Source organism: Anabaena sp. UHCC 0187 (assembly GCF_009712035.1).
Classification (GTDB): domain Bacteria; phylum Cyanobacteriota; class Cyanobacteriia; order Cyanobacteriales; family Nostocaceae; genus Dolichospermum.
Window position 1 is genome coordinate 57,672 of the sequence record NZ_VILB01000007.1, and the last position, 93,765, is coordinate 151,436.

The 93,765-nt window shown below is 37.4% G+C and carries 85 protein-coding genes and 2 pseudogenes (1 of these 87 cut by a window edge); 49 read left to right on the forward strand and 38 right to left on the reverse strand.

The window, feature by feature from the left end; translation table 11 throughout:
• From FJR11_RS06590 to FJR11_RS06625, 8 genes are all read left to right on the forward strand, one after another.
• Positions 1 to 813, forward strand: the 3' portion of a protein-coding gene (locus tag FJR11_RS06590; RefSeq protein ID WP_168502912.1) for a hypothetical protein. The gene continues 381 nt to the left of window position 1, outside the view; the window shows 813 of its 1,194 coding nt (coding positions 382-1,194); the start codon falls outside the window, past its left edge; the stop codon is at positions 811 to 813.
• A gap of 168 nt (positions 814 to 981) precedes the next feature.
• Positions 982 to 1,830: a hypothetical protein gene (locus FJR11_RS06595; protein ID WP_217358214.1), complete on the forward strand. Its 849-nt coding sequence runs from the start codon at positions 982 to 984 to the stop codon at positions 1,828 to 1,830.
• Between the two features lie 66 nt (positions 1,831 to 1,896).
• Positions 1,897 to 2,835, forward strand: a complete 939-nt coding sequence (locus FJR11_RS06600) for a TerB family tellurite resistance protein (protein ID WP_168502914.1) — start codon at positions 1,897 to 1,899, stop codon at positions 2,833 to 2,835.
• Positions 2,836 to 2,912: 77 nt separating this feature from the next.
• Positions 2,913 to 4,508: an iron uptake porin gene (locus FJR11_RS06605; protein WP_168502915.1), complete on the forward strand. Its 1,596-nt coding sequence runs from the start codon at positions 2,913 to 2,915 to the stop codon at positions 4,506 to 4,508.
• A 74-nt stretch (positions 4,509 to 4,582) separates the two neighbouring features.
• Positions 4,583 to 4,900, forward strand: coding sequence for a hypothetical protein (locus FJR11_RS06610; protein ID WP_168502916.1), 318 nt, complete (start codon positions 4,583 to 4,585; stop codon positions 4,898 to 4,900).
• Positions 4,901 to 5,095: 195 nt separating this feature from the next.
• On the forward strand, positions 5,096 to 5,512 hold the full coding sequence (locus tag FJR11_RS06615; protein WP_168502917.1) for a globin family protein: 417 nt from the start codon (positions 5,096 to 5,098) through the stop codon (positions 5,510 to 5,512).
• Positions 5,513 to 5,812: 300 nt separating this feature from the next.
• Positions 5,813 to 7,246 carry a pentapeptide repeat-containing protein gene (locus tag FJR11_RS06620; protein ID WP_168502918.1) on the forward strand — a complete coding sequence of 478 codons (1,434 nt, stop codon included), beginning with the start codon at positions 5,813 to 5,815 and terminating at the stop codon, positions 7,244 to 7,246.
• A gap of 52 nt (positions 7,247 to 7,298) precedes the next feature.
• Positions 7,299 to 7,898, forward strand: a complete 600-nt coding sequence (locus FJR11_RS06625) for a tRNA isopentenyl-2-thiomethyl-A-37 hydroxylase MiaE (RefSeq protein ID WP_168502919.1) — start codon at positions 7,299 to 7,301, stop codon at positions 7,896 to 7,898.
• Here the strand turns inward: FJR11_RS06625 and FJR11_RS23810 are convergent.
• Complete coding sequence (locus FJR11_RS23810) at positions 7,895 to 7,990, reverse strand: DUF4351 domain-containing protein (protein ID WP_371417471.1); 96 nt, start codon at positions 7,988 to 7,990, stop codon at positions 7,895 to 7,897. The two genes, FJR11_RS06625 and FJR11_RS23810, sit on opposite strands and share 4 nt — an antisense overlap.
• Positions 7,991 to 8,203: 213 nt before the next feature.
• On the opposite strand from FJR11_RS23810, the gene recR reads away from it, so the two are divergent.
• Positions 8,204 to 8,803, forward strand: a complete 600-nt coding sequence (gene recR, locus FJR11_RS06640; protein WP_168502993.1) for a recombination mediator RecR — start codon at positions 8,204 to 8,206, stop codon at positions 8,801 to 8,803.
• Positions 8,804 to 8,917: 114 nt separating this feature from the next.
• Here the strand turns inward: recR and hisS are convergent, their stop codons facing one another.
• Entirely contained in the window at positions 8,918 to 10,318 is a 1,401-nt protein-coding gene (gene hisS, locus FJR11_RS06645; RefSeq protein WP_168502920.1) for a histidine--tRNA ligase, read from the reverse strand.
• Between the two features lie 165 nt (positions 10,319 to 10,483).
• Positions 10,484 to 11,905: an aldehyde dehydrogenase family protein gene (locus FJR11_RS06650; RefSeq protein ID WP_168502921.1), complete on the reverse strand. Its 1,422-nt coding sequence runs from the start codon at positions 11,903 to 11,905 to the stop codon at positions 10,484 to 10,486.
• A gap of 141 nt (positions 11,906 to 12,046) precedes the next feature.
• On the opposite strand from FJR11_RS06650, the gene FJR11_RS06655 reads away from it, so the two are divergent.
• Complete coding sequence (locus FJR11_RS06655; protein WP_168502922.1) at positions 12,047 to 12,910, forward strand: oxaloacetate decarboxylase; 864 nt, start codon at positions 12,047 to 12,049, stop codon at positions 12,908 to 12,910.
• A 20-nt stretch (positions 12,911 to 12,930) separates the two neighbouring features.
• Here FJR11_RS06655 and FJR11_RS06660 read toward each other — a convergent pair whose 3' ends face one another.
• The 6 genes from FJR11_RS06660 to trpS all read right to left on the reverse strand — a co-directional run bounded on the left by FJR11_RS06660 (position 12,931) and on the right by trpS (position 19,038).
• Positions 12,931 to 13,884 (reverse strand): hypothetical protein, encoded by a 954-nt coding sequence (locus tag FJR11_RS06660; protein ID WP_168502923.1) that lies wholly within the window; start codon positions 13,882 to 13,884, stop codon positions 12,931 to 12,933.
• A gap of 4 nt (positions 13,885 to 13,888) precedes the next feature.
• Positions 13,889 to 15,004 (reverse strand): DUF3696 domain-containing protein, encoded by a 1,116-nt coding sequence (locus FJR11_RS06665; RefSeq protein ID WP_168502924.1) that lies wholly within the window; start codon positions 15,002 to 15,004, stop codon positions 13,889 to 13,891.
• Complete coding sequence (locus tag FJR11_RS06670; protein ID WP_168502925.1) at positions 15,001 to 16,122, reverse strand: DUF262 domain-containing protein; 1,122 nt, start codon at positions 16,120 to 16,122, stop codon at positions 15,001 to 15,003. The genes FJR11_RS06665 and FJR11_RS06670 overlap by 4 nt, the downstream gene beginning before the upstream one ends.
• A gap of 97 nt (positions 16,123 to 16,219) precedes the next feature.
• On the reverse strand, positions 16,220 to 16,942 hold the full coding sequence (locus FJR11_RS06675) for a Uma2 family endonuclease (protein WP_168502926.1): 723 nt from the start codon (positions 16,940 to 16,942) through the stop codon (positions 16,220 to 16,222).
• A gap of 114 nt (positions 16,943 to 17,056) precedes the next feature.
• The gene (locus FJR11_RS06680; RefSeq protein ID WP_168502927.1) at positions 17,057 to 17,971 is read right to left on the reverse strand and encodes a methylenetetrahydrofolate reductase; all 915 of its coding nucleotides are present in this window, start codon (positions 17,969 to 17,971) and stop codon (positions 17,057 to 17,059) included.
• Positions 17,972 to 18,030: 59 nt separating this feature from the next.
• Positions 18,031 to 19,038, reverse strand: a complete 1,008-nt coding sequence (gene trpS / locus FJR11_RS06685; protein ID WP_168502928.1) for a tryptophan--tRNA ligase — start codon at positions 19,036 to 19,038, stop codon at positions 18,031 to 18,033.
• Between the two features lie 175 nt (positions 19,039 to 19,213).
• On the opposite strand from trpS, the gene FJR11_RS06690 reads away from it, so the two are divergent.
• The 3 genes from FJR11_RS06690 to FJR11_RS06700 all read left to right on the forward strand — a co-directional run bounded on the left by FJR11_RS06690 (position 19,214) and on the right by FJR11_RS06700 (position 21,634).
• A complete protein-coding gene (locus tag FJR11_RS06690) occupies positions 19,214 to 19,462 on the forward strand; it encodes a type II toxin-antitoxin system Phd/YefM family antitoxin (RefSeq protein WP_168502929.1) in 249 nt (82 codons plus the stop codon).
• Entirely contained in the window at positions 19,459 to 19,845 is a 387-nt protein-coding gene (locus tag FJR11_RS06695; protein WP_168502930.1) for a type II toxin-antitoxin system VapC family toxin, read from the forward strand. The genes FJR11_RS06690 and FJR11_RS06695 overlap by 4 nt, the downstream gene beginning before the upstream one ends.
• Positions 19,846 to 20,056: 211 nt before the next feature.
• Positions 20,057 to 21,634, forward strand: coding sequence for a B12-binding domain-containing radical SAM protein (locus FJR11_RS06700; protein ID WP_168502931.1), 1,578 nt, complete (start codon positions 20,057 to 20,059; stop codon positions 21,632 to 21,634).
• 113 nt (positions 21,635 to 21,747) lie between these two features.
• On the opposite strand, the gene FJR11_RS06705 is transcribed toward FJR11_RS06700, so the two are convergent.
• Positions 21,748 to 22,044: a hypothetical protein gene (locus FJR11_RS06705; protein WP_168502932.1), complete on the reverse strand. Its 297-nt coding sequence runs from the start codon at positions 22,042 to 22,044 to the stop codon at positions 21,748 to 21,750.
• A gap of 225 nt (positions 22,045 to 22,269) precedes the next feature.
• Between FJR11_RS06705 and FJR11_RS06710 the strand changes: the two genes are divergently transcribed.
• Complete coding sequence (locus FJR11_RS06710; RefSeq protein WP_168502933.1) at positions 22,270 to 23,415, forward strand: DNA cytosine methyltransferase; 1,146 nt, start codon at positions 22,270 to 22,272, stop codon at positions 23,413 to 23,415.
• 4 nt (positions 23,416 to 23,419) lie between these two features.
• Here FJR11_RS06710 and FJR11_RS06715 read toward each other — a convergent pair whose 3' ends face one another.
• Together FJR11_RS06715 and FJR11_RS06720 are read right to left on the reverse strand one after the other, a co-directional pair.
• On the reverse strand, positions 23,420 to 24,160 hold the full coding sequence (locus tag FJR11_RS06715) for a restriction endonuclease (protein WP_168502934.1): 741 nt from the start codon (positions 24,158 to 24,160) through the stop codon (positions 23,420 to 23,422).
• Positions 24,157 to 24,405, reverse strand: coding sequence for a helix-turn-helix domain-containing protein (locus FJR11_RS06720; RefSeq protein WP_168502935.1), 249 nt, complete (start codon positions 24,403 to 24,405; stop codon positions 24,157 to 24,159). The genes FJR11_RS06715 and FJR11_RS06720 overlap by 4 nt, the downstream gene beginning before the upstream one ends.
• A gap of 113 nt (positions 24,406 to 24,518) precedes the next feature.
• Here FJR11_RS06720 and vap15 point away from each other — a divergent pair, with 113 nt between their 5' ends.
• Complete coding sequence (gene vap15 / locus FJR11_RS06725; protein WP_168502936.1) at positions 24,519 to 24,749, forward strand: type II toxin-antitoxin system VapB15 family antitoxin; 231 nt, start codon at positions 24,519 to 24,521, stop codon at positions 24,747 to 24,749.
• Positions 24,750 to 24,799: 50 nt separating this feature from the next.
• On the opposite strand, the gene nifJ (FJR11_RS06730) is transcribed toward vap15, so the two are convergent.
• Positions 24,800 to 28,363 carry a pyruvate:ferredoxin (flavodoxin) oxidoreductase gene (gene nifJ, locus FJR11_RS06730; RefSeq protein WP_168502937.1) on the reverse strand — a complete coding sequence of 1,188 codons (3,564 nt, stop codon included), beginning with the start codon at positions 28,361 to 28,363 and terminating at the stop codon, positions 24,800 to 24,802.
• Positions 28,364 to 28,731: 368 nt separating this feature from the next.
• Between nifJ (FJR11_RS06730) and FJR11_RS06735 the strand changes: the two genes are divergently transcribed.
• Together FJR11_RS06735 and FJR11_RS06740 are read left to right on the forward strand one after the other, a co-directional pair.
• Complete coding sequence (locus tag FJR11_RS06735; RefSeq protein WP_168502938.1) at positions 28,732 to 29,016, forward strand: hypothetical protein; 285 nt, start codon at positions 28,732 to 28,734, stop codon at positions 29,014 to 29,016.
• Positions 29,017 to 29,020: 4 nt separating this feature from the next.
• Positions 29,021 to 29,434 (forward strand): type II toxin-antitoxin system VapC family toxin, encoded by a 414-nt coding sequence (locus FJR11_RS06740; RefSeq protein ID WP_168502939.1) that lies wholly within the window; start codon positions 29,021 to 29,023, stop codon positions 29,432 to 29,434.
• On the opposite strand, the gene FJR11_RS06745 is transcribed toward FJR11_RS06740, so the two are convergent.
• Together FJR11_RS06745 and FJR11_RS06750 are read right to left on the reverse strand one after the other, a co-directional pair.
• Entirely contained in the window at positions 29,426 to 30,124 is a 699-nt protein-coding gene (locus FJR11_RS06745) for a response regulator transcription factor (RefSeq protein WP_168502940.1), read from the reverse strand. The two genes, FJR11_RS06740 and FJR11_RS06745, sit on opposite strands and share 9 nt — an antisense overlap.
• A 10-nt stretch (positions 30,125 to 30,134) precedes the next feature.
• Positions 30,135 to 31,244 (reverse strand): sensor histidine kinase KdpD, encoded by a 1,110-nt coding sequence (locus FJR11_RS06750; protein ID WP_168502941.1) that lies wholly within the window; start codon positions 31,242 to 31,244, stop codon positions 30,135 to 30,137.
• A 310-nt stretch (positions 31,245 to 31,554) separates the two neighbouring features.
• Between FJR11_RS06750 and kdpA the strand changes: the two genes are divergently transcribed.
• The 14 genes and pseudogenes from kdpA to FJR11_RS06820 all read left to right on the forward strand — a co-directional run bounded on the left by kdpA (position 31,555) and on the right by FJR11_RS06820 (position 45,148).
• Positions 31,555 to 33,234 carry a potassium-transporting ATPase subunit KdpA gene (gene kdpA / locus FJR11_RS06755; protein WP_168502942.1) on the forward strand — a complete coding sequence of 560 codons (1,680 nt, stop codon included), beginning with the start codon at positions 31,555 to 31,557 and terminating at the stop codon, positions 33,232 to 33,234.
• A gap of 93 nt (positions 33,235 to 33,327) precedes the next feature.
• Positions 33,328 to 35,394 carry a potassium-transporting ATPase subunit KdpB gene (gene kdpB / locus FJR11_RS06760; RefSeq protein ID WP_168502943.1) on the forward strand — a complete coding sequence of 689 codons (2,067 nt, stop codon included), beginning with the start codon at positions 33,328 to 33,330 and terminating at the stop codon, positions 35,392 to 35,394.
• A 6-nt stretch (positions 35,395 to 35,400) separates the two neighbouring features.
• A complete protein-coding gene (gene kdpF / locus FJR11_RS06765; protein ID WP_168502944.1) occupies positions 35,401 to 35,619 on the forward strand; it encodes a K(+)-transporting ATPase subunit F in 219 nt (72 codons plus the stop codon).
• A 100-nt stretch (positions 35,620 to 35,719) separates the two neighbouring features.
• On the forward strand, positions 35,720 to 36,331 hold the full coding sequence (kdpC, locus tag FJR11_RS06770; RefSeq protein WP_168502945.1) for a K(+)-transporting ATPase subunit C: 612 nt from the start codon (positions 35,720 to 35,722) through the stop codon (positions 36,329 to 36,331).
• A 14-nt stretch (positions 36,332 to 36,345) separates the two neighbouring features.
• On the forward strand, positions 36,346 to 37,467 hold the full coding sequence (locus FJR11_RS06775; protein ID WP_168502946.1) for a sensor protein KdpD: 1,122 nt from the start codon (positions 36,346 to 36,348) through the stop codon (positions 37,465 to 37,467).
• Between the two features lie 224 nt (positions 37,468 to 37,691).
• Entirely contained in the window at positions 37,692 to 38,222 is a 531-nt protein-coding gene (locus FJR11_RS06780) for a universal stress protein (RefSeq protein ID WP_168502947.1), read from the forward strand.
• A 57-nt stretch (positions 38,223 to 38,279) separates the two neighbouring features.
• A complete protein-coding gene (hoxE, locus tag FJR11_RS06785; RefSeq protein ID WP_168502948.1) occupies positions 38,280 to 38,792 on the forward strand; it encodes a bidirectional hydrogenase complex protein HoxE in 513 nt (170 codons plus the stop codon).
• Positions 38,779 to 40,383 carry a NuoF family protein gene (locus tag FJR11_RS06790; protein ID WP_168502949.1) on the forward strand — a complete coding sequence of 535 codons (1,605 nt, stop codon included), beginning with the start codon at positions 38,779 to 38,781 and terminating at the stop codon, positions 40,381 to 40,383. Before hoxE ends, FJR11_RS06790 begins: the two co-directional genes overlap by 14 nt.
• 65 nt (positions 40,384 to 40,448) lie before the next feature.
• A complete protein-coding gene (gene hoxU, locus FJR11_RS06795; RefSeq protein WP_168502950.1) occupies positions 40,449 to 41,165 on the forward strand; it encodes a bidirectional hydrogenase complex protein HoxU in 717 nt (238 codons plus the stop codon).
• An 87-nt stretch (positions 41,166 to 41,252) separates the two neighbouring features.
• The gene (locus FJR11_RS06800; protein WP_371417475.1) at positions 41,253 to 41,741 is read left to right on the forward strand and encodes a DUF3122 domain-containing protein; all 489 of its coding nucleotides are present in this window, start codon (positions 41,253 to 41,255) and stop codon (positions 41,739 to 41,741) included.
• Positions 41,738 to 42,283 carry an oxidoreductase gene (locus tag FJR11_RS06805; protein WP_168502952.1) on the forward strand — a complete coding sequence of 182 codons (546 nt, stop codon included), beginning with the start codon at positions 41,738 to 41,740 and terminating at the stop codon, positions 42,281 to 42,283. The genes FJR11_RS06800 and FJR11_RS06805 overlap by 4 nt, the downstream gene beginning before the upstream one ends.
• A gap of 51 nt (positions 42,284 to 42,334) precedes the next feature.
• The gene (locus FJR11_RS06810) at positions 42,335 to 42,949 is read left to right on the forward strand and encodes a CP12 domain-containing protein (protein WP_168502953.1); all 615 of its coding nucleotides are present in this window, start codon (positions 42,335 to 42,337) and stop codon (positions 42,947 to 42,949) included.
• Positions 42,950 to 43,019: 70 nt separating this feature from the next.
• Positions 43,020 to 44,468 (forward strand): Ni/Fe hydrogenase subunit alpha, encoded by a 1,449-nt coding sequence (locus FJR11_RS06815; RefSeq protein WP_168502954.1) that lies wholly within the window; start codon positions 43,020 to 43,022, stop codon positions 44,466 to 44,468.
• A 98-nt stretch (positions 44,469 to 44,566) separates the two neighbouring features.
• Positions 44,567 to 45,148: pseudogene (locus FJR11_RS06820) on the forward strand (Uma2 family endonuclease).
• Between the two features lie 132 nt (positions 45,149 to 45,280).
• Here FJR11_RS06820 and FJR11_RS06825 read toward each other — a convergent pair.
• Positions 45,281 to 45,676, reverse strand: coding sequence for a pentapeptide repeat-containing protein (locus tag FJR11_RS06825; RefSeq protein ID WP_168502955.1), 396 nt, complete (start codon positions 45,674 to 45,676; stop codon positions 45,281 to 45,283).
• Positions 45,677 to 45,919: 243 nt separating this feature from the next.
• Between FJR11_RS06825 and FJR11_RS06830 the strand changes: the two genes are divergently transcribed.
• Positions 45,920 to 46,363 (forward strand): hydrogenase maturation protease, encoded by a 444-nt coding sequence (locus tag FJR11_RS06830; RefSeq protein ID WP_168502956.1) that lies wholly within the window; start codon positions 45,920 to 45,922, stop codon positions 46,361 to 46,363.
• Between the two features lie 30 nt (positions 46,364 to 46,393).
• Positions 46,394 to 49,162, forward strand: coding sequence for a bifunctional acetate--CoA ligase family protein/GNAT family N-acetyltransferase (locus tag FJR11_RS06835; protein WP_168502957.1), 2,769 nt, complete (start codon positions 46,394 to 46,396; stop codon positions 49,160 to 49,162).
• Positions 49,163 to 49,215: 53 nt separating this feature from the next.
• Here the strand turns inward: FJR11_RS06835 and ileS are convergent, their stop codons facing one another.
• Positions 49,216 to 52,125: an isoleucine--tRNA ligase gene (ileS, locus tag FJR11_RS06840; RefSeq protein WP_168502958.1), complete on the reverse strand. Its 2,910-nt coding sequence runs from the start codon at positions 52,123 to 52,125 to the stop codon at positions 49,216 to 49,218.
• A 190-nt stretch (positions 52,126 to 52,315) separates the two neighbouring features.
• Here ileS and FJR11_RS06845 point away from each other — a divergent pair, with 190 nt between their 5' ends.
• A complete protein-coding gene (locus FJR11_RS06845; RefSeq protein ID WP_254444701.1) occupies positions 52,316 to 53,401 on the forward strand; it encodes a three-Cys-motif partner protein TcmP in 1,086 nt (361 codons plus the stop codon).
• On the opposite strand, the gene FJR11_RS06850 is transcribed toward FJR11_RS06845, so the two are convergent.
• Complete coding sequence (locus FJR11_RS06850; protein WP_168502960.1) at positions 53,391 to 54,167, reverse strand: DUF5131 family protein; 777 nt, start codon at positions 54,165 to 54,167, stop codon at positions 53,391 to 53,393. The two genes, FJR11_RS06845 and FJR11_RS06850, sit on opposite strands and share 11 nt — an antisense overlap.
• 141 nt (positions 54,168 to 54,308) lie before the next feature.
• On the opposite strand from FJR11_RS06850, the gene FJR11_RS06855 reads away from it, so the two are divergent.
• On the forward strand, positions 54,309 to 54,515 hold the full coding sequence (locus FJR11_RS06855) for a DUF4926 domain-containing protein (protein ID WP_168502961.1): 207 nt from the start codon (positions 54,309 to 54,311) through the stop codon (positions 54,513 to 54,515).
• Here FJR11_RS06855 and FJR11_RS06860 read toward each other — a convergent pair.
• From FJR11_RS06860 to FJR11_RS06875, 4 genes are all read right to left on the reverse strand, one after another.
• Positions 54,512 to 55,048 (reverse strand): transposase, encoded by a 537-nt coding sequence (locus tag FJR11_RS06860; protein ID WP_168502962.1) that lies wholly within the window; start codon positions 55,046 to 55,048, stop codon positions 54,512 to 54,514. The two genes, FJR11_RS06855 and FJR11_RS06860, sit on opposite strands and share 4 nt — an antisense overlap.
• 116 nt (positions 55,049 to 55,164) lie before the next feature.
• On the reverse strand, positions 55,165 to 55,587 hold the full coding sequence (locus FJR11_RS06865; RefSeq protein ID WP_168502963.1) for a type II toxin-antitoxin system VapC family toxin: 423 nt from the start codon (positions 55,585 to 55,587) through the stop codon (positions 55,165 to 55,167).
• Positions 55,584 to 55,829 (reverse strand): hypothetical protein, encoded by a 246-nt coding sequence (locus FJR11_RS06870; protein ID WP_168502964.1) that lies wholly within the window; start codon positions 55,827 to 55,829, stop codon positions 55,584 to 55,586. The genes FJR11_RS06865 and FJR11_RS06870 overlap by 4 nt, the downstream gene beginning before the upstream one ends.
• Positions 55,830 to 56,007: 178 nt before the next feature.
• Entirely contained in the window at positions 56,008 to 57,369 is a 1,362-nt protein-coding gene (locus FJR11_RS06875; RefSeq protein WP_168502965.1) for an NAD(P)/FAD-dependent oxidoreductase, read from the reverse strand.
• A gap of 462 nt (positions 57,370 to 57,831) precedes the next feature.
• Between FJR11_RS06875 and FJR11_RS06880 the strand changes: the two genes are divergently transcribed.
• Entirely contained in the window at positions 57,832 to 58,317 is a 486-nt protein-coding gene (locus FJR11_RS06880) for a hypothetical protein (protein ID WP_174762955.1), read from the forward strand.
• Between the two features lie 84 nt (positions 58,318 to 58,401).
• Positions 58,402 to 58,638 (forward strand): DUF6737 family protein, encoded by a 237-nt coding sequence (locus FJR11_RS06885; RefSeq protein ID WP_168502966.1) that lies wholly within the window; start codon positions 58,402 to 58,404, stop codon positions 58,636 to 58,638.
• 6 nt (positions 58,639 to 58,644) lie between these two features.
• On the opposite strand, the gene FJR11_RS06890 is transcribed toward FJR11_RS06885, so the two are convergent.
• Positions 58,645 to 59,652: a sodium:calcium antiporter gene (locus FJR11_RS06890; protein WP_168502967.1), complete on the reverse strand. Its 1,008-nt coding sequence runs from the start codon at positions 59,650 to 59,652 to the stop codon at positions 58,645 to 58,647.
• A gap of 96 nt (positions 59,653 to 59,748) precedes the next feature.
• Here FJR11_RS06890 and FJR11_RS06895 point away from each other — a divergent pair, with 96 nt between their 5' ends.
• The 3 genes from FJR11_RS06895 (at position 59,749) to FJR11_RS06905 (ending at position 62,845) form a co-directional block, all read left to right on the forward strand.
• Entirely contained in the window at positions 59,749 to 60,462 is a 714-nt protein-coding gene (locus FJR11_RS06895; protein WP_168502968.1) for a TIGR04283 family arsenosugar biosynthesis glycosyltransferase, read from the forward strand.
• The gene (locus FJR11_RS06900) at positions 60,463 to 61,155 is read left to right on the forward strand and encodes a TVP38/TMEM64 family protein (RefSeq protein ID WP_371417476.1); all 693 of its coding nucleotides are present in this window, start codon (positions 60,463 to 60,465) and stop codon (positions 61,153 to 61,155) included.
• Between the two features lie 142 nt (positions 61,156 to 61,297).
• Positions 61,298 to 62,845 (forward strand): mercuric reductase, encoded by a 1,548-nt coding sequence (locus FJR11_RS06905; RefSeq protein ID WP_168502970.1) that lies wholly within the window; start codon positions 61,298 to 61,300, stop codon positions 62,843 to 62,845.
• Between the two features lie 207 nt (positions 62,846 to 63,052).
• On the opposite strand, the gene nifJ (FJR11_RS06910) is transcribed toward FJR11_RS06905, so the two are convergent.
• Together nifJ (FJR11_RS06910) and FJR11_RS06915 are read right to left on the reverse strand one after the other, a co-directional pair.
• Complete coding sequence (gene nifJ / locus FJR11_RS06910; RefSeq protein ID WP_168502971.1) at positions 63,053 to 66,661, reverse strand: pyruvate:ferredoxin (flavodoxin) oxidoreductase; 3,609 nt, start codon at positions 66,659 to 66,661, stop codon at positions 63,053 to 63,055.
• A gap of 297 nt (positions 66,662 to 66,958) precedes the next feature.
• Positions 66,959 to 67,207: a HetP family heterocyst commitment protein gene (locus FJR11_RS06915; protein ID WP_168502972.1), complete on the reverse strand. Its 249-nt coding sequence runs from the start codon at positions 67,205 to 67,207 to the stop codon at positions 66,959 to 66,961.
• A gap of 1,306 nt (positions 67,208 to 68,513) precedes the next feature.
• On the opposite strand from FJR11_RS06915, the gene FJR11_RS06920 reads away from it, so the two are divergent.
• Both FJR11_RS06920 and pgmB read left to right on the forward strand, forming a co-directional pair.
• Positions 68,514 to 70,925 carry a sucrose synthase gene (locus FJR11_RS06920; protein WP_168502973.1) on the forward strand — a complete coding sequence of 804 codons (2,412 nt, stop codon included), beginning with the start codon at positions 68,514 to 68,516 and terminating at the stop codon, positions 70,923 to 70,925.
• A 262-nt stretch (positions 70,926 to 71,187) separates the two neighbouring features.
• Positions 71,188 to 74,079, forward strand: coding sequence for a beta-phosphoglucomutase (gene pgmB / locus FJR11_RS06925; RefSeq protein WP_168502974.1), 2,892 nt, complete (start codon positions 71,188 to 71,190; stop codon positions 74,077 to 74,079).
• 13 nt (positions 74,080 to 74,092) lie between these two features.
• Here the strand turns inward: pgmB and FJR11_RS06930 are convergent, their stop codons facing one another.
• From FJR11_RS06930 to FJR11_RS06975, 11 genes and pseudogenes are all read right to left on the reverse strand, one after another.
• Entirely contained in the window at positions 74,093 to 74,728 is a 636-nt protein-coding gene (locus FJR11_RS06930) for a phosphoribosyltransferase (RefSeq protein ID WP_168502975.1), read from the reverse strand.
• Positions 74,725 to 75,075, reverse strand: coding sequence for an Hpt domain-containing protein (locus FJR11_RS06935; RefSeq protein WP_168502976.1), 351 nt, complete (start codon positions 75,073 to 75,075; stop codon positions 74,725 to 74,727). The genes FJR11_RS06930 and FJR11_RS06935 overlap by 4 nt, the downstream gene beginning before the upstream one ends.
• Positions 75,076 to 75,151: 76 nt before the next feature.
• Positions 75,152 to 76,603 carry a diguanylate cyclase gene (locus FJR11_RS06940; RefSeq protein WP_217358215.1) on the reverse strand — a complete coding sequence of 484 codons (1,452 nt, stop codon included), beginning with the start codon at positions 76,601 to 76,603 and terminating at the stop codon, positions 75,152 to 75,154.
• A gap of 229 nt (positions 76,604 to 76,832) precedes the next feature.
• Complete coding sequence (locus FJR11_RS06945; RefSeq protein ID WP_168502977.1) at positions 76,833 to 77,462, reverse strand: ribonuclease D; 630 nt, start codon at positions 77,460 to 77,462, stop codon at positions 76,833 to 76,835.
• Positions 77,463 to 77,597: 135 nt separating this feature from the next.
• Positions 77,598 to 78,161 carry a CAP domain-containing protein gene (locus tag FJR11_RS06950; RefSeq protein ID WP_168502978.1) on the reverse strand — a complete coding sequence of 188 codons (564 nt, stop codon included), beginning with the start codon at positions 78,159 to 78,161 and terminating at the stop codon, positions 77,598 to 77,600.
• A gap of 298 nt (positions 78,162 to 78,459) precedes the next feature.
• Positions 78,460 to 79,698: a tryptophan synthase subunit beta gene (trpB, locus tag FJR11_RS06955; protein WP_168502979.1), complete on the reverse strand. Its 1,239-nt coding sequence runs from the start codon at positions 79,696 to 79,698 to the stop codon at positions 78,460 to 78,462.
• 196 nt (positions 79,699 to 79,894) lie between these two features.
• On the reverse strand, positions 79,895 to 80,098 hold the full coding sequence (locus FJR11_RS23515) for a hypothetical protein (RefSeq protein WP_254444702.1): 204 nt from the start codon (positions 80,096 to 80,098) through the stop codon (positions 79,895 to 79,897).
• 6 nt (positions 80,099 to 80,104) lie between these two features.
• Positions 80,105 to 80,251, reverse strand: a pseudogene (locus FJR11_RS23740) (DUF2887 domain-containing protein); the annotation flags it as partial.
• A gap of 77 nt (positions 80,252 to 80,328) precedes the next feature.
• The gene (locus tag FJR11_RS06965; protein ID WP_168502980.1) at positions 80,329 to 81,516 is read right to left on the reverse strand and encodes an McrC family protein; all 1,188 of its coding nucleotides are present in this window, start codon (positions 81,514 to 81,516) and stop codon (positions 80,329 to 80,331) included.
• A complete protein-coding gene (locus tag FJR11_RS06970) occupies positions 81,513 to 83,123 on the reverse strand; it encodes an McrB family protein (RefSeq protein WP_168502981.1) in 1,611 nt (536 codons plus the stop codon). Before FJR11_RS06970 ends, FJR11_RS06965 begins: the two co-directional genes overlap by 4 nt.
• A 126-nt stretch (positions 83,124 to 83,249) precedes the next feature.
• On the reverse strand, positions 83,250 to 83,687 hold the full coding sequence (locus FJR11_RS06975; protein ID WP_168502982.1) for a GxxExxY protein: 438 nt from the start codon (positions 83,685 to 83,687) through the stop codon (positions 83,250 to 83,252).
• 108 nt (positions 83,688 to 83,795) lie between these two features.
• Here FJR11_RS06975 and FJR11_RS06980 point away from each other — a divergent pair, with 108 nt between their 5' ends.
• The 3 genes from FJR11_RS06980 to FJR11_RS06990 all read left to right on the forward strand — a co-directional run bounded on the left by FJR11_RS06980 (position 83,796) and on the right by FJR11_RS06990 (position 84,888).
• The gene (locus FJR11_RS06980) at positions 83,796 to 84,146 is read left to right on the forward strand and encodes a translation initiation factor (RefSeq protein WP_148763687.1); all 351 of its coding nucleotides are present in this window, start codon (positions 83,796 to 83,798) and stop codon (positions 84,144 to 84,146) included.
• 95 nt (positions 84,147 to 84,241) lie between these two features.
• Complete coding sequence (locus FJR11_RS06985; RefSeq protein WP_168502997.1) at positions 84,242 to 84,400, forward strand: YqaE/Pmp3 family membrane protein; 159 nt, start codon at positions 84,242 to 84,244, stop codon at positions 84,398 to 84,400.
• 98 nt (positions 84,401 to 84,498) lie between these two features.
• A complete protein-coding gene (locus tag FJR11_RS06990; RefSeq protein ID WP_168502983.1) occupies positions 84,499 to 84,888 on the forward strand; it encodes a hypothetical protein in 390 nt (129 codons plus the stop codon).
• Positions 84,889 to 84,956: 68 nt separating this feature from the next.
• Here FJR11_RS06990 and glgP read toward each other — a convergent pair whose 3' ends face one another.
• On the reverse strand, positions 84,957 to 87,521 hold the full coding sequence (glgP, locus tag FJR11_RS06995) for an alpha-glucan family phosphorylase (protein ID WP_168502984.1): 2,565 nt from the start codon (positions 87,519 to 87,521) through the stop codon (positions 84,957 to 84,959).
• A gap of 540 nt (positions 87,522 to 88,061) precedes the next feature.
• Between glgP and FJR11_RS23745 the strand changes: the two genes are divergently transcribed.
• The 4 genes from FJR11_RS23745 to FJR11_RS07010 all read left to right on the forward strand — a co-directional run bounded on the left by FJR11_RS23745 (position 88,062) and on the right by FJR11_RS07010 (position 92,441).
• The gene (locus tag FJR11_RS23745) at positions 88,062 to 88,190 is read left to right on the forward strand and encodes a hypothetical protein (protein WP_256366773.1); all 129 of its coding nucleotides are present in this window, start codon (positions 88,062 to 88,064) and stop codon (positions 88,188 to 88,190) included.
• 724 nt (positions 88,191 to 88,914) lie between these two features.
• On the forward strand, positions 88,915 to 89,604 hold the full coding sequence (locus FJR11_RS07000) for a DapH/DapD/GlmU-related protein (protein ID WP_168502985.1): 690 nt from the start codon (positions 88,915 to 88,917) through the stop codon (positions 89,602 to 89,604).
• A 240-nt stretch (positions 89,605 to 89,844) separates the two neighbouring features.
• On the forward strand, positions 89,845 to 89,961 hold the full coding sequence (locus FJR11_RS07005) for a photosystem II reaction center protein I (protein WP_168502986.1): 117 nt from the start codon (positions 89,845 to 89,847) through the stop codon (positions 89,959 to 89,961).
• Between the two features lie 98 nt (positions 89,962 to 90,059).
• Positions 90,060 to 92,441, forward strand: coding sequence for a DUF3769 domain-containing protein (locus FJR11_RS07010; protein ID WP_168502987.1), 2,382 nt, complete (start codon positions 90,060 to 90,062; stop codon positions 92,439 to 92,441).
• A 95-nt stretch (positions 92,442 to 92,536) separates the two neighbouring features.
• Here the strand turns inward: FJR11_RS07010 and FJR11_RS07015 are convergent.
• Positions 92,537 to 93,765 (reverse strand): ATP-binding protein (locus tag FJR11_RS07015; RefSeq protein ID WP_168502988.1); only part of this gene is annotated, 1,229 nt, incomplete at its 5' end.

The following is a 93,765-nucleotide window of genomic DNA, read 5'->3' on the forward strand; positions in this document are numbered from 1 at the left end:
CAAACAGAATTACCCTTTCCCTACCTTGTTTTATCTGCCAACGGCATTTACTTTCAACACTTCCGGCAAATATTCATTGAAAAAATCGAAGAAGCCACTCTATTTGGTCGTTTAGCTGACCTTTGGCCTGATATTATGCCTCGAATTGTCTCCCGATTTTTAAGAGGAGTCACAATTCAAACTGGTGTAAGGGAAGGTAATGAAGGTAATACAATTTACCGACCAGGACTAAGAGGAAGAACACAAATCACTGGCGGAGATATCACCTCACGAGAACGTTGTTATGAGATTTTAGCAGGAAAAGGAGCATGGTTTGAAGTTGCTCCTAACATTTCTCCTACCCGTATGGAATTTGATAAAGCATTAAGTAACCTCAGCACTAATTTATTGGGGCAATTAATGTCAATTGATGATGAAGGTAATTTCCAGATTTTAACAATCAGTCAAATATTAGCAAATTCTGATCAATCCAAAATCCGTGAATTGGCTTACCATGTATTTAAAGTGGGACAAATGATTAAAGTTTATGGAAAAGATGAAAATTTCGAGGTAATTCTCGATCAATTGATGGAAACTTGTCATGCCCATGGATCTCATATTCCCTCTAATTTACAATGGATAGATACTAAAATACGTCTCTTAACTTTAGAACCGAAAATGACATCTACAGAATCTTGGCTGCTTGAACCATTAATTCGCTATGCAAAAGCCTCTGAACTGGAAGATAGTGTTAATTATTTTGAAAGTTTGAAAAATCAACTAATAGAAAAACTCACCCTGGCAAAATACAGAAATTGTCAGATTCTCAGGTAAAATCTACCTGCATTCCTGGCAATTACTACCTAAAAAATAAACAACAAATATTCAACTTTTACCATTAAATGTCTACAAATCATGGAACTTTTTGAATCAATTTTTAAATTTTTACTGCTGATATCAGTCGGAACTACCGCACTTATTTCTTACTTAACTATTAATAAAATGTGGCCGCGCAAACATGATCCCCTAGTGGTGGAGAGCAATTCACCAATTGCTATGGCTGTGTGGATCTCCGTTTCCTTACCTTTTGTTATTGACAATACTTTAGAAAATGATTGGGGGGCAGTATTAACTTATTCTTTTAGGTTAATTATGTTTATTGTCTTATTTTTAGTCTCCATTGGGTTTTGGGTGAAAGACCCTCAGCATAAAGGAGTTTGGCAAAAATTTCTGAAAGCTTTAAAACAAGAAGCAAAGGAATCAACTAACTTAATCAAAGCTGTAAACCAGCCATCGGGAAAAAAAGAATTGCTGAATATTTTATATCGTGTTGCGTGGTTAGATGATGCGCTCAACGAAAAAGAACGGCAATATATTCAAATGTTTGCTGATAGTTGGGAAATTGATCCTAGCCATCTTTTCGCTGAACCTCCACCAGAAAAGGGTATTGATAAATTTAATAAAATCCGTGAAGAAGTAATAGTTTATTTAGCCCTTCAGCCCTCAAAAGAACAAGTTATGAGTCTTAGTGATGTAGTACAGGCACTAATTAATATAGATGAGGAGATTACCAAGGAAGAGGAATTAATTGGAGCAGAAATATCTGGGATGCTCATTAACTATGCAAGTCAGGAAAAAACGGCTTTATACGGGGTAATTATTCATCCCACTAATCAAAAAGAGCAAGAAAATCTTCTGGCTCTTGTACCAGAAGCGAAAGAGGAATATATCTGCGGGAATCCTGCTTTCATCGTTGCTACTTTCCAGACCGCTACCTATGCAGAAGCTTTTAGTGAAAATTACCGAGAACAAGGCTTTTTTACGATAGTACAAACTTATAATACCCGCTGATAAGGAAGCAGAAAAATTAATAGCTTGTGTTTATTCGTTCATTTTATATCTAAAAAAAGGAAAAATATGGAAGTTTTGCAATCTATTTTGAAGGGAATACTTTTAATATCAGTAGCAATTACTGCTCTTATGACTTATTTAGCTATTAATAAGATTTGGCCTCGCAAACATGAACTTACAGTGGTACAAAGTAGATCATTACTTGCCCAAATTTTATCTATTTCTACTACCTTACCATTTCTTGTATATTATAGTATACATGGTGATATCAAGATAGCTTTAGATAACTTTATTCGGCTTTGTATGTATATTTTCTTATTTTTAGTCGCCATTGGGTTTTGGGTGAAAGACCCTCAGCATAATGGGATTTGGCAGAAATTTATCAAAGCTTTCAAACAAGAAGCAAAGGAATCAACTAACTTAATCAAAGCTCTCACCCAGCCATCGGGAAAAAAAGAATTGCTGAACATTTTATATCGCGTTGCGTGGTTGGATGATGAACTTAACGAAAAAGAACGGCAATATATTCAAATGTTTGCCGATAGTTGGGAGATTGATCCTAGCCATCTTTTCGCTGAACCTCCACCAGAAAAGGGTATTGAGAAATTTAATAAAATCCGTGAGGAAGTAATAGTTTATTTAGCCCTTCAGCCGTCAAAAGAACAAGTTATGAGTCTTAGTGATGTAGTACAGGCACTAATTAATATAGATGAGGAGATTACCAAGGAAGAGGAATTAATTGGAGCAGAAATATCTGGTATTCTTGGCGATTATGGCAATCAACAAAAAGCCTCTTTATATGGTGTAATGGTTCATCCTAATCAAGAACAGGAAAAAAGTTTTCTCGCTCTTATGCCAAACGCCAAAGAAGAATATATACTAGGCAATCGCGCTTATATTGCCGGAATTTTCCAGACTCGTCCCTATGCAGAAGCTTTTAGTGAATATTACCGAGAACAAAAATTTTTTACGATAGTACATAAGTATGATACGAAAACAGCCTGAGTTCGATAAATAGTTTCAATTCAAAACCTATCTTGAATCTAACTGTGATCAAATATATTCACTTTTTTGCACATAACATGACTCTGAGTTTTAACAAACCTTGGCAGATTGCCATCAGCTTATTTCTTTTCCACTTCTTAACCCAAGTTACTCCCGTATTTGCCGAACCGTTGACGCGATCAGATCAACTCCCCGATTCTGCTATTGCTGAAATGTCTACTCCCAAGGAAGTAACTAGTGTTGATCAATTTACTGATGTGCAAGTAACAGATTGGGCATTTCAAGCACTGCAATCTTTAATTGAGCGACATAGGTGTATTACAGGTTATTCAGATAGCACTTTTCGTGGTAGCCGCGCTTTAACTCGTTATGAATTTGCAAATATTTTAAATTCTTGCTTGAATCGCGTCAACGAATTGATAGTAACTAAAGTTGCCGACGAACTAACTCAAGAGGATTTAATTGTCGTAGAAAAACTACAGAAAGAGTTCGCTCAAGAATTGACAACTTTGCGAGGAAGAGTAGACACTCTGGAAGCTGGCACTACTCAGCTAGAAGCCAATCAGTTTTCTACAACGACAAAGCTATCAGGTCAAGTCATCTTGGCAGTGAATGGAGGAGGATTTGAGGGCGATCGCATTGTCAGCGCCACAGGTGCAGAGATCACGAGAAACGACCCCAATATTACCAGCCTTTATCGTGCTGCTTTGGATTTAAACACCAGTTTTAATGGTAGCGATCGCCTAAGAATTCTGCTTGATACTGGTAGCAACGGTAGTCGTGATAACGCCGCCGGGGTTTTAGAGCCTGTATTTGGCAGTGTTTTAGACTTTTCAGTGAAACCACCCAGCGATGGCAATCTGGGCGTAGGTATGCTGTATTACACTTTCCGTCCAATTCCAGACATGACAGTTTCTGTCGGTCCTAACATTCGGACTACAGCCTATGTGGATCGCAACAGTTACGCCTCTCTCAGTTTCCGAGACTTTACCACCCAAGCATTTATCAACAACTTTATTCTCTTTCCTATCGTTGGACTCAGGGCTGGAGCAGCATTTGATTGGAAACCTCAAGCCACACCTTTTAGCATCCGTGCTGTTTACGTAGCCGCAAATGCAGAAAATCCTAGCAATCAAGGGATCGTTAGAGGTTTATCCTCGTTTGTTCCACTGCTTTATTCTACCAATGCAGGCGCTGGTGGTTTATTCGGTGATACTTACCAAGGTATAGCTGAATTTGAATATGCTCCTTCCAAAGCCCTTGCAGTCCGTCTCCAGTACAGTGGGGGGCAGATGTTGAGTAACCGCTTTGATGTATTTGGAGTTAATTTTGAATTAGCACTTTCAGATAAGTTGGCGGTTTTTGGTCGTTATGGCTACGGTGATTATAGTAACACTACCTTCGGCGATCTCAATCCTCAATATTGGATGGCAGGTGTTGGATTTCGAGACTTATTGAAGCGGGGAGCTTTAGCAGGTATTGCAGCCGGTCAACCCTTTATTGAAGGTAATATTGGTAATGCTACTCAAACTAACTTTGAGGCATTTTATAACCTCCCGATTAATGATCATATCCGGGTGACACCTCTAATTCAAGTAATCACAAATGCGGCAAATCAGGATAATAACGGCACTATCACGACAGGGACGCTAAGAACTGTCTTTTCTTTTTAGCTAAATACAATTATTACTTGAGCAACATTTTTCCTCAAAGTTAAACCAGTTTTTTATTAAAACAAGGTATCACAATGAAATTAGATAAGTTTACTCTCGCACAAAATATGGCTTTCCTGATATCTATTCCCCCGGAAAGCAATCTCGCTAAATTACTGGCTTTTTGCTTGAGTACAAAGGTTAGGGAAAATACGACAGGAACAAAAATATTGGAGATGACTTATGAGTTAATGGAAAATCCATCGAAATTACCTTATTGGACTCAAGACATTATGGGACAGGATTTAGATTACACCACAGAGGAGTGGGAAGCATTGGGAGAAATGGGTATTAAGGATGCTAATCAGTTTATGAATACTCTATGGGAAGAATTAGAAAATTTGAGTTTGTAATTGCTTTTTTCAAATCACAGAAATTTTTAGGTTACAGGGATTCTATAAAATTAACTTGCAGGAGAAATGCAAAGTAAGTTAAACTGTGAATAAGTAAAAATTCAAGGTACATAAATATTTTTTGAATATTTCTTGAATATTTTTTAAATCACAATCTTTCCATGTGTACAAAGTTAAATTAACGAGGGAAAACTTATGTCGTTAAATGTTGAAGTTTTAGAGCAAAGTTTTGAAAAAATTAAACCTCACGCTGATAAATTTGCAGCCAGTTTCTATGAAAATCTTTTTCAAGCGCACCCAGAAGTAAAACCACTGTTTACTAAAACAGATATGAAAAAACAAGAAACAATGTTGTTAAAGGCTCTAGTTTTGGTAGTAGAAAATCTCCGCAACCCAGAGGCTTTAAGTCCAGTCCTTAACGCTCTAGGTGCTAGGCACGTTGGTTATGGGGCTATTCCCAAATATTATGAACCTGTGGGAAAAGCTCTGCTAATAACGTTTGAACAGTATCTCGCTGAAGATTGGACTCCTGAAATTAAACAAGCTTGGCTAGATGCTTATGGAGTCATTACTACTTTGATGCTCAAAGGTGCGGGACAAAAATCTGAATAGCAAGTTGTTGAGAAACCTATAAATTTAGTCAAGGCTACAACGTTAAAAGTTGAAACACCAGACGAACAGAAGATATCACAATAGGAGAACTCCTAAAAAGCACATTTTATAAACCTTACCAAATAAGGATTTCAGGTTTTCAATTTAAATGTGTTTCTTTCATCTGTTGCGGGGGGCAAACCGCCCCCGTTGGAGGCTCAAATCTTGCACCTACTTCTCTGGTTTCTTAAATATATATTTTTTTAATTCGTAAATTTTTTCATGTAAGTAAAGTTAAATTAAATTAACGGAGAAAAACTTATGTCCTTAAATGTTGAACTTTTAGTGCAAAGTTTTGAAAAAGTTAAACCTTACGCTGATGAATTTGCAGCTAATTTCTACGAAAATCTTTTTCAAGCTTACCCAGAAGTGAAACCACTGTTTACTAAAACGGAGATGAAAACCCAAGGGAAAAAATTGATCAATTCTCTGGTATTGGTAGTAGAAAATCTCCGCAACCCAGAGGCTTTATCTCCAGTTCTCAACGCTCTAGGTGCTAGACATATTAGCTATGGAGCTACTCCTAAATATTATAAACCAGTAGGTGAAGCCCTTTTAGTGACGTTTGAGCAGTATCTTGGTGAAGATTGGACTCCTGAAGTTAAAAAAGCTTGGTTAGATGCTTATAGAGATATTACTGCTTTGATGTTAAAAGGTGCAAGTCAACAATCTTCACCGCAAGTAGTTGATAAACCTGCTACTTTACCAAAACCTATCCCAACTGAAAACCCTGCAACTTTAGCGAAGTCTACAACATTAAAAACCGAAATTTCCCAAGAATCTCAACTATTGCAGTCTACATTAGAACAAGATAAAAAAGTTTTGATATCAATTCAGATTGATAGGGAAATTTTACAAGAAATTATCAATAATTTTATTAAAAAGTATCAGCAATTCCAGACCAAAATATCAAAACAGCCATTAAGTGAAGTCCTCAAACAAATTCCTAGTAAACTTATTGATACTTTCTGGTCAGCACCAACATGGTTAGTTGTTCTAGTTTCCACATTGATATTTATCGTATTTGTTGTTATTGCTAATGATAATTCTGTCCTAGCAGATGTTTTAGGTTCTGCTGACAGTATTAGTTTAGTTATTGCCCTAGTTCTCTTCATTAAAGAAGCTCCAGACCGCAGAAAACAATTTCATTATCAAGCCTGGGGTACGATTGATGCGGCAAAGGATGTTAAAGTTAGTTATGCCAGAGTTTTGGCACTGCAAGATTTGAATAAGGATGGAGTTTCTTTGCGGGGTCTGGATGCTCCTGGTGCGGAGTTAGTAGATATTAATCTCCCTCGTGCCAATTTGAGTAAAGCTAATTTGATGGAATGCGATTTGAGTAATGCTAATTTAACCTATGCCGATTTAGATAATGCTAATCTCAGTCAAACTAAACTTAGTGGTGCAAATTTGAGTCATGCAAAATTGGGGTTTGCTAAATTGAATCAGGCTAATTTGAGTAGTGCTAACTTGAGTAATGCTAATTTAATTTGTGCAGATTTGAGTCATGCTAACTTGAGTGGTGCTAATTTAAAAGATGCTAGTTTAAGTGGTGCTAATTTGGAGGGAGCTTACCTCACAGGTGCAAATCTCAAAAATGCTAAAGTCAGCGATTATGAATTGAGTAGTGCTTTCCTCGAAGGTGCAATTATGCCTGATGGTTCAAAGTATAAATCACCAGTGAGCGATCGCTGATTTCAGATTAAAATTAATTAACTGAATTGTTCAATTTGGAGTTTTTCTTCCCGTGCTGAGTTCCCCTTTACCCACTATCAACGCTCTCAAACAACCTACCAGTAATGCTTGGGTAGAGCAAGCGATCGCTAACCTTGATATTATATTACTAGATCACTCCCACTGTGAACGCAAAGCCGCTGGAGTAGCCTTAAATATGATGTTTCGCTATCCCTCTAATGCTAAAATGGTGAGGGAGTTAACCGCAATAGCACGGGAAGAACTAGAACACTTTGAACTCGTCAATCAATGGCTAGAACGCCGTAACATCAAACTAGCAGCCCTGTCCGCACCCCCCTACGGTGCAGGATTAAAATCCCAAGTTCGGGGACAAGAACCCCATAGATTTTTAGACTCCTTACTCGTCACCGGCTTAATAGAAGCCCGCAGTCATGAACGCTTAGGACTCCTCGCTGCTAACTGTCCAGAACCAGAATTAGCCGCATTTTACCGCAGTTTAATGGCATCAGAAGCCCGACATTTTGGGATGTATTGGGTTTTAGCTGATACTTATTTTGACCGAAAAATAGTCATGGACAGATTAGACGAATTAGCAGAGGTGGAAAGTCAATTATTATCAACCTTACATCCAGAACCGAGAATACATAGTTAGTCAGTTTTTGCCGGAGTATGTATTAACAACCAAGTTTGCAAATCATTCAAACTCTGAAAATCTAAAAGAGCTTCACTCAATTCTTCCAACACAGATAATGGTCAACCAGAAATAGATTTTATCTACAGTTCAAACAACAAAGATGGATATTGTTGAAAGAGTTTATAGAAAAGTGAATCTCTCCGCATAAATCATGATTATAATATTTATTAGTTAAAATTCCTCAAACTTTGCGTCTTTGCTCCTTAGCGTCTTTGCGCGAAACATAATTTTAACTGTAAAATAGAAAAAACCCCGGAGGTAGAATTACGGTTTACGCACGTCCCCTAGCCAGATTAATCGAACAATTGCAACGGCTACCCGGAGTTGGTCCCAAAAGCGCCCAACGATTAGCTTTGCACATCTTAAAAAGACCAGAAGCAGAAGTAGAGGCTTTAGCTCAAGCACTTGTTGACGCGAAAAAACAAGTAGGTTTGTGTAAAGTTTGTTTTCACCTGTCATCAGATCCAGTCTGTGAAATTTGTCGTCACCCTCAGCGAGATAATACAACTATTTGCGTAGTTGCAGATTCCCGTGATGTGATTGCATTAGAAAAAACCCGTGAATTTAAAGGTAAATATCATGTTTTAGGTGGCGTAATTTCCCCAATGGATGGTATCGGACCAGAACAGTTAAATATTCAACCCTTAGTGAGACGAGTCAGCGAACAAAAACCCCAAGAGGTGATTTTAGCTATTAGTCCCAGTATCGAAGGGGAAACCACAACATTATACATAGGTCAATTACTGAAACCATTTACTAAAGTCACCCGGATTGCCTTTGGCTTACCCGTCGGTGGGGATTTAGAATACGCTGATGAATTAACTTTAGCAAGGGCATTAGAAGGACGAAGAGAGTTAGATTAGGGGACTTCTAAACTTACGCTATCAAAACTCTTGCTTTTGCGTCTACCCTGCGGGATCTCTAAGAGAGATTGCGTGAGATTAATTCATTGCTGGGATTTCTTGATGATTTATTGATTAATTTTGCATTATGGAAATCCTCCGTTTAACTTCTGCTGATAAATCACTCAAAGCTACTTCTATTTGTTCACCACTTTGTAAATCCTTTAATGATGATTTTTGTGCTGCTGCTTCTTCCGCACCAATAATTACACAAAACCTAATTCCCTGTTTATCTGCGGCTTGAAATTGTTTACCTAATTGCTTTTTATCAAAATTAGTGACAACATTAATTCCTGCTTGTCTTAATTGTTGTGATACTTGTAAATAAACAGGCATTAAATCCTCTTGCATATTTACTACCATTACCTGCGCTGGTGTCGCAGATAAAGTATTCAAAATACCCGCTTTTAACAACCGACTAATTAACCGAGTTAAGCCAATAGAAATACCCACACCAGGCATTTTTTCACCGATAAACGTTCCCACTAATTCTTCATATCTGCCACCAGAACAAATACTCCCTAAAGCCTCATGACCTAATAAGGTAGTTTCATAAACTGTACCAGTATAGTAATTTAAACCACGGGCAATAGATAAGTCAATACAGAAACGTTTATCAGCAACTCCCAAATTTCTAACTCCATTAATTACGGTTTCTAATTCCGTAACTCCTAAATTAAATTGTTCGGCTTCTGGCAAATTCTCAGCTAGGTGTTTAAGTTTATCTAAAATATCATCAATACTGCCATCAATTTTCACAAACTCAATAATTTTCTCCGTTTGTTCTGAAGAAATACCTTCTTTCTCTAACTCTTGTTTAACTTTAGCTTCGCCAATTTTTTCCAAATTATCAATAATACTAATACAGGTTTTAATTTGGTTTTCCGCAACTCCTACTGATTGAAAAAAGCCTGTGAGGATTTTGCGGTTATTAATGCGAATCACAAAATCACCAATATTAATCTTTTCAAAGATTTCCGCGATAATTGCCGGCATTTGGGCATCATAAAGTAAACTCAATTTACCACGGGCAACTACATCAATATCACATTGGCGAAATTGCCGAAATCGTCCATCTTTTGCCCGTTCCCCCCGAAATACCATATCCATTTGATAACGAGCAAAAGGAAAAGTTAATTCATTTAAGTGACGAGCAATATAAGCAGCAAAAGGAACAGTTTGATCAAACTTTAAAGCCCTAGCTTCTGAACCGGTTTCTCCAGATTTATCCTTTTCAGCTTGGCGATTGGGTGGTAAAATTGGCTCAATACCATAGATAATATTGTCACCTTGATTACCTTTAGCCTGTAACACTTCTAACCGTTCTACTGCTGGGGTTTCAATGGGTGTAAAACCATAACTTTCAAAAACTTTACGAATTATATCTAGTAAATATACTTCGAGACGCTTTTCGCTAGGTAGAAATTCGGGAAATCCGCTGGGAGTAGAAAAGTTAATTTTGTCACTTTTAGTCATGTTTTTACCTTATTAAATGGGAAATTAACCACAGAATTACTATTTTACCCTTTGTTTTTCAATTAGAGTAAATAATGTTTGTACTCAGGAATAAATTCCTGAGTATTTTCATTTTGAGCGATGAATCGCTCACTACAGACTATATGTTAAATCATGCTCAATTACTTAATCACTATCATTAAACCACCAAGGATCTTTATGAGAGTTAGTTTTCATCAAAAATGCTTTTTTTCTTAAGAAGCGATTTAAACCTATTGTACCAATCCGTGAACCTCCTAGTCCAGAAAATTTAAAAGCATTTCTGTCTCCTTCGTTAATTAATGAACTTAATCCGGCATCATTAATACTAATCACACCGGCTTCTATGTTATCAGCAACTGCTATTGCTAGTTCTTCTGATTCTGCAAATACAGCCGCACTCAGTCCATAAATAGAATCGTTAGCTAAATTTATCGCTTCTTCGATATTAGCAAAAGACATCACAGGCATAATTGGGCCAAATGTTTCTTCAGTCATTATCTTCATGGAATGGTTAACTTCAGTGATAACTGTGGGACGACACCACCAACCTCCACCTAGTTCTTCTACTTTACCACCACAGTGAATTACTGCCCCTTTAGAAATAGCATCTTGCAAATGATCATTAATAATAGCAGCTTGTTTTTCCGAAATAATTGGACCAATTTCGCCACTTTCAATAGTTGGATATGCTAGTTTTAATTGATGAGCTTTAGTAACTAATTGATGATAAAATTCTTCAAATATAGATTCAGCAACATAAATTCTTTCAATTGCTGAACATGACTGTCCTGAATTGGCTACAGCAGCCCACAAAATTGCTGAAGTTGCTAAATCTAAATCGGCAGATTCTAAAACAATAGCTGGGTCTTTTCCTCCTAATTCTAAAAAAGCGGGAATAAAATTAATTGCCGCATTTTCAGCGACTAAACGCCCAGTTTCTACACTACCTGTAAAACAAATTAAATCTACATCTTCAATTAAAGCTGCTCCTGTTTGTGCTGCTCCTTCCACAAAGTTTAAAACATCACGTAATTGGGGAATAGTATTGAGAGTTGTCATTAAAGGAGCAACAAACCGGGGAGTTATTTCACTGGGTTTAACTATCACCGCACAACCGGCTAATAAAGCTGGAATTGTATCAATTGTAGATAAGGACAAAGGAAAATTCCAAGGACTAATTACTCCGACTAGAGGATAAGGAGAAGCAGTTTGTTGTAAAGCAATAAAAGGAATAGATGTATTTTTAGCTGTCCCTTGTAGTAGTTGGGGGGCTATATTACACCATTTATCAATACTAGTAAGAAATGAATCTACTTCCATAATTGATGTTAATAATCTCCCCGTATCACTGACTAAAGCTTCTGTTAATTGTTTACGTTCTGATAATATAGCTTGTTTCCATGCTTTTAAAGCTGTAATTCTGCCTTCAATTCCTAATTTTCCCCAGGTACTTTGTCCTCTTCGCAGACGGTGACATTGCTGGGAAAGTAATTTTGGTGGTGGAGGAACGATGACATAATCAAATTTACCTGTACGGGGGTTGCGGACTTCTATTGGTTTGCTCATTTGTGATTAATTTAAATGTAAACTTAACAAGATTTAATTTTATTTCGCGCAAAGAGGCAAAGGAGCAAAGGCGCAAAGGAAGAAATACAATAAATACGGTATTTATTGTATTCTCAAAATAGTCCATTTATAGTTATTTGTATGTCTGCTGCTAAAAAATTGCGCGAATTACTGGCACGTCCGGAAATTATGGTTATTCCTGGTGTTTATGACTGTTTGAGTGCAAAACTGGTAGAAAAGGCTGGTTTTGACGTTGCTGCTACCAGTGGTTTTGGAATTGCTGCTTCTACTTTGGGTTTACCTGACTATGGTTTTCTCACTGCTACGGAAAACTTGTACAGTGTCGGGCGGATAGCTCAGTCAATTAATATACCTTTGATTGCTGATTGTGATACGGGTTACGGTAATGCTTTAAATGTGATGCGGACTGTGAAAGATGCGGTGCAGTCCGGGTTAGCTGGGATTATTTTAGAAGACCAAGAATGGCCGAAGAAATGCGGACATTTTGCAGGTAAACGGGTAATTTCTATGACTGAACACGCGGGAAAAATCCGGGCTGCGGTGGAAGCGCGTGGTGATAGCGGTTTGGTCATTATAGCCCGAACTGATGCCCGTGCGCCTTTGGGGTTGGAGGAAGCCATTGCCCGTGGTCAAGCATACATCAATGCTGGTGCAGATATCTTGTTTGTGGAAGCTCCCCAATCTGTGGCAGAGTTGGAAATTATAGCTGCTGCTTTTCCTGATGTACCATTGGTAGCAAATATTGTTGAAGGTGGGAAAACTCCCTCCATTTCTCCTATTGAATTGCAAAATTTGGGGTTTAAAATTGTCTTTTTTCCTCTGACTGCACTCATGGCTGTAACTGAGGTAATGAGTGTTTGTTTTCGTCATTTGAAAGCACAGGGAAGGACTGATAATTTATCTGGTTTGATGAATTTTCAGGATTTTCAAGAATTGATGAATGTGCCGCAATATTTAGCTGTGGAAAAGGAGTATAAGGAATGAATTATGAACAGCATTAATAATTATGTTCGATAATTTACTGTAGGAAGATGGCGACCTATATAGCCAATAATAACTTTTCCTGGCTGCAATGGAAAGAAATGAATCCTCCAGTTACAGGATCTTAACTTAATATGACGTTCAAAGAAACGTTCCTCTCCATCAGGACACATAAATGTTCTTTCTTTTCTATATTTATTGTTATTACGAGTTGATTTACTTTCTCCAGATTCATCAAGAGAATAACCTTCTACGCTAAATGATTCACTTGTCCAATTTTGACAACATTTTTGAAGTTCATTTAAGGTTTTACATACTCCTGCTAATTCATTTTGTCCTGAGCGAATATCTTTTAAATCTTTCTCAACACAATCACAAAATTCTAGATTAAAAAATAATTCTTCTCTTCTATTCCAAATTTCATTACCGTTCTCTATATTTATTTTGAAGCGTTCTTCTAACCAATCAGTATGTTCTCCCCCATGAGTGATGCAACTGACGTGTTTTACAATATCATTACTAATAATCAAAGGATCTTCTTCATCTTCATTTATTCTTGTTACCTGTACCTCTAAACTACTAGCTTCCCACTGTGGATCAGATAGCAAACTTATGGCTAGAGAATTGTAAACGTAAGCGTAATAAATTCCAATCGTATTCTGTCCTTGATAAATTACCTGAATTTCTGGATCGACAATATCTGGTATGGGAGGATCATTTTTATCTTGTAAACTTCTAATTAATCTTCGAGCATCTATATCTACATCAGGATCATTACGCCATTGGACTAATAGATAATTTGGTGCAAGCTGTAAATTATTAAAATTGCTTTGGGTACGAAGTTTCTTTTTAATACTACTTGGAGTTTTAATAGCAAGTATAGTATTTATGAAATCTGTCATTAGTTGTCTTGCTGTATTAATATCAGTAGAAGGAGTTTGTAAACAGAGTTCATTAAAAACGATTTCTAATTCCATATTTTTACTCTTCCACTGGTTCTAATAAAACCTCTAAACTTTTATCCCATTCATCAAAAAAGCCATCTGGCCATTTATCAATTCTGCCACTGCGATTAATGTGGGGTGAAACTACTTTGGTAAGAGCTTGTGCTTGTTTTTCTTGACGTTGAAAATAATGTAACTGTACACTTTCTGGTTTAATTTTACCTCCATGAACAGCAAGACGAATACCATTTAAAACATGATCGCTATGAGTTTCTATTACAACTTGAATACCACAACTGGCTGCTAATGCTAATAATTCTCCCATTATTACTTGTCCTCTAGGATGAAGATGTGCTTCTGGGTTTTCAACTAGAATTAGTGTACCAGGATATGATGAAAGTATAGCTACAATTATTGGTAGGGTGTAGGTAATTCCAAATCCTACATTAGTCGCACGGTAACGGTTACTCTCTCCATAAAAATATTGTATATTTACTAACCCCATCTCTGGATTAGCTTTAATTTCTATACGAATACCAGGACTTACTTCTCTCATCCACGCTTCCACTTGGTCTATAAGATCCATTGATTTTGCTTCTGGATAACTGAGATTTTCTATAGGAATTGGTTCACGTCCATAAATATATAAAAAATGGGCTGTATATTCCCCTCTAGTACCAATTTGTCTACATCTTCGTACTTGATAATCAGATATTTCATTAAAGGAACGTGGACCAATACGTTCTGCTTGAAGAAAGTGAAAATTGTTACTAAAAAGATTTGATAGATAAGAGTAATTGGGTTCTGAGATTATATTCAAAACATCTTCATCTTTCTGATCTGGATCATATTTAAAAACCCATTTACATTTACTTTCATAATTTTCCCAAATTATTTCTAAACTAATTAAATTTTCTTTTCCACTTTCATAAAAAGCATCTTGTGCTGTACCAATATTTACTAATTCACCATTTAAAGCTAATCCTATATTTGGTAATAAATTTTGTTGAGAAGATTGACGTAACAGTAATAATGACTGAAGTACGGAAGATTTGCCTGTGCTATTTAGACCAGATATTAATGTTAAAGGTTTAAATTCAAGCAACTGATCTTCAAATTTTTTAAAGTTAATTAAACGCAGAGAAATAATCATGACAATACTTCCTGAATAATTTTACCAATAGTTTCAAATCTATACTCAACTTTCTTTGCAGCTTGGGATATGGATGCTAAAAATTCTCTATCATTATCTGCATATTCAATAAACTTGTCAATTAGTTGTTGCTTATATTTTTTTAATTTTTCTATATCTTCATAACTTAATTGACTAAGATGAAATGACCAAGATTCAAAAAGAGATTTATTAACTGGAAATCTCCTATTATTTTTGTGAGTAATTTTCCGAAAAGCACTATCTCCAAAAATATCATAAGCAGCCAACATTGCTTTTTTAAATTTTTCCTTAATATTTATTAATTCATCATCAGTTAGATTATTTATTTTAGATAAGGCTTCGCTCAAAAATACATCCCTAGTGTTTTCTTTATAATCTTTATAAGGAGTAAGCATAAATGCCAGATAACCAACTACAAATTCTCTATCATCCATACGTTTTTTCTTCGCGCTACTGAGATTAATAACCTGTATAAATTCAGATAGACCTGTAAGTTTTCGCAAAAATTCATTGGCTTTACCTGGGTTGAGAGCATGACGTAGTTCTTGATTTGAAAGACCCACTCCTCCAGTATTAATTCTTTTGAAAATATTATATTTTACTTCTATAGGAGTGCCTTTTTCAATTAAATAGACTGTAGGCTGAGTTTCTAGAATTCGTCGTTGGTATCTTGGTTCTAAATCATCATAAGTTTTACCATTAAGATTTGTCAGATATTCTAGTCCACTTAATGTCAGTCTTTTCTCACTTTTATCACTAACAAAGTGTTTTAAAGCAGATAGTCTTTGTAAACCATCTACAACTACCCATTTATCATCATTAGTAGCATCTATATAAAAAGCTGGTAATGGAATCCGAATCAGAATAGACTCAATTAGTCGGCTTTTAGCATCTTCATTCCATATATTTGCCTGACGCTGAAAATCAGGTGCTAAATCAAGTGCTGCTTCGTCAATTCGTCTTAATAATTGTTCAATTGTTGGTTGTCTAGTGGCAATATTAATTTTATCAGGATCATATTCAAAAGTAACTTTTTCATATTCTTCATCATCACTATCTTCTAAATCTAAAACTTCATTATCCTTTACATCTGTCACGGCATTTACTCCTTAATAATCCTATTCATATTCCCTCCCACCCCCATCAAATCCAAAACTAATACTATCGCATTTTTAACCCAAAATCTAAATAATATTAGGCTTCCGGTTCAATTCCCAAAGCCCGCAATTGTGCAGTTAAGCGATTTGCTCTTTCCTCACCAGTTAATAACAAATTACCTTGCAAATCCCACCACCGCAACCAGGGTAATTCCATATTTTTATATTCACCTTGCCATAAACCCAACTCAATACCCATAGATGTAATCGGATAATGTCCCCGTTCATTTGCTGACAATAACTGATATTTTCCACCAATTAATTCATAGACTTCTATACTGGCTTTATTCACTTCATAAATGCCATAAAAAGCAGGTTTAATCACCTGTTCATAAATCCAGAATTTACCTTTCCACGGAGTTTTATCTCTTTCTTCACTACCATTCCCAGAAACAAATTCTAGCGCAATTAATGGCGAAATATATTCTTGCCAAAGGACATAGGAACGTCGGGTTTTACCATTGAGTAAAGGTGGGACATTCGGGACATAAAACCAGTCTGGGGCTTCTGCACCTTTTTCTGGTGGGTCAGTAATACGCCAATAGATACCGCAATCTTGACCTATAGTATATTGCCCATCTGGATGGAGTTTTTGTAATACTTGTGTGATGGACTCTGTTAGTAGAATACTTTGGGGATGTTCCTGGAAGTTTTTCACAAACGTACCATTAGAATCTGGTAGTTGGGTATGATCTGGAAGAGAGGTTTCTGGGTAAGGGCGTAAGTCTGGATCTTCCTGGACATCAGTTGTAAAAGTCATATATCCTCCTGCTGGTGTGAGGTTTATTCTAGTTTAGCAAAATTAGGGTGTAAAGCGATGGCGAAACGCCGGCTAAAAGCGATCGCACATAAGTCAATACGATCGCATTTCCATCTAACTAACTTTCTCCACCCCCGCTAAATCCAAAATCGGTGCAATCAAATCTTCCCGTTTCACCGCCATAATATGCACACCCTGACACAATTCCCGCGCAATTTGCACTTGTTCGGCGGCAATTTTCATGCCTTCTTCGAGGGGATGTTTCGCTTTGGCTAATCTCTCAATAATATGTTCAGGAATATTCACACCGGGAACAGCTTTATTAATAAACTGGGCATTTTTTGCCGACTTCAACAGAAAAATTCCTGCCAAAATTGGTTTATTGTAACCACAGGCAATTTTATCCATGAACTTTTCTAAGATTTCAAAATCAGTAATTAATTGACTTTGAAAAAATTGCGCTCCGGCTGCTATTTTCTTTTCAAACCGACTTTGTAAACCTGACCAACTTTTCGATTGAGGATCTACTGCTGCCCCGGCAAATAAATCTAATGCGCCATCAGTGAGGGGTTTCTCATTAAAATCAAAGCCCTGATTCATGTTTCTAATTAACTGCAATAACCGCACAGCTTCCAAATCAAAAACGGCTTTTGCTTGAGGATGATCACCGGCTTTTACAGGGTCGCCAGTTAAAGCTAAAATGTTGCGGATACCCAAAGCATGAGCGCCCATTAAATCTGCTTGTAATCCAATTCTATTACGATCGCGGCAAGCAAACTGACAAATCGGCTCAATGCCATTTTGCAATAAAATTACTGAGGCTACCAAGGAAGACATCCGCATTACGGCACGGCTACCATCAGTAATATTGACAGCATGAACTCTCCCCTTAAGAGTCGCTGCCATTTCGATGGTATGGGTAGGATCTCCGCCCTTGGGAGGTGCAACTTCGGCGGTAATTAAAAAGTCACCTGATTGGGCGGCTTTACGGAAGTTATTAAAAGCACTAAAACTATGGGTATCCGGCATAACATTATGATTTCCGTTTGCTAGTAGGGTAAGACATTAGACACCTAAAAGCTTAAACCTTAAAGAGGAACAGTGAAACCCAAAGCGGCTTTAACATCTGCTAAAGTTTGATTAGCGATCGCTCTGGCTTTCTCGCCACCATCCCGCAACACTGACTCTAAATAACCCTTATCCGCCATTACCTCCTGATATTTCTCTTGAATTGGCTTTAAAGCCTGAATCGCCGTTTCTGTCAATAAAGGTTTGAACTGTCCCCAACCCATATCTGCACACTCAACCGCTACCTCTTCCTTAGTTTTTCCAGCCAGTAGGGTATACAGAGTTAATAAATTATGGCATTCTGGGCGTTCTGGATCATCAAAGGTTAAACCCCTCACTAAATCAGTTTTACAGCGTTTAATCTTCTTGGTAATCTCCTCTGGTGAGTCTAAAATATTAATTCGGCTCAACTCCGAAGGATCTGATTTTGACATTTTCCTTGTTCCATCTGTCAAACTCATTACCCTTGCACCTTCCTTTCTAATCAAAGGATCTGGTAATTTTAATACAGGTGCTTTTTTCGCAAATTGGTGATTAAACCGATTAACAATATCCCGCGTTAGTTCCAAATGTTGCTTTTGATCTTCACCCACCGGCACTTTATCAGCTTGATAAAGGAGAATATCCGCAGACATTAGCACGGGATAATCTAACAAGCCAACACCGACATTTTCACCCTGTTTAACCGCTTTTTCTTTAAACTGGATCATATCTTGCAACCAGTTCAGGGGAGTAATGCAATTTAGTAACCAAGTGAGTTCACTGTGTGCGGAAACGTGGGACTGAACAAAGATATGAGAATGCTGTAAATCAATACCACAGGCTAAATATAAAGCAGCAATCTTGTAAGTATCAGCCGCTAAAGTGGCGGGATTATGCGGTACAGTGATGGCGTGTAAATCTACCACACAAAAGAAATTTTCATACTGGTCTTGAATGTCTACCCAGTTGCGAATCGCACCTAAATAGTTACCTAAGTGTAAGTTACCAGTTGGTTGAACTCCCGACAAAACGCGCTGCTTACCCATAATTATCAGTGTAACGAGAACTTGCTCAATTTTATAGACCCTAACCGTCAAGTCAAACCCCTGAAAACCGTCCTAAGTAGATAGGAGAGGTTTGTTAGAAAATATGATCAAACATTTTCTCATCATCTTCTACAATTAATAATAGGTGTATTAACAACTAGGAAATTATTTAGTTATGCCCCCACTTAACATTGATGTAAATCAATCCAATATCAGTATTAAAGAGTTGTTATCTCTAGTGCTTGCAGGTAAAGAAATTGTTTTAACTGATGGTAGCATCCCCCAAGCACGTTTGATATCAATGTCTTCCGAAAAAATTTCAAGTTCTCAATCTCGCATAGCAGGATTACATTCTGGAGCTATTTGGACAAGTGAAGATTTTGATGAGCCACTACCTGAAGATTTCTGGACAGGAAATCTATGAATTTACTTTTAGATACTCATACCTTTATTTGGTGGGATAGCGAACCAGAGAAACTTTCACAACAGGCCTTGATACTGTGTCAAAATCCTGCGAATACTCTCTTGTTAAGTATGGTGAGTATTTGGGAAATGCAAATTAAGATTCAATTAGGTAAATTAACTCTGAATCTGCCGTTAGTAGAGATAATTCAACATCAACAACAAAACAATAATTTGAAAATTCTTCCGATTAGCGTCACTCATATTTTAGCATTAGAGAATTTATCCAATCATCACAAAGATCCTTTTGATCGCTTATTAATTGCTCAAAGTAATATTGAAGATGCTGTCTTAGTTAGTTGTGATCCTATGATTGCTAAATATCAAGTTAAGCTAGTTTGGTAAGCAGTTTGATTTGAGTTTAGATAGCAAAATTAATAATACAAATTATACCGAGTAAATCGCCATGCAAGTGCCTCTTTGTTACTCTGTTTTGTTGCTTAAATATAAAACTAAAATAATCTGTATCTCCAGAGAGATAAAAACCAACTGACCTAGCTTTTATAGTTCAGACTAAATAGGTTTTGATCAAAAACAACTCAGGGAAATATATTTAATGAAAGCTTTATTAATCTGGCCGATAATGCCTAATTCTTTTTGGTCTTATCAGGAAACCATTGATTTAGCTGGGTTACGTGCTACCAATCCCCCATTAGGTTTAATTACGGTGGCAGCGATGTTACCGAGTGATTGGGAATTCAGATTGAGCGATCGCAATGTCCGTTTAGAAACAGATGCAGATTGGGAATGGTGCGATATAGTTATCGTCTCTGCAATGATCATCCAGAAACAGGATTTTGGGGACTTAATTAGAAAAGGTAAAAAGTTAGGTAAAAAAGTGGCTGTGGGGGGACCATTTGCCACATCTGTACCAGAATTTGTTTTAGAAGCAGGAGCAGATTATTTAATTCTAGATGAAGGGGAAATCACTATTCCCTTGTTTGTAGAGGCTTTAGAAAAGGGAGAGGAAAAGGGAATTTTCCGGGCTACAGAGAAACCAGATGTCACCACAACTCCCTTACCTCGATTTGATTTATTAGATTTAGATGCTTATATTGCCATGACGGTGCAATTTTCGCGGGGTTGTCCTTTCCAATGTGAATTTTGCGATATTATTACCCTTTTTGGTCGCAAGCCCCGCACGAAAACACCTGAACAAATTCTGGCAGAATTAGATGCTTTATACAAGATGGGTTGGTGGCGTTATGTGTTTATTGTTGATGATAACTTTATTGGCAATAAACGTAATGCTAAAGTCTTTTTAAGGGCATTAATTCCCTGGATGGAAGAACGTAATTATCCTTTTGCTTTATTAACAGAAGCTTCTTTGAATTTAGCAGAAGATGATGAATTACTAGAATTGATGGTAAAAGCTGGTTTTGTCCAGGTATTCATGGGAATTGAAACCCCTGATGTAGATAGTTTAGTAGGAATTAATAAACCACAAAATACTCGCAGTTCTTTAGTTGAATCTTGCAATAAAATTACCAAAGCTGGATTGCAAATTATGTCTGGTTTTATCTTAGGATTTGATGGGGAAAAACCAGGTGCAGGTAAACGAATTCAAGAGTTTGTGGAAGCAACTTGTATTCCCCAAGCTCATCTTAACTTATTGCAAGCTTTACCGAATACAGCTATGTGGACTCGCTTGCAAAAAGAAGGACGATTAAGGGATGGTTTGGGTGAGTTTATGGGTTCTCAAAAAGCTTTAATGAATTTTGTTCCGACGCGGCCAATGTCGGAAATTGCGGAGGAGTTTATTGATGCCTTTTGGAATTTATATGAACCTATGCCCTACCTAAAACGGACTTTTCGCCATTTTATGATGATGGAAGGTTGGCGGGCTAAATATGAAAGAACTTTAACTAAACCAGAGTTCCAGTTTTTAATGTCTATTTGTTGGCGACAGGGATTTTTGCGTTCTACACGGTTTGTTTTTTGGCAGCAATTAATAACAATGGCACGGCAGAAACCTCATCTATTATATGATTATTTAATTGCCTTGGGTACAGGTGAACATTTTTTCAAGTTCCGTCATGAAGTAAGGGCAGAAATAGAATCGGAATTAGCAGAATTCCAGCAGCATGAACGGGAGCAAGAAGCAATAAGTTTACAGTTAGAAACTGTGAGTTAAGTAGCTAAATTTAAAATATTTAATACCCAGATCCTTGACTTATTAAAGAAGTCGGGGATCTATTTCTATTTATTCTATTAAAATGTTTATATCTAATAAATAACTCATAATACCTATTTCCGTTTAACTGCTTCGTCAAAAATAGCGATTTGTTCAGGAGTTAAATCATCTAACAATCCTGACAGCATTTCTACAGACAAAATACCGCTACAACGGGTTTTCAAGTCCTGATCTTCCATAATATTAAACTCCTCAATAGATAAATTTTTCTGAAATATGTTACATAAATGATGAATCATTTCTTCATCATTCAGTTCTTCCTTAAATAAAGGACGTTCTTCCATCAAAATATTCACAATTCTCTCAATTCTTGTTTTCATTGATTCTTGTTGAAGTTCTGTTGATAACATAATATTTCCTCCTAGGAAATGTAAATGATATTTATGGATGTTATCTATTGTAGCAATTTTTTAATTTTGTGATGTCTGTTTATTGCTCCAGTGTTAATTTCTGAGGAATAGATTGTGTCAGATAACGAAATGAATTTTCTCGTTTTTAGGATTAGGTTGCTAATTTTGCTATGATTGATGTATTGTAGACTATATGTCACAGCAAACATTCATATCAATTATCGAATGCAAGGAACACAAATTTCTTTTTTTTCTAACGAGGATGAGCATAATCCTAGCCAAAAGCAAAAGAAGCCGAAATTAGGGCGTTATGAGCGTATTCAGCGCGAACTAGATGAGGATAAATCTGATCCATATAAGATATTTACTGATGTTAGTTCCCCACCCAGTCCATTATCTAAATATACTTTTGTGGATCTGTTTTGTGGTGCTGGGGGAATCACACAAGGGTTATTTCAAGCTGGATTCACACCATTGGCTAGTGTAGAAATTAGTCCAATTGCTTCTGCTACGCACAAAAAAAATTTCCCACAATGTCATCATTTCTGTGGAGATATTGAACAATTTTCTCCCCAAGATTGGCTACAACAAATCGGCTCACCTGATGTAAATGTTGTTGTTGGTGGTCCACCATGTCAAGGATTTTCAGTAGCCGGAAAACGTGATCCAAAAGATCCTCGAAATAGATTATTTTATGAATTTGTGCGTGTTGTTTCCGAAATACGCCCTTGGTATGTAGTCATGGAAAATGTACCAGGTATTTTGACAATTCAAAAAGGGGACGTAAAGACAGCAATTATTGAAGCTTTTGAGTCTATTGGTTATCCTCATATTTCTGTGGCCATTCTGGAATCTGCGGCTTATGGAGTCCCACAAATTCGACCAAGAGCTATTTTTATTGCTAATAGATTTGGAATGCCAAATCCTTATCCTCAAGCGCAATTAAACCAAGAAGAATACAAACCTATTGAGTCAGCAATTTTTGATTTACCAGAATACACTCGAATATCAGAGATTAATCACGAATGGACTAAACATTCACAGGAGTATATGGAACGTCTTGCTCAAGTTCCTCCTGGTGGTTCTTTATATACAAAATACGTTGATGCTTTCAAACGACAATATCCTGGTAAACCGAGTATGACTGTGAAAGAAAATCATGGTGGTACACATATTCATCCATATTTAAATCGCGTGATTTCAGCTAGGGAAATGGCAAGATTACAAACATTTCCCGATTCATTTATTTTTGAAGGTAGTATGAAAAAAGCGATGTGGCAAATTGGTAATGCTGTACCACCACGTTTAGCAGAATGTATTGGTTATGGACTGATTCCTTACTTAAATAATATTTACTTGAACAAAAAATAACCACTCATTTTTCTTGATTTTGAACAAACTCACCTATCTTTTGATTAAGTTCATTACGCCAAGCTTCAAAATCATACCAACCACAACCAATACAGCCTTCCTCAGCCTCATCACCTCGTTGATGTTGAGAAGGCCAATTTTCACCTCCCTGATACCAAAATTTAATCCCAAAAGGTGTACCTCGTTTACCAATTTTTATACAGCGTTCACAACTTCTAGATTTCAAAAGATTATGATTTCCAGAAGTATCTTTTTTGAGTAATTGAAACTTTTTTCTAATTTCGGTTTCACTCATAGATGTTAAATGTGGAGCTTCACTTTCTCCCCAACGTTCCATAGGAAATCTATGATCAATAACTAGCTCATGCTTCTCTCTTTGTCTCTGCTCTATTGCATCTGTATATGAATAAACTTGGAGAATTCTTTGAACTAAAGAAGCTGGTATATTAGAAGCTGAATTAGCCGATTTTATCTCTCCTGTCCAGCAATCTCCTAAACGTATTTGTTGACAATTTGGACAGAAATTCTTTTGTGTTTCAATGACAAGACCAGGACGACTTCTTGTCCCGCGTTGTAATCCCTGAATACCACCACCACCAGCATACTGAGTTGATCCTATGTTTTTGCCTTCGCACTCTCTACAATGCCATTTTTGATCTGACAAAAGGTTAAAGACTTGTAATTGAGTTGCCCCTTTTCTAAATTGGGCTTTAATTGTCTCGACTAAATTTTGTTGGTTTGTCACTGTATTCTATCGGCTTCAATTTCCAGATTTGTCAGCAGAACGGAAACACTCATACCTAAGCCATCTGCAAGACTTACAAGAGCAGTGAGGGAAGGATTTCTGACTCCACGTTCCACACCGGAAATGTATGTGCGGTCTAAGTTAGCACGTAATCCTAACTCCTCTTGTGAAATTCCTAACTCTGTTCTGCGTTGTCTGACCAGATAACCTAAAGCATAAAGAATTTTTTGTTTTGATTCATTCATGCACTGATTTTGAGCCTTTATGGACTATCAGTCTACGGACGATGTGTCACATTAAAGGAATAGAAATTCATAAAAACTGGTGAATAATATATCAAAACAGGAGGATTGACACCATGTTACAAAATATTTATCAACTTCCCTTAACATTTGATCAAATTCTTAGCTTAGTTAAACAACTTTCTAATTCTGAAAAAATATTACTTAGTAAAGAGTTAGAAAAAGAAACTTTGAATAATAAATTAACAGGGTTATTAGAAATATTTCCAACTGATGAATTGTCATTAGAGGAAATTACCGAAGAAGTTGAAATTGTCCGTTCTCAAATTTATGAAAGAAAACTTTGACATGATAATAGGTAACAGGTAAAAACCTATTACCTACTACTCATTACCAATTACCTATTCGCTAAATATTGATACATTTCCCATCTTGCATTAACTTCCATTTGCGCTTGTTCTAGCAACAACTTCGCCACCTCCGGTTTACTTTTCGTCAACATCTTGAATCGGTTCTCTTGATACATTGACTTTTCCACCGATTCAGAAGGCGCTTTCATATCCAACTGTAAGGGATTTTTCCCCTGTGATTGTAATGCTGGATTATAGCGATATAACAACCATCTTCCTGCGTCTACTAAAGCCTTTTGCTGATGTAAACCTTTGGTCATATCAATACCGTGAGCAATACAATGACTGTAAGCAATTATGATTGATGGACCATCAAAAGCTTCCGCTTCTAAAAATGCTTTGAGTGTATGTTCATCTTTCGCACCTAACGCCACACTCGCCACATAAACATTACCATAGGTCATCGCCATTAAACCCAAATCTTTCTTGGGTGCTGGTTTTCCACCCGTCGCATATTTAGCAACTGCGGCTTTGGGAGTAGCTTTAGAAGATTGTCCTCCAGTGTTAGAATAAACTTCTGTATCCATGACCAAAATATTCACATTTCTGCCTGTGGAAATCACATGATCAATTCCACCAAAGTCTATATCATACGCCCAACCATCACCTCCAACTATCCACACACTTTTCTTAACTAAATAATCAGCTAAGGATTGAAGATTTGCAAACGCAGATAAACGCTGATTAACGCAGATATTTTTTTCATCTGCGGTTAAAATTTCTTGGAGTTTGTGTTTAAGAATGACAATTCTTTCCCGTTGGTCCCAAATATCAGCTTCGGTTTTTTGTTCAGCTTTGAGAATTGCATTAACTAAATTATCGCCAATTTCACTACTTAATTGTGACAATAATTCGGCTGCAAATTCCGCTTGTTTGTCTATGGATAAACGATAACCAAAACCGAATTCTGCATTATCTTCAAATAAACTATTTGACCATGCGGGACCTCTTCCGTCAGCGTTTTGACTCCAAGGAGTTGTGGGGAGATTTCCCCCGTAAATGGAAGAACAACCGGTGGCGTTGGCAACGAGTGAGCGATCGCCAAATAATTGTGTTAATAATTTAAGGTAGGGTGTTTCTCCGCACCCAGCACAAGCACCAGAAAATTCAAACAACGGTTCTTGCAATTGTTGTTGGCGAATTTGGCTTACTTTTAAAGTTTTCCGGTCAGGATTTGGTAAACTCAAAAAGAAATTCCAATTTTCCCGTTCCTGTTCCCGCAACGGTAATTGCGGACTCATATTAATCGCCTTCAGGGTGGGTTCTGCTTTATTTTTGGCAGGGCAGACGCTCACACAAATTTCGCAGCCTGTACAGTCTTCTGGGGCTACCTGAATGGTAAATTTCTGGTTAGCAAAGCTCTTATCTTTGGCGTTAGTTGATTTAAAAGTTATCGGTGCGTTGACTAATTCACTAGGTTGATAAGCTTTCGCACGAATAGCAGCGTGAGGACAAACCATTACACATTTGCCGCATTGAACGCAGACATCACCATCCCACACCGGGATTTCTTCCGCAACGTTGCGTTTTTCCCATTTTGCAGTCCCACTGGGGAAAGTTCCGTCAGCAGGTAAAGCACTCACAGGTAAATCATCACCTTCCCAGATCATAATTTTATCAAGAACATTCTCGATAAATTTGGGTTTGGTAATTAATAATTTGGTTTCTTCCCTATTACCTGTTACCAATGATCTATTACCAACTTCATGAAGATTTTCTAGGGTGTTGTCCACAGCTTTCAAATTCATCTTGACAACTTCCACGCCTTTTTTACCATAGGTTTTTTCTATGGCTTGTTTGATTTTAGCAATTGCTTCTTTTTCTGGCAAGACCCCCGCTAAAGCAAAGAAACACACCTGCATGATAGTATTAATTCTGTGTCCCATGCCACTATTTTTAGCTACTTGACTGGCGTTAATAGTGTAAACTTTCAAGTTTTTGTCAATAATTTGCTGTTGGACTTTTTGTGGTAGATTTTGCCAAACCTTATCAGCATCATAAGGACTATTTAACAGCAAAGTTGCCCCCGGTGCAGCAGCTTTTAAAATATCAATAGTTTCCACAAATCCCCAATGGTGACAACCGATAAAATTAGCTTTGTCTATGAGATAAGTTGAGCGAATTGTTCCAGTTCCAAACCGCAAGTGAGAAACTGTCATTGAACCGGATTTTTTGGAATCATAAACAAAGTAACCTTGGGCGTTATTTTCTGTTCCCTCACCGATGATTTTGATGGAGTTCTTATTTGCCCCAACTGTACCATCTGAACCCAAACCATAGAACATTGCCCGAACTACATAATCCGGTTCTGTAGAGAAATTAGAATCAAAATTCAAAGAGGTAAAACTGACATCATCATTAATGCCAATGGTAAAATGATTCTTGGGTTTAATTTGGGTGAGATTATCAAATACACTCTTCACCATTGCCGGAGTAAATTCTTTAGAAGAAAGTCCATACCTACCGCCAACAATTTTCGGGAATGTGGTTTTTTTCCAGCCTTCATAAATAGCTGTCACCACATCTAAATATAATGGTTCTCCTGCGCTTCCGGCTTCTTTAGTTCTATCAAGAACGGCAATAGATTTGACACTATTTGGTAATGCTTCTATAAATCTAGCAACATCAAAAGGACGGAAAAGCCGCACTTTAATAACTCCAACTTTTTCCCCTTCATTGTTGAGATAATCCACCGTTTCATGAACAGTTTCACAACCAGAACCCATAATCACAATTACTCTTTCTGCGTTAGGTGCGCCATGATATTCATAGAGTTTGTAATATCTGCCTGTGCGTTCTCCAAATTTGTCCATAATTTTTTGGACAATATCAGCACAACCATCATAATAAGGATTTGCACCTTCACGAGATTGAAAATAAACATCGGGGTTTTGGGCTGTTCCTCGTAATACTGGACTATCTGGAGTTAAACACCGTTGACGATGTGCTAATATTGATTCAAAAGGAATAATTTCCTGTAAATCTTCATCAGATAATAATTCAACTTTTTGCACTTCGTGGGATGTTCTAAACCCATCAAAAAAGTGCATAAATGGCACTCTTGCTTCTAAAGTTGCAGCATGAGAAATTAACGCAAAATCATGACTTTCCTGGACAGAAGCGGAACATAAAAAAGCGAAACCTGTCGCTCTTGCAGCCATGACATCACTATGATCACCGAAAATAGATAAAGCGTGTGTAGCTAAAGAACGGGCGGAAACATGAAGCACAAAACTGGTTAATTCTCCGGCAATTTTGTACAAATTGGGAATCATTAATAATAATCCCTGGGAAGCGGTGAAAGTTGTACTTAATGCCCCTGTTTGTAATGCCCCATGAACCGCAGCAGCAGCCCCTCCTTCGCTTTGCATTTGGGTGACACTGGGAACTGTACCCCAAAGATTTGGTTTATTTTCCGACATCCAAGCATCAGCCCATTCACCCATATTGGAAGATGGGGTGATAGGATAAATGGCAATGACTTCGTTTAATTTGTAAGCTACACGGGCAACGGCTTCATTACCATCAATTGTGGCATAGGATTTGGTCATGATTTTCCTTCCTGAGTCTTTTGTGGTTGTTTAAACTGTATGCAGAGAAACCAAAAAGATAAGCATTAGAACTAGCTAAAGTCAGGAAGTGAATTTGTGATGTTTTTTACAGTTTGATGAATTGGGAATTATTAATTATCAATTATTTTGACTTTTAGCCAATATTTTAATTATAGCAAATGGTAAATATTCTATCTATATTAATGTTGTACTCAAGAGTTATGATCTTTGATTTATCAAAGTTAAATAATTTTCATGGGGTGGAGGTGCGGGAAGTTTTCTAAAAGCAGAAATTTTGCAATTGTTACATCGCATTCGTAACCCTGTGGTATAATAGTATCTGTTGTGGAAAAATATCTCACAAAAATATGAATAACACATCTCTCAAAGAAGAAACTGCCTTTAAACGCATCTCAGCGATTATAGAAAATTTAATTGCTAATAATAGCCTTTATCAAGAAAGATTAGATAAAGAAAAAATGATTAATTACATCTATGATCTATTCAATAAACCAAATGTAGAGATAATAGAACAGGAAGAATTAATTAAGAGAATTAATGGTATTTTAGTTCTTCATTCTGTAGCAGGAACTTTAAATGATTTTACACCGGAAGAAATGACAATATTTGATGAAGCAGTAAAACGGAAATAAGTAAATGGGATATCTACTAGATACTAATATTATTTCAGCAATTTTCAGAAATAATCTAAAAGTTATTATTAAATTAGACAAATTACGTACTCAAGGAGAAAAAGTTTTTATCAGTGGAATGACTTATTATGAAATCAAACGTGGACTTTTAGCAGTAAACGCGACGAGAAAGTTAATTGATTTACAAAACCTATGTCATGAATATCCAGTATTGCTATTAGATGATATGACAATATTTCAAAAAGCATCAGAAATCTATGCTAATTTAAAACACAGAGGTTTACCAATTCAAGAAGCAGATATATTTATAGCAGCTACAGCTATTATTCACAATTTAATTCTAGTTTCTCATGATTCTGATTTATTAAGAATAAAAGATTTGCAATTAGAAGATTGGTTACAAGAAAAATTAAATTAAATCATCTTTAATCAACCGTTTTTGCAAAGCCACAACAACAGCCTGAGAGCGATTCCTACGGAGCGCTTCGCTATCTCTAACTTCTAGTTTTTGTAAGATAGTATGGACGTGTACCCTCACTGTTCCCGGTGTAATATAGAGTGCAATCGCAATTTCTTGATTAGTTTTTTCCGCTGCCAAAAGTGATAAAATTTGTTGTTCTCTTTGTGTTAGTTTATGAGCAGGTTTTGAGCTATTTTCTAATTCATACTGGTGATGATCTGATGCAAAAGTAGAACGAATTTCTCTAGTAGCTGTTTCATCCCACCAAGATGCCCCAGACGCTACAGAACACAGGGCTAATACCAATTTTTCAGCCGCAACACCTTTGAGACAATAACCTTGAGCGCCCACTTCAATTAGCCGCGTAATTAGAGATTTTTGGGAATGGGAAGTAAGAACTAAAACTGGCAAATTGGGATATTTTTGTTTAATTTGATAACAGGCTTCAATCCCGCCAATTCCTGGTAATCCTACATCTAAAATAACGACATCGAGAGAATGCTGGTTAACTAATTCAATGGCTGTTTCACCATCTTCTGCTTCAGCAATAATCTCCAAACCAGTTTCTTGCTGCAACCGCACACGCAAGCCTAAACGGAAAAGTTCATCATCCTCAACTAGAAGGATTTTTATAGGGGTAGAAGACATCTGATATTATTTAAGGCTGATATGGCAAAACAGGGAGCTTGAAGGCAAAAATAGCGCCATTGGGAACTCTGTTTTCTGCCCATATTATACCGTGATGAGCTTCAATAATTTGCCGAGATAAATAAAGTCCCAATCCTGAACCTTTGGCTTGACGTTGGGAAAGCTCACCACTATAGCTATTTCCTTGGTAAAATCTTTCAAATAAGTGGGAAAACTGTTCAGGTTGGATACCTGCACCCGTATCTAAAATCTTGACAACTTGATAGGAAGTTTGGGGTTCTAAAACGATTTCGACATGATCTCCACGTCGAGAATGGTTAATAGCATTGATGAGAAGATTGCTAAAAACTCGTTGCAGTTGCAAAGCATCACCGTGAACCCAAAGAGAGCGTTTCCAATCTGAGTTACCATAGTTTAATGATAGATGAATGCGACGATTTGCCGCTAATTCAATTAAAGTAGACGCTGCCGTTTCTGCTAAAATACTTAAATCCACAGGAGCTAAATCCAGTTTTAAGCCTTCAGTATCATTGCGATAAACATCTAACAAAGTTTCTAATAAATCTAAAGAAGTTTCATGACTACGTACCATTGTTGCCAAAACTTTTTGCTGAGTTGGTAAAACCGCACCAAATTTTTCTTGTTGAAAGGCTTTAATAGTTTCAATTGCTCCTAAAAGTGGCGTTTTTAAATCGTGGGTAAGTGTAGAAGCAAAATCTTCTCGTAGCCTCACTAATTGCGCTTGGCTTTCTAATTGAGTTTGAGTAAGGGCAATGGCTTTTTGAGATTTTCTTAATCGCTGACTTAAAAATCCTGTAACTATCAAAGCCATTGCAGCAATGACTCGACTCGCAACAGTAGAAGCCCGAATTACTTCACTTCCAGGTATCCACACATTTAACATAGTTAGAAAAACAGCCATAAATGTGGCGCTGGTTGTTGCCATTCCCCCAAACCAAGAATTGACTAATAAAATTGCTCCACTGTAGAGATATCCAAAAACATAGTCATTTGGGGTAGAATATTCTAAAACTGCTAGAAAGATAAATATAGTCACAATCAGTAATATTTTACTAACGCGTAAATTATTGTTTATTAATTTATTTTTAAAATATGCCATTTACTAAGTTACCTTTTTTCGACTTATATAACTATAGCAATTATCAAAATTTAGATCACCGACTTCTTCAAGAAGTCAGGGATCTTGTTTACTAGCGTTTAGATTTTCACTAAACTTTACTAAACACTGATATATATCTTTGGGTAGACAGATAAATAGAAAAAATAAACAGTTTTTATATCCTTGTATTGCTTGTTTTTATTCCGAAAATCATCAATGATATAAATTCATCCAGACTACGATATGGCTGAATCATTCAAAAATTGATTTTACTGAATTTTACTGATACTGCTAGGAGCTTTTATAATTCATGTTACAAGGTTGGATGCAAATTGCATTGACATTAATTATCGTCATTGCCACTACTCCCTTACTAGGGAGATATATCGCTCGCGTTTTTCTAGGAGAAAAAACACTGCTAGACTCTGTTTTAAATCCCTTAGAAAGAATAATATTTGTATTAAGTGGAGTTCGTCCAGAAGATGAAATGACAGGTTGGGGATATGCCAAAGCGGTACTTTATAGTAATCTTGTCATGGCAATTTTGGTATTTGCCATCTTCATGACTCAAGGATTTTTACCACTAAATCCTACAGGATTAAAAGCACCAAATTGGGATTTGGCATTACATACCACTCTCTCCTTTTTAACTAACACAGATCAACAACATTACTCTGGAGAAACAACATATAGTTATGCTAGTCAAACCTTTGCTTTAGGTTTTTTAATGTTTACCTCAGCAGCCACAGGTTTAGCGGTGGGTATTGCCTTTATTCGTGGTTTAACGGGGAGAGGATTAGGTAACTTTTATGGTGATTTAACTAAAGCAATTACCCGAATTTTACTACCTATGTCTATTGTCGGGGGATTATTATTAATCATGGCTGGTGTCCCCGAAACCCTTGCAGGAGTAGCAACAGCCACAACATTAGAAGGAGCAACACAAGCGATCGCTCGCGGACCAGTTGCTCACTTTGAAATTATCAAACAAATTGGTGAAAATGGCGGCGGTTTTTTTGGTGTTAACTCAGCCCACCCCTTTGAAAATCCCAACGGTTTTTCTAATTTATTAGCAACTTGGGCAATGATTTCTATTCCTTCAGCTTTTATTTACACTTACGGAGTATTCGCTAATAATCTCAAACAAGCATGGTTAGTATTTTGGATGGTATTTATCATCTTTATTTTCTTAGTAGCAATAACAGCAATTGGTGAATATCAAGGAAATCCACTTGTTAATTCCTTGTTAGGATCACAGCAACCTAACTTAGAAGGAAAAGAAGTCAGATTTGGTTGGGCGCAAACAGCACTTTGGGCAGTGATGACAACAGCAACAATGTGTGGTGCTGTCAACGGAATGCACGATTCCTTAATGCCACCTGGCGGATTTTCCACCCTCTCAAATCTGTTTTTACAAATTATTTGGGGAGGACAAGGAACAGGCACAGCATATTTATTTATCTACTTGATTTTGGCAGTATTCCTGACTGGTTTAATGGTAGGAAGAACACCAGAATTTTTAGGACGAAAAATTGAAAAACAAGAAATAGTTCTTTCCAGTGTAATTTTATTAGTTCATCCTTTCGCAGTTTTAATCCCTTGGGCAATAGTTTTTGCCTTTCCTGACGTGCTTTCAGGTATTAGTAACCCAGGATTTCATGGAGTTTCTCAAGTAGTTTATGAATACGCTTCTGCTGCTGCCAATAACGGTTCTGGTTTTGAAGGATTGGGAGATAATACCCTGTGGTGGAATCTCAGCACCAGTGTCAGCATTTTAGCCGGTCGTTACATTCCTATCATCGCTTTACTATTATTAGCAGATGGTATTTCTAGAAAACAACCAGTTCCCATGACTGCCGGTACTCTCAGAACAGATACTCGTTTATTTACCGGAGTTACAGGAGGAGTAATTTTAATTCTGGGGGCGCTAACCTTCTTTCCCGTATTAGTTTTAGGTCCAATTGCAGAATGGTTTTTAATTGCCAAATAAACTTATGACCTACAAAAAATATCTTTCAATCTTTCATTTCTCTGCGTCCTCTGCGCCTCTGCGGTTCGTTCTCCTATAAATAACTAAACATCCATGAAAACTACAAAAACTCGACAAGAACGGAAACATACTCCCAAGGTTAAAAATACTGGAATTTATTCTAGGGCATTTAAACAAGCGTTTGTCAAATTAGACCCACGCAATATGCTAAAAAATCCAGTTATGTTTTTAGTATGGGTGGGGACGATTGTTACGGTTTTAGTAACTATTGAACCAAATCTTTTTGGGGTTAATCCTGATAAAAATCCTCGGCTTTTTAACGGTCTAATTATGATAATTCTGTTCTTTACTCTTGTGTTTGCAAATTTTGCGGAAGCTGTGGCTGAAGGAAGAGGAAAAGCACAAGCTGACTCATTACGGGCGACAAAATCCGATGTCACAGCCCGAAAACTGCTTCCTGACGGTTCTATTCAAGAAGTTAGTTCCGCTACTCTGCGACGTGGTGATCAAATTAAAGTTATCGCTGGTGATGTTATCCCCGCAGACGGAGAAGTAATTGGTGGAGTAGCTGCTGTAGATGAATCTGCTATTACTGGAGAATCTGCACCAGTTTTAAAGCAACCGGGAACTGATATTGCTAGTTCTGTTACGGGAGGAACGCGCATTAATTCTGATGAATTAACTATTAGGGTAACATCAGATCCTGGTCAAGGTTTTATTGACCGCATGATTGCTTTAGTAGAAGGCGCTTCTCGCACTAAAACCCCGAATGAAATTGCTTTAACTGTACTTTTAGCAGTGCTAACTCAAGTTTTTTTAGTGGTAATTGTCACGCTACCTACAGTGTCAGTTTATGTTAAGTCACCTGTAAGTATTGCCGTCTTAATTGCTTTATTGGTGGCGTTAATTCCGACAACAATTGGCGGATTATTGAGTGCAATTGGCATTGCCGGAATGGATAGAGTTGCTCAATTTAACGTCATAGCTACTTCTGGCAGGGCTGTAGAAGCCTGTGGAGATATTAACACTTTGGTTTTAGATAAAACGGGAACAATTACATTAGGAAACCGCATGGCGGAGGAATTTATTCCTGTTAAAGGTCATTCCCTCAATGAAGTTGCCCAAATTTCCTTAGCATCCAGTATTTTTGATGAAACTCCCGAAGGAAAATCAATTGTTAAATTAGCCGAATCATTAGGAGCAAAATTGAGTTTTAGTCCCACAACTGCGGAGGGGATTGAATTTTCAGCAAAAACGCGCATGAGTGGGATTGATTTACCGAATGGAGTAGAAATTCGTAAAGGTGCTGTAGACGCAATTAAAGGATTTGTGCGTTCTCGAAATGGACAATTAACGCCAGAACTCGATACGGCTTATGAGCGAGTTTCTAAATTAGGAGGAACACCATTAGCAATTTGTCAAAATAATGATATTTACGGTGTAATTTATCTCAAAGATATTATTAAACCGGGGATTAAAGAACGATTTGATCAAATGCGAAGAATGGGAATTAAAACTATAATGCTGACAGGAGATAACCGTCTTACTGCTTCAGTAATTGCAGAAGAAGCTGGTGTAGATGATTTTATTGCTGAAGCAACTCCAGAGGATAAAATTGAAGTAATTCGCAATGAACAAGCTCAAGGAAAATTAGTTGCTATGACTGGAGATGGTACTAATGATGCCCCAGCTTTAGCTCAAGCAAATGTGGGTGTGGCTATGAATTCTGGTACACAAGCGGCGAAGGAAGCTGCTAATATGGTGGACTTGGATTCTGACCCGACAAAATTAATTGATATCGTCACTATTGGTAAACAGTTACTAATTACTCGTGGGGCTTTAACAACTTTTTCTCTGGCTAATGATATCGCTAAATACTTCGCAATTATTCCGGCAATTTTTCCAGGTATTGGTGTTAGTGGTTTAAATATTATGGGTTTAGTAAGTACCCAATCGGCGGTTTTATCAGCTTTGATTTACAACGCTTTAATTATTCCCGCGTTGATTCCCTTAGCGTTAACTGGTGTGAAATTTCGTCCTCTCTCTGCTGACCAACTTTTGCAACGGAATATCTTTATTTACGGATTAGGTGGTGTTATTGCTCCTTTTATTGCTATCAAAATTATTGACGTTTTCATTGCATCTGTAGGATTAGCTTAATTAATTATGGAATATTTATCAATGGCAATTTCTAAAGGTCATCGTGTTCCGCTAAGTTTGTTTTTACTACTTTGCTTCAACTTGTTATTAGCACCAGCAGTTCAAGCCGCTACTCCAGTAGCAGAATCGCGTTTTTCGGCTTACACAATTACTTTGTTGGGGCTTGTTATTCTCAGTCTTTGTGTTTATTTGTTTGTTGTGATTTTTCAGCCGGAGAGGTTTTAAGATGAACCATATTTTTTATTTCGCGCAGAGACGCTAAGGAGCAAAGGCGCAAAGGAAGAAATATATTTTGTTGTGGTTTTTAAATCAGGGAGGTTTGAATATGAGTCAGAGGCATCAAGTTAGTAAAGCGATTCGTTCGACTTTGGTTTTGTGGGTACTAACGGCTTTTATTTATCCGTTATTTATGTTAGTTTCGGGGCAATTTGCTTTTTCTTATCAGGCAAATGGGAGTTTAATTAGAAGTTCTCAAGGTGTGATTATTGGTTCAGCTTTAATCGGTCAACCTTTTGCCAGCGAAAAGTATTTTTGGGGTCGTCCTAGCACTACTAATTACAGCACAGCAGACCCAAAAAAGGATGAAGCTGGTGTTTTGAAGACTGGGGTATCTGGTGCTAGTAATTTAGCTCCGAGTAATCCAGCATTGTTGGAACGTATTAACGGAAATGAAGGTGAAATTAATAAACTTAAAAAAGCGGGTATCCAAGCTACGGCGGATTTGGTTTATACTTCTGGTTCAAGTCTTGATCCTCACATTACTCCTGAAGGTGCTAAGGTACAAGTTGCACGAGTAGCGAAAGCGCGAGGAATTGAACCAAAGCAACTGGAAACTTTAATTTCTCAAAACACAGATGGTCGCTTTTTGGGTATATTTGGTGAACCTGGTGTGAATGTTTTGAACCTAAATTTATCATTGGATAAAATTAGCAAATAAGTAGGAATTTGTTCATGTTTCATCCCAATACACCCTCTCCTGATAGTTCTTATATTCGTCCGGCTCGACGAGGAAAGCATAAAATATTTATTGGTATGGCTCCCGGTGTGGGGAAAACCTATAAAATGCTGGAAGAGGCACATCAACTTAAAAAAGAAGGTATTGATGTTGTGATTGGCTTTTTGGAAACTCATGGACGCAAAGATACGGCTGTAAAAGCTGTAGGATTGGAGGTAATTCCGAGAAAAGTCATTATTCACAAAAATATCAACCTCCAAGAAATGGATACAAATGCGATTTTAGATCGCTCTCCTCAACTGGTTTTAATTGATGAATTAGCCCATACAAATGTCCCTGGTTCAGTTAGAGAAAAACGCTATCAAGATGTCGAATTAATTTTAGCGGCTGGGATAGATGTTTACTCGACTGTGAATATTCAACATCTGGAAAGTTTGAATGATTTAGTAGCACGAATTACGGGTGTTGTGGTGCGAGAACGGATTCCTGATAGATTATTAGATGAAGCTGATGCTGTGGTTGTGATTGATGTGACTCCAGAAACTTTAGAAGAACGGTTGCAAGAAGGTAAAATCTATACTCCTGATAAAATTGAGCAGTCCCTACAAAACTTTTTTCAACGGCGGAATCTGATTGCTTTACGAGAATTAGCATTAAGAGAAGTTGCTGATACTGTTGAAGAAGAAGCAAATACTTCTATTGCTGCTGGACAAATTCGCAATGTTCACGAACGGGTTTTAGTATGTGTATCTACTTATCCTAATTCGATTCAATTATTACGGCGTGGGGCGCGACTTGCCAGTTATATGAATGCGAAATTTTATACTGTATTTGTTGCGAGTCCTGAACGATTTCTTAGTAAGGAAGAAAGTTTACATATTCATACTTGTGAGCAACTTTGCAAAGAATTTGCTGGTGAATTTATCCATGTTAAAAGTAATAATGTTCCTCAAGCGATCGCTCAAGTTGCTACAACTCATCATATCACTCAAATAGTCATCGGTGAAAGTCAGCAACCCCGATGGAAAAGATTTTTTAAACGCTCTTTCACACAACGCTTGCTGGAGTTAATCAGAAATCAGAACATAGATTTACACATTATCGCTACAGAGAAATAAATTTTAATATTTGTGAATCTATCTTAGATAAGATGCAACTTTATGATTTTTTGTATAGGGTGAATATCAAACCTGCTCCGAAAAATCTATCCTCACAAGTTACTCAAATTCTTGGTGTATAAATATAATTGGTACTGAAGGTTAAGGCTGATTTTAGCAAAAATTAACCTAAAAGGCCAGATATAATCATTATCATTAGTTAGCAACTTAACATCGAGGTATATATGTTTAATAGAATTCTAGTTGCGGTAGATCGTTCAGATATGAGCATAAAAGTTTTTGAGCAAGCTTTATCTTTAGCCAAGATCACATCTGCAAGCTTAATGTTACTGCACGTTTTATCACAGGAAGAAGAAGGCAGTCCTGAAGCCCTGGTTTATCCGAATATTGACTACTATCCCGGTTGGAATGAGCAAAGTTTTAAATTATACCAAGAGCATTGGGAAAAATTTAAAAATGAAGGTTTGCAGATGTTACAGTCATGGAGCGCCCAAGCTAATACATCCGGTGTTAATACGGAGTTTACGCAAAATGCTGGTAGTCCAGGCAGAATGATTTGTGAATTAGCTACCACTTGGAATGCTGATCTGATTATGATGGGACGACGGGGACGTTCTGGAATAGCAGAATTTTTTCTCGGTAGTGTGAGTAACTATGTGTTGCATCATGCACCTTGTTCCGTGCAGATTGTCCATCTTCCTATTAGTTCCAAAGCGGTAGAGGCTACTTCAAAAACTACCACTTTTAGTAACTAAGGCAAAGGTAAGAGGTAAAATATTTACCGATTACCAATCCTATAACGTGGAAAAAATATGAAAACATCAGTTCCACCTCCTACAACCCATCCCAGTGGGGACAAGCGGTTAAAGATGTTGGACGCAACCATCAAGCGTCATCAATATCAACAAGATGCACTGATTGAAATTCTGCATCGGGCTTCCGAACTATTTGGTTATTTAGAACTGGATTTATTATTGTACATTTCCCATAGCCTGAAATTACCACCTAGTCGGGTCTATGGGGTAGCTACCTTCTATCATTTGTTTTCCCTAGCACCGAAAGGGGTTCATAACTGTGTGGTGTGTACAGGTACAGCTTGTTATGTCAAAGGCTCACAGACTATCTTAACTAAGTTAGAGCAGTTTACGCAAATTCACGCAGGAGAAACTACCCCAGATGGTCAAATTTCTCTGATGACGGCTAGATGTTTGGGGGCTTGTGGAATTGCCCCAGCGGTGGTGTTTGATGGCGCTGTTTTAGGTAATCAAACCCCGGAATCAGTATCTGAAAAAGTGGGAGAATGGCTGCAAAATGGAACTAAATGAATTATTAGAAATTGGTCAAAAAGAACGTTCTCAACAGAAATCTGTGCAGATTCGGTGTTGTACCGCTGCCGGTTGTTTGTCTTCTCACTCCCAAGCTGTCAAAGATCATCTTGAAGCATCTGTGAAAGCTGCGGGTTTAGAAGATACTGTCCAGGTTTCTGGTGTGGGTTGTATGCGTTTGTGCTGTCAAGGACCATTGGTACAGGTGGATACAGCCGAACATCCTACGGAATCAAAGTTGTATGAAAAAGTTATCCCAGAAAATGCAGCAGAAATTATTGCGGGGGTAAATGGAGAAACCACAAATTTACAACAGGGTGATTTAAATCAGCCATTTTTTAGCGGTCAATTCCCCATTGTTTTGGAAAATAGCGGCAAAATTGATCCCGAACGCATTCAAGCGTACATTGCGGCTGATGGTTATCAAGCACTTTACCAAGTGCTGCGAGAAATGAAACCCAGTCAGGTAGTGGAAACCATTACCAAAAGTGGTTTGCGGGGACGGGGTGGGGCTGGTTATCCCACAGGTTTAAAATGGGGGACAGTGGCAAAATCCCCCGGTGAGAAAAAGTTTGTGATTTGTAATGCTGATGAAGGTGATCCCGGTGCATTCATGGATCGCAGTGTATTAGAAAGTGATCCCCATCGGGTTTTGGAAGGAATGGCGATCGCTGCCTACTCCATCGGTGCAAATCAAGGCTATATCTATGTTAGAGCCGAATATCCCATTGCTATTCAACGGCTAGAAACGGCAATTCGTCAAGCCCAACGCTTAGGACTTTTAGGTTCACAAATCTTTGATTCTCCCTTTGATTTTAAACTCGAAATCCGCATCGGTGCCGGGGCTTATGTGTGCGGCGAAGAAACGGCTTTAATGGCTTCGATTGAAGGTAAACGCGGTGTCCCTCATCCCCGCCCACCTTATCCCGCTGAGTCCGGTTTATGGGGCTATCCGACGTTAATTAACAACGTGGAAACCTTTGCAAATATCGCGCCCATTGTCCGTAAAGGTGCTGATTGGTTTGCTAATATTGGCACTGGTAAAAGCAAAGGCACAAAGGTATTTGCCTTAGCTGGAAAAATCCGCAATACGGGTTTAATTGAAGTGCCAATGGGAACATCTTTACAAGAAATTGTCGAAGAAATGGGGGGAGGTGTTCCTGGTGGTATTGCTAAAGCAGTACAAACTGGCGGTCCTTCTGGGGGATGTATTCCTGCTTCCGCTTTTGCTACACCTGTAGATTATGAATCCTTAACCGCATTAGGTTCAATGATGGGTTCGGGTGGGATGATTGTTATGGATCAAACTACAAATATGGTAGATGTCGCCCGCTTTTTCATGGAATTCTGCATGGATGAATCTTGCGGTAAGTGCATTCCTTGTCGAGTGGGAACTGTGCAATTACACGGGTTATTAACAAAGATTAGTAAAGGAAAAGGTTCACTAGCTGATTTAGATTTGTTAGAGGAACTTTGCGACATGGTGAAACACACAAGTTTATGTGGTTTAGGACAGTCTGCACCAAATCCAGTTTTTAGCACTTTGCGATATTTCCATGATGAGTATTTAGCTTTGGTTAGTGGTCAGTAGTCAGTTGTCAGTTGTCAGAATTCTTTTCCAATTTCCAATCACCCATTACCAATTACCAAATTATTATGACTGTAAAAACTTTAACAATAAATGGCGAACTTGTGAGCGCCCGTGAGGATGAAACCTTACTAGAAGCAGCACAGCAAGCTGGTATTCATATTCCTACATTATGTCATTTAGAAGGTGTAGAAGATATGGGTGCTTGTCGTTTATGTTTGGTAGAAATCGCAGGTAGTAATAAACTACAACCTGCTTGTGTGACTAAGGTTACAGAAGGAATGGAGGTGAATACAAATAGCAATCGCTTACAAAAATATCGCCGTACAATTGTAGAAATGCTATTTGCCGAAGGGAATCATGTTTGTTCCGTTTGTGTTGCTAATGGTAACTGTGAATTACAAGATTTAGCCATAGAAATGGGCATGGATCATGTGCGATTAGAATATCAAAATCCTCAGCGAACTGTTGATACCTCTCATCATCTTTTTGGCATAGATCATAATCGTTGTGTGCTTTGTACTCGCTGTGTGCGGGTATGTGATGAAATCGAAGGCGCACATACTTGGGATATGGCAGGAAGAGGCTCAAAATCTCACGTTATTACTGATTTAAATCAGCCTTGGGGAACTTCCCAAACCTGTACTTCCTGTGGTAAATGTGTAAATGCTTGTCCCACAGGTGCGCTATTTGATAAAGGTTCAAGTGTTGGGGAAATGGTACATGATCGCGGTAAGATTGACTTTTTAGTAATGGCTAGAGAGAAAAAACAATGGAATTTTTAATCCTATATTTATATAGCAATAAATAACTTACAAAAAATCAATCTCATGATCCACCATATTCGACAAATATTTAGGCGAATTCTATTAGTGGGGATATTGACAATATTTATATTCCTGGGTTTAATAAACCTCACATCTGGGAAAGCATTTGCTGCTATTACTCAGTTAGGAAACCCACCAGGAGAAGTTATTTATCGCTCACAAGTAAAATTAGATGATCAATCAGGAAAAGTTTGGCAAGTTGTGCTATTTAAACAAGTAAATTCTGGGCAATCATCTAATATAAATCTTCGCTTAGTGGGCTTTCCTGGTTCTGCGGAATTAATTCATCCCCAACCTTTAAGAATTACTACCAATACAGGTAAAAATTGGCAAGCTGATGATATATTTGTAGATGAAGCCCCAGCCCCTACAATTGGTCAATATGATTTCACAGAAATCTTACCCCAATTGCCTCTAGAATCTTTAACTTTATCTATGTCTTTACCTGGAAAAAACTTCATTAATATCTCAGTTCCTACCCATGTTGTCAAAGAATGGCAATCATTAATTTCCACTGAAAAGGCAAAAATATGACTAAAATAAAATTAGCAACAGTATGGTTAGGTGGGTGTTCTGGTTGTCATATGTCCTTTCTCGATTTGGATGAATGGTTAATCGTCTTAGCAGCACAGGTTGATATAGTTTATAGTCCCATTGCTGATATTAAAGAATATCCAGAAGGTGTAGATGTGGTATTAGTTGAAGGGGCTATAGCCAATGAAGAACATCTAGAATTAATTTACAAAATTAGAGAACGGACTAAAACAATCATTTCCTTTGGAGATTGCGCTGTCACTGGTAATGTTACCGCTTTACTCAATCTTTCCGGTGGTGCTGAACCAGCTTTACAATTAGCCTATGTTCAAGAAGCAGATATTAATCAACAAATTCCCCATTCACCAGGTATTGTTCCCCCTTTACTAGATCGAGTTGTTCCTGTGCATAAGGTAGTAGATGTTGATATTTATTTACCAGGTTGTCCCCCTTCAGCCTCCCGAATTAAAGCCGCAATTGAACCCTTATTAAGAGGAGAAAAACCTGCTATGGATGGACGAAACATGATTAAATTTGGTTAATACCATTTTTAATTTTCACTTTTTAATTTTTAATTATCCCAGAGGTGAATTATGTTAACAGCAGCAGATGTAATGACCAAAGATGTGGCAATGATTCGCAGTTCAGCCACAGTTAAGGAAGCAGTTGATTTAATGAGGGCAAGAGATTGGAGAGCATTAATTGTAGATCGTCGGCATGAACAAGATGCTTATGGAATTGTCACAGAAAGCGACATTGTTTATAAAGTAATTTCCTATAGCAAAGATCCGAATAAAATCCGTGTTTATGAAATTATGACTAAACCTTGTATTGTGGTTAATCCAGAATTAGGTTTAGAATATGTAGCCAGATTATTTGCTAACCATCATCTCCGGCGTGCGCCTGTAATTAGTGGTGAACTATTAGGAATTATTTCGCTTACTGATATCTTAGCAAGAAGTAGTTGTTTAGAACAACCGCGCTCATTTTTATTAGAGCAAGAATTACAAGATGAAATTAAAAAAGCTCGGATTGTTTGTGCAGAAAAAGGCATGAATTCCACAGAATGTGCAGCCGCTTGGGATGTGGTAGAAGAAATACAAGCGGAAATGGCTCACCAACGCGCCGAAAAACCTCTGAAAACTGCCTTTGAAGATTACTGTGATGAATATCCAGAAGCCGCAGAATCTAGGTTTTATGATTTGTAATATGTAGGTTGGGTTGACGCAAGGAAACCCAACATTACAATTTTCTATTATTACCAATTACCAATGATTTATGAAAACAATTGTTATTGATCCGGTTACTCGCATTGAGGGACACGCGAAAATTAGTATTTATTTAGATGATGCTGGAAATGTCAATGATGCCCGGTTTCATGTAACTGAATTTCGCGGTTTTGAAAAGTTTTGTGTTGGTCGTCCTTTTCCAGAAATGCCAGGAATTACGGCAAGAATTTGCGGTATTTGTCCAGTCAGTCACTTATTAGCATCAGCCAAAACAGGCGATCGCATTTTAGCTGTCACAATCCCCAAAACAGCCTCTCAATTACGCCGTTTAATGAATTTGGGTCAAATTGTCCAATCCCATGCCCTCAGCTTCTTTCACCTCAGCGCACCGGACTTATTATTAGGCATGGATAGTGATCCCCAAAAACGTAACGTATTTGGCTTAATTGCTGCTGAACCAGAATTGGCTAGAGGTGGGATTCGTTTACGACAATTTGGCCAAGAAATCATTGAATTATTAGGAGGTAAAAAAGTCCATCCTTCCTGGGCTATTCCTGGTGGAGTTCGTGACCCTTTAACTGAAGAAAATCGCACCCACATTCAACAACGGATTCCTGAAGCTAGGACTACTGTAATTAATGCCATAGAGTTATTTAAAGGGTTATTAAAAGATTACGAAAAAGAGGCACAAACCTTTGGTAATTTTCCTAGTTTGTTTATGGGTTTAGTCAGTTCTGAAGGTTTATGGGAAACCTATGATGGACATCTCCGGTTTGTTGATAGTGGGGGAAATATTGTTGCTGATAAACTTGACCCCAGTAACTATCATGAATTTCTCGGTGAAGCGGTGCAAGCAGATTCTTATTTAAAATCTCCTTACTATCGTCCTTTAGGTTATCCTGATAGTAGTGATCATTGTCGTTTAGATAGTGGAATGTACCGCGTCGGACCATTGGCAAGATTGAATATTTGTAGTCACATTGGTACACCTTTAGCAGATGCAGAATTAAAAGAATTCCGCAGTCATGGTAATGGCACTGTTAAATCATCATTTTTCTATCACTATGCCCGATTAATTGAAATTTTAGCCTGTATTGAACACATAGAAATTATCCTTGATGATCCTGATATTTTATCAACTCGTCTGCGGGCAGAAGCTGGTATTAATTGTCTAGAAGCTGTGGGTGCAAGTGAAGCCCCAAGGGGGACATTATTTCATCATTATCAAGTTGATGAAAATGGTTTAATGTTAAAGGTAAATTTGATTATTGCTACTGGTCAAAATAACTTAGCAATGAATCGTACCGTTGCCCAAATTGCCCGTCATTTTATCCAAGGTGATCAAATAAAAGAAGGAATGTTAAACCGTGTCGAAGCCGGAATTCGGGCTTTTGATCCTTGTTTAAGTTGTTCAACTCATGCCATGGGACAAATGCCTTTATTAATAGAAATAGTAGACACAAATGGCACTGTAGTTAATCAAATTTACCGGGATTAAGTATTTATTCAGATCCCCGAATTCTTAGAGAAGTCGGGGATCTTGTCTTCTTGTCTTGTATGATATAATTTAATTTAAACTCATATTACCCAAATTTTATGACTCTTGCTACTGCTAAACGCTTTACCATAACTGAATATCACCGTCTAGCAGACATTGGCTTCTTCACAGAAGATGACAGAGTTGAATTAATTAAAGGTGAAATTATCGAAATGGCTGCAAAAGGTAGACCACATTCAACATACAATAGACGGTTAATCAGAGAATTAACAATATTATTAGGAAATCTTGCCACTTTACAGTCTCAAGATCCTATATATATACCTCCAAATAGCGAACCAGAACCAGATATAGCTATCCTCCGTAATAGAACTGATGATTATTTTCTAAATCATCCTACTCCCTCTGACATTTTCCTAATTATTGAAGTAGCTGATTCATCTTTAAAATATGACCAAGAGGTAAAGTTACCCCTATATTCAGAAGCTGGTATTTCTGATTATTGGATATTTAATTTAATCACCTATTATTTAGAATAATACAGTGAACCATATCAAGACTTACAAGGTAAATTTGGCTATCGTCACAAATCAATTATCCTCCCTAATGAGTCTGTAAAATTGCCATCTTTCCCTGAGTTAATCTTAGATTTAACTAAAGTATTTCCAGGAAAAAATTAAGTTATAAAATTCAAATTTGCAAAAATTGCGAAAATATGCTATTTTAAGTGTCAAGTGATAGACTAGGCTAATATTAACAATTTATAATAATACTAGTATAAAAATTAGCGGCTGATATAGCCGCACCAGTATCTATACAGATGGATTACTCATGTTTACACCTGCTGCAATATGGTCAAAATCTGGGGGGAAATGGGTGTTATGATCACAATCTGCTTTTTCTAAATGCGTCCCTTGTAAATTAGCATTACGCAAATTCGCAGAAAACAACATAGCCCCTCGTAAATCTGCATTTTCTAAATTAGCTTCATTTAAATCAGCGAAACTCAAATCACAGCCTCGCAGATTCGTACTGCTGAGATTAGCTGTACTCAAATCAGCATAACTGAAATCAGCACCTTTCAAATCCAAACCTTGTAAATCAGCATCACCTAGTTCTGCTCTTTCAAAATCTCGTTTTCCTGCTGTATATTCTTCGACAATCCTAGCAGCACTATTAATTGGCTGTTGAAAATTCACTTCAGGCATAGAACAGCCTCACAATTTATCTAAATTTTTTAATGGTTTGATTGATACCATCCAAATTAATAATATAACGAATAAGCTAGAAAATAAATATCCTGTTTACATAAGTTTGTTTTTAGTGTTTTTGTGTTTCCTCACAAGTTCCTCAAATTTCTCTAGTAGTTTCAAAGTAAAGAATAAATCCTATAGAGGGAAGGATTCAATTCAATAATCACAGTTACAATTGATGAAAAAGGGGTGATAAAAATGACGTTAACTGCAATAGTGATTGGTTATGGGAATGAATTACGGAGTGATGATGCTATTGGACCAAGGGTAGCAAATCTAATTAATCTCTGGCATCTATCTAATGTCCAATCTTTAGCAGTGCATCAACTTACCCCAGAATTAGCAGCAAATTTAGCAAATGTTAATTTAGCGATTTTTGTAGATGCTATGATTAATTCTAAATCAGAAGATGTACAAGTAGAATATCTATTGCCTACTAAATATAATATGATAACAGGACATAGTGCTAATCCACAATCGCTCTTAGCTTTGACAAAATCTCTCTATGGTTGTTATCCAGCAGCTTGGTTAGTGACAGTCCCAGGAGTTAACTTTGAATTAGGGGATTGTCTTTCACCAATAGCAGAAAAAGGGATTGGGATAGCTTTAACCAAAATAATTAGCATTATTAATAAAGTCTAAAAATTCATTACAAATTACCAGGAGTTATGAATGGAAACATCTACCAATAAAACCAGCAATAAAGCCTATGATATCTTGCATACAGAGAGAATTAACCCATTGGATGCAATTTTTGCCCCCAAAACAGTAGCCGTAATTGGTGCAAGTGAAAAACCCGGAAGTGTGGGTAGAACTTTACTATGGAACTTAATTACTAATCCCTTTGGAGGCACAGTTTTTCCGATTAATCCTCACCGTCATAGCGTCTTAGGAATTAAAGCTTATCCAACTATTTTTGATGTTCCCGAAAAAATAGATTTAGTGGTAATTGCCACACCAGCAGCCACCGTTCCTAAAATTATATCTGATTGTGTAACTATCGGTGTTAAAGGCGCAATTATTATTTCCGCTGGTTTCAAAGAAGCCGGAGAAAAAGGGATTGCTTTAGAGCAGGAAATACTCGAACAAGCACACAAAGGAAACATTAGAATTATTGGACCAAATTGCTTAGGAGTAATGAACCCAATTTCCGGTTTAAACGCTACCTTTGCTAGTAAAATTGCACAACCTGGAAACGTTGGTTTTATTAGCCAAAGTGGGGCTTTATGTACATCAATTTTGGACTGGAGTTTACAGGAAAATGTGGGTTTTAGTGCCTTTGTTTCCATCGGTTCAATGTTAGATATAAATTGGGGTGATTTGATTTATTATCTTGGTGATGATCCCCATACAAAAAGTATTGTCATTTATATGGAATCCATTGGGGATGCGCGTTCCTTCCTGTCAGCAGCGCGAGAAGTGGCTTTAACAAAACCGATAATTGTTATTAAAGCCGGTCGTACCGCAGCCGCAGCTAAAGCCGCAGCTTCCCACACAGGTGCATTAGCAGGAAGTGACGCTGTTTTAGATGCAGCTTTTCGGCGTTGTGGGGTATTACGAGTCAATAGTATTTCTGATTTATTTGATATGTCAGAAGTATTAGCAAAACAACCCCGTCCCCAAGGTCCACGGTTAACGATTTTAACTAATGCGGGTGGTCCGGGAGTATTAGCAACAGATACATTAATTGAAAGTGGGGGAGAATTAGCATTAATTTCTCCAGAAATAATCACTTCTCTCAATGAAATTTTACCACCACAATGGAGTCATAATAATCCTATTGATATTTTAGGAGATGCTGATCCACAACGTTATACAAAAGCCTTAGAAATTGCAGCAAAAGATCCCAATAGTGATGGTTTGTTAGTAATTTTAACACCCCAAGCGATGACAGATCCTACCCAAATTGCAGAACAATTAAAACCCTACTCGCAAATGTCGAATAAACCGATTTTAGCAAGTTGGATGGGTGGTGCAGATGTGGCTGCGGGACAAAAAATTCTTAACAGTCAAGGTATTCCCACATACTCTTATCCTGATACAGCAGCGCGGGTATTTAGTTATATGTGGAAATCGAGTTATAACCTGCGGGGTATTTATGAAACTCCGGTTTTACCAACATTAACTTGTGATGTGAATACTCGCAATTGTGCCATAGTTGAAAATATTATTCAAGCCGCAAGAACAGCACAAAGAACAATTCTGACTGAATTTGAATCTAAGGAAATTTTAGCCGCGTATGGTATTCCTGTGGTTGCTGGTTGTATCGCTGAAAGTGCAGATAAAGCAGTTGAATGTGCAGAAAATCTGGGTTATCCAGTTGTTTTAAAACTTTATTCTCAAACCATTACCCATAAAACTGATGTGGGTGGTGTGCAGTTAAATCTGCAAAATGCTGAAGCTGTAAACCTGGCTTACCAAACTATTGAAACATCAGTCAAAGAAAAAGCCAAAGCCGAAGATTTTCTCGGTGTCATGGTACAGAAAATGATAAAAACTGATGGTTATGAATTGATTATTGGGAGTAGTTTAGATCCGCAATTTGGGCCAGTATTATTATTTGGTGCTGGAGGACAATTGGTGGAAGTTTTTCAAGATAGTTCTATAGCCCTTCCTCCCCTCAATACTACCCTAGCACGGCGGATGATGGAACAAACCAAAATTTACAAAGCCTTGCAAGGAGTCAGAGGACGGAAAAGTATTAATATTGCTGCCCTTGACCAATTAATGGTAGAATTTAGTCAATTAGTTGTGGAACAACCTTGGATTAAAGAAATTGATATTAATCCCTTGTTAGCTATTCCTCCTACTCCAGAAAATCCTGGAGGATTAATTGCATTAGATGCCAGAATAGTTTTACATTCTGCTGATGTTGCAGAACATCAATTACCAAAATTAGCCATTCGTCCCTATCCTAGTCAATATATTAGTGATTGGAAATTGAAAAATAATATACCAGTTACTATTCGTCCCATTCGTCCTGAAGACGAACCATTAATGGTAAAATTTCACAAAACTCTATCAGAAGAAAGTGTCTATTTTCGCTATTTTCACTTAATCAAATTGAGTCAACGCATTACCCATGAACGACTAACGCGGATATGTTTTATTGACTATGATCAAGAAATGGCTTTAGTTGCAGAATACCAAAATCCCGAAACAGAAAATAGGGAAATATTAGCAGTAGGAAGATTAAGTAAATTACATGAGAATAATGCAGCGGAATTTGCTATGCTAGTCAGCGATAAATTCCAATGTCAAGGTTTAGGGACAGAAATACTCCGCAGGTTATTAGAAGTTGGTAAAAATGAAAAAGTCTGCTGTATCTATGCTGATATTTTGGCTGATAATTCAGGTATGCAGCGAGTATGTCAAACACTGGGTTTTCAAATCACAAATACAAATGATACCACAGTATTAAGAGCAGAAATTGGACTTTAAATAGATCCCCAACTTCTTCCATCAATTTATAAGAAGTCGGGGATATTATTGTTCTAGAACTCTCCAGCTAAAGCCGGAATACAACGTTCACACAACAATGGATGTTCTGCTGATTCACCTACATGAGTAGAATAGTTCCAACAGCGATCGCACTTGTGGTAAGATTTTCCATCATGTTCGTAATCTGCGGCATTAACTACGCCAATATCCCAATTATCCTCACCTTGAACTCGCAGAGTTTTCAATCCTTTTAATGTCTCAGGAGTATCTAATAATTGCACTTCAGAAGTGAGGAATAAATATCTTAATTCATCAATTCCATTACCACCAATATTTAAGGGTTCAATAGCAGCGCGTAATTTTTCATCACTGAAATAAATCAAAGCTATAGCTTCTAAAGAAGAACCAATCAGCTTTTCTGTCCGTGCTTGTTCTAAAACCTTATTAACATCACCACGAATCCGTCGCAGTGTTTTCCAAAATTCCCCTAATTCGGGATTTTCCCACTTATCATCAACCTGCACCCAACCAGCTTGAAAAACTGATTTATATTGGGTTTCGTAGGGGATAAATTGCCAGATATCTTCCGCAGTATGACACAAAACAGGTGCGATCGCTCTAGCCAAATTCTCCAAAGCAATTTGCAAAACCGTTTGACAACTGCGACGACGGAAAGCATCAGCAGAACTGATATATAATCTATCCTTCGCAACATCTAAATAAAAGTTCGACAAATCCACAACGCAGAAATTCTGCACAGTTTGGAAAAAGCGGAAAAACTGGAAACTATCAAAAGCGTCCGTCACTTCATTAAACACCTCACGAATGCGGTGCAGCATATATTTATCCAAATCGGGTAAATCTTCAAAAGCTACAGCATCTTTGAGAGGATCAAAATCATGCAAACTACCCAATAAAAACCGCGCGGTGTTGCGAATCTTATTTCTGACATCCGCTAATTGCTTGATGATGTTACCACCCAACCGGACATCACCAGAATAATCTACCGAAGAAACCCACAACCGCAAAACATCCGCACCATAAGCAGGTTGTTGTTTTTGGTTAGTCCCACCTTGAATCATCAATTGAGGGTCAACCACATTCCCCACCGATTTACTCATTTTTCGCCCATTTTCATCCAAGACGAAACCATGAGTTAACACAGTTTTATAAGGTGCAATGCCATTAACCGCCACACTGGTTAACAAAGACGATTGAAACCAACCGCGATGTTGGTCAGAACCTTCCAAATACATATCAGCAGGATACGTTAATTCTGGTCTTTGCTTCGCTACTGCCGCCCAAGAAGAACCAGAATCAAACCAGACATCCATTGTATCTGTACCCCGGCGGTAAGTCTTGCCATTATTGCGGTATTGTTCCGGTAACAACTCCTCTACCGACAACTCCCACCAAGCATCAGAACCCTTTTCGGCAAAAATAGCTTGAACGTGGTTAATCGTGTCCGCATTTAGCAAAACTTCCCCAGTTGCTTCATCATAAAACACCGGAATCGGCACACCCCAAGAACGTTGACGAGAAATACACCAATCGGATCTTTCTGCTATCATCGGCGTGATGCGGTTTTCACCCTGTGCCGGAATCCAACGCACAGATGAAATAGCCTTTAAAGCCTCATCCCGAAAACCAGCCACAGAAGCAAACCATTGTTCAGTAGCGCGGAAAATCGTCGGCTTCTTCGTTCTCCAATCATAAGGATACTTGTGAGGATAAGCTTCCTCCTTCAACAGAGAACCCGCTTCATGCAAAGCGTCAATAATCGCTTGATTACCATCACCCAAAACATTCAAGCCAGAAAACTTACCAGCCTCATCCGTAAAATTCCCACTATCATCAACCGGGGCAAGAATCGGCAAACCGTAACGCTGACCAACAATATAGTCCTCTTGACCATGACCAGGAGCCGTATGAACCAACCCAGTCCCCGACTCAGTAGTGATATAATCACCACCAACCACCACCGGACTTTCACGGTCAAAAAGAGGATGACGATAAATAGTATGTTCCAAATCCTTCCCTGCGAACTTGGCTTTCACCGTTAACTCACAATCCAAAACCCCAGCCAACCTATCCACCAACTCAGCCGCCACAATCAGATACTTGCACTCTCTCCGTGCCTCTGCGTCTCTGCGTGAGACCTCCACAACCGCATACTCCAACGCACCATTCACAGCCACAGCCAAATTACCGGGAATAGTCCAGGGAGTAGTAGTCCACACAGCCACCCCCAAATCAGGCAACAAGCCATCCAAACTAGCTTTTAACCCTTCAGAAACCTTCACTACCGGAAAAGCCGCGTAAATACTGCGAGAAACGTGACCTTCAGGATATTCTAACTCAGCTTCTGCTAAAGCGGTTTTAGAACTAGGACTCCAATGCACAGGCTTTAAACCGCGATAAATATAACCTTTGAGGAACATTTCCCCAAATACGCCAATTTGCGCGGCTTCGTATTCTGGTTTTAAGGTTAAATAAGGATTTTCCCAATCACCCCAAATCCCATAGCGTTTAAAGCTTTCTCGTTGTTCGTCTACGGTCTTCAGTGCAAACTCTTTCGCTTTTTGTCGCAATTGCAAAGGAGTGAGATTTTGCCGTTCTGCCTGTTTCATATTTTGCAGAACTTTCAACTCAATGGGCAATCCGTGACAATCCCAGCCAGGAACGTAGCGAATTTTACGACCTTGGAGCAAATGGTAGCGGTTAATAATATCTTTGAGAATCTTATTTAAAGCATGACCAATATGCAACTGGCCGTTAGCATAGGGAGGCCCATCGTGCAGTATAAATAATTCGCCAGGGTTGTTTTCAGCCAGTTGAGAATAAATGTTGTTTTCTTCCCAGAATTTTTGGATTTCGGGTTCGCGCTTGATTGCGTTAGCCCGCATATCAAATTTAGTCTTGGGTAAGTTGACGGTATCTTTGTATTTTCCAGTTTCGGTCACAGTTTCATGCCTAAATGTAGGTGTGCAGGTTATCCGATCAATTATAGGAGATAGGCATAAAGCTTAAAAACTAAAACCTTTGAATTGCATATAGACATCCCGTAACCTGTAACCTAATATAGATAGAGTATATACGGAGCTATTACGTATGAGTAACAATTCCTTTTTTGATGAGCAGAAAGAGCAATCGTTGGTAAAAGCCAGAATTGTTGAGAAATATTTTTGGGTTTGGGCAAAGGTGATTATCCCAACTGCTAAAAAAGCAGGTCATAAAATTGCTTATATAGACCTTTTCGCTGGTCCAGGTAGATACAAAGATGGTTCAAAATCAACACCCATCAAAGTTTTAGAAACGGCAATTGCTGATCCAGATATGCAAAATATGCTGAAAACATTATTTAATGATGCTAATTCTGAACATACCAATTCTCTTCAAGAAGCTATAGATGCAATTCCTGGCATTAATAATTTAAAATATAAGCCTCAAGTAATTAGTTATGAGGTTGGTGAAAATATTGTTAATACATTTAGTCAGTTAAATTTAGTTCCCACATTATTTTTTGTAGATCCTTGGGGATATAAAGGTTTGTCATTAAAATTGATCAACTCAGTTGTAAAAAATTGGGGTTGCGATTGCATTTTCTTTTTCAACTACAATCGCATAAATATGGGTTTAGGTAATACAGCAGTTGAAGAACATATAAATGCACTATTTGAAAAAACAAGAGCAGATAAATTACGCGAGCAATTAAAAGCACTTAAAGCAGAAGAAAGGGAGTTAACAATTGTAGAGGCTATTTGCGAAGCTTTACAAGAACTGGGTGGGAAATATGTTTTACCTTTTCGCTTTAAATATGAAAATGGTAAACGGACTAGCCATCACTTAATCTTCGTGAGTAAGCACTTCAAAGGCTATGAAATTATGAAAGAGATCATGGCAAAAGAAAGTTCTGAGCAAAATCAAGGTGTACCTTCCTTTGAATATAACCCTGCTACTGTTATACAACCGTTGCTATTTGAATTTTATCGTCCTCTCGATGAATTAGAACAAATGCTACTAAATGAGTTTGCCAATAAAACAATAACTATGCAAGAAATTTATATGCAGCATAATGTTGGTAGAAGTTACATTAGCAAGAATTACAAAACTGCTCTTATTAATCTTGAAGCTCAAGGCAAAATTACAGCCGACCGTCCTGCTGATAAAAGACCAAAACGCAAAGGAGAAATTACTTTTGCAGATTCTGTTAAAGTTACATTCCCACCTAAGCCGTAAGTTGCAAATTTTCTTTTTTCAATGCTAATTTTCGTGGAGATTGACCCCATGTTTTTTGATGTTCTTGCCAAGCTTCTGGCATTTCATCCCATATTCTACCATCTAATAACTTACCTCCAGCTTTAGAAGTTCTACCACCGATTTGCTTAAAGAAAAATGCAACTTCTGCTTTTTGGCATTGGTCACGAATGTCTTCAGCCCATTCAATATTCATTGGACGATGTTTTTGACCAGATTCTCCACCAACAATGACCCAATCAATATTTGTGAGGTCAAGATTTAATGAACCTAATAATGGTTCACAGGAAAGAAAACGCACATTTGCAGGAACTTGACGAAGTAAATCAATACGAGAAACATAACTTTGATTTTCTACTGATACACCTAACCAGATGTTTTTATGAAAGTCTAGATGTGGTGCTAATTCAACTAATCTTTCAGGTCTTTTTGTTAATATTTGATATATGTGATGAGGCGTAGCATGAATCACTTTAAATACCTTTTGAATAAAATCTAAAGGTACTTCTTCATGAAAAAGATCGCTCATTGAATTAACAAATATTCTACTGGGAGTACGCCATTTTAAAGGTTCTGTCAATCTTTCTGGATGTAGAGTTAAATCAAATCCATTTTTGAAATTATTAGGAAAGCGTTTAGTAATAGCTTCTGCGTAGCAATGCACACAACCCGGACTAACTTTGTTACAACCAGTTGTAGGATTCCAAGTTTTATCTGTCCACTCAATACCTGTGTTTATACTAGACATGATGATTTAACCTTAGTCAGTTATGAATTTTGTAAGTTATCTGGATTTGATGTTTTTAATTCGTATGTACTATAATATAACAGATTTCATGAGTATCAAAAATTATTTTCTCATCCTTATCCAACCGTCAGTTATTCCCAAATGATTAAAAATCAGTTCAATTTACTAGATGTAGTAGCACTCACAGTTGATTTAGCTGAATATCATTTGCTGCGTGGTCAAGTTGGTACAATAGTTGAATTATTAACCGATGGTGCTGTGTTTGAAGTAGAATTTAGCGATAGTAATGGACAAACTTATGAATCTCTTGGTTTACGTCCAGAGCAAATAATGGTGTTAAATTTTTAGCCAATATCATCATCAAAAATAATTTCCTCACCCGCACCCCACATCATTTCATACATACCTTGACGCACAGCCCGATGAAAACTGGAATATTCCCAATCCTTTGGTGCTGTTACCAAACCATGTTTCACGGGATTATAATGAATATATTCAACGTGATTTTGAAAATCAATTTCATCTCTAATTAAATGTTCCCAAAAACGATATTGCCATATAGCCCGTTGTTTTTTATTTTTTCTAGATAAAGATATATTTTCTGGTGAAATAGTTTCACATTTACGACTAAAATAACTTTTAATTAACCGCCAACGGGTAGAAAAATCCTGATCATTTTCTGGTAAAGTCCAAATACAGTGGAGATGATCAGGTAAAATAACAACAGCATCTATAATAAATGGATGTTTCTGCATTACATAACCAAAAGCATCTCTTAATAAAGAAACATTTTTTGGTAAACATAATATTTTTTGTCTTTTATCTGTCACCACTGTAAAAAAGTATGTTCCTCCTGCCACTTTGGCGCGGCGATATTCCATACTATAAATATCCTGTGATTAAAGTTGTGTTTTATAATCTTGATTTTACCCCGTAGGTTGGGTTGACGCAAGGAAACCCAACATTAATTATACAGCGAAGCACAACCCGACATTAATTATAATATCCTGGTGGGTGGTGTTACCCAATTTTCATATTCCAAATTAGTGATATTTTGAAAGTGTTTAATATTAGCAGTGATTAAAACGCTTTTATTATTAATTGCTGATGCTCCAATCAGTAAGTCAAGGGGAGTAATTAATAAACCTCTCTGACGTAAATCTTGATAAATAAAACTTGCAACATTAGCTGTATCTATATCAAGGGGTAAAATCTCGCTGCTATTGGCAAGAATTTCAAATTGCTGTAAAAGATTTCTAGCATCTTTGTACAACAACCCACTTTTGATTTCATAGTAGGTAAGAATAGAAAAAGTTAGATAACTGTGAAATTCTTTATATTCACGGAATTTTTTGACAACTTGTGTTTCACCTCGCAGAAAATATGAGAGGATATTAGTATCTAGTAAAGCTTTTTTCATAGTTCAATTTGCCTTTGCAAGTCTAATAATCTTTGTTCTTCAATCTCATGTTCTAGGTTTTGTAAAAGTATAGTTTCTTCAGAACTTGCAATACCAGCAAATTGCATAAAATCTATATTTGTTGGATGCAGTAGTTGTTGACGTTGTGCTAATTGCTGGAAAATCAGTTGAGCAATTTCATTCTGTTCATCTTCAGGTAGCCTTGAGACGACAGCATAAGCTTGTTGTAAGAGATTAGTCATAGATTTTTGTCGCCATTATCAAAAGTTTTGATAAATTGATAAAACTGGATTTATTATATCACAAATATGGCAATTTTCACAATTAAAACCGCCACCTCACACTAATTGAATTCAGTGTTGAGAGGAATGGCGGATTTTTCCATAAAGTTTAATGCCGTGGTAGTAAAAACCACAAATCCTAGAGATTGACTGGCTGCTTCTTTTCTGTAGTTTGGGAATGACTGCTATTATTAACAGTTTGTGGTGCTAAAAAAGCCTCCTTACCTGTAATTAATCGAGAGCGACGATTGCGAGTAATATAATTCCACGCCCATTGAATTACTATGACTAATTTAGTGTCAAACTCAATTAAGAAGTAGATGTGAATTACTAGCCAAAATAGCCAAGCAATAAAACCTGTGAGTTTGATAAAGCCTAAATCTACAACAGCTAGATTTTGCCCAATCATTGCCAAACTACCGACATCATTGTATTTAAAATCTGGCAAAGTCCGACCTTGAAGCCGGCGTTTAATGAGTTTACCTACATACTCTCCTTCTTGTTTGGCTACGGGGGCAACACCGGGTAAAGGTTTACCATTTTGATGGGAGAAATTAGCTAAGTCTCCAATTACGAAAATGTTTTTATAATCCTTAATAGTCAAGTCAGGTTCTACAATTACTCTGGCAGAGAAATCGCATTCTACATCTGTCCGTTCTGCGAGAATTTTCCCCAAAGCCGAACCTTGCACACCGGCTGCCCACAAGATAGTTTTTGAGGGAACTTCTGTCAATTCACCGTTTTGTTTGAAAGTAACAATGTCATTTTCAATATTCGTGACTCTGGTTTGAGTGTGAATAACCACACCCAATTTTTGTAAAGATTCTATTGCTACTTTCGATAATTCTGGGGCAATGTGTGGGAGAATGCGATCGCCCCCTTGCAAGAGGATAATTTTGGTTTCTGAGGTGTCAATGTTGCGGAAATCTTCTTTGAGGGTTTGGTATGCTAATTCAGCGATCGCCCCAGACAATTCTACACCAGTTGGACCACCGCCCACAATCACAAAAGTCAACAAAGCTCGACGTTTTACAGGATCACTTTCTTTTTCTGCGGCTTCAAATGCTGAAAATATCCGCCGACGCATTTCTATGGCATCTTCCACAGTTTTCAAACCTGGAGCAGATTCTTTCCAATTATCCTTACCAAAATAGGAATGGTTTGCACCAGTGGCCAGAATTAATGTATCATAAGGGACTATTTCATCACCCAAAATAACTTGTTGCGCTTTGGGATTAATATCACTTACTTCTCCCAACAACACTTTTGTATTTTTGCTTTTGCTGAATACAGATCGCAATGGTGCGGAAATATCAGAAGGTGATAGCGTACCTGTGGCAACTTGATATAAAAGCGGCTGAAATAAATGAAAATTCCGTTTATCAATGAGAGTAACATTTACTTTTGCCTTAGCAAGAGCTTTGGCTGCATACAATCCACCAAAGCCACCACCAACGATAACAACCTCATGTGGTGCATTCTTCTCACGGGGAACAACCATAAACAATATTTCCTTTTGTTAAGAGTCGTGTAACCTTTCTTAACAAATATGTAACAAAATTATAATGTATTTTGCCGTCTATTGAGAACTCTTGAAAAAATACTAAAAGTAGTCAAAGTTACTAATAATTGATGATTAAATAATTTGCAACTAAACACTATCCTATTGAACCATAATCCCACCATGCAATTGTAAAATATTTAATAAATGCGAGAGAAATCAAAGAATTTGATTTAGTAGGAATTATTACTTCTAAAGTAGTAGTTTTTGAAATTGTGAATAGGAAAAATATGAGGATAATTTTTTCATATTTCCCCAGGGTTGTTTATTTAGTAGCAAATAGACAGCAAATATAACTATACCAAGCCAAAAATAGCAAATTAAATCAGATTGCTAAAGATGGGGATCACTGATGATATAATACTGATTCACATGATGCAATATCAACGGAGGCAAGTACAAATGTTTAGAGGTAACTCTATCAAAAAAGTCACCTACTACCCTTTACTGGCTTCATTAGTTGTAGTGCTGTTAGCACATTCTACTATTGATCAGGGGTTCAAAAATCAGAGTCAGCAGACATTCGCTGCTGCTCAATTTATAGCTCAAGTAGATAATCCTGACTCTCTAGAAGATTCTAAATCTACTCCCATACTAGATGAAAAAAAAGCTCTAAGTCTAGTCCAGAATCTACCACAAGTGCGAAAAAAAGGGCGGGAGATTCAAAGACTATCGAGAGGAAGTATCCGGGTTTCCTCGGTGGTTGATAGTTCCCCTACGGCTGATGCACCTTACTATGTAGTTAGAGTAGTGGAAAATCACTCTGATAAAACTACAAGCACAATTTATTGGTTTCGCGTGTTCAGTTCTAGCAGTGTGATTGAAGCTTTAGATTTAATTAACAACGAATATATCTCTCTAGAAAAGTGGAATCCTGACGCTAGGTAAACTTGCTATCAACTATTGCTTTAACTCCTTGCATCCCGTTTTTACTCTTGCATTGACAAACACCAAATTTTTTTAACATAAACAATGTCTGAACAACAAATAATAAGCCCTTGGAAATATAAACCTTGGTGGTGTCAACCTTGGTCAATTATCCTAACTGCTGTTACATTAATTAGTAGTAGTTGGTTAATCTTCAAAATTATATGGTTGACAATTTTAGTGGCTATTCCCTTATTAATTTGGATGGGATTTTTCCTATTAATTTGGCCACAGATGATGATTCGCAGTGGGGTTTTGGATAATTTAGAAAAACATTCTTAATTTCCATCAAAATATATCCCGGTAAATCACATACATTCCCCCAACATAGAGCGCGACGAGAGTTAATCCATCCCAGGTAATGTACATTCGTGAACCGCTGACAGCATGATAAATCAGTCCATTAATAGCTACTGAAGTCATAATCATGGCAACAATAGCAGTAAATATATGTATCTGACTGATATTTAACCAAAGATTACCTTGTAAATAGACCAAATCATAAAAGCCCAAAATTGCTAAATTGGTGATATTAGAACCAAAGATATTGGATACTGCTAAATCAACCGCATTAAGTCGCACAGCCGCTAGTGATGCTACTACTTCGGGAAGTGAGGTAGCTGTCGCTAAGAGAATTGCACCAATAAAGCTTTGTCCCAATCCAGTTACTGCTGCAACTCTATCACCTAAAAATGCCAACCAAATACCGAGAATGACAATTATAACTGAGAGGAAAATAAACCTCAGATATGCTTGTTGTGAGGTAATATGTTGATATTGAAAAGCCTCAATTTCTTCCTCTAGCACTTGTGCGCGTCGTCTCATCTCAAATTGAGCAATCATGCGGGCGCTCAACCAATAGAGCCAGAGTAAGATGATACTGGGAATACCCACCCATCCTATCGCTAAATTCATTTCTGTTTTGGCTAGGAGTATTCCTAAAGTAGTCACACCTAACATGACACAGCCCAAACTAGCGGCTAATCCATGACTAATCTGCGCTCGCTGTAGTACGGGTTCAGGCCCGTTGTAAATATCCAGTAATGCCAAAATGAGCAAATTAAAGAGACAACTGCCTAAGATGCCCCCTACAGCTAAGTCTGGAGAGTTAAATATAACTATGGCACTTGTCCCTGTGGCTAGTTCAGGTAAAGATGTGACACCTGCTAACAGAATTGTACCCACCCAAGTCCGTCCTAATCCGGTTTTTTCTGCCAAAATATCAGCACTTTGGGAAAGCCATGAGCCGATAAAAATTACTAAAGTAAGACATATAATCACTTGGAGAAGTAACATAGTTATTTAGAGGATGTAGGGCTTAATTAAATATTATTAATTGTGCAGGAAAATGGGGGAAAATTTATTATTTATTGACTAACTATTTTTGTGATTATGACAGAAATTATCAATCAAAATCTTAACAACAGCTTAATTTCTATTATTATTCCGACTCTCAATGAAGCGGGTAACATTAGAGAGGCAATTACTAGCAGTCAATTTAGTACCAATGTAGAAATAATTGTTGTTGATGGTGGTTCAACAGATGAAACCTTATTAATAGCCAAATCATTGAATGTTCAGGTGATTACTTCTCCTCCTGGACGTGCTAATCAAATGAATGCGGGTGCTATGGCTGCTAGTGGGGAAATTTTGCTGTTTCTGCATGGAGATACTCGTTTACCGACTAATTTTGAGCAAATGATTTGCACAACCTTAGCAAAACCGGGAATTGTAGCTGGTGCGTTTGCTTTACGGATAAATGCCCCGAATTGGGGGTTGCGTTTGGTCGAATTTGGGGTAAAATGGCGATCGCAGCTTTGGCAAATGCCCTATGGTGATCAAGCTATTTTTCTCACCAAAGATGTATTTGGGCAAGTTGGTAATTTTCCACAAATACCAATTATGGAAGATTTTGAACTGATGAGAAAATTAAAAACTCTGGGAAAAATTTATCTATTACCAACACCCGTAATTACTTCACCTCGCAGATGGTTAAAAAAAGGCATTATCCAAACTACTATCTTAAATCAAATTATTGTCATTGCTTATTTACTCGGTATTTCCCCAGATCAAATTCGTAATTGGTATTCTCCCCCAAAATTATAGATAATTTTTATGATTATTGCCTTTTTATCAACAATAGATTTCGCTGTAGTCCAGGAATCTATTAACGTATCTTCTCTGAATCTGCAAGAATTTTTACAGAATACTTTACAATGGACTAATAGCCTCGGTGCTGGAGGAGGAATAGTATTTATTGGTATCTATATTATAGCTACTCTAGCTTTTTTACCAGCTTCACTGCTGACATTGGGTGCTGGGGTAATGTTTGGGGTAATTTGGGGTTCTTTATATGTCTTTATTGGTGCTACTTTGGGGGCTACAGCAGCATTTCTAGTAGGACGTTATTTAGCTAAAGGTTGGGTAAAAGAAAAAATCTCTAGTTACAAAAAATTTGCCACTATTGATAAAGCAGTTAGCAAAGAAGGATTAAAAATTGTTTTATTAATTCGGCTTTCTCCCCTCTTTCCTTTTAACTTATTAAACTATGCTTTAGGAATTACTAGCGTTTCTTTCTCAGACTATTTTATTGGTTCAGTGGGGATGATTCCGGGGACAATTATGTATGTTTATCTGGGATCTTTAGCAGGAGATATAGCCTTAATTGGTAGTAAAAATCAACCTGAAAACATCATCCTCCATTGGATAATTCAAATTATTGGGTTGATAGCGACAATTGCTGTTACAGTTTATGTCACGAAGATAGCTAAGAAAGCTTTAGAAGATGAAAACTTATAAAATTTTTTGTTTTTTATTTTTCGATAATTTTAGTGATTTTGTTAAATATAAAACCGACATTTTTTTGATTATCATGTATTTATAAATAAAGATCACATAATCAAAAATATACTTCATACTGGAAAATATAGAGGTAATACTAATGTCAACTTCAGAGTCTCCAAGAGTTACAATCCGACCTATGGATGAGTATAATCAAAAACTACTCAAAAATGTGCATCCAGATAATTGGGTAAATCCCCAAGCGGCTGATTGTTATGATTTGGTAGTAATTGGTGGCGGAACTGCGGGATTAGTTGTAGCTGCGGGGGCTGCGGGTTTGAATTTAGGTTTAAAAGTAGCATTAATTGAAAAAAATCTCATGGGAGGAGATTGTTTAAATTTTGGTTGTATTCCTTCTAAATGTTTAATTCGTTCTTCCCGTGTGGTAGAAGAAATCAGGAAAGCTAAGGATTTAGGGATTAATGTTTCCCAGAAATTTGATGTAGATTTTGCCACAGTTATGGGGAGAATGAGACGCATTCGGGCGAGTATTAGTCATCATGATTCTGTAGAAAGATTTAAAAGTTTAGGAATTGATGTTTTTTTAGGTGATGGTAAATTTACCAAGAATAATACTGTAGAAGTTACCAATCAAACCTTAAAGTTTAAAAAAGCTGTCATTGCTACGGGTGCTAGGGCTGTGAAACCGAAAATTAGGGGAATTGAAGCAGCGGGTTATTTAACTAATGAAACTGTTTTTTCTCTGACTCAAAAACCGGAAAAATTAGCAATAATTGGTGGTGGTCCGGTTGGCTGTGAATTAGCACAAACATTTCAGCGTTTGGGTTGTCAGGTGACATTATTTCATCGGGGTTCACATATTTTAAATCAGGAAGATACAGAAGCAGCGGAAATTCTCCAAAAAGTTTTAATTGATGAAGGGATTCGTTTAGTATTAAATTGTCAGTTAGAAGAAGTCGTCACAGTTACGGAAGGAAAACGATTATATTTTTCTGTAAATAGTGAACGAGATTCGGTGACAGTTGATGAAATTTTAGTTGGTGCGGGACGTGCGCCAAATGTAGAAAATTTGAATTTAGAGGCAGTGGGTGTAGAATATGATCAGACTTTGGGTGTAAAAGTGAATGATTATTTGCAAACCACAAATCCCAAAATTTACGCCGCTGGTGATATCTGCATGAATTGGAAATTCACTCACGCGGCAGATGCGGCAGCACGAATTGTGATTAAAAATACCCTCTTTTCGCCCTTTGCTTGGGGACGATCTAAACTCAGTAGTTTGGTAATGCCTTGGGTGACATATACCAGCCCGGAAATTGCTCATGTGGGGATGTATGCAAATGAGGCGGAAAAATTAGGTATAGAAATAGAAACTATTAAGATTCCTTTTCAAAGTATAGACCGAGCGATCGCCGATCATGAAGAATCCGGTTTTTTAAAGATTCATCACAAAAAAGGATCAGATCAAATCCTGGGTGCAACCATAGTTGCTAATCATGCAGGGGAGATGATTTCAGAAATTACCACAGCTATAGTTCATCAAATTGGTTTGAGTAAACTCAGTAGTGTAATTCATCCTTACCCCACCCAAGCAGAAGCAATTAAAAAAGCCGCAGACGCTTACCGCAAGACCCTACTCACACCAAAAACTAAGCAATTATTGGGATTTTTAACCAAGTTTTCTTAATTAAGGCTAGGAGTCAGGAGTCAGGAGTCAGGAGTCAGGAGGAAGAATTAGAAGAAGAGAAGAATAGTCTTGAATCTGGTCAAGTGATAGGTTTTTGCTAATTTCAACCCTTATTCCTTGCACCTGATTCACCTTTTTCACATTCAAACTCTTGATATATCTAAGTTTTAGCTTTATTCAGCAAGCCCTACTGATCTTGCCATTAAATTAGGTTTCTTGTAATTTTCTGGCAGCTAAATATTGATACATTTGCCAACGGGTATTAACATCCCCTTGCGCTTCTTGTAAAAGTTCTTTAGCCGTTTCTGGGTTGATTTTGGTTAACATTTTGAAACGGTTTTCCATATACATGGAATTTTCTATGGGGATACGAGGGGTGCGGGAATCGAGTTGTAAGGGGTTTTCTCCCTGTTGTAACCTGTCGGGGTGATAACGATATAATAACCAGCGTCCAGAGTCTACAGCGGCTTTTTGGTTTTGCATAGCTGTACTCATATTGATACCATGAGCAATACAATGACTGTAGGCAATAATTAATGATGGCCCGTCGTAAGCTTCAGCTTCTAGGAAAGTTTTGAGGGTTTGTTCATCTCTCGCGCCCATTGCTACACTGGCAACATAAACGTTACCGTAAGTCATAGCAATTAAACCCAAATCTTTTTTAGCTGCGGGTTTACCACCGGCGGCAAATTTTGCCACTGCACCTTTAGGAGTAGATTTAGACATTTGACCACCAGTATTAGAATAAACTTCTGTATCTAATACGAGAATATTCACGTTGCGGCCACTAGCAATGACATGATCTAAACCACCGTAACCAATATCATAAGCCCAACCGTCTCCACCAATTATCCACACACTTTTTTTCACCAAATAATCAGCAAGAGATTGGAGATTTTTGAACGCAGATAAACGCTGATTAACGCTGATATTATCCTCTTCTATCTGCGTTAATTTGCGTTCATCTGCGGTAATAATTTCTTCTAATTTTTGTTTGAGAATTACCACCCGTTCTCGTTGTTCATAAATATCAGATTCGTCTTTTTGTTCAGCGTTGAGGATATCTGTAACTAGGGTTTCTCCTATTTCTGGTGCAAGTTGCTGGAGTAAATAAGCGGCAAATTCTGCTTGTTTATCTATGGAAACGCGAAAACCTAAACCAAATTCGGCGTTATCTTCAAATAGACTATTAGACCATGCTGGCCCCCTACCTGCGGCGTTTTTTGTCCAAGGTGTGGTGGGTAAATTACCACCATAGATAGATGAACAACCTGTGGCATTGGCGACGATCATGCGATCGCCAAATAATTGTGTTACTAACTTAATATAGGGTGTTTCTCCACATCCAGCACAAGCACCGGAAAACTCAAACAACGGTTCTTGCATTTGTTGTTGATTAATATGATGCAATTTCAAAGTTTGTCTATCTGGGTTAGGAAGATTTAAGAAGAAATCCCAATTTTCTCGTTCTTGTTCTCGCAATGGTCTTTGTGCTGCCATATTAATGGCTTTTTTGCGAGGTTCGGCTTTATTTTTTGCGGGACAAACATCAACACAAATACCACAACCTGTACAGTCTTCTGCGGCTACTTGAATAGTAAACTTTAAATCATGCCAATCATGTTCTTTAGCATTGGCACTTTTGAAAGTTGTCGGGGCATTTTCTAATTGTTCTGGTGCATATACTTTAGCACGAATGACACTATGAGGACACACCATCACACATTTACCACATTGAATACAAACGTCGGCATCCCAAACCGGAATTTCCTCAGCAATATTGCGTTTTTCCCATTTAGATGTTCCCGTCGGATAAGTACCATCTATTGGTAATGCACTCACAGGTAAATCATCACCTTCACGGGCGATCATTTTACCTAATACCTCACGCACAAATGCAGGTGCAGTATCGAGAAATAGGGGTTGGGGAGTGGGGATTGGGGACTGGGTGGTTTTTTCTGTAAGGTTAATTTCATAGAGGTTTTCCAAGGTTTTATCAACTGCTTGGATATTCATTTGGACGATTTCTTCCCCTTTTTTACCGTAGGTTTTACGAATAGATTTTTTAATTTGGGCTATTGCTTCTGCTTTTGGTAAAACACCGGAAACAGCAAAGAAACAAACCTGCATAACTGTGTTAATATGTCCACCCATTCCGGCTTCACGGGAGACTTTGTAGGCATTAATGACATAGAATTTGAGATTTTTAGTAATTATCTCTGTTTGCATTTTTGCAGGTAATTTATCCCAAATTTCATCTTTGTTATAGGGCGAATTTAGTAAGAATGTGCCACCAGGAATAATATCTTTTAACATTGGGAATTTTTCCACAAAATCCCATTGATGACAAGCAACAAAATTAGCTTTAGTAATTAAATAGGTAGAACGGATTGGTTGAGAACCAAAACGCAAATGAGAAACAGTTACAGAACCAGACTTTTTAGAATCATAAACAAAATAACCTTGGGCATAATTATCTGTTTCTTCCCCAATAATTTTGATAGAATTTTTATTTGCCCCCACTGTACCATCTGCACCCAAACCGTAGAAAATTGCCCTCACTATATTATCTGCTTCAATATTAAATTCGGGATTATATGCTAAACTGGTATGAGTAACATCATCGTTAATGCCGATGGTAAAATGATTTTTTGGTGTTTCCATAACCAAATTATCAAATACTGCTTTTACCATTGCTGGTGTAAATTCTTTAGAGGATAACCCATATCGTCCCCCCACAACTTTAATGTTGTGAATGTGGTTTTCTGCCAAAGCTGTAACTACATCTATATATAGTGGTTCACCAATTGCCCCTGGTTCTTTTGTTCTATCTAAAACGGCGATACTGCGGGTGGTTTTAGGGAGAGAATTAATAAATCTTTGGGTATCAAAGGGACGATATAATCTAACTTTGATCACTCCGACTTTTTCCCCTTGTTGATTGAGATAATCTACGGTTTCATGAACTGTTTCACACCCAGAACCCATGAGGATAATGATTTTTTCTGCTTCTGGATGTCCATGATAATCAAATAATCTATATTCTCTCCCCGTCATTGCGGCAAATTCATCCATTACCTGTTGAGTAATATCTGGACAAGCGAGATAAAAAGAATTGACTGTTTCCCTAGCTTGAAAATAAACATCAGGATTTTGGGCTGTTCCTCGTAATACCGGGTTATCAGGTGTTAAAGCCCGGGAACGATGGGCAATTACTAACTCTAAAGGAATAAATTTTTGTAAGTCTTCGGTTGTTAATATTTCTACTTTATCTACCTCATGGGAGGTGCGAAAACCATCAAAAAAGTGTAAGTAAGGGATGCGAGATGTTAAAGTTGCTTTTGTGGAAATCAGGGCAAAATCATGGGCTTCTTGCACAGAAGCAGCGCACAACATGGCAAAACCGGTAGTTCTTGCAGCCATGACATCACTATGATCTCCGAAAATGGAGAGGGCTTGGGCTGCCAGCGATCGCGCCGCAATATGAAATACTGTAGGTGTAAGTTCACCCGCAATTTTGTACATATTTGGCAACATTAACATCAATCCCTGAGATGCGGTAAATGTGGTTGTCAGTGAACCAGTTTGTAAAGCCCCATGTATAGCCCCCGCAACCCCTGCTTCACTCTGTAGCTGCACCACCGAGGGAACAGTACCCCAGATATTAGGTTTATTTTCACTCATCCAAGCATCAGACCATTCAGCCATGGGTGAAGATGGTGTAATGGGATAAATAGCAATCACCTCGTTTAGTTGGTAGACGACTTTAGCAACAGCTTCATTACCGTCTATGGTTGCAAAGTTTTTAGTTGTCATCTTTTTTTTACCTTGAAAAACTACTCGATTTTGGGCCCTGCGTAAGCGTTTTCTCAATCCGCCACTTTCTATTTTTAACTTAAAACAAAAGTTTGAGGAACTTATGAGGAAAACTCAGCACTTAGGAATAGCTAAAAAATAAATTACCCCAGATACTAAAATTAGCATGAGGGGTGAATGGAAATAAAATCCCAAATTATTCTGGTGGGAGGGAAGAATTTGCGGCTGAGTTATTCTACCTTTTGGCGTGGTTAGTAATTGAGATGAATCTCTGCAATTAGGACTATTGACAGAGGTTTAAGTATCTGATTGTGTTTTTTGTTTGCTAGATGTTGTCGGTGTGACAACTTTACGGTTTTCTTTAATTAAGCGGCTGTAAGTCCGTTGGGGAATATAGTGAATGGGGTTGTAATCAATACAACGTAAAATTAGCACACAAGCCCAAGAATAACGACCATCAGCAATAGCTTCAATGATATTATTGAACTGTTCAGGAGTGATAACACTATGAAAATCATTCTGAGAGGAAGAAGCTTGATAATTCATGACTAACCCTGATCTAATCTTGTAGGATTGAAAGTTAATAAGTTATCAAAATTCAGAATTTATAATCTTTTTAGTCGAAACCAATGAGTCTTTTCTAGTCAAACCTGGAAGTTTTGATCCTGATGTGACAAGCCTTCTAACTCTTAATTTCTGATTCTTAACTTCTGAATTATTGGCAGAATTAATGAGACATCTATCATGTCGTGGTGTGATTTACAAAGGATTTTATTCTCTTGGTAAATAACCTTGGTATCTAAGTTTGAGTATAGCGATAAATTTTCGATTAAATATCAACATCGTTTGTGGTTATGAGAGAGTTTTATTAATTTTCTGTGAGGTTTGATTCACAGCGGTATTTATTCTGTCAGCAACATATCTGTGAAGTAATCGGTAGCTTTGTCATTTTTATATCCCATTGGCAATTGTGAATCTGAATAGATGGGGTTTGAGCATTTTTGAGTGTATAAATTGGTGATTTACTAAGCACATTACCCTTGTGCTAGGACAAAACATAGGCAAATGCCTGGTATTTTCATGGCTAAGTTTGTGGTTAATAAAAAATAGGAACTACAGATATTTGTATTGTGACAGTATTTAAATAGTCATACAACATTTGCTTCCTTCCTATCTAGAGTTTTGTAAATACCCCTTGTGACACTATTATATGCAGAATACTATGTTTTCATTAACTGGTAAGCCAAATTGGCACTTTGTTTATCTAGATATTACATATAATGTCCTGGGGAAATTCAGTATTAAATGACTATTTAAATACTGTCACAAGGGGTATTTACAATTTTACAAGCAAGAGGTACTTCAATCTTGTATGACTATTTAGATAGTGTCACAAGGGGTATTTACAAAACTGTAAATAGCATAAAAATATAAATTTATTTTTGGCTATTTTTTATTTTCTTGCTAAATTAGTTACACCTCATCACGAAATACTCAAGGTCTTAAAATCGTTGAGGATATGATTATTAAGGTTTTGAGGAATTGAGTACAATTTGTAGATGTAGTATTTGATTCTTGCTGTAATGGACTGTTAAAGAAGTGGCACAAGTAAAGTTTACAGAATAGCAATTAATAGATAAGAAAGCCAACTTGGCAGTTATGGAGTTGAGATTAGGGATTGCTAAAATTTTTACCTATTCCCTGTCATCTAACTAATAGATACTTCTCTATCTATAAGAGGAGGTAAGGGTTCATCCTTTAGCTAGAAGCAAATGATTGAGTAACTTATTTACGATTAACCTGAAATAGTATCTCGATTATCCTAACTTTAGCTAGAGTTTGGTAACATACAATGTATAAATTAGTGCAAACTATTTTTAACAGTGATGAAAAAAATGTTTTAGGTGACTTTATCTTAGGATTAGGTCATGATCATAAACGTTACTTTTTAAGAAATGAAATTTTACAAGCTTTTGCAGATTATTGTCACCAATTCCAAAAACCTGCTTATTTTTATCACTCTTCCTCTTTAGGGACATTTATTCAGTACACCCATGAAATAATTTTAGATGGTGAAAATACTTGGTTTGTCCTTAGACCAAAGATTGCGAGTCAAGAGGTATGGTTATTAAGCGCAGACTTGACTAAGTTTGAATTAATGACACCTAAAGCCTTATTAGATGTGAGCGATCGCTTAGTAAACCGTTATCAACCGCACATTTTAGAAATTGATCTCCATCCCTTTTATCCAGCAGCACCGAGAATTGATGATTCCAGAAATATTGGTCAAGGTTTAACCGTTCTCAATCATTATTTTTGTAATCAAACATTGACAGATCCTGAATATTGGATTGACGCATTATTTCAATCATTAAAAAGATTAGAATATAATGGGATCAAATTATTAATTAGTAATCATATTCATTCAGGTTTGCAACTAACCAAGCAAATCAAACTAGCGTTAGAATTTGTGAGTCATTTATCCCCCCATACCCCCTATGAAAAATTTAAATTTCATCTCCAAGAACTCGGTTTAGAAGCAGGTTGGGGTAATAATGCAGCCAGAGTCAGAGAAACCTTAGAACTGCTGGAAAGACTCATGGAGAATCCCGAACCTGCAATTCTGGAAACCTTTGTTTCTCGCATTTGTGCAATTTTTCGCGTCGTGCTTATTTCTATCCACGGTTGGGTTGCACAAGAAGATGTTTTAGGCAGAGATGAAACATTGGGTCAAGTTATTTATGTTTTAGAACAAGCACGCAGTTTAGAAAATAAAATGCGGGCAGAAATTAAACTTGCAGGTTTAGATACATTAGGAATTAAACCCCATATCATTATATTAACTCGACTGATTCCCAATTGTGAAGGCACATTTTGTAACTTACCATTAGAAAAAATTGATGGTACAGAAAATGCTTGGATTTTGCGCGTTCCTTTTGCAGAATCTGAACCGGAAATTACCAATAACTGGATTTCTAAATTTGAAGTTTGGCCTTATTTAGAAAAATTTGCTCTTGATGCCGAACCAGAACTTTTAAAACAATTTCAAGGAAAGCCGAATTTAATTATTGGTAACTACAGTGACGGCAACTTAGTCGCTTTTATCCTCTCCCGAAAAATGAAAGTTACCCAATGTAATATTGCTCATTCCCTAGAAAAACCTAAATATCTATTTAGTAACTTATATTGGCAAGACTTAGAATCACAATATCACTTTTCTGCCCAATTTACGGCTGATTTAATCACCATGAATGCCGCAGACTTTATCATCACATCATCCTATCAAGAAATTGTAGGTACACCGGATAACATGGGACAATATGAATCTTATAAATGCTTTACCATGCCCCATTTATATCATGTAATTGATGGCATTGATTTATTTAGTCCTAAATTCAATGTAGTATTACCAGGAGTCAGCGAAAATATATTTTTTCCCTACAACCAAACAACCAACAGAGAATCCCACCGTCGTCAACATATCCAAAACCTAATTTTCCATGCAGAACACCCAGAAATACTAGGAAAATTAGAACATCCTCATAAAAAACCGATCTTTTCTGTTAGTCCCATTACCTCAATTAAAAACCTCACAGGTTTAGTTGAATGTTTCGGCAAAAGTCAAGAATTACAAGAACATTGTAACTTAATTTTATTAACCAGTAAACTGCATCCAGATTCAGGCACAAACTTAGAAGAAACTCAAGAAATAGAAAAAATTCATGCGATTATTCATCAATATCATCTTCACAATAAAATCCGCTGGTTAGGAATGCGTTTTCCTATCCGCGATATTGCCGAAACCTATCGTGTAATTGCCGATTTTCAAGGAATTTATATTCACTTTGCCCTTTATGAATCTTTTAGCAGAAGTGTTTTAGAAGCAATGATTTCTGGATTACCGACTTTTACAACTCAATTTGGTGGTTCATTAGAAATTATTGAAGATCACGATAAAGGATTTAATCTTAACCCCACAGACTTAGAAGGAACAGCCAAAACAATTATTAATTTCCTAGAGAAATGTGATAACTACCCAGAATATTGGCTAGAAAATTCTCAATGGATGATTGAACGCATTCGCCATAAATATAACTGGAATTCCCACACAAATCAACTCCTGTTATTAGCGAAAATGTTTAGCTTTTGGAACTTCATCTATCCCGAAGATAACGAAGCCAGAGATCGTTACATGGAAAGTTTATTTCATCTCCTTTATAAGCCTATCGCTGACCAGATTTTATCAGAACATATTCATCAGTAAAAATAAAAATTGTAGGTTGGGTAGAACGAAGTGAAACCCAACATTTACAGGAGTTTATTAGATTTCATTTACAGGAGTTTGTTGGGTTGGGAGCATCCACTTTTGGAAGAAACATAATTCTCGCATTCCAAAAATTCTACTATATGGTTCATCTAAAAAAGGCTATCCGGTAAAAGTAGATGCTACCGTTGGGTTTCGTACCTCAACCCAACCTACGTAAATCTTAAATATTCAAAAAAACAAAAATACCTAATCCAAAATCATGGATAAAAAAGACCATTTTCGTGACTTTAGTTATACAGATTGGATATTAACTGAAACCCAGTTTAATCCAGAGTATTTGCATAGCCGAGAAACTATTTTCACCATTGGTAATGGCTATTTAGGGACAAGAGGAACATTTGAAGAAGGCTATCCCCGCGCATTATCAGCAACATTTATTAACGGTGTTTATGATGATGTTCCTGTAGTTTATACCGAACTCGTAAACTGTCCAGATTGGCTACCATTGACAGTTATTATTGAGGGAGAACGCTTTCGCCTTGATCACGGTACAATATTAAAATATAATCGCAAACTAGACTTACATCATGGCATTCTCAGCCGGTGTTTACGTTGGTGTAGTCCCAATGGTAAAGCAATAGATATCCATTTTGAACGCTTTGCCAGTTTAGCAGATCAGCATATAGTAGGGCAACGTTGCCAACTAACACCAGTAAATTTTGATGGTTTAATTGAAATTCAAGCCAGTATTAACAGCTACTCAGAAAACCAAGGATTCAACCATTGGGAAGGATTAGATCAAGGTAAAATCACCCAAGGATTCTGGTTGCATAGTCGCACTCGCAACAGCCGTATAGATGTGGGTATGGCGGCGAAAATAACTATTTCAGGAACTGATGCAGACCTCCAAATTAATACTACACCTGGTTATCCTAGCCTAAATGCAACTGTGACAGGTCAAATCCAACAGACAATTACCATAGTCAAGATTGTTAGTATTTTTACATCTAACGAAGTTGAGCAACCAGTTGTAGCTGCTAAAGACAAACTCGTAAATATACCAGATTATATAACCTTATTTGATGCCAATGCCCAAGCCTGGGAGCAAGTTTGGCAACAAAGCGATATTATCATTGAAGGAGATATCACAGCAGCTTTTGCAGTGCGTTACAATCTATTTCAGTTACTAATTGCTGCACCTAGAAATAATGATCACATAAGTGTACCTGCGAAAACCCTATCTGGCTTTGGTTATCACGGACATATTTTTTGGGATACGGAAATTTTTATTCTGCCATTTTTTACCTTTACCCAACCGAATTTAGCCCGTAATTTGCTCAGTTACCGTTATTACACTTTACCAGGGGCGCGACGCAAAGCCGCACATTATGGATATCAGGGGGCGATGTTTGCCTGGGAAAGTGCAGTGACAGGGGATGAAGCGACACCGCGCTGGTCACTACGGAGTGATTTTTATGCCGAAGATATCCGCATTTGGTGTCGTGATCGAGAAATTCATATTAGTGCAGATATTGCCTACGCCCTTTGGTATTATTGGCGAGTGACAGGAGATGATGAATGGTTGCGGGATTATGGTGCGGAAATTATTTTAGATACCGCTATTTTCTGGAGTAGCCGAGTGGAATTTAATCCCCAATTAGAATGTTATGAAATTCGTGGCATTATTGGTGCAGATGAATATCACGAATTAGTTCATAACAACTGCTTCACCAATCGGATGGTACAATGGCATTTAGAAAAAGCCTTAATCATCTATAACTGGCTACATTCCACCTTTCCAGAAGTAGCCACAAAACTTGAACATAAATTACAAATTACCTCCGAAGTCCTCAATCATTGGACAGAAATTATCGCTAAAATGCTCATTCTCCACAACCCAGAAACCGGACTAATTGAGCAATGTGAGGGATTTTTTCAACTAGATGATATTGATTTAGCCGCATACGAACCGCGAGAAAAATCAATCCAAATTATTTTGGGAATGGAAGAAACCAACAAAGGACAAGTCATTAAACAACCAGATGTATTAATGCTTCTATATTTGATGCGAGAATCTGCCGATTTTCCCTATAATCAGCAAACATTACAGGTAAATTGGGACTATTACGCCCCCCGCACAGATATTAGTTATGGTTCTTCCTTGGGGCCAGCTATTCACGCCATTTTAGCCGCAGATTTGGGCAAATCCCAGGAAGCTTACGAATACTTTATGCAAGCGGCAATGGTAGATTTAGAAGATAAACGCGGAAATACCCAAGATGGGATACATGGTGCTAGTGCTGGAGGCATTTGGCAAGCTGTAATATTCGGTTTCGGCGGTATCCAATTTCGGGAAAATGTCCCCGTAGCCCATCCCCACTTACCCCCAACTTGGACAAGACTGAAATTTCAGTTACACTGGCGCGGTAAATGGCACGAATTCGATTTACGTCAGGAATTGCCAGAAACGAGAACACCCAACATCCAGGGCGTAATTTTTGACTTAGATGGCGTATTGACTGATACCGCCGAATATCATTATCAAGCTTGGCAAAAGTTAGCAAATGAAGAAGGTTTACCTTTTAATCGAGAAAGCAATGAAGCTTTACGGGGTGTATCTCGTCGCGCTTCCCTAATGTTGATTATTGGGGATAGAGAATATTCAGAAGTGCAAATTCAGGAAATGATGAATCGGAAAAATGATTATTATGTAGAACTGATTCACAATATTACAGCCACAGATTTATTACCAGGTGCGATCGCTTTATTGGATGAATTGCGTCAAACTGGAATTAAAATTGCCATTGGTTCTGCTAGTAAAAATGCCCGCATGGTGATTGAAAAATTGGGGATTGGTGGTAAAGTAGATGCGATCGCTGATGGCAATAGCGTCAAAGAAGCTAAACCAGCACCAGACTTATTTCTTAATGCTGCCAACCAGTTAGGAATCCCCCCAAATAAATGTGTAGTATTTGAAGATGCAACCGTTGGTATTACCGCCGCCAAAGCAGCAAATATGTGGGCTGTAGGCTTGGGACCAGAAGAGAGGGTGGGGGATGCTGATGTCGTTTTGCCTAGTTTGGCTGGAGTAAAATGGGAGGAACTGATTAAGACTTTTTTTCACGCAGAGGCGCAGAGTCTCAGAGAGTGAGAGTTTGGGAGTGTTAATTTTCTAGAAGTGCGCGAACTTCGTTATCTGTAGTTTGGCTGAAATCATCGTACCATAAACCAATTGCAGACATCACCTCTGGACATTGCAAACAAATTACATCATCCACTTCTAAACGCAATTCTTCACAAGTAGTTAGGGGTGCAACAGGAACAGCAACGACAATTTTCGCCGGCTGCTGTTGTTGGATAATAGTGAGGGCAGCCCGCATGGTTGCACCAGTAGCAATACCGTCATCTATGACAATAACTGTTTTATTTTTGACATTAATTGCTGGTTTATCACCTCGATAAACCTGATTTCGGCGCTTTAATTCTCGCAATTCTTGGTTAACAACTTGGGTAATTTTTTCCTTATCTATTCCTAAAGAATCAATCACATCTTGGTTGAAAACCATAGTATTTTCCGAAGCAATCGCCCCCATAGCCAGTTCTTTGTGTCCAGGTACACCGAGTTTTCTGACTATGCACACATCCATGGCCGCATTCAATATCTTAGCAACCTCAAAGGCCACGGGGACACCCCCACGAGGCAAAGCTAGTACCAAGACATCTTCAAGGTTACTATATGCCTGTAAATGTTGAGCTAACATTTGACCAGCTTGAATGCGGTTAGAGAATTTTTTGCTCATGACACTTGTACTATTTTCTTTAAAGCAATTTCCACTTGTGCATACTCATTAACCAACTGTGACACCAGTTCTACAACCCCTTCTAAATTGCCACTCCTGCCTTTTGATTCTAACTCTAAACAAAGCTGATGGAGATTCATTGCTCCCAAAGAAGCACTACTAGATTTTAATTTATGGGCTGTTTTTTGCAGGGTATTAGCATCTTGGTTGGTGACAGATGCTTGAATAGCTATGAAAATTTTAGGTGATTCAACCAGATAACAATTGATTATTTCTGCTAAACTTTCCTCATCACCTTCGAGCATATCCAGTAATGATTCTAAAGCCTGAGTATCTATTGGGGACATTTATAAAATTTTGAAAATGGTAAACTGTAATATTTTGTCATAACTTTGACTTGAGAGCGTGATAATTTTGAGTCAATTACTGATGAATACAGTAGCGATTGCGTCCTGTTTCTTTAGCCCGATAAAGAGCTTCATCAGCTTTAGCAATTAGCCATGTTAAAGAACTGGTTGCTTGAGGAATAATAGTCGCAACACCAAGACTAAGAGTTAGATATGAACTAATTTTAGAACTTTCATGAATCAGGTTCTGAGAGCGAATCTGCAAGAGAATTGTTTCGGCAATATAAACTGCACCAGTAGCATCTGTATTTGGTAAAATTAAAGCAAATTCTTCACCACCATAGCGTGCAGCTAAATCTCCAGAACGTTGGATAACTTGATTAAGAACTTGAGCAACTTCTTTTAAACATTTATCTCCGGCTGGATGTCCATAGGTATCATTATAATTCTTGAAAAAGTCAATATCACAAAGAATTAAAGACAAAGGTGCTTTTTCTCGTTCTAAGCGATTCCATTCCCGTTCTAAAACTTCGTCAAAGGAACGACGGTTAGGAATTTCAGTCAGACTATCTATGCTTGCCAGTTGTTGTAATTTCTGGTTAGCTATTTCTAATTTTTGGTACAGTTCTGCTTGCTGAATAGCCATGACTAATTGATCTGCCAATTGTATAAGCAATTCAATATCTAATTTATCCCATTTGCGCGGTCTAGAACATTCATAAGCTACCAATAATCCCCAGACATTATTTTCCCTTTCAATAGGTACAACTAAATTCGCTCTAGCTTGTAATTCGGTAAGTAAATCAATATGACATTGGGAAAGCCCAGCATTATCAATATCGTCAATAGTATAAATATTACCTTGCTGATAATTATAAGTACATTTGTCGGAAAAGTAAGTATCTTCAAATACTTTGCCTAACATCGGCTGCCATTCTGGGGCTACAGATTCAACTATGACATAGCCATTTCCCTCTGGGAGAAACCGATAGACAATGACACGATCAGTTTTTAGTAATTTGCGGACTTCTATAACAGTTGTACTCAAAATTATCTCTAAGTTCAGAGATTGGCGGATTTTTTGGGTAATTTTGGCGATTAGCTGCTCTTTTTCGATCCGACTTTGTAACTCTTTCATTACCCAGTGCATTTGTAGCAACCGACGCACTCTTTGTCTTAAAACTGCCCAATGAATTGGTTTGGTGATGTAGTCAGCCGCACCAACAGCAAATGCTTTATCTACGGAATTTTGATCATTTAGTCCTGTAATCATCAATATAGGAATATTAGCATTTAATTCCTGCAATTGAGCGCAGCAGCTAAAGCCATCCATGACTGGCATCATCGCATCTAAAAGTATTAGATCTGGATTAGATTCAATATAAATACTTAGAGCAGCTTTACCATCATTTGCTACTAGTACCTGATATCCCTCTTTTTGCATAGCATAACGCAGTTGCATTTGTATAACTAAGTCATCATCTACGACTAATACCAAGGTATGATTTTTGTGAACAGAGGGAGTCACTATCTATAATTTCCTTACTGAAACTATATATTATAAACATAATGATCTTACTTTTCCTGGCTTAATTCGTTGTCTCATGTTTATATATACTTAGTGTAAGTTCTTAGTTAAAAAAGAGGCAATAGGCAATAGGGAAGAAGTTTTTGGGAAGAGGCAATAGGAAAGAAGTTTTTGGCAGTTTTATTTTTTGTTACACACTGCCGTTTTCCTATGCCCACCTACTTACCAATTAATGTTCAAATAGGTCTTTGAATTGTAATAAATCTAAGGCAACTATTGTGGGTAACACTTGAAAACATTCTTGGGCAAGTTGCCAACGTTCTTCCCGTTGCAACATTGTTGTGAGCTTTTGCTGTACACTTAGTAAGTAACGGACATCATTGGCTGCATAGCGTAGTTGGGCTTCAGATAAGTTACTAGCATTCCCCCAATCAGAACTTTGGGAGCTTTTATCTAATTCCACTTTTTCTAATTCTGATACTACGTCTTTTAGTCCATGACGATTTGTATAAGTACGTGCTAATTTACTAGCGATTTTTGTACAGAAAATAGGCTGAACGACAATACCTAAATTGTGCCGTAAAGTGGCAACATCAAACCTAGCAAAGTGAAAAACTTTGAGGCTGTGACTTGCTTCCATGAGTGTTTTTAAGTTTGGTGCTGCTGTTTGTCCTCTAGAGATATGAATAACCGTGACTTGTCCTTCTGGGTTGCACAGTTGCACTAGACATAAACGATCACGCTGGGGTAAAAGTCCCATTGTTTCTGTATCAACGGCAATGGCTGGGGCTTTTAAATACTCAGAAAGAGTTGCATCAGTTAAATCGCCATCGCCAACTTGAAAATCTGGTAATGTCATGAACTTGTCAAATATAAATTATCTTTATTTTGCCAGACAAGATGACCGTCACTTACGCTCCCATTAAAAATGCAAAATTAAAAATTAAAAAGTTGGTTTATGCCCCTTGACTACAAAGGGCGTAATTCTTGAGGCTTAATTCCGTCCTGTGGTATTAGTGTTTAAAAATATTTGTGTTAAGTAGACTTCACCTTGTTCATTAGTAGCCACACCCACCCCAGTTAAGTTATATTTACCTTGAAGATTTTTGAGATGTCCCGGACTTTTTAACCACCCAGAAACAGCCTCATTGTCAGGATTGCTATAGCCCGTATTGTAAGCTACATTTTCTGCCGCACTGCTGTATTTAAGAGGAATAGCCATAACTCGCTGTTCAAATCCTTGATGACTAAAAGGAACTTTACCAGTAGCCATATTTTGACTGTGAATTCTTGCTTGGTGACTGATCTTTTCACTTAAATTTAATTGTCCTAGTCCCTTTTTTGCCCTATATTGATTAATTTGAGTAAAAACTGATTTTTCTAAATTAGTAGTTTGAAAACCAAGATGAGATATTTTGGCTTGACTTGTCACAAGTGATGAACGCTGATGACGAACAGTTTGTTTAGCAGAACTATTATCTGGGTTCGCAGCAGTCATATAGCCACTAGCAAGGACAAGCGTACTTAAAGCGATGCCAAAAGCAGTTTGTCGTAACATAGAGGTTTAAGTAATGTATGGATTTATTGGATATATACCCTATCTTCTGATTATCAGAATACTTACCAGGATACTATTTGCCAATTATGAACTAAAGGATCATCAAATTTTCACAATTTAAATCAGTCATATATCTGCTAGATCGCTGATTTGTTTTTTAGAAAATATCATCCATTACTATAGAGCTAGTAACTGTTATTTACACTACATTATTAATCAAAACTAATAGCAAAAAATAGTATCCAATGATAGATGTCATGGATACTATTTTTGTTAAGCAACTATTTTTTCCAAAAATTTAGTGAATTAAGAACTTAGCTGCTGTTTGCACATCCTTATCACCCCTGCCAGAACAGTTAAGAATAATTTTGGGACTACCAGCAAGTTGAGGACAGAGAGTTTCTAGATAGGCGATCGCATGAGAAGTTTCCAAAGCTGGTATAATTCCCTCTAACTTCGATAGTCGTTGGAATGCGTCCAAAGCCTCAGCGTCCGTCACACTGTAATATTCAGCCCGGCCAATATCCTTCATATAACTGTGTTCAGGCCCCACCCCAGGATAATCTAAACCAGCACTAATGGAATGGGGTTCAATAACTTGACCGTCATCATCCTGCAACAGATAACTCATGGAACCATGCAATACACCAACCTGTCCTTTTGTGAGAGTGGCCGCGTGTTTGCCAGTATTCACACCTTCACCAGCAGCTTCTATCCCAATTAACCGCACAGATGGTTCTTTGACAAATTCGTGAAATAGTCCCATAGCATTAGAACCACCACCCACACAAGCTATCAGAATATCAGGCAAACCGCCCCATTTTTCCAGAGCTTGAACACGGGTTTCCTCACCAATCACAGCGTGAAAATCTCTTACCATCATCGGATAAGGATGAGGCCCAGCCACAGAACCGAGGATGTAATGGGTAGTTTCTACATTCGTTACCCAGTCCCGGATGGCTTCAGAAGTGGCATCTTTGAGAGTTCCCGTACCCGCAGACACTGGACGAACTTCTGCCCCCATTAGCCGCATTCTAAAGACGTTTAAAGATTGGCGTTCCATATCGTGAACACCCATGTAAATCACGCATTCCAAACCAAACCGAGCGCAAACTGTGGCCGTAGCTACGCCATGTTGTCCTGCACCGGTTTCGGCAATAATCCGCCGTTTACCCATGCGTTTGGCTAATAATACCTGACCGAGAGCATTATTAATTTTATGTGCGCCAGTATGATTTAAATCTTCCCGTTTTAAATAAATTTGCGCCCCTGTACCATCAGGACGAGCATAATTAGCCGTAAGGCGTTCAGCAAAGTATAAAGGTGTAGCCCGTCCGACATAATCTTTTAATAAACCTTGTAATTCCGCTTGAAAACCAGGTTCATTGCGGTATTGCTGATATGCTGTTTCTAATTCAGCTAACGCCGGCATCAGGGTTTCAGGAACATACTTACCACCAAAGCGGCCAAAACGTCCTAGAGTATCAGGTACGGGCGTAGTTTGTGAGAAATTCGGAGAGAGGGGTGTAGTAGTCACGGATTGGGTAAAATAAGAGAACAAAGTTAATTTTAATTCTAGAACAATATTGTGGGACGGGCTTCTAGCCTGTCCTCGTGTCCTCGTTCCCAGTCTCCAGACTGGGAATGCCATCTTTGAGGTTCTACCTCCAGTTATAATAGAGGCAGAGCCTCTCAACTGCATTCCCACGCAGAGCATGGGAACGAGAGAAAATTTAAGATCCTTGAATTTCCTTTTGTAAAGCCTGAATTTGCTGAAGAGGTAATTCCGTAATTTCGGCAATTTGTTCTAAACTCATGCCAATTCGTAACAATTTTAAAGCAAACAGTCTTGTTGTTTCAGTTTTACCTTCAGATTTACCTTCTTCTACAGCTTCTTGATAAACCCTAGTTTGTTTCAATTCACTTAAACCTAACATAGCTTCAATTTCCTCTCTGCTCTTTTTGGGTAGTTTGTAGACGATAATTGTCTCAATTAGATTAATTAAATCCCGTTTAATGGTTGCATCAGTTAGTTGTTGGTTTGCTTGGGCAATTAAGCGTTTTGCTAGTGCTGGTATAGAAAATTGTATTTGTTTTCACGGTAATTGAGTAATTTAATCTAATTTTGGAAAACGAACCACAGAGACGCAGAGGACGCAGAGAGAATTTAAGAAAATAGTTTTGTTAAAAATTTATTTCCTGCATCTTCAATTTTATCATCAAGAGAAAAGGTGAGGTTACGAACTCTGATTTCTCCAATATATTTATCAAGGGAATGATTTAATTCTGTTGGATAGACTAATACTGTGTCTAGACAACTTTTAGAAACTGCATAAGTTACTACTTGGGCTATATCTTTAGAAGAAGAATGTTCGGGGTTTTTATATTTAGTATCGAGAATATATTTAGGTTTTGAATCTGTTGTGTCATATAAAATTAAGTCAGTTTTAAAATATATTTTTTCTCCTATATTGATTTTCTCTTGAGTTTTTAAGGTGAAATTTGGGGGTAAATTTTTCTTTAACCACTCTGCAACAAACATTTCATAAAGACGTGCCATATCTATTAAAAAAGGTAAAGTTGTATTTTTACCCTTTTCATGACTTGGGCTAGTGTTATCTAAAAAGAATCGGCAAAATTGATGTAAAATATGATAATCTTCATTTAAACGATGATAAATTCTATCAATACAATCTTCTGAATTATAAGGTTGTAAAGATACCATTTCTTGCATTGCATGATAAGCTTTTCTCACTATCAATGATACTTTCTCTGTACAAAAACCACTATGTCCAATATTAAAAAGTGTCCATAACAAAATTTGGTTATCTATAATATCAGCCGTGTGTTCTTCATATTCACATTCTAATTTTACATTCCAAGGTTTTTTGATTATTTGCTGTACATTTAATCTTCCGCGCACATAAGCCAACTGATCAGTTTTGGGTACATAAGTCCGATATAATCCTTTACGACAGCGTTCTATTATTTTATCGGCTAAAACATAAGCTAAATGATTATAAAAATCTTCTATAGATTCACAATTCATTAAGCCTTCAAGAAATCTAAAACTTTTTAAGTTATAAGCATATTCCAACATTCCAAATAAATTTTTAATTGGGACTTTGGGATTTATTTTCAAAGCTAAATCAGCATTTAAAGGAATATATCCGACATATCCTTGAGCAGTTAGTTTCCATTGATTACGAGTTTTAGGACTGGGAAATTCTACATTTACTTGGCTTTGGTATTTCTCATATAAGATAATTCCAACCTCTTCAGAAATTTCCTCACGAGAAAAAGATTGAGCTTGATATTCGGTTATTTCCAGAATTTTAAAGTTTGCTGAGTTCATATTGTTATCTGTTTCTCTATTTTCTCCCAGCGAAACTCATTTACTTTTTCTAGGTTGTTAAAAAAGTATTCTTCTAAATAAGGCTCAATTTCCATCTTCCAAATATCTTCAATATCTTCTCGTAAATTAGGAGTCAAAAAGAAAGAAATACCAATTTCATAGTTTTTATCATTAATGGCTTGATTTAATTGTTTTAAAACATTAATTAAATCCATAACGTCAAAATTTGTATTTAGATGATATTTGATTAACACATCATAATTAGGACGAAGTTCAATAAACGCAAAACGACGACGTAAAGCATGATCTATTTGTGCAATAGACCTATCTGCTGTGTTCATTGTACCTATTATGCGGACATTTTGGGGAATACGAAATCTATTACCACCAGCGAGGGGAATTTCTTGATCACGGTATTCTAGTAAATACATTAATTCACCAAAAACCTGTGCTAAATTAGCGCGGTTAATTTCATCAATAATCAGAACACAAATATCTTGAAATGATTCAGCTTTTTTGCAAAACTCTAAAAATCTGCCGGGAACAAGTGGATATGTTAATTTACCATCTTCACTTTGAGGACGAATACCTTGAATAAAGTCTTCATAGGAATATGCTGGATGAAATTGGACTAATTCAGAGAAACCGTCACCTTCACTGATTAGGTATTTTGCGAGTTTTTCAGCTATGAAAGTTTTACCTGTTCCGGGTGAACCGTAGAATATGGCTTGTTTTTTGCGATTAATTACGCGTATCCAATTTTGTATATCTACTTCCTGGAAACTAGTTTCTTCAGCACATTGTATCAAAGTATAATTTTCTTTTAAATTACTAGCATATAAAAATTCTAAAGTATTTTCTTCAGGTAAAGAGTTCAGTTGGTCATTAGATTCAAGATTATTTTTTTTCTGGAAACTTCTATAGTCTAATAGTAATGGCATTGGATCATCATAGATGGCTATTAACCACATCGGAAAAAGTAATTCAAATGTTTCTCGTATTTTATTGATTAAATCTTCTTTAGTAAATTGTAGTAATTTAGATGGTTTTAAATGTTCACTTATTTGAATATTCTTAGTTGCACTACTTTTATGAATTATAGATTGAAACCATTCTTCTAAACGGTTAATATTCCAGCATTCTCGGCGATTTCCTTTCCTTATATGCAAGAGACAATTACTAGGTAAGTTTATATACTTGATGATAAAATCTTTGATAGCCGGCTTCTTATAATTTTCAATAAATATTTGCTTGTTAGGACTATTAATATTGATATAAAAACCAAAGCGAAAATCGTTTTTAGAAATGTTTAAAAATAAATGAGCTTTGTCTATTTCTACATTTGTATTTTGTGGATAAAATCTGCATTCATAAAGTTGATAACCTGGATATTCATTAATATTAATTTTTAATTGCTTAGAAATATTATCTGGAAATTGAGAATTTACTTGAAAAAAAATATCCTCAACTGGTTTCAGAACAAAATTCCTATATTCTTCTTCTTTAGAAAGATAAAATTTCCGTGTTTCCTTCTGGGGAAGTTGAGCAAGTAGTTCAAAAGTTTTCTCGGAAAAGGGATTTTCTGGGTGTACAACAAATTCCGTCATTTTTCTTATTTACTTGATTTTTTGCTGTGAATAATTTTAGAACGTTTCGGCAATAGGTGCTATGGAGAAGAATTAACGAACCACGAAGGCACGAAGAACACGAAGGAAGAGAAAGAAGAAGAAGAGTTAAGAAGAGAGGATGATGCGTTTAATGCCTTCTTTGAGAACGGGGACGTTAAAATTGATGAGAAGACCAAGAGGACAATTAGTCATTTTTAAATAAGAAATAACTTGCGCTTCATGAATAGGGGCTAACTTTTCCACAGCCTTCAATTCAACAACTAAAGAATCACCAACTAAAAAATCTAATTCACCCTCACCTATGGGATAACCTTTGTATTTTATTGCTACTAAATGTTTAGGTTTATGAGGTATTCCCCGCAAGCGAAACTCCAAACCCAAAGCCTCTTGATATACCCTCTCCAAAAACCCCGGACCCAACATCCTATGCACCTCAATACCCGCCCCAATCACAGCATAAGCCAACCTCTCCACATCATCACCCAACCTCCTCATCCTTCCTTCTTCTTCTTCCTTCGTGTTCTTCGCTTCTTCGTGGTTCATTTTCTCTTATCCTCTTATACTCTATCATGTAGCAATTATATATTTAATTCCCACCGCTTAGGCTAAAATTGTTTAGAATAAAAGTCTATTTTTCCTGCATTAAAATTTATGGCTAATCCCAAATCTGACAAAGGCTTTGTCTACCAAGAATTTGGTAACGGTAGTTCACCCGCACTCGAACGCGCTGTAGAACGCGGAATCCAAGATTTACCCCCCAATCAGCAAAATGTGCGAATTCAAGCCACTCGCGCGGGAAGGAAGGGGAAAACTGTCACGGTTATTACTGGTTTCCAGACTAAACCCGAAACTTTAGCTACTTTATTAAAACAGTTAAAAGCCCAATGCGGTACAGGTGGAACTTTGAAAGATAATGAAATTGAAGTTCAGGGAGAACACAAACAGAAGATATTAGAGATTTTGGTAAAATTGGGTTATAAAGCCAAAATCAGCGGTGGTTAAAAAGTGCGGTTTACCGTATCTTTTCAGGAATCGTCACAATAGTATGTGATGTTAATTCTAGAAACATTGAACATCAACAGGAGCATAACATGGATATGGACATAGTCAGAATTATAGCCGCAATTTTTCTCCCACCTTTAGGAGTGTTTTTGCAAGTCGGTATTGGTAAGGATTTTTGGATTAACCTAATTTTGACTTTCTTTGGTTATATCCCTGGTATTGTTCACGCAGTGTGGATAATTGCGAAGAAATAATGATGTCAGAGAGGTAGAGAAAACTGGACTATCTCTCTATTTCTCACACTGTTTGTCAAATAGTAAGTTAGAAATTTATTAGGGTAAATGTGAGGATTATGAACTACAAAGCTATCATTTTATCGGCAATTTTAGGAATTTCTACTCCTGCAATTATTGATATGGCTATTCCTAATCAAGCTATGGCTGTGCAAAAGTTTGATTATCCAGCCGGTTCATTTAGTGATAAAGATTGGGAGGTAAATTTAGCTTTTAACAATAATTCTTATTACTATTATGGAGAAAACCGTAATAGTAATTCTAGTATTAATTTATCTGGTGCTGTTGCTTCCGGTACTAAACAACGTCAAGTTTATACTTGGAATAATAATGGCATGAAATACCAAGTTACCTGGAAACCAAGTGATCCGAATTTTATTCGGGTTCAAGTCACTCAACCTAATGGTAAATTGATTTTGAATCGGGTACTCAAAGCTGTTAAAAATTAAGGTTTTCTATTATTAAACATAACCTGATTTTTGGAGAGACGTTCCAGGGAACGTCTCTTTATTTTTGCTTATTCAGCCCAAGCGATTAATCTGGGTTCGTAAGGACTAGAGAGGTATTGATTTCGAGGTAAGACACGCAAAGATAAACCTTGCAAACCAGAAGTGGTGTAAGTGATATTTGCAGTATACACACTTGAATTTTCTGGATCTTGCCCTTGATAATCCATGATTACAGGTACAGCATTGACAATATCACCGTTGGCATCAATAGAACCTTGATAGAGTTCTACTTGGACATCATCATTTTTCAAAGTTGCTAAATCAACTTTAGCTTTGACAGCTACAGTTTGATTAACTTCAATATCTGATGCTGCGGATACGTCAATATCTTTGATTTTGATGTTAAACCAGTGTTCACCTAATTTTGCTCTCCAAGCCGCTAATTCCTTAGCGGGAGCATAATTATCAACGGTGAGGTTATGATAGCGATCGCTGGCAGGGAAATAAGCTCTCATTGCATATTCTCGCACCATCCGGGCTGTATTAAAGAAAGGACAATTCAACCGAATCGCATCTTTCATTTTTGCTACCCAAGGACGAGGCAAGCCATCACCATCACGATGATCATAGAATAGGGGGACAACTTCCTTCTCTAGCAACTCGTAGAGGGCGTTGGCTTCTATCTCATCTTGATAATTAGGATCTTCGTAATTTTCCCCATGGCCAATAGCCCAACCAGTGCGAACATAATCGGCTTCATCCCACCAACCATCAAGTACACTCAAATTGGGTAAGCCATTCATAGCGGCTTTCATACCACTTGTACCGGAAGCTTCGCGGGGACGACGGGGGGTATTTAACCAAATATCACAACCTGCTACCATTAAGCGGGCGATGTGAATATCGTAGTTAGGCACAAACACCACCTGTTTTTCTAAATGGTGTTCATGGATAAAGTGATTAATATCCCGAATTAATTCTTTCCCAGGGATATCTTTGGGGTGTGCCTTACCAGCAATCACAAACTGCACTTTCCGGTGTTTGTTAGCGAGTAAAATCTTTTTAATTCTTTCCAAATCACGCATCCATAAAGTAGCGCGTTTGTAGGTAGCAAAGCGACGGGCAAAGCCAATAGTGAGAACGTTAGGATCAAGCACTTCCTGGGCTTGGGCAATATCTGAAGCTGAAGCACCGCGATCGCGTAAATGTTTAACTAAATGTTCTCGAACATACAACACCATATCCAAGCGGCAGCGTTCGTGATTCCGCCATAACTCTTCATCAGGAATTGCATCCATGCGTTCCCACAATTGGTTATCCGGTGGCGCTGATGACCAGTTTGGCCCAAGATAGCGATCGTATAACTCTTGAGTGGATTTACTTACACAACTGCGGGCATGGACACCGTTAGTAATAGCGGCAATTGGCACGTCTTCCACTGGAACTTTTTGCCACAAACCTTGGAACATCTGCCGGGAGACAACACCGTGCAATTGTGCCACACCATTGGAGAATGTCGCCATTTTCAGGGCTAATACTGCCATACTGAAAGGCGCAGACAAATCACCAGTGTTTTCTCGTCCCAAGCCTAAAAATTGCTCTTTTGGTAAACCAAAGATATCTGCATAGTAACCCAGATAGTGCAAAATCTTGTCGGGGGCAAACAAGTCAATTCCAGCGGGAACTGGAGTATGCGTAGTGAAGATATTACTAGAAGATACTACCTGTCTAGCTTGTCTGTAACTTAGCCCTTTTTCCTGAATGAGAGTGCGGATGCGTTCTAAGGCAGAGAAGGCTGCATGACCTTCATTCATGTGGTAAGCAGTGACTTCATACCCCAAAGCTTTTAACATTTGCACACCACCTATGCCCAGCATAATTTCCTGGTGGATACGCATATCTATATCACCACCGTACAATTGATCGGTGATATCGTGGTCATAAGCTTTGTTAGGTTCGATGTTAGTATCAAGCATATACAGGGGTACAGTTCCCACCTGGACACGCCACACTCTCGCATATACCTTACGTCCGGGATAATCTACGGCAATCCGCAGTTCTGAACCATCCGGATTCCGCTCCAAATGCAAGGGCATATTATAGAAGTCATTGATGATATAGCGTTCTTGCTGCCAACCATCAGCATTGAGATACTGGGCAAAATATCCCTGTTGATAAAGTAAACCTACGCCCACCAGGGGTAATCCCAAATCACTAGCTGATTTGAGGTGATCTCCTGCCAGTACACCTAAACCACCTGAATAGACAGGTAGGCAATCTACTAACCCAAATTCAGCGGAAAAATAGGCGTAACATTCCTTGGGCTGCTGATTTCTTTGTTTTTTATACCAGGTGCGTTCTTGCAAATAATCATCTAATTGCCGCGCGGCTCGATCTACTTGTGCTAAAAAGCCATCATCTTCGATAACTTCTAACAGTCGGCTTTGACTGATAGTTCCCAGCATTAATACTGGGTTATGATGGCTAGATTCCCACAAATCGGGATCTAAACGCCGAAACAGGTCTTTGCTCTCCACATTCCAATCGAAATGGAGATTATATGCTAGTTTCCGCAGGGGTTCTAGTCTGGATGGTAGTGAAGGAGATACGTTAAAAGTGCGAATTGGCTGCATAGTTTAGAAAAACTTGAAGTTCAGCTATAGATATTGTTGACTGTTTTTACTTAATGTTGCCAACTCTTTATACGATGTTTGTCAAATTTTGATGACTTTGTTAAGAATTGATAACTATTTAATTGCTAGATACAGACATTAAACTAATCGGTGTTCTGAGTCTAGGGGTTTTCCTGAGTTATTGCCAAAGTTTTCGTAAAAATTAATTATCTGCTGTTTGTGTCGGCACAATAGCGATAACTACACATTTCTATTAAAATTTTATACACGTAGTGATCGGATACATTATATACACAAATCCACAAAAAACAGGTAACAGGCAATAAAAAAGACAAATAAAAACTCAACAAAAGATTTATACCTAAAATAAGTAGTTGAACTCACATAAAGCTAAAAAAATATATATTTACGCCCTAATCTTTTCCATGAAACTTGTTCACTTAATCAAAAATATGTTATGCTTAATAGCAATTGTTATTAGTTAACAATTATCTAATTTAAAATGTAATTTAGTTAGCCTATAAATCATTTGTGTGCAACATGATTAGAGCCGGATACTCTACAAGTTATTTACAAGAAAGCCGTCACAGCAGTCGCGGTAGTGCTTTCTTGTTTGCACCAATGGTGAACTTTAATATTATGGCAGATGTGGGAGATACTCCACCTTAGTAGCTTTTACAGCAGAATTCAGGAGTCAGAATTTAGAAGTTAGGAGTCAGGAGTAAAACTGGCTTGGTGTATGGCTTTGAATTTAGATTCTGTACCTCATTGATATGTAATCTGCTGTATTTTCAAATAATCATTCCCATTACATAAAGATTAAATTGTGATGTTAGAATCATTTTTCTAGCACTACAAACGCCTATGTAGATTTATTGTTGTTAACAAACAACTAATTAAAGTCATCTGTGATGAAAGTATGGCTAAATTCTACTGGTAATTAATCTAAATGAATATTTCTGTATTCGCAGTTGCATTACCAATTGCCCCAATTTTCCCGATCCAGTAAAAACTAATTTGTTTATTGCACCAATCTCATAATTAGAGATTAACTACTACTATGCACTGATATTGACTAGTACATTAAATCAGGCAACCACTAGTTGCTGATTAGTTCAGTAAATGTGCATATGAAAATGTTCCTAAAGTTAGATGAAATAATTTATCTGGGCATCATTTTAAAACTTTTTAAAAGTAGAGTTTTTTAGTAGTTAAGTAAACAATTTACAACTGTAAGCAAATTTGTATATTTGCCATAATCGGGAATTTTGTAGATATTTTTTGATTTTTTAGGGCTACATATATTTGCTTCTACTACCCATGGGGATCATCATTTTTGATCTTCCTCACTCCCCTTTTTGCCCAAAACCAACTTATTTACGAGAGACGTACCATGACTAACTCACAATATTCTGCAAAAATTCAAAGATTCCAAGAACTATTAATAACTACTTTATTGGGAGATTTACCAACAATTGCCATGGGGCCACAGCTAAGAAAATTAGTATACCAGAATATTTTTGGCAGTATGGGTAATGAAGTTTTTATTCAACATGGAGTGGAAATAACTGGTAGTTCATTTATCGAACTTGGGAACGGAGTTAATATCTTTAAAGGTGTGCGTTTAGATGCCAAAGGACACCGAAATAATAGAATCTCTATCAGTAATCGCGTCACAATTGAGCGGAATGTAGATATTGGATGTATGGATAATACCTCTATATATATTGATGAAGATACTTATATAGCTCCTGGTGTGTGTATTGCCGGTCAAGGAGATATTCACATTGGTAAAAACTGCATGATAGCATCTCACTGTGGAATCTATGCCAATAATCATGTTTTTACCAACCCATTGCTACCGATAAAACAACAAGGTGTTACTTGTGAAGGAATTATTATTGAAGATGATTGTTGGTTAGGACATGGAGTAACTGTATTAGATGGAGTTACCATTGGTAAGGGTAGTATTATTGGTGCAGGTGCTGTTGTTAGCAAAGATATTCCCCCTTACTCCATTGCCGTGGGTGTACCAGCAAAAGTTATTAAGAGTCGAGTTGCGAAAGTATCTTGTAATTCGTAATTATCTGATTTTATCAATTAATTAGGTGGACATGAGATAAGGAAAATGTGTAAAGAACAGTAAATATCCCCCTGCTCCCCGCTCCCTGCCCCCTTGCCTTGCTCCCCGCTCCCTACACCCCTAAAATCCCATTCCCACAAAAAAGGTGCAAGATGTAGGTAAGATAAATGAGATATCTGTTCTGCATAGCAGAAAGTACATCTCTATTTACTATTTGGCAAACCCCTGGGAGTTAGTTCTATGTTGAGTTTAAAAATCGCTGTTTATATTGTTGTCGGCTTATTCGTGAGCATTTTTATATTCGGGCTTTTGTCAAATGACCCAGCCCGTAACCCTGGTCGTCGGGATTTAGAATAAACATTCCGACAACAAACCCCAACGGCTGGAAGGTAGAAACAGGCTAATATGTAATTTAACCTTCCGGCTATTTTTTGCTTTTTGGTCAGCTTGAAAATATGTTTCATCCATTATTACCACCTCAGCTACCTCCCAATCTTGAATCTTCAAAACCTGCTTATCATCTCGCTGCTACTCCTGTTGTCAAGGTTGAAACTAATGGGCAAAAACCACTAATTGACGGTAAAGATCAGGACAAGCAGCATCAATCAATTAGCGGTCTAGTTAATGAAGATGTTGTCAACCAAAATTTTTCGCCATTATCTTCACCAGAACAACTATCTCCCGAATTTTCTAGCGCGAATCCTCAAGTTAAGGGTGAAGTTAATAATACTACGGTCAATCAGCAAGTTTTAGCAGAAATATCAACTCCTCCAAAAACAGAACAAAGTCCTGTGAATTTACAGGAATCAGGGGGGAAATTTGATCTATCCGTGGGTAAAAATACACCTGCTGCGTCACCAATACAAAATATTATTGAATTTAAGCTTCGCAATTCCCCAAAGGAACTACCAACTACTGTTGAATTTCCCCTATCACCCCAACTCCCAGAACCAGAGAAGATTCCAGCCGGAAAAGGCAGAGTTGTGGAGGTAATTGCCAATAGCCAGGAGTATGATGAGCAAAGGCGAATTGTGACAGCAAAAGGTAATGTAGTAGTCAGATTTGATGGGGCTGTGATTGATGCCGATAGCTTGCAAATAAATTTGGATAATTTGATTGCAGTCGGTGAAGGTAATGTGGCTTTAACTAGAGGTAATCAGGTATTACAAGGACAACGCTTCACCTATAATTTTATTCAAGATAGTGGGGATTTGGAAAACGGCAAAGGTGAACTTTATATCCCCACCACAGACACAGATTTTGCTTTTTCATCTACTTTACCTACAGATATTACAGCGGGTGGAGTCCCTAGTCGCCCTTTGAGTAATCGGATTCGGGCTAATCAGCCTGTAACTGGTGTTAACAGTCCAGGGGGGATAGAATTTGGTGCTAGTGGTCAATCTGATGCCCGAAATGTGGCTTCACCTAAATTTGGTGGTGTGGTCAAGCGGTTACGATTTGAAGCCCAACGGATTGAATTTTATCCGCGAGGTTTTCAAGCCCAAGATGCCAGAATTACTAATGATCCTTTTTCACCTCCTGAATTAGAAATTAGGGCGGACAAGGTCACGGTAACGCGAGAAGCACCGTTAATAGACCGGATTACTACCCAGCGGCAACGATTAGTTTTTGATCAAAAAGTTGTTATTCCTATTCCTATTAATAGTCGGAAAATAGATCGGCGGCCACGACAGGTAAATCCCACTATCGTCTCCGTTGGTTTTGATAATGATAAACGGGGCGGTTTATTTGTAGAACGCAGTTTTGAACCGATTAATAATGATCAGACTCGCTGGATTGTTACACCACAGTTTTATCTGCAAAGGGCGTTGAAAAGTAGTGAAAATGTGGCCAGTTTATTTGGTGTGAATACCAAGGTGAATGCTGTTTTAAGTCCTAAAACTGTTCTCGAAGGTGCGGGAGAGTTAACTAGTTTTGATTTTGATCAACTGGAAAATAATTTGCGCGGGAGTTTGCGGTTACGTCAAGCATTGGGCAATGTGAATCCTTATACATTAAGTTTGGAATCTAGTTACCGTGATCGCTTGTACAATGGTAGTCTTGGCTATCAAACTGTACAAAGTAGTATCGGTGGAATTATCACTTCTCCGATCATTCCTTTAGGTAAAAGTGGTGTTAATCTTAGCTATCAAGGCGGCGCTCAATATATAGATGCAAACACAGACCGTCAAGATTTACTCTCTCCAGTGCGGAAAAATGATCGCATTTCTTTGAGTCGTTTGCAGGGGAGTGTGGCGTTAAGTGGTGGTATCAATTTGTGGCAAGGAAAACCATTGGCAGCTACAGCCACAGAGGGATTAAAATATACATCCAATTCTGTAGTACCGTATTTGCAAGCGATCGCTGGTGTAACGGGAACTACTAGCTATTATAGTAGTGGAGATAACCAAAGCACTTTAATTGGTACTATCGGTTTAGTGGGACAAATTGGGAATTTCTCTCGTCCTTATTTAGACTATACTGCCTTTAATGTTAGCTATTCCCAAGGAACTAATAGCGGTTTATCACCCTTTCTTTTTGACCGTTCAGTTGATAACAAAGTCCTGAATGCGGGTATTTCTCAGCAAGTTTATGGGCCATTCCGGTTAGGTTTGCAAACATCTGTGAACCTTGATACAGGGAAAGAAACCAGCACTGATTATATTATGGAATATAGTCGTCGCACCTACGGGATTACTTTCCGTTATAATCCTGTTCTAGAATTAGGTGGCTTTAGTCTTCGGATTAGTGATTTTAATTGGACAGGTGGTACAGATCCATTTACTAACGGACAAGTTAAACCGGTGGTTGGTGGTGTAGTCCGTCAAGATAATTGAAAATTAGGAATCAGAAGGAAGGAGTCAGGAGTCAGGAGGAAGAAGGAAGAAGTAAAAGCTGTTTGATACTTAATTTTTGATGATAATTTTGTACTTCAATTATCTACAGTTTGCTGTAAATTTAATGGTAAGGTCACTGTAAAAGTAGTACCAACATTAATTTCACTTACCATATTAATTTGCCCTTGATGAGCATCAACGCATCTTTTGACAATTACTAAACCTAGTCCGTTACCTTGAATTGTTTCCACATTTGAAGCCCGATAAAAGGAATCAAATATTTTGTTTTGGTCAGATTCAGGAATACCAATTCCTTGATCTTGAATTTGAAAAGTTACTAAATTAGCTACATAATCACAAGTAAGTTCAAACCTAATTTTACTATTTATTGGTGAATACTTAATTGCATTGGAAAGTAGATTTCTAAATAAGTGATGTAATAATCTTTCATCCATCACCGTATTTGCATTTTGACTCTGGCAATTAAAAATTATTTCATGTCCGCTATCTTCAATGAGTTCAAACTCTTCAATTAGCTCTTGACAAAATTTTTCTAGGTTAATCGGTTCAGGATTATAATGAAGTTTTCCTGCTTCTGATTTACCCATAAAAAGTACATCTTTCATGAGTTTTTCCATAGATTCTACAGCACCGTAGATTCGTTTTAAGTATTTATTTTTTTTGCATTCTGTTAAATTATCACCTTGGATTTCTATAAGTTCTACTGCGGTTTGAATCACACTCAAAGGATTACGAAATTCATGGGAAACCGTCGAAATAAATAAGGATTTGAGGTGATTGAGTTCCTGTTCTTTTTTTAAAGCTTGCTCTAAATATTCTCTTTGACGACGTTCGCTCAAATCCCATAATACCAGGACAACACCACTAATTTGATCAGGTCGTCGCATCAACAAAGAAACACTATTGCCAATGGGTAATTTTGTGCCATTTTTAGTAATTAAAGAGGCAAATTCTCTTAAGTTCAAAGTTTGTTGCTCTCGCAGCACTTTTGTTACAGGGTTTTCTATAATCTCACCTGTAACTTCATCAATAATTTTGATAATTTCTGATATATTTAGACCCAGAGCTTCGGTTTCTTGCCAACCAGTAATTTTTTCAGCCGCAGGATTAATAAATGTAATTATTCCCTGTTCGTTTGTGGCAATTACAGCATCACTCATGGAATTTAATAAGGTAGCTAACTGATCTCTACTTTCTCGTAATTCACATTCTAGTTTGTGTTTTAGCAAAGCAATTTCTATAGCTATCCGTAAATCTTTAATCGTAAATGGTTTAACAATATAACCAAAAGGTTGAGTAACTT

Excerpts from the sequence above, each read along its gene's own strand:
- FJR11_RS06705 (WP_168502932.1), bottom strand. The coding sequence starts at position 22,044 with ATGTTATCAACAGAACTTCAACAAGAATCAATGAAAACAAGAATTGAG.
- FJR11_RS06680 (WP_168502927.1), bottom strand. The coding sequence starts at position 17,971 with ATGCCGGATACCCATAGTTTTAGTGCTTTTAATAACTTCCGTAAAGCC.
- FJR11_RS23515 (WP_254444702.1), bottom strand. The coding sequence starts at position 80,098 with ATGTTAGGTTTAAGTGAATTGAAACAAACTAGGGTTTATCAAGAAGCT.
- FJR11_RS06860 (WP_168502962.1), bottom strand. The coding sequence starts at position 55,048 with ATGGAATATCGCCGCGCCAAAGTGGCAGGAGGAACATACTTTTTTACA.
- FJR11_RS06690 (WP_168502929.1), top strand. The coding sequence starts at position 19,214 with ATGCCCCCACTTAACATTGATGTAAATCAATCCAATATCAGTATTAAA.
- FJR11_RS06610 (WP_168502916.1), top strand. The coding sequence starts at position 4,583 with ATGAAATTAGATAAGTTTACTCTCGCACAAAATATGGCTTTCCTGATA.
- FJR11_RS06810 (WP_168502953.1), top strand. The coding sequence starts at position 42,335 with ATGTTAACAGCAGCAGATGTAATGACCAAAGATGTGGCAATGATTCGC.
- hisS (WP_168502920.1), bottom strand. The coding sequence starts at position 10,318 with ATGACTAAAAGTGACAAAATTAACTTTTCTACTCCCAGCGGATTTCCC.
- FJR11_RS06790 (WP_168502949.1), top strand. The coding sequence starts at position 38,779 with ATGGAACTAAATGAATTATTAGAAATTGGTCAAAAAGAACGTTCTCAA.
- trpS (WP_168502928.1), bottom strand. The coding sequence starts at position 19,038 with ATGGGTAAGCAGCGCGTTTTGTCGGGAGTTCAACCAACTGGTAACTTA.
- FJR11_RS06835 (WP_168502957.1), top strand. The coding sequence starts at position 46,394 with ATGGAAACATCTACCAATAAAACCAGCAATAAAGCCTATGATATCTTG.
- FJR11_RS06805 (WP_168502952.1), top strand. The coding sequence starts at position 41,738 with ATGACTAAAATAAAATTAGCAACAGTATGGTTAGGTGGGTGTTCTGGT.
- FJR11_RS06825 (WP_168502955.1), bottom strand. The coding sequence starts at position 45,676 with ATGCCTGAAGTGAATTTTCAACAGCCAATTAATAGTGCTGCTAGGATT.
- FJR11_RS06865 (WP_168502963.1), bottom strand. The coding sequence starts at position 55,587 with ATGAAAAAAGCTTTACTAGATACTAATATCCTCTCATATTTTCTGCGA.
- FJR11_RS06855 (WP_168502961.1), top strand. The coding sequence starts at position 54,309 with ATGATTAAAAATCAGTTCAATTTACTAGATGTAGTAGCACTCACAGTT.
- glgP (WP_168502984.1), bottom strand. The coding sequence starts at position 87,521 with ATGCAGCCAATTCGCACTTTTAACGTATCTCCTTCACTACCATCCAGA.
- FJR11_RS06620 (WP_168502918.1), top strand. The coding sequence starts at position 5,813 with ATGTCCTTAAATGTTGAACTTTTAGTGCAAAGTTTTGAAAAAGTTAAA.
- FJR11_RS07005 (WP_168502986.1), top strand. The coding sequence starts at position 89,845 with ATGTTGAGTTTAAAAATCGCTGTTTATATTGTTGTCGGCTTATTCGTG.
- pgmB (WP_168502974.1), top strand. The coding sequence starts at position 71,188 with ATGGATAAAAAAGACCATTTTCGTGACTTTAGTTATACAGATTGGATA.
- FJR11_RS06950 (WP_168502978.1), bottom strand. The coding sequence starts at position 78,161 with ATGTTACGACAAACTGCTTTTGGCATCGCTTTAAGTACGCTTGTCCTT.
- FJR11_RS06665 (WP_168502924.1), bottom strand. The coding sequence starts at position 15,004 with ATGATTATTTCTCTGCGTTTAATTAACTTTAAAAAATTTGAAGATCAG.
- FJR11_RS06700 (WP_168502931.1), top strand. The coding sequence starts at position 20,057 with ATGAAAGCTTTATTAATCTGGCCGATAATGCCTAATTCTTTTTGGTCT.
- FJR11_RS06695 (WP_168502930.1), top strand. The coding sequence starts at position 19,459 with ATGAATTTACTTTTAGATACTCATACCTTTATTTGGTGGGATAGCGAA.
- nifJ (WP_168502937.1), bottom strand. The coding sequence starts at position 28,363 with ATGACCAAATCCTATGCCACAATTGATGGTAATGAAGCCGTTGCCCGT.
- FJR11_RS06735 (WP_168502938.1), top strand. The coding sequence starts at position 28,732 with ATGAATAACACATCTCTCAAAGAAGAAACTGCCTTTAAACGCATCTCA.
- FJR11_RS06740 (WP_168502939.1), top strand. The coding sequence starts at position 29,021 with ATGGGATATCTACTAGATACTAATATTATTTCAGCAATTTTCAGAAAT.
- FJR11_RS06870 (WP_168502964.1), bottom strand. The coding sequence starts at position 55,829 with ATGACTAATCTCTTACAACAAGCTTATGCTGTCGTCTCAAGGCTACCT.
- FJR11_RS23745 (WP_256366773.1), top strand. The coding sequence starts at position 88,062 with ATGATTAGAGCCGGATACTCTACAAGTTATTTACAAGAAAGCCGTCAC.
- FJR11_RS06905 (WP_168502970.1), top strand. The coding sequence starts at position 61,298 with ATGTCAACTTCAGAGTCTCCAAGAGTTACAATCCGACCTATGGATGAG.
- kdpA (WP_168502942.1), top strand. The coding sequence starts at position 31,555 with ATGTTACAAGGTTGGATGCAAATTGCATTGACATTAATTATCGTCATT.
- FJR11_RS06935 (WP_168502976.1), bottom strand. The coding sequence starts at position 75,075 with ATGTCCCCAATAGATACTCAGGCTTTAGAATCATTACTGGATATGCTC.
- kdpB (WP_168502943.1), top strand. The coding sequence starts at position 33,328 with ATGAAAACTACAAAAACTCGACAAGAACGGAAACATACTCCCAAGGTT.
- FJR11_RS06875 (WP_168502965.1), bottom strand. The coding sequence starts at position 57,369 with ATGGTTGTTCCCCGTGAGAAGAATGCACCACATGAGGTTGTTATCGTT.
- hoxU (WP_168502950.1), top strand. The coding sequence starts at position 40,449 with ATGACTGTAAAAACTTTAACAATAAATGGCGAACTTGTGAGCGCCCGT.
- FJR11_RS06890 (WP_168502967.1), bottom strand. The coding sequence starts at position 59,652 with ATGTTACTTCTCCAAGTGATTATATGTCTTACTTTAGTAATTTTTATC.
- FJR11_RS06880 (WP_174762955.1), top strand. The coding sequence starts at position 57,832 with ATGTTTAGAGGTAACTCTATCAAAAAAGTCACCTACTACCCTTTACTG.
- vap15 (WP_168502936.1), top strand. The coding sequence starts at position 24,519 with ATGTTACAAAATATTTATCAACTTCCCTTAACATTTGATCAAATTCTT.
- nifJ (WP_168502971.1), bottom strand. The coding sequence starts at position 66,661 with ATGACAACTAAAAACTTTGCAACCATAGACGGTAATGAAGCTGTTGCT.
- FJR11_RS06815 (WP_168502954.1), top strand. The coding sequence starts at position 43,020 with ATGAAAACAATTGTTATTGATCCGGTTACTCGCATTGAGGGACACGCG.
- FJR11_RS07000 (WP_168502985.1), top strand. The coding sequence starts at position 88,915 with ATGACTAACTCACAATATTCTGCAAAAATTCAAAGATTCCAAGAACTA.
- FJR11_RS06885 (WP_168502966.1), top strand. The coding sequence starts at position 58,402 with ATGTCTGAACAACAAATAATAAGCCCTTGGAAATATAAACCTTGGTGG.
- kdpC (WP_168502945.1), top strand. The coding sequence starts at position 35,720 with ATGAGTCAGAGGCATCAAGTTAGTAAAGCGATTCGTTCGACTTTGGTT.
- FJR11_RS06970 (WP_168502981.1), bottom strand. The coding sequence starts at position 83,123 with ATGACGGAATTTGTTGTACACCCAGAAAATCCCTTTTCCGAGAAAACT.
- FJR11_RS06655 (WP_168502922.1), top strand. The coding sequence starts at position 12,047 with ATGTCTGCTGCTAAAAAATTGCGCGAATTACTGGCACGTCCGGAAATT.
- FJR11_RS06745 (WP_168502940.1), bottom strand. The coding sequence starts at position 30,124 with ATGTCTTCTACCCCTATAAAAATCCTTCTAGTTGAGGATGATGAACTT.
- FJR11_RS06605 (WP_168502915.1), top strand. The coding sequence starts at position 2,913 with ATGACTCTGAGTTTTAACAAACCTTGGCAGATTGCCATCAGCTTATTT.
- kdpF (WP_168502944.1), top strand. The coding sequence starts at position 35,401 with ATGGAATATTTATCAATGGCAATTTCTAAAGGTCATCGTGTTCCGCTA.
- FJR11_RS06600 (WP_168502914.1), top strand. The coding sequence starts at position 1,897 with ATGGAAGTTTTGCAATCTATTTTGAAGGGAATACTTTTAATATCAGTA.
- FJR11_RS06775 (WP_168502946.1), top strand. The coding sequence starts at position 36,346 with ATGTTTCATCCCAATACACCCTCTCCTGATAGTTCTTATATTCGTCCG.
- FJR11_RS06780 (WP_168502947.1), top strand. The coding sequence starts at position 37,692 with ATGTTTAATAGAATTCTAGTTGCGGTAGATCGTTCAGATATGAGCATA.
- FJR11_RS06850 (WP_168502960.1), bottom strand. The coding sequence starts at position 54,167 with ATGTCTAGTATAAACACAGGTATTGAGTGGACAGATAAAACTTGGAAT.
- FJR11_RS06595 (WP_217358214.1), top strand. The coding sequence starts at position 982 with ATGTGGCCGCGCAAACATGATCCCCTAGTGGTGGAGAGCAATTCACCA.
- FJR11_RS06615 (WP_168502917.1), top strand. The coding sequence starts at position 5,096 with ATGTCGTTAAATGTTGAAGTTTTAGAGCAAAGTTTTGAAAAAATTAAA.
- FJR11_RS06650 (WP_168502921.1), bottom strand. The coding sequence starts at position 11,905 with ATGAGCAAACCAATAGAAGTCCGCAACCCCCGTACAGGTAAATTTGAT.
- FJR11_RS06980 (WP_148763687.1), top strand. The coding sequence starts at position 83,796 with ATGGCTAATCCCAAATCTGACAAAGGCTTTGTCTACCAAGAATTTGGT.
- FJR11_RS06990 (WP_168502983.1), top strand. The coding sequence starts at position 84,499 with ATGAACTACAAAGCTATCATTTTATCGGCAATTTTAGGAATTTCTACT.
- FJR11_RS06920 (WP_168502973.1), top strand. The coding sequence starts at position 68,514 with ATGTATAAATTAGTGCAAACTATTTTTAACAGTGATGAAAAAAATGTT.
- FJR11_RS06720 (WP_168502935.1), bottom strand. The coding sequence starts at position 24,405 with ATGAATGAATCAAAACAAAAAATTCTTTATGCTTTAGGTTATCTGGTC.
- FJR11_RS06710 (WP_168502933.1), top strand. The coding sequence starts at position 22,270 with ATGCAAGGAACACAAATTTCTTTTTTTTCTAACGAGGATGAGCATAAT.
- FJR11_RS06975 (WP_168502982.1), bottom strand. The coding sequence starts at position 83,687 with ATGAACCACGAAGAAGCGAAGAACACGAAGGAAGAAGAAGAAGGAAGG.
- FJR11_RS06660 (WP_168502923.1), bottom strand. The coding sequence starts at position 13,884 with ATGGAATTAGAAATCGTTTTTAATGAACTCTGTTTACAAACTCCTTCT.
- FJR11_RS06895 (WP_168502968.1), top strand. The coding sequence starts at position 59,749 with ATGACAGAAATTATCAATCAAAATCTTAACAACAGCTTAATTTCTATT.
- FJR11_RS06985 (WP_168502997.1), top strand. The coding sequence starts at position 84,242 with ATGGACATAGTCAGAATTATAGCCGCAATTTTTCTCCCACCTTTAGGA.
- FJR11_RS06945 (WP_168502977.1), bottom strand. The coding sequence starts at position 77,462 with ATGACATTACCAGATTTTCAAGTTGGCGATGGCGATTTAACTGATGCA.
- FJR11_RS07010 (WP_168502987.1), top strand. The coding sequence starts at position 90,060 with ATGTTTCATCCATTATTACCACCTCAGCTACCTCCCAATCTTGAATCT.
- FJR11_RS06675 (WP_168502926.1), bottom strand. The coding sequence starts at position 16,942 with ATGACTTTTACAACTGATGTCCAGGAAGATCCAGACTTACGCCCTTAC.
- FJR11_RS06830 (WP_168502956.1), top strand. The coding sequence starts at position 45,920 with ATGACGTTAACTGCAATAGTGATTGGTTATGGGAATGAATTACGGAGT.
- FJR11_RS06915 (WP_168502972.1), bottom strand. The coding sequence starts at position 67,207 with ATGAATTATCAAGCTTCTTCCTCTCAGAATGATTTTCATAGTGTTATC.
- FJR11_RS06930 (WP_168502975.1), bottom strand. The coding sequence starts at position 74,728 with ATGAGCAAAAAATTCTCTAACCGCATTCAAGCTGGTCAAATGTTAGCT.
- hoxE (WP_168502948.1), top strand. The coding sequence starts at position 38,280 with ATGAAAACATCAGTTCCACCTCCTACAACCCATCCCAGTGGGGACAAG.
- FJR11_RS06965 (WP_168502980.1), bottom strand. The coding sequence starts at position 81,516 with ATGAACTCAGCAAACTTTAAAATTCTGGAAATAACCGAATATCAAGCT.
- FJR11_RS06750 (WP_168502941.1), bottom strand. The coding sequence starts at position 31,244 with ATGGCATATTTTAAAAATAAATTAATAAACAATAATTTACGCGTTAGT.